Origin of the sequence: Rhizobium acaciae, from assembly GCF_025941625.1 — a bacterium.
Taxonomy (GTDB): Bacteria; Pseudomonadota; Alphaproteobacteria; order Rhizobiales; family Rhizobiaceae; genus Rhizobium; species Rhizobium acaciae.
In genome coordinates this window covers 1-111,674 of the sequence record NZ_JAPCZO010000025.1, presented here as the reverse complement: position 1 = coordinate 111,674, position 111,674 = coordinate 1, and the positions used below count along the sequence as shown (strand labels likewise).

General features: G+C 61.0%; 113 protein-coding genes, 1 tRNA gene and 1 pseudogene (1 of these 115 running past the window's edge). 47 read left to right on the top strand and 68 right to left on the bottom strand.

Features of this window, described 5'->3' with window-relative positions; all coding sequences use genetic code 11:
- Positions 1-792, bottom strand: the 5' portion of a protein-coding gene (gene mgtE, locus OLZ32_RS31365; RefSeq protein WP_221997414.1) for a magnesium transporter. It extends 582 nt beyond the left edge of the window; the window shows 792 of its 1,374 coding nt (coding positions 1-792); the start codon lies at positions 790-792; its stop codon lies off the left edge, out of view.
- A gap of 295 nt (positions 793-1,087) precedes the next feature.
- Positions 1,088-2,101, bottom strand: coding sequence for a zinc-binding alcohol dehydrogenase family protein (locus tag OLZ32_RS31360; protein ID WP_264399730.1), 1,014 nt, complete (start codon positions 2,099-2,101; stop codon positions 1,088-1,090).
- 103 nt (positions 2,102-2,204) lie between these two features.
- On the opposite strand from OLZ32_RS31360, the gene OLZ32_RS31355 reads away from it, so the two are divergent.
- On the top strand, positions 2,205-2,609 hold the full coding sequence (locus tag OLZ32_RS31355; protein WP_003546832.1) for a winged helix-turn-helix transcriptional regulator: 405 nt from the start codon (positions 2,205-2,207) through the stop codon (positions 2,607-2,609).
- Here OLZ32_RS31355 and OLZ32_RS31350 read toward each other — a convergent pair.
- Positions 2,568-3,794, bottom strand: a complete 1,227-nt coding sequence (locus OLZ32_RS31350; protein ID WP_003546836.1) for an MFS transporter — start codon at positions 3,792-3,794, stop codon at positions 2,568-2,570. The genes OLZ32_RS31355 and OLZ32_RS31350 overlap by 42 nt on opposite strands.
- Positions 3,795-4,095: 301 nt before the next feature.
- On the opposite strand from OLZ32_RS31350, the gene OLZ32_RS31345 reads away from it, so the two are divergent.
- Positions 4,096-5,040, top strand: coding sequence for a diacylglycerol/lipid kinase family protein (locus OLZ32_RS31345; protein WP_003546837.1), 945 nt, complete (start codon positions 4,096-4,098; stop codon positions 5,038-5,040).
- Between the two features lie 35 nt (positions 5,041-5,075).
- Here the strand turns inward: OLZ32_RS31345 and OLZ32_RS31340 are convergent, their stop codons facing one another.
- Positions 5,076-6,428 carry a glutamine synthetase family protein gene (locus tag OLZ32_RS31340; protein WP_264424325.1) on the bottom strand — a complete coding sequence of 451 codons (1,353 nt, stop codon included), beginning with the start codon at positions 6,426-6,428 and terminating at the stop codon, positions 5,076-5,078.
- An 82-nt stretch (positions 6,429-6,510) separates the two neighbouring features.
- Between OLZ32_RS31340 and OLZ32_RS31335 the strand changes: the two are divergent.
- Positions 6,511-7,875 (top strand): annotated as a pseudogene (locus OLZ32_RS31335) (aspartate aminotransferase family protein); the annotation flags it as partial.
- A 9-nt stretch (positions 7,876-7,884) separates the two neighbouring features.
- Here OLZ32_RS31335 and OLZ32_RS31330 read toward each other — a convergent pair.
- From OLZ32_RS31330 to OLZ32_RS31315, 4 genes are all read right to left on the bottom strand, one after another.
- Complete coding sequence (locus OLZ32_RS31330) at positions 7,885-9,372, bottom strand: ArnT family glycosyltransferase (RefSeq protein WP_264424316.1); 1,488 nt, start codon at positions 9,370-9,372, stop codon at positions 7,885-7,887.
- 1 nt (position 9,373) lies between these two features.
- Positions 9,374-10,873 (bottom strand): glycosyltransferase family 39 protein, encoded by a 1,500-nt coding sequence (locus OLZ32_RS31325; RefSeq protein WP_264424313.1) that lies wholly within the window; start codon positions 10,871-10,873, stop codon positions 9,374-9,376.
- Positions 10,874-10,885: 12 nt separating this feature from the next.
- Positions 10,886-11,902 carry a glycosyltransferase family 2 protein gene (locus tag OLZ32_RS31320; protein WP_003546851.1) on the bottom strand — a complete coding sequence of 339 codons (1,017 nt, stop codon included), beginning with the start codon at positions 11,900-11,902 and terminating at the stop codon, positions 10,886-10,888.
- A 137-nt stretch (positions 11,903-12,039) separates the two neighbouring features.
- Complete coding sequence (locus OLZ32_RS31315) at positions 12,040-13,533, bottom strand: ArnT family glycosyltransferase (RefSeq protein WP_264424311.1); 1,494 nt, start codon at positions 13,531-13,533, stop codon at positions 12,040-12,042.
- 173 nt (positions 13,534-13,706) lie between these two features.
- Between OLZ32_RS31315 and OLZ32_RS31310 the strand changes: the two genes are divergently transcribed.
- Positions 13,707-14,669: a lysylphosphatidylglycerol synthase domain-containing protein gene (locus tag OLZ32_RS31310; protein WP_003546855.1), complete on the top strand. Its 963-nt coding sequence runs from the start codon at positions 13,707-13,709 to the stop codon at positions 14,667-14,669.
- Here OLZ32_RS31310 and OLZ32_RS31305 read toward each other — a convergent pair.
- The 4 genes from OLZ32_RS31305 to OLZ32_RS31290 are packed head-to-tail and all read right to left on the bottom strand — an operon-like array spanning position 14,637 to position 16,976.
- Entirely contained in the window at positions 14,637-15,878 is a 1,242-nt protein-coding gene (locus OLZ32_RS31305; RefSeq protein ID WP_017990875.1) for an RNA polymerase sigma factor, read from the bottom strand. The two genes, OLZ32_RS31310 and OLZ32_RS31305, sit on opposite strands and share 33 nt — an antisense overlap.
- Before the next feature lie 9 nt (positions 15,879-15,887).
- On the bottom strand, positions 15,888-16,247 hold the full coding sequence (locus OLZ32_RS31300; RefSeq protein WP_003546865.1) for a YciI family protein: 360 nt from the start codon (positions 16,245-16,247) through the stop codon (positions 15,888-15,890).
- Positions 16,248-16,249: 2 nt separating this feature from the next.
- Complete coding sequence (locus OLZ32_RS31295) at positions 16,250-16,609, bottom strand: YciI family protein (protein ID WP_003546866.1); 360 nt, start codon at positions 16,607-16,609, stop codon at positions 16,250-16,252.
- A gap of 10 nt (positions 16,610-16,619) precedes the next feature.
- Positions 16,620-16,976 carry a YciI family protein gene (locus OLZ32_RS31290; protein ID WP_017990876.1) on the bottom strand — a complete coding sequence of 119 codons (357 nt, stop codon included), beginning with the start codon at positions 16,974-16,976 and terminating at the stop codon, positions 16,620-16,622.
- A 152-nt stretch (positions 16,977-17,128) separates the two neighbouring features.
- Between OLZ32_RS31290 and OLZ32_RS31285 the strand changes: the two genes are divergently transcribed.
- Complete coding sequence (locus OLZ32_RS31285) at positions 17,129-17,347, top strand: hypothetical protein (protein ID WP_264399737.1); 219 nt, start codon at positions 17,129-17,131, stop codon at positions 17,345-17,347.
- Between the two features lie 9 nt (positions 17,348-17,356).
- On the opposite strand, the gene OLZ32_RS31280 is transcribed toward OLZ32_RS31285, so the two are convergent.
- The 3 genes from OLZ32_RS31280 to OLZ32_RS31270 form a co-directional block, all read right to left on the bottom strand.
- The gene (locus tag OLZ32_RS31280) at positions 17,357-18,859 is read right to left on the bottom strand and encodes an AMP nucleosidase (RefSeq protein ID WP_264399738.1); all 1,503 of its coding nucleotides are present in this window, start codon (positions 18,857-18,859) and stop codon (positions 17,357-17,359) included.
- Positions 18,860-19,031: 172 nt separating this feature from the next.
- A complete protein-coding gene (locus OLZ32_RS31275) occupies positions 19,032-19,211 on the bottom strand; it encodes a hypothetical protein (protein ID WP_003546872.1) in 180 nt (59 codons plus the stop codon).
- Positions 19,212-19,483: 272 nt separating this feature from the next.
- Complete coding sequence (locus OLZ32_RS31270; protein WP_003546874.1) at positions 19,484-19,822, bottom strand: DUF2147 domain-containing protein; 339 nt, start codon at positions 19,820-19,822, stop codon at positions 19,484-19,486.
- 443 nt (positions 19,823-20,265) lie between these two features.
- Between OLZ32_RS31270 and OLZ32_RS31265 the strand changes: the two genes are divergently transcribed.
- Entirely contained in the window at positions 20,266-20,535 is a 270-nt protein-coding gene (locus tag OLZ32_RS31265) for a sel1 repeat family protein (RefSeq protein ID WP_003546876.1), read from the top strand.
- Between the two features lie 238 nt (positions 20,536-20,773).
- On the opposite strand, the gene OLZ32_RS31260 is transcribed toward OLZ32_RS31265, so the two are convergent.
- From OLZ32_RS31260 to OLZ32_RS31250, 3 genes are all read right to left on the bottom strand, one after another.
- On the bottom strand, positions 20,774-21,889 hold the full coding sequence (locus OLZ32_RS31260; protein WP_264399739.1) for a pyridoxal phosphate-dependent aminotransferase: 1,116 nt from the start codon (positions 21,887-21,889) through the stop codon (positions 20,774-20,776).
- A gap of 113 nt (positions 21,890-22,002) precedes the next feature.
- Positions 22,003-22,404, bottom strand: coding sequence for a hypothetical protein (locus tag OLZ32_RS31255; protein ID WP_003546879.1), 402 nt, complete (start codon positions 22,402-22,404; stop codon positions 22,003-22,005).
- Positions 22,405-22,647: 243 nt separating this feature from the next.
- Positions 22,648-23,049: a DUF2177 family protein gene (locus OLZ32_RS31250; protein WP_264399740.1), complete on the bottom strand. Its 402-nt coding sequence runs from the start codon at positions 23,047-23,049 to the stop codon at positions 22,648-22,650.
- A 161-nt stretch (positions 23,050-23,210) separates the two neighbouring features.
- Here OLZ32_RS31250 and OLZ32_RS31245 point away from each other — a divergent pair, with 161 nt between their 5' ends.
- Complete coding sequence (locus OLZ32_RS31245) at positions 23,211-23,657, top strand: baeRF12 domain-containing protein (protein ID WP_003546882.1); 447 nt, start codon at positions 23,211-23,213, stop codon at positions 23,655-23,657.
- 47 nt (positions 23,658-23,704) lie between these two features.
- Here the strand turns inward: OLZ32_RS31245 and OLZ32_RS31240 are convergent, their stop codons facing one another.
- On the bottom strand, positions 23,705-24,571 hold the full coding sequence (locus OLZ32_RS31240; protein WP_017990885.1) for a LysR family transcriptional regulator: 867 nt from the start codon (positions 24,569-24,571) through the stop codon (positions 23,705-23,707).
- 91 nt (positions 24,572-24,662) lie between these two features.
- On the opposite strand from OLZ32_RS31240, the gene OLZ32_RS31235 reads away from it, so the two are divergent.
- On the top strand, positions 24,663-24,926 hold the full coding sequence (locus OLZ32_RS31235) for a hypothetical protein (RefSeq protein ID WP_003546888.1): 264 nt from the start codon (positions 24,663-24,665) through the stop codon (positions 24,924-24,926).
- Here the strand turns inward: OLZ32_RS31235 and OLZ32_RS31230 are convergent.
- Positions 24,877-25,209, bottom strand: a complete 333-nt coding sequence (locus OLZ32_RS31230) for a hypothetical protein (protein ID WP_264424307.1) — start codon at positions 25,207-25,209, stop codon at positions 24,877-24,879. The genes OLZ32_RS31235 and OLZ32_RS31230 overlap by 50 nt on opposite strands.
- 354 nt (positions 25,210-25,563) lie before the next feature.
- Here OLZ32_RS31230 and OLZ32_RS31225 point away from each other — a divergent pair, with 354 nt between their 5' ends.
- Positions 25,564-26,004: a glyoxalase superfamily protein gene (locus OLZ32_RS31225; RefSeq protein WP_003546892.1), complete on the top strand. Its 441-nt coding sequence runs from the start codon at positions 25,564-25,566 to the stop codon at positions 26,002-26,004.
- 83 nt (positions 26,005-26,087) lie between these two features.
- A complete protein-coding gene (locus tag OLZ32_RS31220; protein ID WP_003546893.1) occupies positions 26,088-27,455 on the top strand; it encodes an MATE family efflux transporter in 1,368 nt (455 codons plus the stop codon).
- A 105-nt stretch (positions 27,456-27,560) separates the two neighbouring features.
- Here OLZ32_RS31220 and OLZ32_RS31215 read toward each other — a convergent pair whose 3' ends face one another.
- The 8 genes from OLZ32_RS31215 to OLZ32_RS31180 form a co-directional block, all read right to left on the bottom strand.
- On the bottom strand, positions 27,561-27,722 hold the full coding sequence (locus OLZ32_RS31215) for a hypothetical protein (RefSeq protein ID WP_017959744.1): 162 nt from the start codon (positions 27,720-27,722) through the stop codon (positions 27,561-27,563).
- Between the two features lie 102 nt (positions 27,723-27,824).
- A complete protein-coding gene (locus OLZ32_RS31210) occupies positions 27,825-28,655 on the bottom strand; it encodes a helix-turn-helix transcriptional regulator (protein ID WP_264424304.1) in 831 nt (276 codons plus the stop codon).
- Positions 28,656-28,706: 51 nt separating this feature from the next.
- Positions 28,707-28,934 (bottom strand): DUF1127 domain-containing protein, encoded by a 228-nt coding sequence (locus OLZ32_RS31205; protein WP_003546899.1) that lies wholly within the window; start codon positions 28,932-28,934, stop codon positions 28,707-28,709.
- A gap of 89 nt (positions 28,935-29,023) precedes the next feature.
- A complete protein-coding gene (iolB, locus tag OLZ32_RS31200; RefSeq protein WP_264424302.1) occupies positions 29,024-29,821 on the bottom strand; it encodes a 5-deoxy-glucuronate isomerase in 798 nt (265 codons plus the stop codon).
- 196 nt (positions 29,822-30,017) lie between these two features.
- Complete coding sequence (gene iolE, locus OLZ32_RS31195) at positions 30,018-30,935, bottom strand: myo-inosose-2 dehydratase (protein WP_264424301.1); 918 nt, start codon at positions 30,933-30,935, stop codon at positions 30,018-30,020.
- 66 nt (positions 30,936-31,001) lie between these two features.
- Positions 31,002-32,852, bottom strand: coding sequence for a 3D-(3,5/4)-trihydroxycyclohexane-1,2-dione acylhydrolase (decyclizing) (iolD, locus tag OLZ32_RS31190; RefSeq protein ID WP_264424299.1), 1,851 nt, complete (start codon positions 32,850-32,852; stop codon positions 31,002-31,004).
- A 202-nt stretch (positions 32,853-33,054) separates the two neighbouring features.
- Complete coding sequence (locus tag OLZ32_RS31185; RefSeq protein WP_264424297.1) at positions 33,055-34,989, bottom strand: bifunctional 5-dehydro-2-deoxygluconokinase/5-dehydro-2-deoxyphosphogluconate aldolase; 1,935 nt, start codon at positions 34,987-34,989, stop codon at positions 33,055-33,057.
- A 92-nt stretch (positions 34,990-35,081) separates the two neighbouring features.
- A complete protein-coding gene (locus tag OLZ32_RS31180) occupies positions 35,082-35,957 on the bottom strand; it encodes a MurR/RpiR family transcriptional regulator (protein ID WP_003546910.1) in 876 nt (291 codons plus the stop codon).
- Positions 35,958-36,164: 207 nt separating this feature from the next.
- On the opposite strand from OLZ32_RS31180, the gene OLZ32_RS31175 reads away from it, so the two are divergent.
- From OLZ32_RS31175 to OLZ32_RS31160, 4 genes are all read left to right on the top strand, one after another.
- Entirely contained in the window at positions 36,165-37,280 is a 1,116-nt protein-coding gene (locus OLZ32_RS31175) for a Gfo/Idh/MocA family protein (RefSeq protein WP_264424295.1), read from the top strand.
- Between the two features lie 87 nt (positions 37,281-37,367).
- Positions 37,368-38,585: an NAD(P)/FAD-dependent oxidoreductase gene (locus OLZ32_RS31170; protein ID WP_222393230.1), complete on the top strand. Its 1,218-nt coding sequence runs from the start codon at positions 37,368-37,370 to the stop codon at positions 38,583-38,585.
- Between the two features lie 169 nt (positions 38,586-38,754).
- Positions 38,755-38,845: transfer RNA gene (locus OLZ32_RS31165), tRNA-Ser, on the top strand.
- Between the two features lie 257 nt (positions 38,846-39,102).
- Positions 39,103-39,762: a hypothetical protein gene (locus OLZ32_RS31160; protein ID WP_264424291.1), complete on the top strand. Its 660-nt coding sequence runs from the start codon at positions 39,103-39,105 to the stop codon at positions 39,760-39,762.
- Positions 39,763-40,153: 391 nt separating this feature from the next.
- Here OLZ32_RS31160 and OLZ32_RS31155 read toward each other — a convergent pair whose 3' ends face one another.
- Complete coding sequence (locus OLZ32_RS31155; protein WP_264424289.1) at positions 40,154-40,897, bottom strand: ParB N-terminal domain-containing protein; 744 nt, start codon at positions 40,895-40,897, stop codon at positions 40,154-40,156.
- A 1,054-nt stretch (positions 40,898-41,951) separates the two neighbouring features.
- Here OLZ32_RS31155 and OLZ32_RS31150 point away from each other — a divergent pair.
- The 3 genes from OLZ32_RS31150 (at position 41,952) to OLZ32_RS31140 (ending at position 44,146) form a co-directional block, all read left to right on the top strand.
- Entirely contained in the window at positions 41,952-42,674 is a 723-nt protein-coding gene (locus OLZ32_RS31150) for a hypothetical protein (protein WP_264424327.1), read from the top strand.
- Positions 42,675-42,774: 100 nt separating this feature from the next.
- Complete coding sequence (locus OLZ32_RS31145; RefSeq protein WP_406649085.1) at positions 42,775-43,128, top strand: hypothetical protein; 354 nt, start codon at positions 42,775-42,777, stop codon at positions 43,126-43,128.
- Positions 43,129-43,306: 178 nt separating this feature from the next.
- Complete coding sequence (locus OLZ32_RS31140) at positions 43,307-44,146, top strand: AbiJ-NTD4 domain-containing protein (protein WP_406649086.1); 840 nt, start codon at positions 43,307-43,309, stop codon at positions 44,144-44,146.
- A gap of 54 nt (positions 44,147-44,200) precedes the next feature.
- On the opposite strand, the gene OLZ32_RS31135 is transcribed toward OLZ32_RS31140, so the two are convergent.
- Complete coding sequence (locus tag OLZ32_RS31135) at positions 44,201-44,833, bottom strand: recombinase family protein (protein WP_264424283.1); 633 nt, start codon at positions 44,831-44,833, stop codon at positions 44,201-44,203.
- 392 nt (positions 44,834-45,225) lie between these two features.
- Here OLZ32_RS31135 and OLZ32_RS31130 point away from each other — a divergent pair, with 392 nt between their 5' ends.
- A complete protein-coding gene (locus tag OLZ32_RS31130) occupies positions 45,226-45,768 on the top strand; it encodes a hypothetical protein (protein WP_168313621.1) in 543 nt (180 codons plus the stop codon).
- Between the two features lie 142 nt (positions 45,769-45,910).
- On the opposite strand, the gene OLZ32_RS31125 is transcribed toward OLZ32_RS31130, so the two are convergent.
- Positions 45,911-47,011, bottom strand: a complete 1,101-nt coding sequence (locus OLZ32_RS31125; RefSeq protein ID WP_264424278.1) for a DUF6538 domain-containing protein — start codon at positions 47,009-47,011, stop codon at positions 45,911-45,913.
- Positions 47,012-47,577: 566 nt separating this feature from the next.
- On the opposite strand from OLZ32_RS31125, the gene OLZ32_RS31120 reads away from it, so the two are divergent.
- The gene (locus OLZ32_RS31120) at positions 47,578-48,603 is read left to right on the top strand and encodes a porin (RefSeq protein ID WP_003546916.1); all 1,026 of its coding nucleotides are present in this window, start codon (positions 47,578-47,580) and stop codon (positions 48,601-48,603) included.
- A gap of 100 nt (positions 48,604-48,703) precedes the next feature.
- Here the strand turns inward: OLZ32_RS31120 and OLZ32_RS31115 are convergent, their stop codons facing one another.
- Positions 48,704-49,600, bottom strand: a complete 897-nt coding sequence (locus OLZ32_RS31115; protein WP_017990895.1) for an alpha/beta fold hydrolase — start codon at positions 49,598-49,600, stop codon at positions 48,704-48,706.
- 65 nt (positions 49,601-49,665) lie between these two features.
- Positions 49,666-51,741 carry a lytic transglycosylase domain-containing protein gene (locus tag OLZ32_RS31110; RefSeq protein WP_264424276.1) on the bottom strand — a complete coding sequence of 692 codons (2,076 nt, stop codon included), beginning with the start codon at positions 51,739-51,741 and terminating at the stop codon, positions 49,666-49,668.
- A 214-nt stretch (positions 51,742-51,955) separates the two neighbouring features.
- Between OLZ32_RS31110 and dapA the strand changes: the two genes are divergently transcribed.
- Positions 51,956-52,840, top strand: coding sequence for a 4-hydroxy-tetrahydrodipicolinate synthase (gene dapA, locus OLZ32_RS31105; RefSeq protein WP_138328408.1), 885 nt, complete (start codon positions 51,956-51,958; stop codon positions 52,838-52,840).
- 102 nt (positions 52,841-52,942) lie between these two features.
- The gene (gene smpB / locus OLZ32_RS31100; RefSeq protein WP_003546925.1) at positions 52,943-53,422 is read left to right on the top strand and encodes an SsrA-binding protein SmpB; all 480 of its coding nucleotides are present in this window, start codon (positions 52,943-52,945) and stop codon (positions 53,420-53,422) included.
- A gap of 224 nt (positions 53,423-53,646) precedes the next feature.
- Here smpB and OLZ32_RS31095 read toward each other — a convergent pair whose 3' ends face one another.
- Positions 53,647-54,228, bottom strand: coding sequence for a LabA-like NYN domain-containing protein (locus OLZ32_RS31095; RefSeq protein ID WP_003546927.1), 582 nt, complete (start codon positions 54,226-54,228; stop codon positions 53,647-53,649).
- A gap of 297 nt (positions 54,229-54,525) precedes the next feature.
- Here OLZ32_RS31095 and rpoZ point away from each other — a divergent pair, with 297 nt between their 5' ends.
- The 12 genes from rpoZ to OLZ32_RS31035 all read left to right on the top strand — a co-directional run bounded on the left by rpoZ (position 54,526) and on the right by OLZ32_RS31035 (position 65,117).
- Positions 54,526-54,930 carry a DNA-directed RNA polymerase subunit omega gene (rpoZ, locus tag OLZ32_RS31090; RefSeq protein ID WP_003546928.1) on the top strand — a complete coding sequence of 135 codons (405 nt, stop codon included), beginning with the start codon at positions 54,526-54,528 and terminating at the stop codon, positions 54,928-54,930.
- Positions 54,931-55,112: 182 nt separating this feature from the next.
- Positions 55,113-57,347 carry a RelA/SpoT family protein gene (locus tag OLZ32_RS31085; protein WP_003546931.1) on the top strand — a complete coding sequence of 745 codons (2,235 nt, stop codon included), beginning with the start codon at positions 55,113-55,115 and terminating at the stop codon, positions 57,345-57,347.
- Positions 57,348-57,530: 183 nt separating this feature from the next.
- Positions 57,531-57,680, top strand: coding sequence for a DUF3563 family protein (locus OLZ32_RS31080; RefSeq protein WP_003546934.1), 150 nt, complete (start codon positions 57,531-57,533; stop codon positions 57,678-57,680).
- A 161-nt stretch (positions 57,681-57,841) separates the two neighbouring features.
- Positions 57,842-58,432, top strand: a complete 591-nt coding sequence (locus OLZ32_RS31075) for a DUF2062 domain-containing protein (RefSeq protein ID WP_264424272.1) — start codon at positions 57,842-57,844, stop codon at positions 58,430-58,432.
- Positions 58,433-58,470: 38 nt separating this feature from the next.
- Positions 58,471-58,875 carry a holo-ACP synthase gene (acpS, locus tag OLZ32_RS31070; RefSeq protein ID WP_003546938.1) on the top strand — a complete coding sequence of 135 codons (405 nt, stop codon included), beginning with the start codon at positions 58,471-58,473 and terminating at the stop codon, positions 58,873-58,875.
- Between the two features lie 248 nt (positions 58,876-59,123).
- Positions 59,124-59,867, top strand: coding sequence for a signal peptidase I (gene lepB, locus OLZ32_RS31065; protein WP_003546939.1), 744 nt, complete (start codon positions 59,124-59,126; stop codon positions 59,865-59,867).
- Positions 59,864-60,583: a ribonuclease III gene (gene rnc / locus OLZ32_RS31060; protein ID WP_003546941.1), complete on the top strand. Its 720-nt coding sequence runs from the start codon at positions 59,864-59,866 to the stop codon at positions 60,581-60,583. Before lepB ends, rnc begins: the two co-directional genes overlap by 4 nt.
- Positions 60,584-60,590: 7 nt before the next feature.
- Positions 60,591-61,532: a GTPase Era gene (gene era / locus OLZ32_RS31055; RefSeq protein WP_003546943.1), complete on the top strand. Its 942-nt coding sequence runs from the start codon at positions 60,591-60,593 to the stop codon at positions 61,530-61,532.
- Positions 61,533-61,682: 150 nt separating this feature from the next.
- On the top strand, positions 61,683-62,435 hold the full coding sequence (locus tag OLZ32_RS31050) for a Crp/Fnr family transcriptional regulator (RefSeq protein WP_003546945.1): 753 nt from the start codon (positions 61,683-61,685) through the stop codon (positions 62,433-62,435).
- Between the two features lie 209 nt (positions 62,436-62,644).
- On the top strand, positions 62,645-63,130 hold the full coding sequence (locus OLZ32_RS31045) for a response regulator (protein ID WP_003546947.1): 486 nt from the start codon (positions 62,645-62,647) through the stop codon (positions 63,128-63,130).
- Between the two features lie 118 nt (positions 63,131-63,248).
- Complete coding sequence (recO, locus tag OLZ32_RS31040) at positions 63,249-64,019, top strand: DNA repair protein RecO (RefSeq protein WP_003546949.1); 771 nt, start codon at positions 63,249-63,251, stop codon at positions 64,017-64,019.
- 102 nt (positions 64,020-64,121) lie between these two features.
- Positions 64,122-65,117, top strand: a complete 996-nt coding sequence (locus OLZ32_RS31035; protein WP_003546952.1) for an aldo/keto reductase — start codon at positions 64,122-64,124, stop codon at positions 65,115-65,117.
- Between the two features lie 103 nt (positions 65,118-65,220).
- Here OLZ32_RS31035 and OLZ32_RS31030 read toward each other — a convergent pair whose 3' ends face one another.
- The 3 genes from OLZ32_RS31030 to OLZ32_RS31020 form a co-directional block, all read right to left on the bottom strand.
- Complete coding sequence (locus OLZ32_RS31030) at positions 65,221-66,078, bottom strand: MOSC domain-containing protein (RefSeq protein ID WP_003546953.1); 858 nt, start codon at positions 66,076-66,078, stop codon at positions 65,221-65,223.
- Between the two features lie 9 nt (positions 66,079-66,087).
- The gene (locus OLZ32_RS31025) at positions 66,088-66,747 is read right to left on the bottom strand and encodes an HD domain-containing protein (RefSeq protein ID WP_017990899.1); all 660 of its coding nucleotides are present in this window, start codon (positions 66,745-66,747) and stop codon (positions 66,088-66,090) included.
- Positions 66,748-66,932: 185 nt separating this feature from the next.
- Positions 66,933-68,837 (bottom strand): putative bifunctional diguanylate cyclase/phosphodiesterase, encoded by a 1,905-nt coding sequence (locus tag OLZ32_RS31020; RefSeq protein WP_264399693.1) that lies wholly within the window; start codon positions 68,835-68,837, stop codon positions 66,933-66,935.
- Between the two features lie 427 nt (positions 68,838-69,264).
- Here OLZ32_RS31020 and OLZ32_RS31015 point away from each other — a divergent pair, with 427 nt between their 5' ends.
- Together OLZ32_RS31015 and OLZ32_RS31010 are read left to right on the top strand one after the other, a co-directional pair.
- Entirely contained in the window at positions 69,265-69,618 is a 354-nt protein-coding gene (locus OLZ32_RS31015) for a hypothetical protein (protein ID WP_264399694.1), read from the top strand.
- A gap of 138 nt (positions 69,619-69,756) precedes the next feature.
- Positions 69,757-70,272, top strand: coding sequence for a superoxide dismutase family protein (locus OLZ32_RS31010; RefSeq protein WP_003546961.1), 516 nt, complete (start codon positions 69,757-69,759; stop codon positions 70,270-70,272).
- Positions 70,273-70,378: 106 nt separating this feature from the next.
- Here the strand turns inward: OLZ32_RS31010 and OLZ32_RS31005 are convergent, their stop codons facing one another.
- The 8 genes from OLZ32_RS31005 to OLZ32_RS30970 form a co-directional block, all read right to left on the bottom strand.
- Positions 70,379-71,263, bottom strand: a complete 885-nt coding sequence (locus OLZ32_RS31005; RefSeq protein ID WP_264424269.1) for a mechanosensitive ion channel family protein — start codon at positions 71,261-71,263, stop codon at positions 70,379-70,381.
- 58 nt (positions 71,264-71,321) lie between these two features.
- On the bottom strand, positions 71,322-71,852 hold the full coding sequence (locus OLZ32_RS31000) for a tyrosine phosphatase family protein (protein WP_017990904.1): 531 nt from the start codon (positions 71,850-71,852) through the stop codon (positions 71,322-71,324).
- Positions 71,849-72,457 (bottom strand): YfbR-like 5'-deoxynucleotidase, encoded by a 609-nt coding sequence (locus tag OLZ32_RS30995; RefSeq protein ID WP_003546966.1) that lies wholly within the window; start codon positions 72,455-72,457, stop codon positions 71,849-71,851. The genes OLZ32_RS31000 and OLZ32_RS30995 overlap by 4 nt, the downstream gene beginning before the upstream one ends.
- A complete protein-coding gene (ygfZ, locus tag OLZ32_RS30990) occupies positions 72,454-73,317 on the bottom strand; it encodes a CAF17-like 4Fe-4S cluster assembly/insertion protein YgfZ (protein WP_017990905.1) in 864 nt (287 codons plus the stop codon). Before ygfZ ends, OLZ32_RS30995 begins: the two co-directional genes overlap by 4 nt.
- Positions 73,318-73,415: 98 nt before the next feature.
- On the bottom strand, positions 73,416-74,168 hold the full coding sequence (locus tag OLZ32_RS30985; RefSeq protein WP_003546970.1) for a hypothetical protein: 753 nt from the start codon (positions 74,166-74,168) through the stop codon (positions 73,416-73,418).
- An 18-nt stretch (positions 74,169-74,186) separates the two neighbouring features.
- Entirely contained in the window at positions 74,187-74,444 is a 258-nt protein-coding gene (locus OLZ32_RS30980; RefSeq protein WP_003546972.1) for a hypothetical protein, read from the bottom strand.
- Between the two features lie 103 nt (positions 74,445-74,547).
- Entirely contained in the window at positions 74,548-74,991 is a 444-nt protein-coding gene (locus tag OLZ32_RS30975) for a TIGR02301 family protein (RefSeq protein WP_003546975.1), read from the bottom strand.
- Between the two features lie 34 nt (positions 74,992-75,025).
- Positions 75,026-75,442 (bottom strand): NUDIX hydrolase, encoded by a 417-nt coding sequence (locus OLZ32_RS30970; RefSeq protein WP_264424267.1) that lies wholly within the window; start codon positions 75,440-75,442, stop codon positions 75,026-75,028.
- Between the two features lie 72 nt (positions 75,443-75,514).
- On the opposite strand from OLZ32_RS30970, the gene OLZ32_RS30965 reads away from it, so the two are divergent.
- Complete coding sequence (locus OLZ32_RS30965; RefSeq protein ID WP_025393943.1) at positions 75,515-75,835, top strand: YnfA family protein; 321 nt, start codon at positions 75,515-75,517, stop codon at positions 75,833-75,835.
- 41 nt (positions 75,836-75,876) lie between these two features.
- Positions 75,877-76,641, top strand: coding sequence for an SOS response-associated peptidase (locus OLZ32_RS30960; RefSeq protein WP_264424264.1), 765 nt, complete (start codon positions 75,877-75,879; stop codon positions 76,639-76,641).
- Positions 76,642-76,928: 287 nt separating this feature from the next.
- Here OLZ32_RS30960 and OLZ32_RS30955 read toward each other — a convergent pair whose 3' ends face one another.
- The 5 genes from OLZ32_RS30955 to OLZ32_RS30935 all read right to left on the bottom strand — a co-directional run bounded on the left by OLZ32_RS30955 (position 76,929) and on the right by OLZ32_RS30935 (position 83,419).
- Positions 76,929-77,075: a hypothetical protein gene (locus OLZ32_RS30955; protein WP_003546983.1), complete on the bottom strand. Its 147-nt coding sequence runs from the start codon at positions 77,073-77,075 to the stop codon at positions 76,929-76,931.
- Positions 77,076-77,499: 424 nt separating this feature from the next.
- On the bottom strand, positions 77,500-78,345 hold the full coding sequence (gene pssA, locus OLZ32_RS30950) for a CDP-diacylglycerol--serine O-phosphatidyltransferase (protein WP_003546984.1): 846 nt from the start codon (positions 78,343-78,345) through the stop codon (positions 77,500-77,502).
- A 74-nt stretch (positions 78,346-78,419) separates the two neighbouring features.
- Positions 78,420-79,145, bottom strand: a complete 726-nt coding sequence (locus tag OLZ32_RS30945) for a phosphatidylserine decarboxylase (protein WP_264424323.1) — start codon at positions 79,143-79,145, stop codon at positions 78,420-78,422.
- Positions 79,146-79,253: 108 nt separating this feature from the next.
- The gene (locus OLZ32_RS30940) at positions 79,254-81,131 is read right to left on the bottom strand and encodes an ABCB family ABC transporter ATP-binding protein/permease (protein ID WP_264424262.1); all 1,878 of its coding nucleotides are present in this window, start codon (positions 81,129-81,131) and stop codon (positions 79,254-79,256) included.
- A 263-nt stretch (positions 81,132-81,394) separates the two neighbouring features.
- On the bottom strand, positions 81,395-83,419 hold the full coding sequence (locus tag OLZ32_RS30935; protein ID WP_264424260.1) for a LysM peptidoglycan-binding domain-containing protein: 2,025 nt from the start codon (positions 83,417-83,419) through the stop codon (positions 81,395-81,397).
- A gap of 155 nt (positions 83,420-83,574) precedes the next feature.
- On the opposite strand from OLZ32_RS30935, the gene OLZ32_RS30930 reads away from it, so the two are divergent.
- The gene (locus OLZ32_RS30930; RefSeq protein WP_003558142.1) at positions 83,575-84,198 is read left to right on the top strand and encodes an LOG family protein; all 624 of its coding nucleotides are present in this window, start codon (positions 83,575-83,577) and stop codon (positions 84,196-84,198) included.
- A 111-nt stretch (positions 84,199-84,309) separates the two neighbouring features.
- Here the strand turns inward: OLZ32_RS30930 and rarD are convergent, their stop codons facing one another.
- From rarD to cysS, 7 genes are all read right to left on the bottom strand, one after another.
- A complete protein-coding gene (gene rarD, locus OLZ32_RS30925; RefSeq protein ID WP_264399698.1) occupies positions 84,310-85,221 on the bottom strand; it encodes an EamA family transporter RarD in 912 nt (303 codons plus the stop codon).
- 207 nt (positions 85,222-85,428) lie between these two features.
- Positions 85,429-87,042, bottom strand: a complete 1,614-nt coding sequence (gene cimA / locus OLZ32_RS30920; protein ID WP_264399699.1) for a citramalate synthase — start codon at positions 87,040-87,042, stop codon at positions 85,429-85,431.
- A gap of 181 nt (positions 87,043-87,223) precedes the next feature.
- Positions 87,224-88,186, bottom strand: coding sequence for a prolyl aminopeptidase (pip, locus tag OLZ32_RS30915; protein ID WP_264424258.1), 963 nt, complete (start codon positions 88,184-88,186; stop codon positions 87,224-87,226).
- Positions 88,183-88,659, bottom strand: coding sequence for a GFA family protein (locus OLZ32_RS30910; RefSeq protein WP_264399701.1), 477 nt, complete (start codon positions 88,657-88,659; stop codon positions 88,183-88,185). The genes pip and OLZ32_RS30910 overlap by 4 nt, the downstream gene beginning before the upstream one ends.
- The gene (locus tag OLZ32_RS30905; RefSeq protein WP_264399702.1) at positions 88,656-89,144 is read right to left on the bottom strand and encodes a GFA family protein; all 489 of its coding nucleotides are present in this window, start codon (positions 89,142-89,144) and stop codon (positions 88,656-88,658) included. Before OLZ32_RS30905 ends, OLZ32_RS30910 begins: the two co-directional genes overlap by 4 nt.
- The gene (locus OLZ32_RS30900; protein WP_264399703.1) at positions 89,141-89,617 is read right to left on the bottom strand and encodes a GFA family protein; all 477 of its coding nucleotides are present in this window, start codon (positions 89,615-89,617) and stop codon (positions 89,141-89,143) included. Before OLZ32_RS30900 ends, OLZ32_RS30905 begins: the two co-directional genes overlap by 4 nt.
- 208 nt (positions 89,618-89,825) lie before the next feature.
- The gene (gene cysS / locus OLZ32_RS30895) at positions 89,826-91,217 is read right to left on the bottom strand and encodes a cysteine--tRNA ligase (RefSeq protein WP_264424256.1); all 1,392 of its coding nucleotides are present in this window, start codon (positions 91,215-91,217) and stop codon (positions 89,826-89,828) included.
- 354 nt (positions 91,218-91,571) lie between these two features.
- Between cysS and OLZ32_RS30890 the strand changes: the two genes are divergently transcribed.
- A complete protein-coding gene (locus tag OLZ32_RS30890) occupies positions 91,572-92,321 on the top strand; it encodes a glycoside hydrolase family 25 protein (protein WP_264399705.1) in 750 nt (249 codons plus the stop codon).
- A 10-nt stretch (positions 92,322-92,331) separates the two neighbouring features.
- Here OLZ32_RS30890 and OLZ32_RS30885 read toward each other — a convergent pair whose 3' ends face one another.
- The 4 genes from OLZ32_RS30885 to radA all read right to left on the bottom strand — a co-directional run bounded on the left by OLZ32_RS30885 (position 92,332) and on the right by radA (position 96,903).
- The gene (locus tag OLZ32_RS30885) at positions 92,332-93,072 is read right to left on the bottom strand and encodes an SDR family NAD(P)-dependent oxidoreductase (RefSeq protein ID WP_011651235.1); all 741 of its coding nucleotides are present in this window, start codon (positions 93,070-93,072) and stop codon (positions 92,332-92,334) included.
- 75 nt (positions 93,073-93,147) lie between these two features.
- Positions 93,148-94,638, bottom strand: a complete 1,491-nt coding sequence (gene purF / locus OLZ32_RS30880; protein WP_018070568.1) for an amidophosphoribosyltransferase — start codon at positions 94,636-94,638, stop codon at positions 93,148-93,150.
- A gap of 148 nt (positions 94,639-94,786) precedes the next feature.
- Entirely contained in the window at positions 94,787-95,413 is a 627-nt protein-coding gene (locus tag OLZ32_RS30875; protein ID WP_011651236.1) for a CvpA family protein, read from the bottom strand.
- An 89-nt stretch (positions 95,414-95,502) separates the two neighbouring features.
- A complete protein-coding gene (gene radA / locus OLZ32_RS30870; RefSeq protein ID WP_168303729.1) occupies positions 95,503-96,903 on the bottom strand; it encodes a DNA repair protein RadA in 1,401 nt (466 codons plus the stop codon).
- A 163-nt stretch (positions 96,904-97,066) separates the two neighbouring features.
- Here radA and OLZ32_RS30865 point away from each other — a divergent pair, with 163 nt between their 5' ends.
- Positions 97,067-97,702 carry a LysE family translocator gene (locus tag OLZ32_RS30865; RefSeq protein WP_264424253.1) on the top strand — a complete coding sequence of 212 codons (636 nt, stop codon included), beginning with the start codon at positions 97,067-97,069 and terminating at the stop codon, positions 97,700-97,702.
- Between the two features lie 12 nt (positions 97,703-97,714).
- Here the strand turns inward: OLZ32_RS30865 and alr are convergent, their stop codons facing one another.
- The 7 genes from alr to OLZ32_RS30830 form a co-directional block, all read right to left on the bottom strand.
- Positions 97,715-98,884 carry an alanine racemase gene (gene alr, locus OLZ32_RS30860; protein WP_264424322.1) on the bottom strand — a complete coding sequence of 390 codons (1,170 nt, stop codon included), beginning with the start codon at positions 98,882-98,884 and terminating at the stop codon, positions 97,715-97,717.
- Positions 98,885-98,973: 89 nt separating this feature from the next.
- On the bottom strand, positions 98,974-100,470 hold the full coding sequence (locus OLZ32_RS30855) for a replicative DNA helicase (RefSeq protein ID WP_025393962.1): 1,497 nt from the start codon (positions 100,468-100,470) through the stop codon (positions 98,974-98,976).
- A 375-nt stretch (positions 100,471-100,845) separates the two neighbouring features.
- The gene (gene rplI / locus OLZ32_RS30850) at positions 100,846-101,424 is read right to left on the bottom strand and encodes a 50S ribosomal protein L9 (protein ID WP_003547025.1); all 579 of its coding nucleotides are present in this window, start codon (positions 101,422-101,424) and stop codon (positions 100,846-100,848) included.
- A 22-nt stretch (positions 101,425-101,446) separates the two neighbouring features.
- A complete protein-coding gene (locus OLZ32_RS30845) occupies positions 101,447-102,433 on the bottom strand; it encodes a DUF2232 domain-containing protein (protein ID WP_264424251.1) in 987 nt (328 codons plus the stop codon).
- 159 nt (positions 102,434-102,592) lie between these two features.
- Positions 102,593-102,841 (bottom strand): 30S ribosomal protein S18, encoded by a 249-nt coding sequence (gene rpsR / locus OLZ32_RS30840; RefSeq protein ID WP_003547038.1) that lies wholly within the window; start codon positions 102,839-102,841, stop codon positions 102,593-102,595.
- A 14-nt stretch (positions 102,842-102,855) separates the two neighbouring features.
- Positions 102,856-103,323 carry a 30S ribosomal protein S6 gene (rpsF, locus tag OLZ32_RS30835; RefSeq protein ID WP_003547040.1) on the bottom strand — a complete coding sequence of 156 codons (468 nt, stop codon included), beginning with the start codon at positions 103,321-103,323 and terminating at the stop codon, positions 102,856-102,858.
- 315 nt (positions 103,324-103,638) lie between these two features.
- Positions 103,639-104,682, bottom strand: a complete 1,044-nt coding sequence (locus OLZ32_RS30830) for an aldo/keto reductase (protein WP_003547042.1) — start codon at positions 104,680-104,682, stop codon at positions 103,639-103,641.
- 201 nt (positions 104,683-104,883) lie between these two features.
- Between OLZ32_RS30830 and fabD the strand changes: the two genes are divergently transcribed.
- From fabD to gmk, 7 genes are all read left to right on the top strand, one after another.
- Positions 104,884-105,828, top strand: coding sequence for an ACP S-malonyltransferase (fabD, locus tag OLZ32_RS30825; protein WP_003547044.1), 945 nt, complete (start codon positions 104,884-104,886; stop codon positions 105,826-105,828).
- A gap of 73 nt (positions 105,829-105,901) precedes the next feature.
- Entirely contained in the window at positions 105,902-106,639 is a 738-nt protein-coding gene (gene fabG, locus OLZ32_RS30820) for a 3-oxoacyl-[acyl-carrier-protein] reductase (RefSeq protein ID WP_003547046.1), read from the top strand.
- 286 nt (positions 106,640-106,925) lie between these two features.
- Positions 106,926-107,162, top strand: a complete 237-nt coding sequence (locus OLZ32_RS30815; RefSeq protein ID WP_003547058.1) for an acyl carrier protein — start codon at positions 106,926-106,928, stop codon at positions 107,160-107,162.
- A gap of 93 nt (positions 107,163-107,255) precedes the next feature.
- Complete coding sequence (gene fabF, locus OLZ32_RS30810; protein ID WP_003547059.1) at positions 107,256-108,518, top strand: beta-ketoacyl-ACP synthase II; 1,263 nt, start codon at positions 107,256-107,258, stop codon at positions 108,516-108,518.
- Positions 108,519-108,701: 183 nt separating this feature from the next.
- The gene (gene mltG / locus OLZ32_RS30805) at positions 108,702-109,919 is read left to right on the top strand and encodes an endolytic transglycosylase MltG (RefSeq protein ID WP_264399708.1); all 1,218 of its coding nucleotides are present in this window, start codon (positions 108,702-108,704) and stop codon (positions 109,917-109,919) included.
- Between the two features lie 18 nt (positions 109,920-109,937).
- The gene (locus OLZ32_RS30800; RefSeq protein WP_264399709.1) at positions 109,938-110,825 is read left to right on the top strand and encodes a YicC/YloC family endoribonuclease; all 888 of its coding nucleotides are present in this window, start codon (positions 109,938-109,940) and stop codon (positions 110,823-110,825) included.
- Between the two features lie 3 nt (positions 110,826-110,828).
- Positions 110,829-111,491, top strand: a complete 663-nt coding sequence (gmk, locus tag OLZ32_RS30795; protein WP_003547062.1) for a guanylate kinase — start codon at positions 110,829-110,831, stop codon at positions 111,489-111,491.
- Positions 111,492-111,674: the final 183 nt, after the last annotated feature.

Sequence of the window (111,674 nt, the reverse complement as noted above, 5' to 3'; positions counted from 1 at the left end):
GAGTGCCTCCATGCCGCCGAACCTCTGGGCCGCTTCCGTCGTGTCTGAGATCATCGTGTCGATCACGTCGTCGACGGTGACGATGCCGAGCATCTGCCCCTGTTCGTCGGTGACGGGCAGGGCGAGCAGGTCGTGTTTGCGGATCAGCCGGGCGACATCCTCCTGCTTCATCAGCGGATCGGCCGAAACCGGTGCGCCCTTCTGTGCCACAGAGAGGATCGAAGCGTCCGGCTCGCCGGTGATGAGACGACGCAGCGTCACCACATGCAGCAGCGCATGGCTGACCTCGTCGAGCACATAGATGGCGTAGACGGTTTCGCGCGAGCGTTCGACCTGGCGCACATGGTCGAGTGTGCGGGCGACGGTCCAGCTGTCAGGCACGCTGACGAACTCCGTCGTCATGATGCCGCCGGCCGTGCGCGGCGGATAGCCCATCAGGTGCTGGATCGCGATGCGCACCGGTTCGTCGAGGCTGGAGAACAGCCGGGCGCGGGTCTCGCCGTCGAGTTCGAGCAGCACGTCGGCGACGCGGTCGTTCGACATGCCGTGCAGCAGCCGTGCGGCATCCTCGGCGCTGATCAGCGCAAGGATCTGTGCGGCGTTGCGAAGCTCCGGCCGGTCGAGAATGTTGACCGCATAGTCGAGCGGCATGCCGGTCAGCACCCGCCCGGCGTCCTGGATGCTCAGCGCGTTCAATGATTCGACGCGTTCGGCGATCGTTGCGCCGCGGCTGTTGTTGATGAAGGCACGGGCGGCATGGCCTGCCCGAAGAGGGAAGCGATTGATATTCATTTGAGGCTCGCCTTTCCGTCGATCCGCCGTAGCGTCCGATCGGGCGAGCCGACAGGAGTCGGTCAGCGCACGAGGGTCGCGTACGGCAAAGGCAATCGACTGCTACTGTCGCTTGGCATCGTTATGATGGCTCCGTTGAAATCCGCGGCTGACGAGTGTCATCCACGTGAATGCTAGGTGGTCCCGGACGCGGAAAAAGTCAAGCGGGATAAATGCTTAACGCCAGAATGCCGCACCCCTCGATGCGGCATTCCAGGCGGGTATGGTTTGTAGACCTTGCTGGCCCGAAGCGGTCTCAGAATCCTGCAAGCACCGCTTTGCCCCTCATCCTGCCGCTTTCGACCATGGCATGCGCCGTCTTGAGGTTTGACGCATTGATCGGCCCGACGATCTCTGAAAGCGTGGTGCGGATCGTTCCGGCGTCGACGAGCTCGGAAATCTTGTTCAGCAGTTTGTGCTGCTCGATCATGTCAGGCGTGCCGTAGAGCGGGCGGGTGAACATCAGCTCCCAATGAACAGAGACGGCCTTGCGCTTGAAGGGCACGATGTCGAGCGTCTTCGGATCGTCGATCAATGCGAAGCGGCCTTGCGGCGCAATCGCTTCGACGATGTCGCCGATATGGCTGTCGGTATTGGTGGTCGAGAATATGAATCCCGGCGCGCCGATGCCAAGCGCTGCCACCTGCGGCGCGATCGGCCTGGAATGGTCGACGACATGATGCGCGCCGAGTTCCTTCACCCAGTCCTGCGTTTCCGGCCGCGAGGCCGTGGCAATCACCGTCAGGTCGGTCAATACCCGGGCGATCTGAATGGCGATCGAGCCGACGCCGCCGGCTCCGCCGATGATCAGGATGGAGCGTCCCGCTCCCGAAACCGCGTCCTGCACCTTCAGCCGGTCGAACAGCGCTTCGTAGGCCGTAATCGAGGTCAGCGGCAGGGCGGCCGCGGCCGCGAAATCGAGGCTCTTCGGTTTGGCGCCGACGATGCGCTCGTCGACGAGATGGAATTCGGCATTGCTGCCCGGGCGGCTGATAACCCCGGAGTAGAACACCTCGTCGCCGGGCTTGAACAGCGTGACATCGGCGCCGACGGCTTTGACGATGCCGGCGGCATCCCAGCCGAGCACCTTGAGTTCGTCCGCGGGCGGTGCGGAATGGGCGCGCACCTTGACGTCGACGGGATTGACCGAAACGGCTTTGATCTCGATGAGCAGATCGTGGCCCCCAGCCTCCGGCATCGGCAGCTCGACATCGATAAGCGAGGTTTCGGCGGAGATCGGTTGGGGCGTTTTATAGGCGACGGCGCGCATGGGAAACTCCTGTGTTCGTTGCACGGAAGCTAGATGCGCACTATGATCTGACAACGCAAGAATGCACAAATTCTGTACGTAGTACCCAAAAGGATACTGTAAAATGTCATTGCCGCGCGCCAAGCTCGTCAAGAATTTCCCCGGCTGCCCGGTCGAAGCGACGCTGACTTACCTCGACGGGAAGTGGAAGGGCGTGATCCTGTTTCATCTGATGCAGGGAACCCTGCGCTTCAACGAATTGCGGCGTAAGCTGCCGGCCGTGACCCAGCGCATGCTGACCAAGCAGCTGCGTGAATTGGAAGAGTCCGGCCTGGTATCACGCACCGTCTATCCGGTCGTGCCGCCGAGGGTCGAATATGCAATGACGCCGCTCGGCATGACGCTGAAGCCCGTCATCCAGGCATTGGCCGCCTGGGGTGACGATTATGTCTTCTGCAGTCCGGAAGGCCGCGAACTGCGCTTGGCCTCAGACGGCCTGCGCGCTCCGGTCGCGGCGCTCGAGGCGTAGCGAGGCTGCAAAGACGAAGAGGCCGAGGAAGGACAGCGCCGCGCCGACATAACCGGTCGCCGCAAAACCGTAACCCCCGGCGATGACGAGGCCGCCGAGCCAGGCGCCGATCGCATTGGCGATGTTGAAGGCGGAATGGTTGGACGCGGCCGCAAGCGTCTGCGCGTCGGCGGCGACATCCATTAGCCGCGTCTGCAGCGCCGGGCCGGCGGCAAAACCGCAGCCGACGAGGAAGACGGAGAGACCGAGCAAATAAGGATTGGCGGCGGTCAGCGAGAAGGTGGTCAGCACGACGATATTATAGATCAGCGACCCGCCGATCGTGCCGAGCAGCGATTTGTCGGCGAGCCACGAGCCGATGAAATTGCCCGCATTCATGCCGACGCCGAAGAGGACCAGCATGATCGGAACGGCTGTCTCCGGCAGCAACGCCACCTCAGTCGTTGTCGAGGCGATATAGCTGAACATCGCGAACATGCCGCCGTAACCGACGGCGGCAATGCCAAGCGTCAGCCACACCTGCGGCCGGCGGAAGGCGCCGAGTTCGCGCAGGAAGCCCGCTTCCGCGGAAACCCTGTCCTTCGGAACGTAGAACCAGATCAGCGCCACCGTCAGCAGGCCGAGCACGCCGACCGAGAAAAACGCCACCTGCCAGTCGAGCGACTGGCCGAAGAAGGTCGTCAACGGCGTGCCGAGAAGTGTCGCAACGGTCAGGCCGAGCATGACGCGGCCAACGGCACGGGCGCGGCGATGCACCGGCACCATCGAGGCGGCGACAAGGGCCGCGACGCCGAAATAGGCGCCATGCGGCAGGCCGCTGACGAAGCGCAGCAGCGTGAAGCTTTCGAATGTCGGCGCCATGGCGCTCGATATATTGCCGGCGGCAAAGATCAGCATCAGGGTCAAAAGCAGCGTGCGGCGCGCCATCTTCGCGGCGAGCACAGCAATAACAGGTGCGCCGACGACGACGCCGAGCGCATAGGCGCTGATGACGTAACCGGCTTGCGGCGTCGTGACCGAGAAGGTTTCGGCAACATTGGGCAGCAATCCCATGATCGCGAATTCGCCGGTGCCGATGCCGAAGCCGCCGCAGGCGAGCGCCAGCTGGACCAACGCCACGGTCATTGCCGACGGCAGCTCTTCATCCCGGCTATCGACGGAAACATTGACGGCAATCTCACTCACGAGAGCTCCTCGATGCGGTTTTCTGCTTGGCAATGACCCCTGGCGCAAGTGCAGCCGCGAGCACATCGTAAAATGGCGGGAAGTGGGAGACCTGTGTCTCCGGTACTTCATCTATCCCTAGCGTTCAGGCTGCCGTCGAGTGCATTTTTTGCAGTGCAGCGTCCTGCTATGTGCATACGTATATTGCAATTTTTGCATTTCTGCCCTTCGTCAGGAAAGAAGGTTGCGCTTGAAATCGGCGATACCGCAACCATCTCAGGGGCAAGGCAGGAGCATTTCCGCGCCAGGGACGGGAGCTCTTATGAAGCTTGTAGGCTTTTTCAATCGCGACGGCGGGACCTTCAAGACCACCGACATGCTGGCCTATGAAAAAAGGGCGGAGGCGGCTTTCCGCGAAGCGGGGCACGATTTCGACGCCATCGTCTTCTCAGGAAAGGAAATCATTCCTGCCATGGAGCGGGCCGCCAAGCGCGACGATATCGACGGCATCGTCGCCGGCGGCGGCGACGGCACGATTTCGGCGGCGGCATCGATCGCCTGGAAGAACGGAATTGCGCTCGGCGTCGTGCCAGCCGGCACGATGAACCTCTTTGCTCGATCGCTGCGTGTGCCGCTCGATATCTGGCAGGCGCTCGATGTGCTTGCCTCCGGCGAGATCGACAACGTCGATATCGCCAGCGCCAACGGCCGGCCCTTCATCCACCAGTTTTCCGCCGGCCTGCATGCCCGCATGGTGCGCTACCGCAACGGCTACAGCTATCGTTCCCGGTTGGGCAAGATACGGGCGAGCACGAAGGCGGCTTTGGGCGTCATCTTCAATCCGCCGGAGTTCGAGGTCGAGTTCGAGGCTGCCGGCATGCGCGAGCGCCGCAGGGTGTCGGCGATCTCAGTCTCCAACAATCCCTTCGGCGAGAACGCGCTGCTTTACGCCGATAATTTGACAAGCGGCGAACTCGGCTTCTACACGGCAAATCCGCTGAAGCCTCTCGGGGTCGCCCGTCTCGCCATCGACATGCTGCGCGGCAAGGTCCGCGAGAATGCCGATGTTATGGTGATGCACCCGGCCGAAGTGCACCTGCATTTCCCCAAACTGCGCTCCAAGGCCAATTGCGTCATGGACGGCGAACTGCTGCCGCTCGAACGCGACGTCTCGATCCGGCTGCATCCGGGCGAATTGAAGGTTCTCGTCAAGCAGGGTCTCGCCGCTCAAGTGAATGCGGACGAACGCCGCGAGCCCGCTGCATAAGTCGGCCCGCTGCGTAAGTCGGCTGCCGCGTAATTTCAGAGCCGCGGCAGATAGGTGCGGTAGTCGAAATCCGAGACTGTGCGCAGATGCGCAAGCGCTTCCTTGCGCTTGGTATTGCCGTAGAGCGCCTGATAACGCGCGCCGAAGATATCGGAGATGAAGGGCGAGGTGCGGAAGGTGTCGACGGCGCTGAGGAAATCATGCGTCAGCCGCGCCGTATTCGCAGGTATGTGCGAGGGCGTCGTCTCCTCGCCGGGGTCGAGCTCGCCATCGAGACCGGCGAGCATGCCGCCGAGGATCGCTGCCAGCAGCAGATAGGGATTGGCGTCGGCGCCCGCGACGCGATGTTCGATGCGTGCGGCCGGGCCATCCTTGTCGGGAATGCGGATCGCCGTGCCGCGATGGCCGCTTCCCCAGGTCAGATCGACAGGCGCGAACGAGCCCGGCTGGAAGCGCCGGTAGGAATTGGCGAAGGGGGCGAAGATCAGCTGCGCCTCGCGCATGGAGTCGAGCAGGCCTGATATCACCGATTTGAGCAGCTTCGGTTCGCCGCCCTTGGCATCGAGGATGTTGCGGCCTTGCCCGTCGATGATGCTCGCATGCACATGCAGGCCGGAGCCGGCATGTTCGGAATAGGGCTTGGCCATGCAGGTCGATTTCAGCCCGTGCCGGCGCGCCGCCTGTTCGGCGATGCGCTTGAGATAGAGGCAATCGTCGGCGGCTGCCAGCGCATCCGCGCGGTGCAGCAGGTTGACCTCGAACTGGCCCGGACCGAATTCCGCCGTCGTCGCATCCGCCGGCAGGTCCTGCGCCTTCGCATAGGCCCTCAGGGTCTGCAAATAGCCATCGAGCGCGTCGACGGCGCTCATGTCGTAGAGCTGGAAACCGTTCGGTTCGCCGCGATAGGTCAGGCTTTCGGGCGGGCAGGGGCGTCCGGTCTCGCGCCAGTCTCCGGACATCACGTAAAATTCCAGCTCGGTGGCCACGACGGGCGTCAGCCCGCGCGCCGTATAGCGCTCGACCACCGAAGCGAGGATGGCACGCGGATCCATGAAACTCGGGCTGCCGTCGAATTCGTGCATGGTGGCGAGCACCTGCATCGAGCCCTCAGGCGCCCAGGGCATCGGTGCCAGGCTGCGCCGGTCGGGGATGACCTTGCCGTCGGGATCGCCGATCGTCAGCGACAGGGCGGTGATATCGTCATTATCGTCGCCCCAGATGTCGAGCGATTGCGTCGAGGTCGGCAGGCGGATGTCGCCGGCCCAGACCTTGTCTTCGATGCCAGGCGGAAGCTGCTTGCCACGCAGGTCGCCGTTCATGCCGACGATCAGGACCTCGAAACGCGGGTCACCGTTATCGGCCTTGCCGTCCATCCTGTCGCTTGCCATGACCTTGAAAATCCTCCGGGACAAGGCCAAGCTCCTATCTCATCGACATCAGCCTTTCAATCCGCGAGGGTCTTTACCAATCATGCCCGATACTTACCCACCCTCGAACCTTGCCGCGATCGACGCCGCGCACCATCTGCATCCCTTCGCCGACATGAAGAAGCTGAATGCCGAGGGCGCGCGTATCATCCAGCGCGGCGAGGGCGTCTACATCTTCGACAATCACGGCAGGAAATATCTCGATGGTTTCGCCGGCCTCTGGTGCGTCAATATTGGCTATGGTCGCCGCGAGATTGCCGATGCCGCCACCAGGCAGATGAATGAGCTGCCCTATTACAACACCTTCTTCGGCACGACCTCGACGCCGGCGACGCTGCTTGCGCAGAAGGTCACTTCCCATGCCGGCGAGCGGTTCAACCATATCTTCTTCACCGGCTCCGGCTCGGAGGCGAACGACACCTGGTTCCGCATGGCCCGGGTCTACTGGAGCGCCATCGGCAAGCCGTCGAAGAAGATCGTCATATCGAGGAAGAACGGCTATCACGGTTCGACGGTCGCCGGCGCCAGCCTCGGCGGCATGAAATACATGCATGAGCAGGGCGACCTGCCGATCCCGGGCATCGTCCATATCGGCCAGCCCTATTGGTACGGCGAGGGCGGCGATCTCGCGCCCGCCGAATTCGGTCTCAAGATTGCCCGCGAACTCGAAGCGAAGATCGACGAACTCGGCGAGGAGAATGTCGCCGCCTTCGTCGCCGAGCCGGTACAGGGGGCTGCCGGCGTCATCATCCCGCCCGAGACCTACTGGCCGGAGATCGACCGCATCTGCAAGGCGCGCAATATCCTGCTGGTGACCGACGAGGTGATCTGCGGTTTCGGCCGTCTGGGCGCCTGGTTCGGCCACCAGTATTTCGGCGTCGAACCCGATCTGGCGCCGATCGCCAAGGGGCTTTCCTCCGGCTATCTGCCGATCGGCGGCGTGCTCGTCAGCGACCGCATCGCCGATGTGCTGATCAACGAGGTCGGCGACTTCAACCACGGTTTCACCTATTCCGGCCACCCGGTCTGCGCTGCCGCAGCCCTCGAAAACCTGCGCATCATCGAAGAGGAAAGACTGGTCGAACGCGTGCGCGACGATATCGGCCCCCATTTCGGCAAGGCCTGGGCAGCGCTGGCAGACCATGATCTGGTCGGCGAAGCCGTCAGCATCGGCCTGATGGGCGGCCTGCAGCTTGCCGCCGAGAAGAGCACGCGTACCCGCTATGCCAAGCCCGATCAGGTCGGTGCGCTGGTGCGCAACCACGCGCTGGCGAACGGTCTGGTGCTGCGCGCCACCGGCGACCGCATGCTCGCCTCGCCGCCTCTCGTCATCAGCCACGCCGAGGTGGACGAGATGGCGAGGATTACCAGGCTGGCGCTGGATTTGGCCTGGAAGGAGCTGAAATCCTGTTGCCGCTCAGCCCGGCTGGTTGACCCAGGCATAGCCGAAACGGTAGCTGTCGTCACCGCGCCCATAGACATAGGGCACGTCGATCACTGACGCCTGCGGTGCGGACATGCCGAGATTGGTCTGCAGCCATTTCGCCATGGCCGGTGGAAGCGCTTCGCTTCCCCCCTTCTGCGGGAGTAGCCACACCAGGAGAAGCGGTCGCCGGCCGGTAAGATTGGGGTTGAAACCGGGATAATCTATGGAGAGGACCGGCACGCCGGGAATATCCTGCCTGAGGTTTCCGGCGAGCAGGCTGTCGTCGGCAAGGATCGCCGCCGGTTCGGCTTGTCTGCGCAGGATGTCCAGCATGCCGGTATAGGGCCTGTTCAGCCGCTCGTAATGACCGGTAAAGCGCGCAGTCGCAACGCTCCCGTAAAGGGCCGCCGGCACGCCGATCATGATGACGGCGAGGACGGGCATAAAACGCCGGAACGCTCTGTCTGTCGTGACGCCTGCTGCCTCGATCTTCAGGCAGAAATAGAGCGGCAGGATGAAGAGCATCGGCACCAGCCAGCGATCCTTGATGCCGGCCGCGCCGCCGAAGACGATCAGAAGCAGAATGCCGGCGAGGAAGACGAGCAGCATCCGCTCGAGAAGCCGCGTCCATTCCGAGCCGGAGCCGAGCGCCGGACGAAGGCTCTTGCCGAAGGCGATCGCGAACACCGCCACGGTCAATGCAGCAAAGCTGATGGTGGCGAGGGCCAGCGAACCGACACCCATGGCGACCTGCGTGAGATAGCTCGCATCGCCGCTCGCGGTCATCTTCTCCAGCGTGCGTGCGGTGGCGAAATCGAGATTATCCTTCAGCCAGAAGAGATGCGGCAGGGTGATGACGAGCGCCACCACCGCCGTCAGGACCAGCCGCCAGTCGAAGATCCGCGGCCGCAGGCGCGCATCCGAAAGGGCGGCAATTAGGGCTGCTGCCGGCAGGATCGCGAAATTATATTTGGCAAGCAGGCCGAAACCGATGCCGATGCCTGCGATCAGATAGGAGGCAAGGCTCGGCTGCTTCAGGCTGCGGATGAAGCCGTAGAAGAAGATGCTGGCCGAGAAGAACACCGCAACCGTGTGCGTCAGGTCGCGCTGCATTTCGAAAGCCATCTGCGGGATCGTCAGCAGCCCGAGCGTGGCGATCGCCACCCTTGCCTTGTCACGCAGCACGAGCCGCGCGGTCAGGCCGTAGAGCAGATAGGAAATAAAGAGCAGAAGGTTCTTCACGATGGAAAGGGCGGTCAGAGAGACGCCGGCAAACTGGAAGACGGTGTATTGCAGCCAGTTGTAGAAGGGCGGCTGCGGGCCGTAGCCGGCGGCAAGCCATTGCGAGCGGAAGGCCTGTTCGGCCTCGTCGAGATCGAGCGAATGCGAGGTTGCGAGCCGCACGCCGACCTGAAGCGCGAAATAGGCGGCCAGCAGGGCGAATATCCAACTGATGTCGCGACGGCTGCTCTCGGTCATCCTATCTGGTCTCCGGTCGAACCCAGGCGTAGCCGAGCGCGAAATTGTCGCCCTGGCGGCCGAAATAATAAGGAAGCGACAGCGAGCCGATCTCCTGCAGCGCGATATCAGCCGCCGTCAGCGCCGAAGAGAACCGCTCCGGCATGACCGCATCGGCAGCCGTCGCCGTCTTCTTGCCGCGCCAGACGATCAACACCGGCCCCTTGGCCTCGGCATAGGCCGGAATGCCCGGTGCCGGAAAATCCGGGATCACCACCGGCACACCGGGAAATTGCAGCCGCATGTTTCCGCCGATATAGGTGTCGGAAGCGATCACCAGCGCCGGCTCCGCCTGTCGCGTCATCTCGCGTGAAAAACCCGCCATCGGCACATTCGGCCGGCTGTAAGTGCCTATCAGCCCGGCACCGACGACGCGGAAGCCGAGTGCGATCAGCACGCAGGCCATCAGCACCGGCAGCACTGGCTGGAAGCGGCGCAGCCCGGCGGAAAGGTCGAGCCCGGCGGCCTGCATCTTCGCCAGGAAATAGATCGGCAGCACCAGCAGGAAGGGGTCGAGCCAGCGCTCGCGAACAGTCGTCGAGCCGGTGAGCAGCACGATCAGAACGATGCCGGCAAGACTTGCGAGCATCATCCGCTCCATCATCCCAGTCCAGCGGCTGCCGGCCGAAAGCGCCCGGACAAAATCCCGGCGGAAGGTGGCGGCAAAGATTACCACCGGCAGCGCCGCAAAGGCGATGATGGCGACGAGAAAGGCGAGAAAGCCTTTGCCGATCCGCACGGCGCCGGCGGGTTCGCTGCCGGCGGCCATCTTGACCAGAGTGTCGGAGGAGGCGAATGCGAGATTGCCCTGCAGCCAGATCGCGTGCGGCAGGACGATGACCAGCGCAACAGCGATCGCGGCCAGCATGCGCCAGTCGAGCGCCCGGCGCCGCCATTCGGCATCGGGCAGGATGGCGATCAAGGCGACGACAGGCATCAGCGCGAAATTATATTTCGAGATCAGCCCGATGCCGGTCGCAAGCCCGAGCAGCAGGTAGCTCGCCATATCGGGTCGGTCGAGCGTGCGGAAGAAGCCGTAGAGAAACAGCGAACTGGCAAAGAGCAGCGCCGTCGTGTGGGTCAGATCCTGCTGGGCCATGTAGGAGACCTGGGGCAGGGTGATCAGCGCCAGCATGCCGACGGCGGCAAGCGCCTCGTCCTTCAGCGCGCGCCGCCCGGCAAGGCCATAGAAGAGATAGGATAGGAAGAGCAGGATGTTTTTCGGAACGATCAGCGCGCCGATCGACATGCCCGTCACCGAAACGACGGCATACTGCATCCAGTTGTAGAAGGGCGGCTGCGGGCCGTAGCCGGCCAGCAGGTATTGCGAGAAGAAGGATTGCTCGGCCTCGTCGAGCTCCAGCGAATGCGGAAGCGCGATGCGCAGCGCGATGTTGAGCACGAAATAGGCTGCAAGCAGCAGGCCCGCGGTTCTGATAGTCCTCGTCGCGCGCTCCAGCATCGTGCTGCCGGCTTAGGCTTGGCTTTGATCGTCGAAGATCTGCCGCACGATATAATTCGGAGAGGCATCGTCGCGGTAATAGGTGCGCGCGATCATTTCCGCCAGGATGCCGGTGGTGATCATCTGTACCGACGACAGCAGCAGTACCACGCCGACCATCAGCATCGGTCGTGTGCCGATGTCGTTGCCCAGGATGAACTTGTCGAAGCCGAGATAGAGCAGGATCAGCATGGCGAGCGCGCCGAGGCCTAGGCCGAGCGAACCGAAGAAATGCCCCGGCCGCGCCTTGTATCGCATGAAGAACATCACCGACAGCAGATCGAGGATGACGCGGAAGGTGCGCGAAATGCCGTATTTCGAAACGCCGTGCTCGCGGGCATGGTGGGTGACGGCCATCTCGCCGATGCGCGAGCTCGGGACGACACCGGCGACCCAGGCGGGGATGAAGCGGTGCATCTCGCCCATCAGCTTCACCTGCTTGATGATCGAGGCACGGTAGATCTTCAGGCTGCAGCCGTAATCATGCAGCTTGACGCCGGTGATGCGGCCGATCAGGTAGTTGGCGCACCAGGAGGGGATCTTGCGCAGGAACAGGCCGTCCTTGCGGTTCTTGCGCCAGCCGACCAAGAGGTCGAGTTCACGCCGTTCCAGCTCGGAGACCATCGAAGGAATGTCCTTCGGGTCGTTCTGCAGGTCGCCGTCCATCGTCGCGATCAGACGGCCACGGGCGGTATCGATGCCGGCCTGCATGGCGGCAGTCTGGCCGAAGTTGCGCTGCAGCTCGACGATCCTGAGCGCTAGCCCCTCGCGTCCGACATACTTGCGGGCGTTGACCAGCGTCGCATCCGTGCTGCCGTCATCGACGAGGATCAGCTCCCAGCGATGGGGGTAGCTGACCATCGCAGCCGCGACACGCTCGACGAGCGGGCCGACGCTTTGCTCTTCGTTGAAAATGGGCACGACCAGCGACAGTTCGAGCGATTGTACCGGATCATTCGTACCGCGAATGGGCTCTACGGTTGTCTGCAACTTTCATCTCCAAAAGGCCGGACGGCCGAGCAATCTTTAATGCTGCCGCCGCACTTGCGGAAGGCTACTACATGAAGTGTCCGCCGGTTGCCAGCGGGCAATGCCGGTTTCCCGCTATCGGCCGAGCTGCGGGGGCGCTATTTCGCGCCGCCTTCCACCCAGGAGTAACCAATGGAGAAGCTGCGTTTGCCGTCACCGAAGAGATAGGGCAGCGTCAGCGTCTTCAACTCTTGCAGATGAATGCCCGATCTCACGAGGTCATTGGCGAAGCCGGGAGAGATTGTTGGATCATCTGCGGTCTCGCCGCGCCAGATAACCAGCACCGGTCCCTTCGCGTCAGCATATTCGGGAACTCCGGGTCCGGGGAAGAACGGGATCACGACGGGAACGTCGGGAAATCTCAGCCGCATGTTGCCGGCCACGAACTTGGTTCCCGCCACGATGAGAACCGGCTTGCGGGTCGCGGTCAATTCAGCCACGTAGCCGGAAAAGGGTACGTTCGTTCTCGTATAAGGGCCGATATATTGAATGCCGACGATCCGGAAAAGAAGGATCGACAGGATAACGACCATAAAGACCGGCACCACGGGCCGGAAGCGGGCAAGACCGGCGGAAAGATCGAGGTCTGCGGTTTCCAGTTTCAGGAACAGGTAGATCAGCAGGACGAGCAGGCATGGGTCGAGCCAGCGCTCGTGGATATCGCTCGCGCCGGCGAAGAGGACGACGCCGACGAAGGCGAGCAGGCTGATGACCATCATCCGCTCGATCACCCGGATCATCGGGCTGGAAGAGGAGAGCGCGCGAAAGAAGTCGCGCCGGAAGGCGGCAGCAATGAGAACGATCGGCAATGCGACGAAGCCGAGGACGGCGATGACGAGAGACAGCAGTCCTTGCCCGACGCGGGGGAGGCCGGCCGGCGCCAGGTGTTCGGCAGTCATCCGCTCCAGCGTCGGCGCAGAGGCGCTGACGAGATTGTCAGGCAGCCAGAGCGCATGCGGCAGCACGATCAAAATGGCAAGGACGGCGGCCGGCAGCAAACGCCAGTCGATGAGACGGCTGCGCCATTCCCGCTCCGGCAGCACGGCGACGAGGGCGGCAAATGGCAGGATGGCGAAATTATACTTCGAGATGAGCCCGATGCCGGTGGCGATGCCGATGAGGAGATAGCTCCCGATCGTCGGCTGGCGCAGCGTGCGGAAAAAACCGAAGAGGAAGAGCGAGGTCGCAAACAGCAGGGCAACCGTATGGGTCAATTCGCGCTGCGCCATCAGGCCGACCTGCGGCAGGGTAATCAGGCTCAGCATGGCGACCGCTGCGAGCGAACGGCTCTTCAGCACCTCGCGGGCAGCAAGCCCGTAGAAGAGATAGCAGCCGAAGAGAATGATGTTCTTCGGCACCGAGAGCACCCACATCGATATGCCGGTCACCGAAACGATGGCATATTGGATCCAGTTGTAGAAGGGCGGCTGCGGGCCGTAGCCGGCAAGCAGGTATTGCGAGTAGAAGGATTGCTCCGCCTCGTCGAGATCGAGCGTATGCGGCAAGGCGATGCGAAGCGCGATGTTCAGCAGGAAATAGCCTGCGAGAAAAATGCTTGCGCTCGTAATGCTTTTGGTAATCCGCTCCAACATCGTCTCCACGTCAAGCCGGCAAGGCGCCGTCACGGAACTCGGATCGTCGGCGTGGAAGCCTGTTCGCCGCCGCCGCCATCAACTCCGCCGTTGTGCGCAACCTTCATTTCTCCTAAAAGGCCTGGCGACGGAACCGCTGCCTATGGCGACGCCAAGCGAGGAATGCCTACTACATGAAGAGTTCGATCGTTGAAAGCCGGCAATCCTGGTTTATGCGCAATCGCATGACCGTTCTGACGGTCGTCATCGTCGCAGCCTATGGCCTCTTCATCCAATGGTTCTGGGGTTGGCCTGTCATCATCAGGCAATGGGCCGATGTCGGCGCGGGTCCGGTGATCGGTGCGCTTGTGCTGCTGACGAGCACCTATTTCCTGCGCACCTGGCGCATCTATGATTATTTCCCGAACGAGACAGCTGGCCGGTTCGCGGTCCTCTTCCGCGTCACGCAGATCCACAATCTGCTGAACATCATGCTGCCCTTCCGCGCCGGCGAGACCAGCTTTCCGCTGCTGATGCGCACCGAATTCGGCATTCCGCTGACGCGCGGAACCTCGGCGCTGTTCGTCATGCGGCTGCTCGACCTGCACGCGCTTCTGGCCGCCGCCGGCATCGGCTTTGCGATCGCTTCAGCCGATGCCGCTATTGCCTGGTCGCTCTGGACTGTCTTCCTGCTGCTGCCGGTCGCGGCCTTCGCCGCCCGCAAGCCGCTGCTGCGCCTGGCCGCCAGACTGCTGCCGAACAAGGCGCAGAAATTCGTCGCCGAGATCGAAAACGGCTTGCCGCTCGATGCCATCGCCTTTGCGCGTGCCTGGGCGATGACCATCGTCAACTGGCTGGTGAAGGTGATGGTGCTCGCATGGGCGCTCGGCCTGATGGGCGTGCTGCCGATGGCGGCAAGCTTCGGCGGCGCGCTCGGCGGCGAACTCTCCTCCGTGCTGCCGATGCATGCGCCAGGCGGCGTCGGCACTTATCCGGCCGGCATCACCGCCGGCGCCATCGCCTTGGGCGCCTCGAGCGAGCGGCTGGCCCTGGCCGCGCTGGCGCAGGCAAGCGTCAATGCCCACCTGCTGATCATCGTCTCGGCGCTGACGGGAACTGCGATCTCACTGCCGCTCGGACGCCGCGGCAAGCTCTGAAATCCGCTTTCGCAGAAACGCCTGCTCCGGCTCCTGGCGGCAGAGCGACAGCGCCGTTTGATAGGCGGCGATCGCCTCTTGCCTCCGACCGAGACGGCGCAGGAAATCGGCACGTGCCGAATGGGTAAGGTGATAGGCCTGCAGCTCCCGGCGTCCCAGAATGCTATCGACCAGTTCCAGCCCCTTTGCCGGCCCTTCCGCCATCGCAATCGCCACGGCGCGGTTGAGCTCGACGATCGGGGAGGGCTGTGCTGCCAGAAGCAGATCGTAATAAAAGGCGATCCGTCGCCAATCGGTCTCTTCGGCAGCCGGCGCCCGGGCATGTTCGGCGGCGATCGCCGCCTGCAGCGTATAGGTGCCGACCTCTCCCGCTTCCATCGCCGCGGCGAGCAGCGCCAGGCCTTCCGCAATCTTCGCATGATCCCAGAGCGAGCGGTCCTGATCGGCAAGCAGCACCAGTGATCCCTGCTCACCGCTGCGGGCGGTGCGGCGGGAATCCTGCAGCAGCATCAGCGCCAGCAGGCCGGAGACGTCGGGATGCGGCAGCAGCGCCAGAAGCAGTCGCGCCAGACGGATCGCCTCCGCGGTCAGGTCGGCGCGGACCACGTCCTCGCCCGAAGAGGCCGAATAGCCCTCGTTGAAGACGAGGTAGATGACGTGCAGCACCCGGTCGAGCCGCGGCGGCAGCGCCTCGCGGCCCGGCACCTCGTAGGGGATATTCGCCGCCCGGATCCTGCCTTTGGCGCGCACGATCCGCTGGGCCACCGTCGGCGCCGGAATGAGGAAGGCATGGGCGATCTCTTCGGTGGTCAGTCCGCAGATTTCCCTCAGCGCCATCGCCATCTGCGCATCGGCCGGGATGAGCGGATGGCAGCAGGTGAAGATCAGCCGAAGCATGTCGTCCTCGATCGGTTCCATGTCGCCGATCTCCGTTGCATCGGGCGTGTAGAGGCTGTCCTCGATATGATGCTGCGAAGCATCGAAACGTGCCCGCCGTCGCAGCGTATCGATCGCCTTGAAGCGCCCAGTGGAAACGAGCCAGGCGACTGGATTGCCAGGAATGCCGTCCGCCGGCCATGTTCGGGCGGCGGCTGCAAAGGCGTCGTGAAGCGCCTCCTCCGCCCGGTCGAAATCGCCGAGCAGACGGATCAGCGTCGCCAGCACCCGGCGCGACTGCGTTCGGTAGACTTCTTCGATGACGCTCTCCAATGAGGCACCTCAATCCGGCAGGGTCAGTATCCGCACGGGCCTCAGTTCGACCGCGCCGAAACGCGCCGACGGGATCCGCCCGGCAATCTCCCTGGCTTTCAACACATCCGGCGCCTCGATGACGTAGAAGCCGGCCAGATGCTCCTTCGTCTCGACATAGGGGCCGTCCGTGGCGGAGAGCGTGTTGTTGCGAACGCGCAGCACGGTCGCCTTGTCCGGCATCTCCAAGGCATCGGAGTGGATCATGATGCCTTCGCGGCACAGCTCCTCATCAAAAGCGAAATGCGCTTTGATAAGTTCGTCGGTTTCATCAGGCGTCAGCGTTCCGTCGGTGTCGGTGCTGTTATAAATCAGGCAAATGTAGCGCATGACTATTTCCCATCCTGGATAGCGTAAGTCGGGCGCACTTCGATCGAGCAATATTTGAGGATCGGAAAACTCGACACGATCGTCTTCGCCTCGTCGATATTCTCGGCTTCGATCAGCACAAAACCGCCGAGGTGCTCTTTGATTTCGGCAAATGGGCCATCGGTCGAAGAGACGTCGCCATTGCGCAGGCGGACCGTGATCGCTGTTGACGGGTCATGCAAAGCGAGCGCCACCAGCAGATGACCGCTCTCGCGCCAGCGATTGTCGCTGATGATGCACTCCTGGGTCAGCGCATCCCATTCGGTCTGAGGGACCAGCTTGCTTTTTTCCGTGTCGAACCAGATCTGGCATAGAAATTTCATTGGTCTCTCCTCACTTAGCTCCAAATTCGTGGATTGGCCGCACTTCGATAGCGCCGAGCTTGGCGAGCGGGATGCCCGCGGCAATGCGGATCGCTTCGTTGAGATCCTTGGCCTGGATCAGGATAAAGCCGCCGAGCGCCTCCTTCGTCTCGGCGAAGGGACCGTCCGTCACCGACGTCTCGCCATTGCGCACCCGTACGGTGACCGCCGATTTTGGTGGTTGCAACGCCTGGGCGACGATCATATGGCCGCTGTCGACGAGGTCCTTGTCATAGTTCAAGGAATTAGTATCGAGTTCGGTCTTCTCCTCTTGCGTCATGGCGTCGAGCACCCCGCCATCGAACCAGACCTGACAGAGATATTTCATCGCGGCAGCCTCCTTGCCCTGTTTCCATAAACATGGACGAACGACCTGCATGCATTTCGACAGCGCCGCGAAAAAAAATGTGCGGACGAGGTGTCGAAATCGCAAGGCAGCACTCGACAAGGCTTCATCGAAACCTGTCGAGGAGAATGGAAATGAGCATTCTTGAAATCGCTCTGGCAAGCCAGATCTGGGCACGCCGCCACGAGAAGCGTCAGTTGGTCGTACTCGACGATGCCGATGCGCTGAAGGCTCTTCTGCGCATCGCTTTCGTCGTGGTGGCCTTCACCCTGCTGATATCAGGGCTGAACCTTGCCGCCGGCAGGCCGCAGATGCTGGCCGAGGGGTCGGCGCCTATCGTGACGGGCAGATGAGGAACCGGCCTATTGGAAGGCCGTTTCGAAGAAGCTGCGCAGCTTGCGTGAATGCAGTGCCTCCTTCGGCATGGCGGCAAGCTTCTGGACGGCGCGGATGCCGATCTGCAGGTGTTGGTTGACCTGCGTGCGGTAGAAGGCCGTTGCCATGCCCGGCAGCTTCAATTCGCCGTGCAGCGGCTTGTCGGAGACGCAGAGCAGCGTGCCATAGGGCACTCGGAAGCGAAAACCGTTGGCGGCGATCGTTGCCGATTCCATGTCGAGCGCGATCGCGCGCGCCTGGGAGAGCCGCTTCACCGGCCCGCGCTGGTCGCGTAGTTCCCAGTTGCGGTTGTCGATCGTGCCGACGGTGCCGGTGCGCATGATGCGCTTCAGCTCGAAACCTTCATAGCCGGTGATTTCGGCGACGGCCGCTTCGAGCGCCACCTGCACTTCGGCCAGCGCTGGGATCGGCACCCAGACCGGCAGGTCGTCGTCGAGAACATGGTCCTCACGCATATAGGCGTGGGCGAGAACATAGTCGCCGAGCCGCTGGCTGTTGCGAAGACCGGCGCAGTGGCCGAGCATCAGCCAGGCATGCGGGCGCAGCACGGCGACATGGTCGGTGATCGTCTTGGCGTTGGAGGGGCCGACGCCGATATTGATCATGGTGATCCCGGCATGGCCCTTCTTCTTCAGATGGTAGGCCGGCATTTGCGGCAGGCGGGTGAGGGCGGAATCCGTTTCCGGCGCGTTCGAGCCGGGCAGGGTGACGACATTGCCGGGCTCGACGAAGGCGGTATAGCCGTCGCCGCCCTCCGCCATCAGCTTGCGCGCCCAGCCACAGAATTCGTCGATATAGAACTGGTAGTTGGTGAACAGCACGAAATTCTGGAAATGTTCGGCATGCGTCGCCGTATAATGCGACAGCCGGGCGAGCGAATAGTCGATGCGTTGCGCGGTAAACGGCGCAAGCGGCGAGGGCTCTCCCGGCGGCGGGATATATTCGCCGTTGGCGATCTCGTCGTCGGTGGTGTTGAGATCGGGCGTGTCGAAGATATCGCGCATCGGAACGTCGACGAAGGCGTTGGTCGATGCTTCCACATGTGCACCTTCGCCGAAGGCGAAGTGGAGCGGGATCGGCGTCGACGATTCTGAGACCACGATCGGAACATTATGGCTCTTCATCAGCAGCGCCAGCTGCTCCTTGAGGTAATGCTTGAAGAGCTTCGGCCGGGTGACGGTCGTCGTGTAGATGCCGGGTGCCGTGACATGACCGTAGGAAAGCCGCGAATCGACATGGCCGTAGCTTGTCGTCTCGATGCTGACCTGCGGATAAAATGCGCGGTAGCGCGAGGAGATCGGCGCGCCCTGCGCAAGTTCGCTGAAGCTCTCGATCAGGAACGCTGTGTTGCGCTCGTAAAGCGCTGTCAGCGTCTCGACAGCCTTGGCGGGATCATCGAAGCTCTGAGGCTGGAAAGGCGGTGGAGAGGATGTGTCGAGGGGCGACAAAAGGGAGATTCGTTTGTTCATGACGCATTATAGAGAGTTGTTCTTGACAAGCAAACGACGCGCGCCGGCGGATTCCGATTTTTTGTCCTCTTTCGCGCTTGGTGCGAATGGCTGTCGTCCAAAAGGGCGCAGCGATTTTGAGACAACGACATGCATAAATCAAAGACTTAAAGCGCATCGCGATGCGCTTTACTCACCGCACCGCAGGCGCGCAGAAGGTGCCGTTTCTCTCCAGGCAGGTATAGCTCGCCCCGAAATGCGACTGCGCGCCGCCGCCGCCATTATGCACCACGACTGCCGAAAACGTGACCGCGAAGATCGCCGCAAACAGTGTGATGATGCTAAGGCGTCTTGCCAGAATATAGTGGTTCATTGCCTTGCCCCCGATACGCAACTCTATCGTGACATGAGTTTTGCCATGCGGTGGCTGAATGAGTGCTGAGATGCCGGTTCATCCGCCGTTCAGCTTGCCGGGCCGGCTCGGCCAGGTTGCGGAGAGGATCAGGAAGGGTTCGCCGGCGGAGTTCGACGCATTCGACTTCGCCGGGTGGAGTAGCGGAGGAGGCCCCTAGGGGCTTCGAAGCATGCCGCCGCATCGTCGGCATGCTTCTGCATTTGGGACCGTTGCGCAGGTGCCCTATGGCCTCAGAGTCGCGTCCAGGTCTGCGACTTGCAGAGGATCTTCATGACGCAGCCCTGCATCCTCAGCGAGTTGCCGGAAACCTTGCCTGCGCCGCTATAGGTCTTCTCGGCGGCCGGGTCGGTGATCTCGCCGGCATAGCTGCCGCCGGTTCCCGCAAGCGTGCCGATCTTCCGGCCGGCATATTTACCGGTCTTCAGCGTCACGCAGTAACTGCCGCCGCAGGACGCGATCACCGCCGTATCACCGGCGGCAGTCTTCCAGTTGCCGACGATAGGCTCCTCGGCATGCGCGATACCCCCGATGACTGTTACGAAGCCGGCGAGAACGAAGCTGCGGATCATCTTTTCCTCCATGATGTCCTTGATCGCGGCGAAAATAACTGACGCGAACGTAAAGGTAAATAAGCCCGATTGCTATCTTGCAGATCGGATGAAAAACAGGAGAAAAAAGCCATGCGGCGAGCTTGTAAAGATATCGCCTGCTGATTTCATGATGAACGATCCCTTTATTTTCAAATCTGAATCTTTCGTAAAATTCGAGCGAAAATCCTTAATTCGCAGGGGATCTGATGTTTAACGAAAATCCAATTTTACCAAGCGTTTGCACTTTGTTTGTCTCAAATTAATCATGCATTTTAGGCGTTTTTTGAAAGCCGTTTGGCATAGTGAACCCATCAAACGAGCGGGGCAAACCCGCCGGACCGAAAGGGCCGCAAGCCGCGATAGACGGCAAGGCCTAGAGGTAAAACAGGGTCAGTCATAACAGGCTAACAGGGATAAAACCGATGGCACGCTTTGAAATGCACAATGCTGAAACGGCCACCATGGGTGGCGACAACAACAGCGCCGATGTCTTCTGCGAAATGGGTCTGATGTATGCGACCGGCCGCGGCTGCGAAGTCGATCTCGTCGCAGCCCACAAATGGCTGAACATCGCCGCAATCAAGGGCAACGACCGCGCCGCCGAGCTACGCGCCGACGTGGCCGCCGCCATGGACAAGATGCAGCTCGCAGCAGCGCTGCGCGCCGCCCGCGAGTGGATGACGGTTCACTAGAGCAATTCCAGGAAAAGTGCGAAGCGATTTTGCCGGGAATCGCGTAAAAACAAAAAGTTAGAGCGAATCTGCGTTTCCGTGAAAAGCTGAACCGCTCTAACACCGTCTCCGATCAGGTATTCGACAAGAGCAGCAATAACAACCTCAAAAAGAGGGGGCTGGCGGGGCGCTTTGGACGGGGCCGACGCCGGGAGAACGGAACCGCGACCGGATCCTCCACCGGCCGCGGTTCTTCGCTTTATCGGCTGATCTGTTTCAGGACCTGCGGCAGCGTCTCTTCGAGCAGCGCCATATCCGTCTCCGGCCCGACGCTGACACGAATGCAGCGATTGAGCGGCGCCACGCCAGGCATGCGGATGAAGACGCCGAGTTCCATCAGCCCGTCGACGATCGCCCGGGCATAAGCGCCGTCGCGGCCGGCGTCGATCGCAACGAAATTCGTCGCCGAGGGCAGCGGTTGAAGGCCGTTCGCCCGGGCGATACCGCCGATCCGCTCCCGGCCCGCATGGATTTTCCCGACCACCTCGACGAGATACGCCTGGTCCTTCAGCGCCGCGAGCGCCGCTGCCGTCGCCAGCCGGTTCATGCCGAAATGATTGCGGATCTTGTCGAAGGCCTGCGCCGTTCCTGCCGTCGAGATCGCGTAGCCGGTGCGTGAGCCGGCAAGTCCGTAAGCCTTGGAGAAGGTGCGGGTGCGGACGACGTTCGGCAGCTCGATGAGCGAGGAGATCGACGGCAGCGAACCTGCCGGCCCCGTCTCGCTATAGGCCTCGTCGAGCACCATCAGCGTCGTCTCGGGCAGCGCACGGGCGAAAGCGACAATGCTGTCGGCATCCCACCAGCTTCCCATCGGATTGTCGGGATTGGCGAAATAGACGAGCGGCGCATTCTCGCGTTTCACCGCATCGAGCAGCCCCTCGATATCCTCGCGGTCGTTTGCGTAGGGAACGGTCACCAGCCGGCCGCCGAAACCGGCGACATGGAAATTGAAGGTCGGATAGGCGCCGAGTGAGGTAACGACGGGCGCGCCCGCCTCGATCACCAGCCGGACGATCTGGCCGAGCAATTCGTCGATGCCGCTGCCGATGGCGATATTGGCAGCTGAGACGCCGAGATGGGCGGCAAGCGCTTCCCGGAGCGCGAAATTCTCCGGATCATTGTATTTCCAGATATTGCCGGCCTCCTCGCGCATCGCTGCAAACACGGAAGCGGCTGGGCCGAAGCCGTTCTCATTGGCGCCGACGCGCGCCGAAACGGTAAGTCCGCGCTGGCGCTCGATCGCCTCGGGGCCGACGAAGGGAACTGTGGAGGGCAGGGCGCTGGCAAGAGGTGTGAAGCGCGAAAAGGCGGACATGCGAAGGCAGTTTCCCGGACATATTGACAATCGGCGCAACAATAGGCCCGGGCACGGCCAACGCAAGCAAGATTATTTCCGCAACAGCAGCGCCGCGCGTGTCGTCGGCCTGTTCACGCGCGGAAGATCGGCGCGCGCCGGGCGTCGATTGCTTCCATGTTACCGATCATGAAATCGGTGCGGACGACTCGGCGCAGAACCTCGGGGTCCATGATGTTGATGAACCGCACGCCGATGCGTTCTTTATGGCGATAGACCTCGGCGCAGCCGATCCGGTAGGCGAGGCCGAGAATGTTGAGATAATAATGTTTCGGCAGACCGGCGGTGGTCGATACGATGAAGGTGGCGCCGCCTTGTGAGATATCGATGATCTCGGCGCTTCGCATCGATACGCCGGTCAGGCACGGGCGGACAGCGACGATGCGGGCGGGTCGCTTGACGTTGAACTCTTCCCAGCGCAGGTCGTAGACAGCGGATTTGACCGTGGCAAGGTGTGTAGCGCGGAGCATAGTCATTCACATTCTCCGTCAGACAGGGCACATTTGGGATCTTGATCACGAGCAAGCTGGTCTTGATCGCGAGCAAGCTGGTCTTGATCTCATTCAAGCTGGGGGTCTTGCTCCAACCAAGGTCACATGAATGTTTTGCACATTCGTCAAATATAAAATTACAATTTTAACGAGTTTAAACTTTGTTCCCAAGCGGGACGCCCTGATGTCCATTATCGGGACGCGGGCTTTCATCTCCAGGCTCGCGTTTCAGCCAAAAAATCTGACGGCCAAATATCCGCCGGCGGCAGTCAGCGCCGTCATAGCCGTGCCCCAGGCCATGTCGACCAGGCTCATGGCGAGCGGCCAGTTGCGAAGCGTGGCGAGATTGGTGATGTCATAAGTGCCATAGGCCGCCAGTCCCAGAATGGCACCGTAGAGAAACGCGGTGGCGATCGAGCCCGCCGACAGCGCCGGCAGAACGGCAAGCACAACCACCGCGGCGGCGAAGAACAGGTAGAACAGTGCGCCGACCGCCAGATTGGGCGAGGGCAGCATCAGTGCTCCCAGCTGGTCGCGATAGAAGTTGCGGGCGATGAGGCCGAGCCATATCCCGTCGCAGATGAGAAGAGTGAGAAAGGTGCCGGCATAGGCAAACAGCGCTGTCTTCATCGTCAATCTCCCGAGCTTGGCCTTTTTACGCAGCCAAGGCCGCCCGGATCGCTGCCCGTGCGATTTCGGTGCAATTTTCCCGAACTCTTTCAATGGCCGAGCGTTGTGCCTTGATCGATGAAGCACGGCGCGCTTCGAATAACGACAGCGAGGAGTTGAAGATGACCGACGTCAAAATCCCTTGGAAATCATGGGTCGTGGTCTGCAACGGAGCCAAGGCTCTGATCATGCAGAATGCCGGCGATGCCCAGCTGATGAACCTGAAGGTGCTGGAAACTCTAACGCAGCCGAATGAGCCAGACCGCGAGATCGGCGCCGACAAGCCCGGCCGCAGCCATGCCGCCGATGGCTTCAGCCGCAGTGCTGTCGAGGAGACCAACTGGCAGGATCAAGCCGAAGCCCAATTCCTGAAACAGGTCGCGGAGAGGCTGGATGAGCTGGCGCAGGAAAAGGATGTCCGCCGCATCGTCCTCGTGGCGCCGCCGAAAGCACTCGGCGCGCTCCGGCCCGCGCTCAGCGCCGATACGCAGGCAGCGATCTCCATGGAATTGGCGAAAGACTATACCAATATGCCTGTCGATGAGATCGAGCGGCATCTCGCCGCCTGAGCCGGTTAGCAACCTCGGTGTGCGCGGGTCGAACGGCCCGCGTTTTCTTATGTCGCTGCCTTATACCCGGCAAACAGGTCTTCATGATCGGCAAAGAGCGCCGCCAGGCGGTCGATGACGATCCTGACTTCCGGCCGTTGCCGCTCGTCGTCATGCGCAACGATCCACATGTCGTAGGTCAGTTCGTCGATGACAGGCCCGGCGCGGACCAGCCTGCGCTCCTGATCGCCGATGAAACAGGGGAGCACGCCGCGGCCGGCACCGCCGCGGATGAGGTAGAAGAGCATATGCGGCGTGTTCGTCCAGCTGGTGATCCAGGAGTTCGGCTGTTCGAACGTCCATTTGTCCGCCGGCGTGATGGCGGTATCTGTGCCGAGCGAGATCCAGTTGCAGTTTTTCTCGTCATAGCCGGACGCCTGATAAGCCGCATGCGCCACCTTGACCGAACGGCGGATCGCGACGTTGCCGCTCTCCGGCCGGCTGTGGCGAATGGCGATATGCGCCTCGCGATAGGTGAAATCGACGCTCGCATCGCAGGTCTTGTAGCACATGCGGAAGCTGTCCTTCGGCATCCAGACGCTGGCCAGATGGTCGGCGATGAAGCGCGAGGTCCAGCTGTCGGCGGCCGTCGAGACGATCGGCAGTGTCAGCACCTCGCCCCGCCAGTCGGAGATCGCACGCGCCGCATCCTGCATCAGCCGGACGCGATCGAGCAGCTCCTGCCCGTCCTTCGCGAGCAGATAACCGGTGGGGCCACGGCTGAACAGCGAGCGGCCGGTCACCCGTTCGAGCGCCAGCATGCGCCGGCCGATCGTCGGCGCGCTGAGCCCGGTGCGCGTCGCCGCCGCCGAAAGCCCGCCGCCGGTCGCGACATGGAAGAAAAGTTGCAGGTCGTCCCAGCTCGCATCTTTCATGGATGAAAACCCCCTTTCCCCAGCGCCTCTACATCGGAGGGGCGCGAAGGCTTAGCTCAAGTGCCTGAGCAAATAGATGGAGGATGCAGCAATGGATCTCAACTGGGTTGTTCTCTTTAGGGAAATCGAAATCGGTAATCGCCGGATCCGCCGAGGTCCCTTGGCCGATCCGCTCGCCGATCCTCTTGATCGTCCGGAATGGCGCGGATTTCTCTGGGCCGTTCCGATCATCGCGCGTCTCGCCGCAAGACGGAGCGGCGAAACAAAGGCGACGCGCCGCGATGATTTGCGGATCGGAAAAAGCCTCAGGTTTCGAAGTTCAATCGCAACACGTGGTGCAGGAATTCCGGATTGATCAGCATGTTGAAGCTGATCGTCACCAATTCGCCTTCGCGCTTCACCACGGTCGCACCGATCTCGTCATGGATGCCGAGGATTTCGAGAAAGAAATGGCTCGGCATTTCGAGGTTCGGGCTGACTTCGAGCAATGCGCCGGCAAGCGTGATCGTGCGGATCAGGCAGCGCACCTGCGTTCCGGTGCTGAGGTGATGGCCGACGAAGATGATGTTGCCGGGCCTGTCGAGAATGAATTCCCTGTAAGCACGTTCCGGCTTGGGGTGTTCTGAGTCGAGGTGCATCTGAAAGGCCCTTTTAGCCTCCGCTTGTAATACGACAGGACATTACTTGAAGAATGCTGACATTTGCTGAAGAACACCGTTAAGATTGAATGCTTATGTGAAAGCTGCGGGAAAATCGCACCGATTTCGTGCAGATTTGCCCCAAAGCTGCGCATTCCTGAGGCAGATGCGCCATTCTTGACATGTCGGCGGCGTTCGCGCATACAAAGGCCGGTTCGAGGCACCGGCCGCTCGCGGATGAAAATCCATGGTGAAGTCCTCGCGATCATGGTCACGGCCCTTTGTGCATGCTGACTGGCGGCAATGCGAGCTCCCATCCGCAGTCGAAGAGCATGCCTTGCGAAGGCTCACGCCATGACGACGACCTATCCTGCCATTGATGAATTGAAGGCCCAGGCCAAGCGCCTGCGCCAGGCAATGAACGATCGCGGCACCATGCTGACCCACAGTGCGGCCCTGGAAATGATTGCCCGCCAGCACGGCGCGCGCGATTGGAACACGCTTGCAGCCCTTGCGGCAAAGCCCAATGCTAGCCCGAAGACGCCGCTCTTCGTCGGCGCGCATATTCGCGGCCGTTATCTCAATCAGCCGTTCACCGGCGAAGTCCTGGCACTTTCGGCCCTGCCGGGCGGCGACCTCCACAGGATCACCATCCATTTCGACGAGCCGGTGGATGTCGTCACCTTCGAGAGCTTTTCCGCCTTTCGTCAGCGTGTGAACGCGCAGATCAATGCCGACGGCGTGTCCCCGAGAAAGACCTCGAACGGCGTGCCGCATCTGGTGCTCGATCTCTAGATTGTTTTTTGTCCTTTTGAGACCGTCCGGATCCGGATGATTTGGCCGGATCGGGCCCTGCCTCATATCGCACGGATTTCTCCATGACCGATCTTTCTGAAGACAATGCCTTTCTCACCGGCTGGCTACCGGCCGTCTTCATCAAAGCGGCGGCGCCGATCGTCGCGATCACCACCGTCAACGGCCTGTTCACCGTCGTCGACGCCTATTTCCTCGGCGCCTATGTCGGTCCGGACGCACTCTCTGCCGTCAGCCTGATTTTCCCCGGGCTGATGCTGCTGGTCGCCCTGCAATCGCTGGTCTCGAACGGAATGGCGAGTATTCTCGCCCGCCGGCTCGGCGCCGGCGATCGTCAAGGCGCGCGTCGGGTGTTTGCCGGCGCGCATGCGCTGGCGCTCGCCGTCACCCTCATCCTCAATCTGGTCTACTGGACCGTTGGCCGGCAGATCATCGATGCCGGTGCTGCCGGCAATGCTGCCGTGGCCGCTGGCGCCATGCTGTTCATGGGCGCGATGATCGCCTGTGCGCCGATCAGCTTCTTCCTGTCGCTGCATCTCGACGGGCTACGCTGCGAAGGCAAGATCGGTTTCATGACCTTGGTGACGCTGTCGGCCTCGCTGCTCAACATCCTCGCCAACTGGCTGTTCATGGCGGTGATGCATTGGGGCGTGCTCGGTTCGGCAGTCGGCTCCATCGCATCGCAATTCGTCTGTCTCTCAGCCGTGCTCGCCTATCGCTGGCGCCGGCCTGCGGCACTGAGTCCTTCCCGAGGGTTGGCTCTTGCCGAATGGCGCGGCATCATCGCCTTCGGCGCGCCGATGAGCCTCGGTTTCATCGGCATATCGCTGGCCTCGGCCGCCATTCTGCTCAATGTCTCGCTCTGGAGCACGCATGACTACGTCGCGACTGTTGCCGCCTACGGCATCATCACCCGGATCATGACTTTCACCTATCTGCCGCTGCTTGGCCTCAGCATCGCGCTGCAGACGATCGTCGGCAACAATCACGGTGCCGGCCTCGGGCTCCGCGTCGGCCGCAGCCTGCAGATCGCCATGCTCGCAGCACTCGTTTATTGCACCCTGGTGGAGATCACCGTCGAATTGCTGGCCGGCCGGATCGGCGCCGTCTTCGTCGCCGATCCGGCGATCATTGCCGAGGTCAGGCGAATTCTGCCCTGGACGATCGGCGCCTATTTTCTCTTCGGGCAGATGCTGATCCTGTCGTCCTATTTCCAGTCGATCGGCGATGCCTCGCGCGCAGCGATCTTCGGCCTGTCGCGGCCCTATCTGCTCACCTTGCCGCTCACCTTCCTGCTGCCCTTCGTCTTCGGCGAGCAGGGGATCTGGATGGTGCCGGTGTTTGCCGAGGCAGGCATGTTCATCCTTGCCTTCCTCGTGCTGTCGCAGAACGCCAAACGCCGCGGCTGGCGCTACGGGCTTCTGCCCGTCTAAAGCAATTCCAGCAAAAGTGCGCAGCGGTTTTGCGTCCGGAATTGCGCAAAACAAAAATATAGACGGAAGAGCCGCGCTAGGGAGCGCGGCTTTTGCCTGGAACCGTCATTCCTTGCCTGCCGAAGCGGCCGATGTTGCGGCTTCTGCCTCGTTCAAAGCCTCGGCGCATTCCTGGCAGCAGACCTCGACGGCCTTGCCGCCGAGCTTGACGGTGATGGTCTCCGCGCCGAGTTCGCAGTCGCAGGCAGCACATGTGGTCTTCTTCATCTGATGATCCTCCAGTTGATCGCCCCAGGATCGGGACAGGCTCATAAGATCATCGAAGAGGGCATCGGCGCTGTCGAAATCTTTAGCGATCGACCTGGGCTCTTACTTCCGCCGCAGCTGTGCCGAGCGCTGGAATTCGGCCGGAGTCTGGCCGAAGGACTGCTTGAAGGAAGCGCTGAAATGGCTGTGGCTGGAAAAGCCGAGATCGAGACCGAGCGCGGTCAGATCCTCATACTGGCCGAGCAGATCGAGCGCGCGGGCAAGCCGCAGCCGCAGCTGGTAGCGGTAAAGTGGCGTCGCCTCGACCTGCTGGAAGACCTGGGTGAGATAAACGGGCGAGACGCCCACTTCGGTGGCGATTTCCGAAAGTGTCCAGCGCCGCGCGAGATCGGAGGAAAGCACCAGCTTTGCCCGGTCGACGAGTTTCTGCCGGCCGGCGCTGGCGCCCGCCGCATGCGATGTGCGCTCGCCGAGTGAGCGGCGCACCAGAGTCAGCGCCAATATTTCCGCTTCCAGCGTTTCGGCGACGTTGCGGCTGAGACCATGACGCAGGAGCGCAACCAGCGCCTGTGCGCGCGGATCGATCCGCCGGCGCTGGCGGCGGAAGGAAAAGGGCGGGCCGGGCTGCGCCTGCTCCTTCGGTGTAAGCTCTTCAAGTATGGATTCGTCGATCGCCAAATCGATGCAGGCGTCGCCACCCTCGATAGGGTGGCTGATCCGATATCCCTGGCCGGCATTGAAGAACAAGACCTGATTGGCTTCGGCCACCGTATCATTGCGGCCGACATGCCGCATGAAGACGCCGCGATAGGGATAGACGAGGCTCGTCCTGTGGGCGCATTCCTCGTCGCTCTTATGACGGCACTCGCCATTGCAGACGATGTCACGAATAGTGACCATCTTCGTTTTCAGAAGCGGTGCCGTTGAGAACATTGCATATTCCGTATCAGACAGGCCAGAACCGACCGTACTTATAACAGCACTTTAGTAACGGCTGTAGACGTGAACATCGCTTTCCGTCTGCCCCCTGGAAAGGCCGACATCCTTCAGCTGTTCGTCGGAAAGCTCCATCAACGCATTCAGGTTGCGTCGTTCGTTTATTTTGCGCGCCAGCCAGCGCGCTGCCCTGATTGCGGCAAGGAACAGGTCGGGTCGCATAAGACGCGACGAGCGAATATTTCGCGCCGGTATCGTGAAATTCGGGCTCTGCATGGTGATCCTCCATCCGTGTTTGGATGGAGGCAGTGAACCATCAGCGGCAGTTTCGCGCTGTCAGATTATTTAGCGATCTGAGGAAGCCTTCAGGCCTTCATCAGCCACTCATGCTCGACGGCATTGTGGAATTTCCAGATCCGCTGCGGTCCGGCCATGACGTTGAGGTAATAGAGGTCGTAGCCATGGCAGGCGGCACAGGGGTGATAGCCCTTCGGCACCAGCGTCACATCGCCGTCCTCGAGCGCCATTGCCTCGTCAAGCGAGCGATCGTCGGTGTAGACGCGCTGAAAAGCGAAGCCCTGCGGCGGGTTGAGGCGATGGTAATAGGTCTCTTCCAGGAAGCTCTCGTTCGGCAGATCGTCCTGGTCGTGCTTGTGCGGCGGATAAGAGGAGGTGTGTCCACCAGGCGTGATCACCTCGACGACCAGCAGCGAATGCGCCGAGCTGTCATCTTCCGGCATGATATTGTTGACATAGCGCACATTCGTGCCCTTGCCGCGCGTTACCTGCGGGTGCGTGCCGGGCGGGATTTCCTTCGCCTGATAGGTGCCGCCGCCGGGTGCCGAGCAGACCGCGAGCTCCAGATCGGTCTCCGCCGTCACCGACCATGTCGATTCCATCGGGATGTAGAGCGCATGCGGGGCGCCTTCGAACGGGTTCATCCGGCCGCCGAGCGTGCCGAAATCCTTGGTGCCGGCAGACGCCTTGCCCTTGCCGGTCACCCAGACCAGGCAGACTTCGCGATCGCCCGTCTCTCCCGAGACGGTTTCGCCCGACTTCATCCGATGCAGATCGAAGCCGACATAGGTCCAGCCGGCGTTTTCCGGGGTGACATGGGTGACGCGGCCATGCGTGCCTGATGGTTTCACCTTGAGATTTGGCATTGGTGTTTTCCTCGTAAGTTGGAAAATTCCCCTCCCCAACCCCTCCCCACAAGGGGGAGGGGCTAACCTGCCGTGCTGTCTCGCCCATATTACGGCCTTCCTTTTCGCAAGGTGGCCGTTGTCTGGTGTGGGCGGTGCCTCAAGTTAAGTCTCTCCCCCTTGTGGGGAGGGGTTGGGGAGGGGTCTTTTGCTCCCGCTATCCCTTAGGAAAGCCTTCCGTTTCCACGGTATAGCCCGCAGCCGTCATGACGCGCATCAATTCGGCGTGGCCGATCGCGGCCATTTTCTGCGGCGGTGCTTTGCGAGGATCCTGTTCGGCCTCGACGACGAACCAGCCTTCATAGCCATGATCGGCCAGCCGCTGGACGATTGCGCCGAAATCGAGCGAGCCGTCGCCCGGTACCGTGAAGGCGCCAAGCGCCACCGCATCGAGGAAGGACTGACGGCTGCGGTCCAACCCATCCACCACAGGCTTGCGGATATCCTTGACGTGAACATGGTTGATACGGGCGTGGTGGTTCTCGATGGCGCGCAACACGTCGCCGCCGGCAAAGGCCAAATGCCCGGCATCGAGCAGCAGAGGGATGCCTTCGCCCGAATGGCGCATGAAGGCGTCGAGTTCCTGCTCGGTTTCGACGACGGCCGCCATGTGGTGATGATAGGAAAGCGGCATGCCCTGCTCGGCGCACCATTCCCCGAATTCCGTGACGCGACGCGCATAGGCCTTCATCTCGTCATCGGAGAGGCGCGGCTTGGTCGCGAGCGGCTTGGAGCGGTCGCCCTGGATGGAGCGACCGACTTCGCCATAAACGATGCAAGGTGCATTGACCGCCTTGAACAGCGCGATCATCGGCGCGATGCGGTCCTTGTTGGCGGCAAGCTCCTCATTGACCAGCGTGCCGGAGAACCAGCCACCGCACAGCGTCACGTCGGCGGCGCGCAGGATGGGCAGCATCTCCTCGGGATTGCTGGGGAAACGGCGGCCTTGCTCCATGCCGGTAAAGCCAGCACTTCGGGACTGCCGCAGGCATTCCTCGAGAGACACGTCGTCGCTGAGTTCAGGAAGGTCGTCGTTCCACCAAGCGATGGGCGACATGCCGAGTTTGGCCTTCATCAACATTCTCCTTAAAAGCATTGCGGAGGAGCGGTGCCGCTCCTCCAGAAAAATGACAGCAATCGATCAGCCGACGCGCTGGGCAGCACGTGCTTTGACATAGGCCTCACGCGCCCTGTTGACCTCCCTGCGCGAGCTGACCTCAGGCACCGCGACATCCCACCAGTGGCCGCCGGCTTCTGTGGTGATCAGCGGATCGGTGTCGATGACGAAGACCGACGTGCGGTCGTTCTTCCTGGAATCGGCGAGCGCCTGTTCCAGCTCGGCGATCGAGGCGACCTTGACGGCGATGGCGCCCATGCTTTCGGCATGCGCGCGGAAATCGATCTCCGGCATCACCTCGTGATAGGAGTCCTTCAGCAGATTGTTGAAGTTCGCGCCGCCGGTTCCCATCTGCAATCGGTTGATGCAGCCGTAACCGCGGTTGTCGAGCACGACGATATTGAGCTTGAGGCCGAGCATGACCGAGGTCGCAAGCTCGGAATTCATCATCATGTAGGAACCGTCGCCGACCATGACGACGACATCCCGTTCGGGACGCGCCATCTTGGCGCCGAGCCCGCCGGCGATCTCGTAGCCCATGCAGGAAAAACCGTATTCCATGTGATAGCTGCCCGGCGCCATCGCCGGCCAGAGCTTGTGCAATTCGCCGGGAAGGCCGCCCGCAGCGCAAAGCACCGTCGTATTCTCGCCGCCGATCGTGCGCGCCACCGCGCCGATCACCTGCGCATCGGAGGGCAGGGCGGCATTGGTCGTCGCCATCGCCCTGGCCGCAGCCTCCATCCAGATCTTTTTCTCTGCAGATGCCTTTTCGGCGAGTGCCGCCGGCGCCTTCCAGCCCGAAAGCCCTGCCGAAAGCGCCTTCAGCCCTTCGCGGGCGTCAGTCACCAGCGGATGGCTGTCGTGCTTCACCGCGTCATAGGCGGCGATATTGAGGCCGATCATCTTCAGGCTGTCGTTCTTGAACAGCGCCCAGGAGCCGGTGGTGAAATCCTGGCAGCGCGTGCCGACGGCGATGACGAGGTCCGTCTCTTCGGCGATCGCATTCGCGGCCGACGTGCCGGTGACGCCGACCGAACCAAGCGCCAGCGGATGGGTTTCGTTGATCGACGATTTGCCGGCCTGGCTGACGACGACGGGAATGCCGTGGGCCTCGGCAAAGGCGGCAAGTTCCTTCGTCGCCTGCGAATAAAGCACACCGCCGCCGGCAACGATCACCGGCTTCTGCGATGCCTTGATCAGCGCGATGGCATTGGCGAGCTCATCTGCATCCGGCTGCGGCCGGCGGGTCGTCCAGACTTTTTCCTCGAACAGGCTTTCCGGATAATCATAGGCTTCGGCCTGAACGTCCTGGCAGAGCGACAATGTCACCGGGCCGCAATCGAGCGGATCGGTCAGGACCTGCATGGCGCGCTTCAGCGCCGTGATGATCTGCTCGGGCCGGGTGATGCGGTCGAAATAGCGCGAAACCGAACGGAAGGCATCATTGGCGGAAACCGTGCCGTCGCCGAAATCCTCGATCTGCTGCAGCACCGGATCCGGCGCGCGGTTGGCGAAGACGTCGCCCGGCAGGAAGAGAACGGGGATACGATTGACATGTGCCACGCCGGCGGCCGTCACCATGTTCAGCGCGCCCGGACCGATCGAACTCGTGCAGGCCATGAAGCGCGTGCGGAAATTCGCCTTGGCATAGGCGATCGCGGCATGCGCCATGCCCTGTTCGTTGTGGGCGCGATAGGTCGTCAATTCCTCGCGCACCTGATAGAGCGCCTCGCCGATACCGGCGACGTTGCCGTGACCGAAGATCGCCCAGACGCCGCCGAAGATCGGCACTTTCTTGCCGTCGACGATCGTCATCTGTACTTTCAGGAAATGCGCGACGGCCTGCGCCATCGTCAACCGTATCGTCTTGCCCATCGGGTCCTCCCGCAATCTTTCTTTTCGCGTTTTCCCCTCCCCAACCCCTCCCCACAAGAGGGAGGGCTGACCTGCCGGGCTCTCTACATTCTCGCCGCAATGTCTCCTCCAAAGGGAAGCTTGCTGATGGCGTGAGGCGATGCTCCGGGTTAAGTCCCTCCCCCTTGTGGGGAGGGGTTGGGGAGGGGTCTTAATTATAAGTCTACTGATGCCCGCGCGTCTTCAGCCACGCCTCTGTCAGGTGCCGGAAGCGACCGGCCATATCGGCGATCGCTTCCTCATCATCCATTTCGCCTGAAAGCCAGGCGCGCGCCGGATCGGCAAAGATCGTCCGGCCGACGGCGAAACCCTTCACGGAGGGAGCCGCCAGCGTCGCCTCGAAGCAGGAGATCAGCTCGTCGGCAGGGGCCTCGAGCCCCAGGAGCACGATACCGCGGCACCATGGATCATTTTTGGCGATCACCGCATCGATCTTTTTCCAGGCTTCACGGGATGCCTGCGGCTCCAGCTTCCACCAGTCCGGCTTGATGCCGAGCGCATAGAGCTCCTCCAGCGCGGTCGCGATGGTATCGTCGGTCAGCCGCCCGTTCTTGCCGGCGATGATCTCCACCAGCAGCTCGCGGCCGACCTTGCGGGCGGCCTCGAACAGCGTCCGCAGCTTCTCCTGCTGCTCCGTCTTCAATTCAGCCGGATCATCAGGATGATAGAAGCACAGGCACTTGATGCAATGACCGAGCGGCCATTCGACGAGCTGCGAGCCGATATCCTGGCTGAATTCGAAGCGCAGCGGCTTTGAGCCCGGCAATTCCACCGGCCGCCCGATCCAGGAGAAATTCTTCGTCGCCGCATCGAAGAAGGCGTCGCGGCCGAAGCGTTCGTCGATCAGCATGCCGTAGCCGTCGCGGCCGTTCGAAACCCGCGCCGCTGCCGCCACTGCCAGCCGCTTGAAGGCGACGATCTTCTCATGGCCGACGCCGAGCTCATCGGCGACGCTGACGAGTTGCGAACGGTGGTCGATCGCCAGTGCCATCAAAAGCGGGATTTCGCCGCGTCGGGTCGATGCCCAGTGGATATGGTTGAGCGCCTCGTCCTTGCGCAGCGCCCGATGTTTGCTGCCGGTCGTCAGGAAGAAGTCGAGTTCCGCCCAGGTCGGATATTCCGGCGAGCAGAGCAGGCGGGAGACTGCGAAGGCGCCGCAGGCATTGGCCCAGGTGGCGCAGGTCTTCAGCGGCTCGTCGCGCAGGAATCCGCGCAGGAAGCCGGACATGAAGGCATCGCCGGCGCCGAGCACGTTGAAGACTTCGATCGGGAAACCCTGGCCGATGATGCCGGCTTCGAGATCGTCGGCGATCGGCCCGTCATAGACGATGCAGCCCATGGCGCCGCGCTTCAAGACGATCGTCGCCGGTGACAGGCGGCGGATCTCCTTCAGCGCGCCAAGCACATCGTCGGCGCCGGAAGCGATCAGGATTTCTTCTTCGGTGCCGACGATGAGATCGCAGTCGGGCAGCGTCTCCTTCATCTTCGAGGAGACCCGGTCGGATTTCACGTAGCGCTCGAAGCCTTCCGCATGGCCGGCAAGGCCCCAGAGGTTCGGCCGGTAATCAATGTCGAAGATCACCTTGCGGCCGTTCGCCTTGGCGATACGGATAGCCTTGCGTTGAGCGGCTTCGGTATTCGGCCGTGAGAAATGCGTGCCGGAAACGAGAACGGCGCGCGACGATCTGATGAAATCCTCGTCGATATCACCTTCATCGAGCGCCATGTCGGCGCAGTCCGAGCGATAGAAGATCATCGGCGACACGCCCTCGGCCTCGACCGCCAGCAGCACCAGCGCTGTCAGTCGCTCCTTGTCGGTGACGATGCCGTCGGTCGCGACACCTTCGCGCGCCGACTGCTCGCGGATGAAGCGTCCCATCTGCTCGTCGCCGACGCGGGTGATGAGGCCGGATTTGAGGCCGAGCCGCGCCGTGCCGATGGCGATATTGGCCGGGCAGCCACCGACGGACTTGGCGAAGGAGCCGATATCCTCCAGCCGCGAACCGATCTGCTGGCCGTAAAGATCGACCGAGGAACGGCCGATGGTGATCACATCAAGCGCCGGCTCCGGCTGTGAACCCGGATTCGATTGTACCATGATGTCCTCCCGCTAGATTTTGCGCGGCTTCCAGTGCCTGCGAATTTTCAATAATGAAACATCGGTTCCGACATTTTGTCAATTCGGAATGTTTATTCCATTTTGCCTTTTGCAGCTTTTGACTGCTGACCCTTGCGCCGTCGTTCAGCGATTGCAACCGGCAATGCCATAGTGAGCGCCATCGAGGCCGAAAGCGAGCGGAAGCCGGCGAAATCGGCCTCCGCCACCTCGAACCAGTGCGTGGCGCAGGCGGCAAGCGGCGAGAAGGCCGAATCGGTGATCGCAATGACGGGGACGCCGCGATCGGCAAGCTCCTGGCTCTGGCTGAGGCTGTCGGCTGCATAGGGCGAGAAGCTCGCCGCGATCGCTGCATCCTTCGGTGTTGCGAATTGCACCATTTCAGGGTCGACGCCGTTCGGCGAGGCGACGATCTGGTGGCGGATGTTGAGCTTGGAAAAAGCGTAGGTCATGTGCGCCGTCAGCGGGTAGGAGCGCCGTTTGGCGATCAGGTAGATCGTCTCGGCGTCGGCAAGGATATTCACCGCTTTGGTGAAGGTATCGCTCTGCACCGTCGCCGCCAGCCGGTTCACCGACTGGTTTGCTGCGGCAATGAAGCCGGAGAGCAGATTGGCGTCCTCATCGTCGCCGCTCGATTGTTCCAGCGTGACGAGGCGCTCTTCGTAGCTCAGCGTCCGGTCCCGCAATCTTTCGCGAAAGATGCTCTGCAGGTCGGAAAAGCCTCCGTAACCCAGATGATGCGCCAGGCGCACCAGCGTCGACGGCTGGACGTCGGAGGCGGCCGCGATGCTCGCGGTCGTGCCGAAGGCGATCTCGTCGGGATTGCCGAGCGCGAAGGCGGCGACCTGCGCCAGCCGCTTCGGCATGCTCGCCTTGCGCTCGATGATTGTGCTGCGCAGGCTTTCGAAATCGCGCGGCACACGCGCGTGCCTCTGGGGATCGTTATCCATGCTTGTGGCTCACGGGATGAAACAAATATTCCATATTATCGAACATAAACGATTTCAAACGACACCGCTAATTGTTTTTAATCCCCTGTAATTGAAGGGTTTTGGACAGTCTGTTCGGGAAATAGGCAGAAATGCCTGCGACCAGGTCCCTTGTCAAAATGATCCAAATATTCCAAAAATCCGCGCGCAGCTCTGGAGGAGACGGAAATGAGGCCACTTGGCATCGGTTTGATCGGTACCGGTTATATGGGCAAGTGCCATGCATTGGCGTGGAATGCGGTGAAGACGGTGTTCGGCGATGTCGAGCGTCCGCGTCTCGTGCATCTGGCCGAAGCCAATGCTGGGCTTGCTGATGCTCGTGCCGGTGAATTCGGTTTCGAGAAGGCAACGGCCGACTGGCGAGCGCTGATTGCCGACCCCGAGGTCGACGTCGTCTCCGTCACCACGCCCAATCAGTTCCACGCCGAGATGGCGATTGCAGCCCTTGCGGCTGGCAAGCATGTCTGGTGCGAAAAGCCGATGGCGCCGGCCTATGCCGATGCCGAGCGCATGCTGGAAACGGCGAAGAAATCAGGCAGGGTTGCCGCCCTTGGTTATAATTACATCCAGAATCCTGTGATGCGGCACATCAGGACGCTGATTGGCGAGGGCGCCATTGGCACAGTCAATCATATCCGCGTCGAGATGGACGAGGATTTCATGGCCGATCCCGATGTCTTCTTTTATTGGAAGAGCGAGCTTTCCGCCGGCTACGGCGCGCTCGACGATTTTGCCGTGCACCCGCTGTCGCTGCTCTGGTATCTTTTCGGTCACGTCGAGGCCGTCATAACGGATATGGTCAAACCCTATGCCGACCGCCCGCTGAGCGAGGGCGGTCGCCGTGCCGTCGAAAACCACGATGGCGCCAACGTGCTGATGCGGCTTGGCGGCGGCATCTCCGCCGTGTTGATGGCGAATCGCGCCGCCTGGGGTCGCAAGGGCCGCATCGCCCTGGAGATTTACGGCTCGAAAGGCTCGATCGTTTACGATCAGGAGCGCATGAACGAATTCGAACTCTATCAGGCCGACGGTCGTGGCTCCGAACAGGGTTTCCGCAAGATACTGGCGGCACCCGCTCATCAGCCTTATGATCGGTTTATCCCGGCACCAGGCCACGGCCTCGGCTTCAACGATCTGAAGATCATCGAATGCCGTGAACTGATCCGGGCAATATCAGGCGAACCGTCGTCGATCGTGACATTCGAAGACGGTCTCAGGATAGAAAAGTCGGTGCATGCCATGGCACAGTCCTTCCACGAGCGTCGCTGGATCGAGATCGGCTAAATGTAAGAGGCCGCTTTCCGTTGACGGGGCGTGGGGCAGGGAATAGGCCTTGGCGTGGTTGTCGGGCGCAGCTTCAGGAGTGAGATCGTGACGGATAGATTGGTGATCATCGGCGCGGGACAGGCCGGTTTCGCATTGGCAGCCAAGCTGCGTGCGTTGAAGGATACGCGCCCGATCACCCTCATCGGCGCAGAGGACGTCGCCCCCTATCAGCGCCCGCCGTTGTCGAAGAAATACCTGCTTGGCGAAATGGCCTTCGACCGCCTGCTATTCCGCGCCGAGCACTGGTATGCGGACAATGACGTCGACCTTCGCCTTTCGACCTGGGCCGAGCAGATCAAGCCGGACAGCAAGCAGGTTCTGCTGCAGGACGGCTCCGTTCTTGATTACGGCACGCTGGCGCTCGCCACCGGCTCGACGCCGCGCCGGCTGCCGGCCGCAATCGGCGGCGATCTGGAAGGCGTCTATGTCGCCCGCGACAAGCGCGATGCCGATCTGCTTGCTGACGAGATGCGCCCCGGTCGCCGCGTCCTCATTATCGGTGGCGGTTATATCGGTCTCGAGGCGGCGGCCGTTGCCCGCCATCGCGGGCTGGAAGTCACCGTCATTGAGATGGCCGACCGCATCCTGCAGCGCGTCGCGGCGAAGGAGACCGCCGACATCATGCGCGTGATCCACGAGGCCCATGACGTGGTGATCCGCGAGAAGACAGGGCTCAAGCACCTGATCGGCAAGGATGGCCGCGTCACCGGCGCCGCACTTTCCGACGGATCGGTCATCGACATCGATTTCGCCGTCGTCGGCATCGGCGTCGCCCCGAACGATCAGCTTGCCAAGGAAGCCGGCCTCGAAGTCGCCAACGGCATTGTCGTCGACGAATTCGCCCGCACCTCCGATCCGGCAATCTTTGCGGCTGGCGATTGCGCCGCACTTCCCTGGCAGGGTGGACGCATCAGGCTCGAATCGGTGCAGAACGCCGTCGACCAGGCCGAAGCGGCGGCAGCCGTCATCGCCGGCGGCAGCGAGCCCTATGATCCGAAGCCGTGGTTCTGGTCCGACCAGTATGACGTCAAGTTGCAGATCGCCGGCTTCAATCTTGGTTATGACGAGACGCTGCTGCGCGCCGGCGCCCGCGAAGGCGCCCATTCGGTTTGGTACTTCAGGGAAGGCCGGCTGATTGCCGTCGATGCGATCAACGACGCAAAGGCCTATGTGACCGGCAAAAAACTGCTGGAATCCGGGACCAATCCCGATAAATCGATTCTCGCCGACCCTTCTGCCGACCTCAAGAGCCTGCTCGGCTGAGCTCGGCTTCTTCATCGACGAGAACGAAGCGCGATCAAATTCCGCGGATTGCGGCAGGAAATGCTGTCGGTTTGCGTAACCAGCCGAATTGCAGCTCGCTGCATTTCTTCTGGTGAAAACTCAAAAAACCCTTGCATTCACAGACCGGTCGCCATAGTTAGGCCGCACCGGAGAGGTGGCCGAGTGGTCGAAGGCGCTCCCCTGCTAAGGGAGTATACGTCAAAAGCGTATCGTGGGTTCGAATCCCATCTTCTCCGCCATTCCTTCTTTTATTGCATTTGTACCAGTTATAACAAACACTTGGGTGGGGCGGTGGTAATTGTTTGTGCCAAGCATTTGTGCCAATTTCCCTGTGCCATTTCATTGGCGCTGGCAGGCATCGATTCCGTCTCATCCTGGGCTTCTTGAGCCAATCCGTCGTCCACAGACAGCTGTGGTTGGGCATTCAGATGATTCCAGTTGATCATCAGAATCATTAAGGAAAAGATCAAGCAACTGTCTGGCGCAAGAAGTGATTATGAAAGCAGATCCCGCCAATGACTCGGTCGATGGAGATCTTACGATGCGCGAGCTGGATAAGATTTTTACTCAACATGATCGCTATAATATGTTTTACCTCCCATATCCTCACCCGCTTATGAACGACTTGTATCTTTCGCACAGCGGGGACAATGAGCGAGGCTACACGAAGACCAAACAGCTCCTGCGACGTCGGTCGGGCACACAAGGTTGGAATCAAGTTCTTTGGAGTGTCGGTCTCAGTTGGGAAAATACTCAAGATGAAGATTATGACTTCGTCTCAATGGAAGTGCCCGACACGTCGACGGCTTACAAGAGGGGAAGACGATTCCCCGCCAAAGAAATTAGGTTCAAGCTTGTCGGATCCTGGGCCTCGGACGGACAGGAACCAGAGCGGGCGGCCGGCGAACTGGCCGTGTTGAGAGCGCTCTATCGTGTGCTTGATGAGTCGTCCGCCTCTCTCGAAAGTTGGTCAAGTTCACCCTATGATATGCTCGTACACTGCTTTCGTTGTCGTCATGAAAATGTCATCGAGCGGTCTATGCTGCGACGCTTCATGCAGCAAGGGCTGCTACTAGATGCGGTGATGAATCGCTTAACCTGTCAGAAATGTGGTCAACGAAAAACAAGGTCCATTCCAGTTCCCACAAGGGCATAGCGCAAGTCATGCGATCAATCGCCAACGATCTTCGCTTCCGGGCCGTGGTCTTATAGGCCGTCGTAGGCTGCAAAGTGACGCCAACGATCCATCACCACAGGGTCAGCGAAACACGCGTTCATGATGGCTTGACCCCTCGCACAGTTGTTGTCGTGGGCTGCGGGCTGCACCCTACGATCTCTGGTCTGCTCTTTGTGGTGGTGGTCCTTCTACAAAGAAAGAAGGCCCGGATTGCTCCGCGCCCTGTTTAGATTGCTGGTGGTGGTCGGGAATAAATTGAGGCGAAAGCCTGGTATGCGCTGCTCAGCAGGGGATTGAGGGTGCCCGTGTCGTCCCCGAGCGGCTAATTAGCCACTTTCAGTATAAGTCTTTGAAATACAACGAAGTGGCTTCAGAAATCAGAGCATACCTCGGGCCAGTCCCGTTTTCCAGTGACAAGCTCGGACACCTCGGTAACGACTGCGGCTGCATCGGTCAGGACGGTCAGGGCCTTCTGGTTGTCTTTCATCGCCCGCATGCAGGCCATGTAGGCGCTCATCGCAGCACGTGCACCATTAGCGTATTCCTCGTCCATGTCGGGCAGCCCCACGCCCTCTGCATCGGCATTGCCGTGTTCGAGGCCGCTACCGTTCATCGCCCGATAGATTGCTGGAAAGTCCGACAGCATCCATTTCGGAAGTTGGTGTCTGGACACAATACCGTTCAGGTCCTTCTCCATTTCCCGGGCAGACTTCACCGCGTTGCCTCTCCCTGTGCGGTGCTTGCCTGCCCTGATGTAGGCTCTAAAGACGTTACGTTTATCAACACGCGATAACGGCAGGCCGTGTCGCCTATTCGCCTCTGCGGACAACCATGGTATTTCCTCAGGCCCCGCTGGTGCGACGATAACCGCTTGGATTTCACGAAGGCTATTGCGTTGGGCGGCATGGACACGGTGCCAACCATCCACCAGTATGAAGCCCTTGGCCTTGTCGGCGGCATCAACACTCGCGACTTTGATCGGGACAAACTTCTCCCCGCCACGCATCAGTTCGGCATAGTGCCGGACGGTCTTGAAGCACATCTGCTCCCGAATTTGGTTGTCTGGTAGTAGCACCAACGCATCCAGAGAGACCGTGATCACCTCCTCGGTCACTGAGGGATTCTCGCTTCATCAACCGTCGGCATCGCGTCCGGTCCGTCTCTGCGGTCATCTTTGTGGGCTGCGGCACGTGCGGATGCCATGATATCACGCTGAAGCTTCCGCCGTTTCTTTAGCGCCTTGGTGGTGTTTCGTGGTCTGTAAGTGTTCATATGTCCTCATTGGTTGTCGATGGTTTCGGAGGTGGTCAGTGATCTATGCTCAAGGTGGGCGGATACCGATTCCGAGACACACGGTTCGGAATACTTGAGCGCAGCGGCCTCTGATGCTCGCTGATTCAGTGCATGGAACTGCACAAGGTGCACCTCCAGCCGGTCCAATCCGTGAGGATCAGATCAGACCAGCGAGATGCTGCTTCTACAGTTCTTAGTGCGGTGCATGCCAGGGGGTGGGCTATTCGACCATGGGCATGCCAGGGGAAGGGGTATTCGGCTGTTGCCTACTAGACGACAGGTTATTCGACTTCATCGCGCCGGAGGGCCTGAATCGCCTTCACCATGCTAGGGGACCACTCATTCATCCGTGGACGTGCCAGTGGAAGGGGTATTCGGCTTGCCTACTAGTCGGCAACCTATTCGACCGCGATGTGCCAGGGGAGGCCCTATTCATCCGTGGACGTGCCAGGGGTCACCATATTCCGGCGAGACGCCATTCACCCATTGATCCGCAGGAAAGTTTGCTCAATATGCTCGGTTGATGGCATGACAAATGCGCAACCAAAAGGGGCAGGGGATGGATGAGAATCGGTTCGCGAAGCTAGAAGCAGGGATGCGCCGCGCAGAGAGGAAGGCCCGACCAATGAGTGAGAAGGTAGATGAAGTGAAGGGGTGGCTCGGGGCCGCGTTTATCGCGTTCGTCACGTTCTGTTTCATCTTCGGGCCACTCGTGGGGCCCCGGGCTCCGTAAGGCTGCTTGGCGATACCGTCGTGGGGCAACGGTCGCGGTGGTAAATGCTAGGGGGCACCTATCGTGCTAGTGGACCACCTAACCGACCTCATGGTGCTGGTGCGTCGGTTGGGTGTCGGGTTGATTGATTGGGAGTGTGGCAATGAGGGGTGCAGACGACCAAGTTGTTTTTGACGCGTTGGTTGCCGCGTATCCCGAAGCTAGGGACGACGGCAATTTGTTCTCCAGAGTGGCGGCCGATGATGAGAGCACTGTTTGGGGAAAACTTCGAATGTCTCTGCAGGCACACAAGGTGTTTGGTAAGGGACGACACGTGTTCGCAGGAGCGCATCAGCTTCAGCTGCATCCAGTGTTGGTCTCGGAACACTTAGGCCGTCCGCTTAAGCGACGCGGACCAGAGGACACACTGAGATGGCTTCACGAAATCTATTCAGTAGAAGAGATTGTGTCGCGCCGATGTGCGGAATTGCTGGGTGTCAAACTCGACCATGAGATGAAGTTTTCGAATGGAGTTCGGATTGTTCCGTTCGAGGACATGCGGGCGTCTTACCATGCCGATCAGCTCAAGTATCTCTATGCCGCCCCGCAGCCACTGATCAGGTACGAACCGCAAGACATTGTCGGGATGTTCGAAACGGTGCCTCTGAGGTTTTCGACAGACCACAAGGCCCACAAGATCGACTACTCGGCATTTGCAGAAGTAGCACTCGGGATTACCGTTGCTGCGGATGCTGCTCCGGTAGTGGGGGTTGGCGTGGAGCGAGTACGAGAACACAGACTATGCGGATGCCGAGTACGGATGGTCGCAGATGCCGCCACGTTACGAAGGTCGACCTCCACGATACCAAACCGTAACATTACATGACGGACATGCCGGCCTGATCAATCGCTTTTTGTCGCTCGATGGCGACGCAAAGACGGCCTGTAGCATCGCAGCTAGTAGGCTGAACTCGGCCCGAAGACGCATGGAGCCAGCGGACAGTGCGATCGATCTAGCGACAGCCTTTGAAGCACTCTTGGCATCTAGCGATGAGAAAACAGAGATCAACTACCGCCTCAAACTTCGCGCTTCGCTGCTACTCGGAAGCGAATTTGAAGACCGCTCGCTAATATCGAAACACATGGGACAGCTGTACACGCTGCGCAGCAAAGGTGTCCACGGTGGTAGCTTGGCCGGTAACAGTTCCACAACACGAACCACTGTGGACTGGGCTGAGAAGGCTTGCCAGCAGCTACTGCGAATGGTTGTAGAGGCCGGTCAACTTCCGAACTTGAAGAAACTAGAACTCACTGGAAACACCCTGATGGCATTTGGCTGATGCGGTCGTCGGTCACCGTAGTCGCGTTAAAAGCAACCTATTCCAACTGAGGTTCGCGGGAGAGTGACATGCGTAATCTGTGGGCAATACGGTTAGCAAGGCTGACGTTCGGTCACCCAGAGTTGCGCGAATCGGCGGCGTCTTTCATCATCGCCGATGCTTATCTGTATGGTGCGCCATGACTCCCTTTGACAGGTCTCAGATATCTTTCGAACAGGCGGAAGGTTTTCAGCCACTGCCGGCGCAAATGGCGCTGAAGACGGTGTCCGCTGTCTTGCGGGCGCGATTCTGGGACGAAGTTTACAGTCGAGTAGAGCAAGAGCAAAGCAAGCAACTACTACGCAACAACCTCGGGACGATTTGGGGGCAGCTCTATCGCGACTTTGTGGTGAAGCGGCTCGGGCGTTTCGTCGATGATGTTGGTAGAGACCGGGACTCCCTTGTTAAAGCCATGAGGCCCGTGTTCGAGCGCGGACGCTACCATGAGGTACTGGGCCTCGTGGAGTGGCTTGCGCGGCATTGCGAGGACCCGACGCTAGCCACGTCCTTTGCACGTCTCATGGAGCAAGAGCGCTGCGCTTATCGACTGTTGGAGGGGTCGGTGGTCCCAATATCCTCGGAGGAGGAGGGGCAGGCAGTTTATGCTGCATTGGATGCAATGAGCCGTCCTGGGCTGGGTGGCGCACGGGCGCATCTACTAAAGGCAGGTTCGTCGCTGACAGCGGGTGGATATGCTGACAGTGTCAGGGAAAGCATTCATGCTGTTGAATCCGTTGCGCGGTCGCTTACAGGAGAGGCTAGCCTTCAGAAAGCACTGACAGAGATAAGCAAGAACCACCCGATGCATCCTGCCCTGCGGAGCGGGTTCAACAACATCTATGGCTATACCAATGACGCAAACGGCATCCGTCACCCAATGGTTGGCGACGAGGCAGCGATGGTCGGTGAAGCAGAGGCTATCTTTATGTTTAGCTCCTGCGCCGCATTCGTGACCTACCTCGTCAACGTAGCCAATTAGCTGGTGATCCGAGCGGCTCGAATGCCGTCGTTCAGCCACCTTGTCATGCTTACCTCAGATTGCTTCACGCAGCCGATTGGCCACCTTCGCCACGGTCATCCGACTGACGCCTGTCGCCTGCTGAACATCGGTCCAGCTCTTGCCGGCCTTGAGCAGCTCAGCGACAAGCTCGTTGCGTTTGGTGTTCTCCGGTTTGCCACGGTATTTCGCGGCCTTCTCGGTGGGATTGGCCATGATCTTAGCAACACCCTCCGCAGCGCGGCGTCGTCTGTCCTCGTAGTCCTTACGGCTGATGGCTGCGAGCATATCGAGCATCATAGAGTTGAGGGCATCGAACATGCGACCGGTGAAATCATCGGCCTTCACCATGATGTACGATGTCGGTAGGTCCAACGCCACGACCCGGATACGCTTTGCCGTCAGCAGGGCTTTGAGTTTATCCCAGTCTGCCGCCGTCAATCGGCTCAGTCGGTCAACCTGCTCGGTCAGCAGAATGTCACCTTCGTGGGCCTGATCAATAAGCTCGAACAGTTTCGGTCGCTCAAGCGAAGCACCACTGGCATTCTCAACGTACTCCGCAGCGATCTTAAGTCCGTGCTGGTCGGCAAAGTCTTTGAGGGGCTGTCGGGCTCGTGATGCATCCTGCTCGTTGGTGGAAGCGCGAAGGTAGGCTCGAACGAAGGTCATGGCGATCTCTGGTAAGGTTGAACTGGTAAACCCCTACATGGTAAGTTTAGACTAGTCAACTTATTTGTTGCGCCTTACCGAAAGACCGGTCTGTTAGGGTAAACCCAAAACGTACCAGCAGTTACGCCTCCTTTGGGGATTGCCTACTCCGACAGGCAGACTCGCCCTCAGCACATTTGCCTAAGCCACTTCTTTCTGCGTATTCGAGATTTTGAAGGGCGACGGACAGCGATTCCAGCTTTTTCCGACCCCATAAGATTCTCTCAATGCGGGCGCGAAGATTATAAATATCTCACTGAGCGGTTGTCGTCATGGCAGCGCTGGGCATAAAAAGGCTATAAGAGGAAATTTCTACGCTCCCCCAAAAAAGAAGACTATTTCAAGAGGCATTCATGAAAGGTTCGACTAAGCCGAAGAAATTGCGGGTGTCCTTCGCGATTTTTATTTGCTCCTGGTTTTTGCTTGGCTATGTTTCGTCGGCTGTGGTGATCGGTTCCAATTTCATTCCATCTGCCGAGTGGTTGGCATGGACCAATCCTCTACGTGTCATTGTGGGCTCCCTATCCGCCGCGCTTTTTGTCTGGATTATTTGGAAAGGCGCTGGAATGAGCAAACTGAAGCGCGTCCTCGGTGTCATAGTCGGCCCGTTTTTGGGTTATTTTATGGGAGGCAGTATCCTGTTCATTTGGCCGTTGCTGCTCCCAGTGATCGCAGGCGATGAAGTTGCGCTTCCGTTCACGGTACATGGACTAGCCGATCGCTTGGGAAAGAACTGCTACTCTGCGGTGATGTTGGAGGACACGCCTTTTCTTGTCGGCCGAGTGTGCAACGTCCCTGATGACATCAGATCACGCCTGTCACCGGGCATCGGCGTCTTCGTACGCGGCTGGGGAACGCGTCTCGGGGTGTACGCGCATGACTTGAGCCTGAACTGAACGCACCTCGCTTCGCGAAGTTGGCCGCAGCTCGTCGGCCCCCGGCCACCCTAGTGGAGAAGGAGGGGTACCCCGGGGGAGCGGCGCGTTTGCCTATCTAATCATGCCCTGGAAAAGATTTTTGCCGAAAACATAGCGGCGTCTAATCTCCGTATCCGTACCGTGTCATAAGGTTGGAAACCTCGTAGTACCAGAGCGCCTTGGCTGTGAGCCAACAACTCAAACCGGTGTCCGCCCACTCGTCCGCGACATCCTGCCGAGCCGTCTCCGATGTGGCCTTAGCGAAATCGTATTTAATGTGCTCGACGATCTCTCTGACCTTAGGCTGCACCTCGGTTTCCCTATAGAACGCCTTGGCAGCCAGACGGGCCTCTCGTTGCTCTGGGGTCTCGTTGGCGTAGTACGCCGCCCATCGCTCCTGGGCTCGCTCCGACCACTTGGCCTTCTGGGCCGCTGTCGGCTCGGGTCGGACGTAGCTCTCCCTGTACGCCTTCTGACGGGCTCTGCGCTCTTCCTCGGTCACCCGTGTCATCTTCTCAGGATCGAGAAGTTGGGCTGCTACGTACTTCCCCGCCGTCTTACGGTTGATGTCCTTGATCGTGTGGCCGGCCGCCTTGCACCAGGCCGTAAACCTGCCGAGGATGCCCCGATAGTCCAGCGTCGACTTGGGTGCCAAGTTGATTTCCTTCAGCCAGACCTCGACATAGGCGTCCACTTCCTCCTCGCCGGACCACGCCTTATCGAAAGCACCTTGCAGGCTTGGCTTGCGCTCTAACGCTTCGCTACGCTCCAGGGCGATGTTGGCTATCAGCCACCGTTGATCTTGATCCTCTTCCGCGCGGAGGGCCTCCCGCAGTTGCTCGGCCTCTAGTACTACCGACGCCTGCTCATCAGAGACTTTGCGGCCACTTCGGATATCTGCAAAGAGGTCCTGTAGCTCCCTCTCACGCCTGTCGCGCCACTTACGAGCCGTCACGAGGTCACCGGTCTCTGTGGCTTCCACGTAGTTCTTCCGGCCTTTGAAGTAGGCGCGACACTCTGCAGGGATGCCAATCTTGAACTGGTACGTCTTGCCTTTCAGACGGATATGCCTGTTCGGCTTGCCCCTGAATCCCGCCATGAAACACCCGCTTTGCCTGTTTGTGCCAACTGTTTGTGCCACGTTTACAGGAGATTGATGAGTAAAATCAATAGGCTCAACGGGTTGGGTTAGGTTGGCGGAGCTTCCCATCTTCTCCGCCATTCCGATTTCCTGAGCATGTGTCGATCTTTAGTTTCCGGCAGGGAATCATGTTCGCTTGGTCGGCTATGCCTTTGGCCGGATGAGCGAGAAAAATCTCTCTGCCTCGAGTGAGAGAATCGTCTGCGGGAATCACCTCCCGCGCTCACGCCCAGCAAGTGGCGAAAGCTGGATTGGTGCACGTTCGGTTACGCTTCCTGTAATCATGAATCCCCCGCAAGAGCCGCATTTTGTCAAAAAAGTGTCACGAATGTGTCGCAACGCGCATGTCCAATTCTTTGTTGACCGGACCTAAGCCTCCGCAAAATCAGGCTTTTCTTAACAAAGCATAAAGGAAATCGAGGCCGGTTGCCCGACTTGTGTCCTTTCAGCAACAGAATGTCGGGAAGGCTCCCCTAAATCCCTCATCTACACAAGTTGGTGATTGCGTGACGGCTTCCGTCTTGTATTTTCAGCGTCGGAAGCAAGGGCGACTGATCGTCCACTTCTTGAAACACGGGGATGGGGCAGGGAACGCTGATCAGCGAAAGATCCCAAACCCGATCGAAACTTTGAATTGGAGGTCATTTATGAACATCAAGAGCCTTCTTCTCGGCTCCGCTGCTGCTCTCGCAGTAGTTTCCGGTGCTCAGGCTGCTGACGCTATTGTTGCTGCCGAGCCGGAACCGGTTGAATATGTTCGCGTCTGCGACGCTTACGGCACCGGCTACTTCTACATCCCGGGCACCGAAACCTGCCTCAAGATCAACGGTTACATCCGTTTCCAGGTCAACGTTGGCGACCAGGTCGGCGCTACGGATGATCGTGGTAACGACTCCGATTGGGATGCCGTTACTCGCGGTCAGGTTCAGTTCACGGCCAAGAGCGACACCGAGTATGGTCCGCTGACTGGCGTCATCGTCATGCAGTTCAATGCTGACAATGCCACCGATCAGTCTGCCAAGCTCGACTCCGCTTACCTCGACATCGCCGGCTTCCGCGCTGGTCTGTTCTACAGCTGGTGGGACGATGGCCTCTCCGGCGAAACCGACGATATCGGTTCTCCGGTAACGCTGCATAACTCCATCCGTTATCAGTACGAAACCGACGCCTTCTACGCTGGCATCAGCGTCGATGAACTCGAGGACGGCTACTACAAGGCGGACGAAGAACCCAACAACGTTGGCGTTGCAGTCGGTCTCGGCGGCAAGGCTGGTGCATTCAGCTACCAGATCACTGCCGGCTACGACGTCGACAACGAAGACGGCGCTGTCCGTGCAATGGGTACGGTTGACATCGGTCCCGGTACGCTCGGCCTCGCTGCCGTATACGCTACCGGCCCGAGCTCTTACTACACCAAGGCCGAATGGGCTATTGCTGCCGAATACGCCATCAAAGCGACCGACAAGCTGAAGATCACCCCCGGTGTCCAGTACTACAGCAACTACGGCATCACTGATGACGACTTCGATAACGGCGATGCCTGGAAGGTCGGTCTGACGGTTGATTACCAGATCGTCGACAACTTCTACGCCAAGGCTTCGGTTCAGTACCTCGATCCGGAAGATGCTGACGACTCCACGACGGGCTACTTCCGCCTGCAGCGTTCGTTCTAATCTGATCTGACTTCGGTCAATCAGGAAAGCCCGGCTCTCGAGCCGGGCTTTTTGTATTTGAAGGAAAGGCCCATCGTGCTTGCTGACCAATTTCGTGAGGTTATCGGCAGGTGACGAGAAAAGCTCGAATTGTCGTGGGGATATTCCCGAGATGCAGGAGCGGGGCATGTCCTTGTCCTTCGGCAGCATGAAGGATTAGCCGCGAATGCCGCCGTGCCATTTCGCCGGCGGTTTCCTGTGAAAGCAGCGACGTATTTTCACCGCGGATCAGCATGAGCGGCAACCGGCTCAGGCTTTCGAATTGCTCCCAGAGATCAGGCAACGGCTGGCTGAAATCGATCGATTTCAGTGCCTCTGCGATCGCCGGGTCGAAGTCGGCGACCGGCCGTCCACCGATATCGCGATAAAGGGCAAGCGCCATCTCGCGCCAATCTTCCTCTGCAAGCGCGGCAAACGACGCGCCATGATTTTCCTTCAATATATCGGCCGCCTCGTTCCAGTCCGCCGGCTTCCTGCCGCTGTTGAGGTAATCGCGGATCCGCGCCAGACCCTCAGCCCCGAGCACTGGCCCGATATCGTTGAGGATGACGGCTTCGAGAAGGTCCGGCCGCATCACCGCGATCAGATGCAGGATCAGCCCGCCGCGCGACGTGCCGATGAAGATCGCCCGCTCGATGCCGAGCGCCGCGCAGGCGGCAATGACGTCGCCTGCCTCGATGGCGAGATTGTAATTCGCCTTGTTGTCATCCCAAGCCGAGTTTCCCCGTCCGCGCGAATCGAGCGCAATCACCCTGCGAGGCATTGTTGTGTCCCGGGAGAGAAGCAGAGCAAGCGGATGAAAATCCCGCGTATTGCGGGTCAGGCCGGGCAGGCAGATCACCGGCAGCCGTCCGGCAGTTGCCGCCTGGTCTGGCTGGTAGTCGCGGGCATAAAGCCTCAACCCATCAGAAGACGTACAAAATCGTTCCTGGAAACCGCCTGCATCCATATCCGGCATCGCATCCCTCAAGACCTGTTTGATCCCGAAGATGTAGCTTGCTTTTCAAGCCGCGCCAAACGGCTTCAGGAGGCGCTGCGTCCGCCGATCAGGTCGCGCTCGATATCGGTGGGTTGGCCGAGACGGGCTTTATAAACTTCGTAATTCTCCATCACCCGCTGCACATAGTTGCGCGTTTCGGGGAAGGGGATGCGCTCGATCCAGTCGACGATCTCGTCGATCGGCCTGCCGCGCGGATCGCCGTATCGGCCGATCCATTCCGGCACCCGCTTCGGCCCGGCATTATAGGCAATGAAGGTGAGGATATAGGAGCCGCCGAAGGCGTTGATCTGCTCGCCGAGATAATGAGCACCGAGTGTCGCGTTATAGCCGGCATCGGCCGTCAGCTTGTCCTTGGAAAAGGCGATGTTGTGGCGCTTTGCCACCGCCTGGGCCGTTCCCGGCAGGAGTTGCAGCAGGCCGCGCGCGTTCGCCGCCGATATGGCGGCCGGGTTGAAGGCGCTTTCCTGCCGCGCGATGGCATAGGCAAGCGCCTTGCCGGAGCCCGTTATATTGGCGTTCGCCGGGATCACGCCGACCGGAAAGGCAAGCGCTGCGACATCGATGCCGCGTCCATAGGCGATCTTGCCGATCTGCAGCGAGAGATGATGATCGCCGGATTGCTCGGCCCGTGCCGCAAGGACAGCCAATTCACCGGGGCTTTGCAGTTGATCGGCGAGCGCGAGATAGAGAATGGCGGCCCGCCGTCCATGGCCGGTGGCCTCCAGCCGGGCGATCGCCTGCACGGCTTCGCGTGCCTGGAAGCGCTGCCGGTCGGCCGTGCTCGGTGCGGGATAGGTGACATTAAGCGTCTTTCGCCCCAGCCTTTCGGCCGCCAGTTGTCCATAGAAGGTGCCGGGAAAATTCGCGGCCTTCGCATAGAATTCGCTGGATTTGCCGGGGCCTCCGGCCTCCGCTGCTCGTCCCAGCCAATACCAGGCGCGTGAAACCGAGATCGGTCCGTTTGATGTCTGGAGGATCTTGCGGAAATGTTTTTCCGCCGTTGCCGGGTCCCGCAGGCCGCGAAGCGCGTACCATCCGGCATGGAATTCAGCCTCGACGATATCCGTCGGGCTCGTTGCGGCGTAGTTTGCGACGATGCGATAGGCAGGCTTGAACTGTCCCTGGTCGACGAGACCACGGCTGATGATGCGCTGCTCGTTCCACCATTCGCCGGAATTGACGAGTTCGCTACGCTCGGGCGGCATCTGCTCCAGAAGCACGGCGGCTTCGGCATACTTGTCTTGCTTGCGCAGATATTCGATCCGCGCAAACAGGAGGCCGGCATCGCCACGCCATTTCGCATCGACGGCGTTGAGCAGCGCGCCGGCATTGCCGGCTTTGGCGTCGACGGCAGCCCAGGCCATGTAAAGCGACTGCGCCTGGCCCATGTCTCCGAAGCGCTTGGCCTGCGCCACCCGGCCGCGATACATCAGATAGTCCATCCGAGCCTTATGGTCGGCAGGCGTCAGCAGCGCGGAAAATTCGATGAGGATCTTGTCCTCGGTCGCCTTGTCGAGAGCCTCTCCGCGCCAGACCTTGCGGATATATTTTGCCGCCTGCGCCTGCTTGCCTGACGCAACCAGCGCCCGGCCGAGAATGACGGCGCCCTGCATCGTCTCGGGCGCGGTATCGCCGAAGGCGGCGAGCACGGCGGAAGGGGCAGGATTTTCGTCATAGATCGCCCGTTCGGAATAGGCGCGCAGCCGCGAAAGACCCGGCCAGCTCTTGAGCTCTTGCGCGGCGCTGGCGATTTCATAAGAAGGAACACCCTTCAATCCCGAAACGGCGATCGCCCAGGTGAGGATATGGCGGTCGAGCGTCCCGTCGCGCATGCCGTTGCGGATCGAAAGTGCCAGCTGCGGGTCCTTGTCGGAAAGCGCGTCGAGGCCGGCTTTCAGGTCGCCGTTGACGGGCGCGATGGCCGGATTGGGCGGAATGGCGCCTGTCGTGATCGATTCCGGTATGGCTGTTTCGGGAATGAAGCCGAGCGGCTTGACGGCAGGCATGGGAGTGCTCTCGCCGGGAAGCGGCGACGCAACACTGCTCCACGCGGCGGCAATCAAGCCGAAGGCGGACAGAATCAGGACAGCTTTCTTCATCCGGGATCTCGCAACGAAAACACGCCCTGCCATTTGGCTAGAGGCATCTTAACGAAACCTTACCGTACCAGGTAAAATTCGTTCACATCTGCTATCGGAATTTGCCCTAAACCGAACTCTGCGCGCTTGTCGCGATGATATCGGCGCTCTATGGTGCGCAACTCATATTCATGGAATGCGGCCGAAGCAAGGATTTGGTCGTGAGGAGCTTTGCATGTTCAATGGGTCCATTCCCGCCCTCGTCACCCCCTTCACGGATGCCGGACTGATCGACGAAGACAGCTTCGCCGCTCATGTCGACTGGCAGATCAAGGAAGGCAGCGGCGGTCTCGTTCCTGTCGGCACGACAGGCGAATCCCCGACGCTGTCGCATGCCGAGCACAAACGGGTGGTGGAACTCTGCATCGAAGTTGCCGCAAAACGCGTTCCCGTCATGGCCGGCGCCGGCTCGAACAATACGCGTGAAGCGATCGAGCTTGCCCAGCATGCCGAAAAGGTCGGTGCGAACGCCGTTCTGGTTGTCACGCCCTATTACAACAAGCCGACGCAGAAGGGTTTGATCGCGCATTTTTCGGCGATCGCCGAGGCCGTCGATCTGCCGATTTATATCTATAACATCCCCGGCCGCTCGGTGGTCGACATGACGCCGGAAACGATGGGTGCGCTCGCCAAGGCGCATCGGAATATCGTCGGCGTCAAGGATGCGACGGGCAAGATCGAGCGCGTTTCCGAACAGCGCATCACCTGCGGCGCAGATTTCAGGCAGCTGTCCGGCGAGGATGCAACGGCGCTCGGCTTCAACGCCCATGGCGGCGTCGGCTGTATTTCGGTAACGGCCAATGTCGCCCCGCGCCTTTGCGCCGACTTCCAGGCGGCAACGCTGGCAGGCGATTATGCCCGCGCCCTGGAATATCAGGATCGGCTGATGCCGCTGCACAAGGCTATCTTCCTTGAGCCGGGCCTTTGCGGCGCCAAATACGGGCTCTCCAAGCTTGGCCGGATGAGCCGCAATGTTCGTTCGCCGCTGCTTTCGACGCTGGAGCCGGCAACGGAATCGGCAATCGACGCCGCGATGCGCCATGCAGGCCTGCTGAACTGACGAGACCCGCCGTCTTCACAAGACGGGGTCTCTCCCTTACATAAAGGGCAAGGAATGAGGGCGCGGCTTTTCGCGCCCTAAAAAAGCAATTGGAATATCGTCATGGCCCCCAAAGGCAGCCAGCGCGTGGTGAATAAGGTCGTGGCCGAAAACCGCAAGGCCCGCTTCAACTACGAGATCATCGATACTTACGAGGCCGGCATCGTGCTGATGGGCACGGAGGTCAAGTCGCTGCGCGAAGGCAAGGCCAATATCGCCGAATCCTACGCCTCGGATGAGGGCGGCGAGATCTGGCTGATCAATTCCTACCTGCCGGAATATCTGCAGGCCAACCGCTTCAATCACGAGCCGCGCCGGCGCCGCAAACTGCTGCTGTCGGGCCGTGAAATCCATCGCCTGCGCTCTGCCATCAACCGAGAAGGCATGACGCTGATCCCGCTGAAGATCTATTTCAACGATCGCGGTCGGGCGAAGATGGAACTGGCGCTCGCCAAGGGCAAGAAATTGCACGACAAGCGCGAATCCGAGAAGGAGCGCGATTGGAACCGGCAGAAGAGTCGCCTGCTGAAGGCTCATGGTTGACAGCGCTAAAGCATGTCGCGCAAAAGTGTGCAGCGGTTTTGCGACAACGGCATGCGTAAAAACAAAAACTTAAAGCGCAAGGAGCGAATCTGGAAGATCGCGACGCGCTTTAGGGCTGATCACACTGCAATCGGCCGCTGTCGCCTATCGTCCATGTAATGGCGTGGCGACGCGAGGAGCTGGCCGCCGCGCCCCGGCATAATTCAAACTGTTACAGCGAAAGATCAGTCCTCGAAATCGCTGGCCGGGGCGACTTCGGCCGGGCGTGGCGCCCGCTCGGAGGGATCGCGACCGATTTCAGCCTTCAGAGACAAGAGATCGATGAAATGATCGGCCTGCCGGCGCAGGTCGTCGGCGATCATCGGCGGCTGGGTCGCCATGGTCGAGATCACCGAGACCTTGCGGCCTCTGCGCTGCAATGCCTCGACCAAGTTCGTGAAATCGCCGTCGCCCGAGAAGATGACGAGATGATCGACCGTTTCGGACTGTTCCATGGCGTCGATGGCAAGCTCGATGTCCATGTTGCCCTTGATCTTTCGGCGGCCCATTGAATCTGTGAATTCCTTGGCGGGCTTGGTGACGACCTTGTAGCCGTTGTAGTCGAGCCAGTCGATCAGCGGCCGGATTGACGAATATTCCTGATCTTCGATCAGAGCGGTATAATAATACGCGCGCAGCAGATATCCGCGTTTTTGGAACGCTTTCAAGAGCTTGCGGTAATCAATGTCAAAGCCGAGGCTCTTGGATGCAGCGTAGAGATTGGCGCCGTCAATGAAGAGTGCAATTTTTTCGCGTGGGTCAAACATCGCTTACCAATCCAATGAGAGCAATCGAAATCCGTATGGGCCAAACTTCAATAAAAACAATAGCTTGTGTTTCGATTTCGATCTGATCCTTACTTTATGAATTATTCATATATGAAAGATTTAGGGCACGATTCGACATATTCCAAGCAACCTTCGGTGGAATTATGACATTCTCCATGGAAATCTAGCTCAGCCGCGGATAAAGACGAGGGGAGCCGGAATGAAAAACTTGTATTTGCCCGGTTTTAATTGTATCGGGCGTGTTAATCCCGAAATGACGACCGTAAAGGACAGGCAATGGCCCGTGTCACAGTTGAAGATTGCATCGACAAGGTGGAGAACCGCTTCGAGCTGGTTCTGCTCGCCAGCCACCGCGCCCGGCTGATTTCCCAGGGCGCCTCGATCACCATCGATCGCGACAACGACAAAAATCCTGTGGTGGCCCTGCGCGAAATCGCCGACGAGACGCTTTCGCCCGATGACCTCAAGGAAGATCTGATCCATTCGCTGCAGAAGCATGTCGAAGTCGACGAGCCCGAGCCCGATCCGGCGAGCATGATCGCTGCCGGCGGTGTCGCCGCAGCCGACGGCGAAGAGCAGGACGACGTGCCGGAGACGATCACTTTCGACCAGATGTCGGAAGAAGAGCTGCTTGCCGGCATCGAAGGCCTCGTGCCGCCGGAAAAGAGCGACGACTACTAAGCGCGCAGGCGGGATCTCCGGTCGCATCGGTTAGATGCAGCCCGGAAAAAGCTGCATGCGACGCAAAAGAGCGACGATTACCAATCGTCAATCTTGCACCTTTATTGCTTAGGCATATTATTGCCCATGTGTGCGCCAATCGTTGATTGGCGCGCTTTTATTTTTATCGGAGTGGCTTTGGAATGATGCGGCAGTACGAGCTCGTGGAGCGGGTTCAGCAATACAAGCCCGATGCCAATGAAGCACTGCTGAACAAAGCCTATGTTTACGCCATGCAGAAGCATGGCCAGCAAAAGCGCGCCAGCGGCGATCCCTATATTTCCCATCCGCTCGAGGTTGCCGCCATCCTCACCGACATGCACCTCGATGAATCGACGATCGCGGTCGCCCTTCTGCACGATACGATCGAGGATACGACGGCGACACGCGCCGAGATTGACGAACTCTTCGGCGAGGATATCGGCCGCCTGGTCGAGGGTCTGACCAAGATCAAGAAGCTCGATCTCGTCACCAAGAAGGCCAAGCAGGCGGAAAACCTGCGCAAGCTGCTGCTCGCCATTTCCGACGATGTGCGCGTGCTGCTCGTCAAGCTTGCCGATCGCCTGCACAATATGCGCACCCTCGATCACATGTCGGCCGACAAGCGTGCCCGCATTTCCGAGGAGACGATGGAAATCTATGCGCCGCTCGCCGGCCGCATGGGCATGCAGGACATGCGCGAGGAACTCGAGGAACTTTCCTTCCGCCATATGAACCCGGAAGCCTACGAGACCGTCACCAAAAGGCTGGAAGAGCTTTCGAAGCGCAACGAAGGCATCGTCAAGAAGATCGAGGCCGAACTGCGCGACCTTCTGGTCGCAAGCGGCCTGACCAGCGCTTATGTCAAGGGCCGACAGAAGAAGCCCTATTCGGTCTTCCGCAAGATGCAGTCCAAGTCGCTTTCCTTCGAACAGCTTTCCGATGTCTACGGCTTCCGCCTGATCGTCGAGGACATCCCGTCCTGTTACCGGGCGCTCGGCATCGTCCACACGCGCTGGCGCGTCGTGCCCGGCCGCTTCAAAGACTATATCTCGACGCCGAAGCAGAACGACTACCGTTCGCTGCACACCACCATTGTCGGCCCCTCCAGCCAGCGCATCGAACTGCAGATCCGCACCAAGCGCATGCACGAAATCGCCGAATTCGGCATCGCCGCCCACACGCTCTATAAGGACGGCGCCACCAATGCCGATGGCGACATCCTTTCTCGCGAATCCAATGCCTACTCCTGGCTGCGTCATACGATCGAGGCCCTGGCCGAGGGCGACAGCCCGGAAGAATTCCTCGAACACACTAAGCTCGAACTCTTCCAGGACCAGGTCTTCTGCTTTACGCCGAAGGGCAAGCTGATCGCCCTGCCGCGCGGCGCCACCCCTATCGATTTCGCCTATGCGGTGCACACCAATATCGGCGATACCACGGTGGGCGCCAAGATCAATGGCCGCATCATGCCGCTGGTGACGCGGCTTGCAAATGGCGACGAGGTCGAGATCATCCGCTCCGGCGTGCAGGTTCCGCCCGCGGCCTGGGAGGAGATCGTCGTGACCGGCAAGGCGCGCGCCGCCATCCGCCGCGCCACCCGCATGGCGATCCGCAAGCAATATGCCGGCCTCGGCCACCGCATTCTCGAGCGCACCTTCAACAGGGCCGGCAAGATCTTCTCGCGCGAGGCGATGAAGCCGGCGCTGCACCGTCTCGGCCAGAAGGATGTCGAGGATGCGATCGCCGCCGTCGGCCGCGGCGAGATGTCTTCGCTCGACGTGCTGCGCGCCGTCTATCCCGATCATCAGGACGAGCGCGTCACCGTGAAGCCCTCCGGCGATGACGGCTGGTTCAACGTCCGCAGCGCCGCCGGCATGATCTTCAAGATCCCCGGCAAGACCAAGACAGGGCACGATGGCGGCCATTCGGAAATCGACGCCGATGCCGATATTGGGCCGATCCGCGGCTTGTCCGGCAATGTCGACGTCAAGTTCGCGCCGACCGGCGCCGTGCCTGGCGATCGTATCGTCGGCATCATGGACCAGGGCAACGGCATCACCATCTATCCGATCCAGTCGCCGAGCCTGCAGCGTTTCGACGATCAGCCCGACCGTTGGATCGACGTGCGCTGGGACCTCGACGAAGCTAACAAGTCGCGTTTCATGGCGCGCATCATGGTGAATGGGTTGAATGAACCCGGCACGCTTGCCAAGGTCGCCCAGACGGTCGCAGGCCTCGACGTCAATATCCGCTTGTTGAACACGGTGCGGGTGGCGGCCGACTTCACCGAAATGATGCTCGAGGTCGAGGTCTGGGACCTGCGTCAGCTCAACCAGTTGCTCGCCCAGATGAAGGAACTGGATTGCATCGCCACGGTCCGGCGCCTCTACGAGTAAGCTTTTGTTAAGCCGCCCCAGAGGGTTGGTCGAAAATTGCACATTTTATAATCGGGGCGGCGCATCAAAAGGGCAAGCGATGCGCTAAGCGCATGGCTGCGTCCATGTTGCGGCGGTGGTAATTAACCTTTGTCGGGCCTATCTTCTGGTCATCGAAACGTAAACAGAAGATGAGACAAGATAATGTTTGACCCTATCAAGAAATTCGCTCGCGCCTTTCGCGCTCCGACTACGCAGGAACGTGAAATGGCATATTTGAATGGCTCGTTCGATCGTATCGATCTCGAGTTTCGTCAGCGCCAGGTCGATCGCGGTCTGTTCCGCAGTCGCTGATACTGGACTTTATACTTGAGGTAAGTGAGGGACGTTATGCATAACGGACGCCCCTCGGCATGAAGACGCTCCTCTTCGCAGCGAGAACTAAGGGGCGGTTTTTCGATCGGTATCATTTGCCGCTCTTGTCATGGTGGTGTGCGCTGCACTAAATACCGGCCATGTTGTTTCGCCGTCGCAAGCCTGCGGGATTCAAGGAAAAGATGCGGGAGCTTTTATGGCCCCGTAAAGGCTTCCTTCGCCCGATCCGTTACCTGACAATGCGCGTCCTGCGCCTGAGCGCTTCGCCGCATGCGGTTGCCGCCGGCGTCGCTGCGGGTGTCTTCGTCTCGTGGACGCCGTTCATCGGCGTGCATTTCGTCATGGCTTTCGTCATCACCTATTTCCTCTCCGGCAGTATGGTGGCCGCCGCCCTCGGCTGCGCCGCCTTCGGCAATCCGCTGACCTATCCCTTCATCTGGGGCATCACCTGGGAGATCGGGCATCTGCTGTTGAGCCGCGAGGATCAGTTGGTAGGTCAGACGGTGGATCTCGCTGCCCTTTTTCACAAGCTGAACTTTAGCGAATTATGGAAGCCGGTGCTGGAGCCGATGCTGGTCGGTGCTATCCCGCCGGCGCTTGTCACCTCCGTTGCGCTCTATGCGCTGACGTTCTACACCGTCAGGGGTTTTCAGACGCGCCGCCATATACGGCTGATGGAGCGGGCGCGCCTGCGTCTTGCCGTTCCAGCCGGCGACATGCCGAGCATATGAACCCGATCAAGAATTCTTAAGCGACGGAAGGGTCCGGCATGATCATCGGCATTGGCAGCGATCTGATCGACATTCGCCGTGTCGAGAAATCTATTGAGCGCTTCGGCGAGCGCTTTACCCATCGCTGCTTCACCGAGATCGAGCGGGCGCGTTCCGATAAGCGAGCAAACCGTGCCGCATCCTATGCCAAGCGTTTTGCCGCCAAGGAGGCCTGTTCCAAGGCGCTCGGTACCGGCATAGCGCAGGGCGTCTTCTGGAAGGACATGGGCGTCGTCAACCTGCCGAGCGGCAAGCCGACCATGCTTTTATCGGGTGGCGCCGCCCTGATCCTCGAATCGATGCTGCCCGCGGGCCACAGGCCCGCCATTCATTTGACAATAACGGATGATTATCCCTTGGCGCAGGCCTTCGTCATTATCGAGGCGTTGCCCGAGAGCCTCTGATCGCGACCTCGGGCGCTGTTGATCGCGACCTCTCGTCGCTTTTGGTGTTGTCGCCATTGCCGCAACCGGCCGAAGCCGCTAGAACAGGATGATTTTAGGCCAGCCGGCCTAAAATCTGAATCCTGTTCTAGATTAAAGAATTAGAGCATGATGTCGTCCGAAAACCGCTCACACTTTTCGGCACCATGCTCTAGAGAGAACGACAGAAAGAACTGCGCCGTCGCGGCGTCTTGAAGGAATAAGACTGCGTGTCCGAAAAAGTCGAAGCCAAGCCAAACGCCCTCTGGGAAAATATCAAAGTTATCATCCAGGCGCTGATTTTGGCGATGGTGATCCGAACGGTGCTGTTCCAGCCCTTTACCATTCCGTCCGGTTCGATGATGCCGACGCTGCTTGTCGGCGACTACATCTTCGTCAACAAGTTCGCTTACGGCTATTCGAAATATTCGCTGCCCTTCTCGCCAGATATCTTCAGCGGCCGCCTGTTCGGCGCCGATCCGAAGCGTGGCGACATCGTCGTCTTCCGTTTCCCACCGAACCCCGACATCGATTACATCAAGCGCTGCATCGGCCTGCCGGGCGACCGTATCCAGGTTACCGACGGCGTGCTCTACGTCAACGGCAAGCCGGTTCCGAAGGTGGCGGACGGTGCGTTCACTTCGGATTACAAGCTCGACCCGGGCGAGGACGTGCCGGTGTTCCGAGAAACGCTCGACGACGGCAAGTCCTACGACACGCTCGATCAGTCTCCGGTGTCGCGTGGTGATAACACCCGCGAATTCATCGTGCCGGAAGGCCATTATTTCATGATGGGCGACAACCGCGACAACTCGCTCGACAGCCGCTTCGACGTCGGCTTCGTGCCTGCCGAAAATCTTGTCGGCCGTGCCAGCGTCATCTTCTTCTCGCTCGGCAACGACACCTCCTTCCGCGAAATCTGGAAGTGGCCGACGAACATGCGTTGGGACCGCCTCTTCAAGGTTGTTGAATGAGTAAGGCGCAGACGCTTTCTGCGGCGGACCGCGCAAAGCTTGAAGCCCTGATCGGTCATGACTTCGCTGAAAAGGAACGCCTGGATCGCGCGCTGACCCATGCCAGCGCCCGCACCGAAAAGGGCGGCAATTACGAACGGCTGGAATTCCTCGGCGACAGGGTCCTCGGGCTCTGCATCGCCGAGCTTCTGTTCCGCACCTTCGGCACGGCGGGAGAAGGCGAGCTCTCGGTTCGCCTCAACCAGCTCGTCAGCGCCGAAACCTGTGCTGCGGTCGCCGACGAACTCAATCTTCACCTCTATATCCGCACCGGCGCCGATGTGAAGAAACTGACCGGCAAGCGGATGATGAATGTGCGCGCTGATGTCGTCGAAAGCCTGATCGCCGCGATCTATCTCGACGGCGGCCTCGAAGTCGCCCGCCGGTTCATTCTGCGTTACTGGCAGGGCAGGGCGGTGCGGGCCGATGGCGCCAAGCGCGACGCCAAGACCGAGCTGCAGGAATGGTCGCACGCGAAATTCGGCGTCACACCGATCTACCGGGTTGATGAACGCAGCGGACCGGATCATGATCCGCGTTTCAAGGTGACGGTGGAAGTTGCTGGCATTAAGCCCGAAACCGGCGTAGAGCGGTCGAAGCGTGCCGCCGAACAGGTGGCGGCAACGAAGATGCTTGAGCGCGAAGGCATTTGGCAGCAATCGCCTGCCGGAAACTGACGGGACAATGACACAAGAAGAAGAGATCGCGGCCGAAGCTGCCGCAGAAACCAATGGTCCGACGCATTCGGGCTTTGTCGCGCTGATCGGGCCGACCAATGCCGGCAAGTCGACGCTGGTGAACCGCCTCGTCGGCGCCAAGGTCTCGATCGTCAGCCATAAGGTGCAGACGACGCGGGCCATCGTCCGCGGCATCGCGATCCACGACAATGCCCAGATCGTCTTCATGGATACGCCTGGTATCTTCAAGCCGCGCCGCCGACTTGACCGCGCCATGGTGACCTCGGCCTGGGGCGGTGCGAGGGATGCCGATCTGATCGTGCTGCTGATCGACAGCGAGCGCGGCCTGCGTGGCGATGCCGAAGCCATCCTCGAAGGCCTCAAGGAAGTTCGGCAGCCGAAGATCCTGCTGCTCAACAAGATCGACCGCGTCAACCGCGAGGATCTGCTGGCGCTGGCTGCTGCCGCCAACGAGAAGATCGCTTTCGATCGCACCTTCATGATCTCCGCCGAAAACGGCTCCGGCTGCGACGACCTCATGGACTACCTGGCGAAAACGCTCCCGGAGGGGCCGTGGTACTATCCGGAAGACCAGATCTCCGATCTGCCGATGCGTCAGCTCGCCGCCGAGATCACCCGCGAGAAGCTGTTTCTGCGCTTGCACCAGGAGCTTCCCTACGCCTCGCATGTCGAAACGGAGACGTGGGAAGAGCGCAAGGACGGCTCGGTGCGGATCGAGCAGGTGATCTATCTCGAGCGCGACAGCCAGAAGAAGATCGCGCTCGGCAAGGGTGGTGAAACCATCAAGGCGATCTCGACTGCGTCGCGCAAGGAATTGTCGCAGATCCTCGAACAGCCGGTCCATCTCTTCCTGTTCGTCAAGGTTCGCGAGAATTGGGGTGATGATCCCGAGCGGTTCCGCGAAATGGGTCTCGATTTCCCGAAATAAGCATGGCAAGGATTTCGTCGGGTTGGCGCCAGCCCTTTGTTTCCGCATAAAAAATTTGCCTCGCTCATGGAACAAATCCACGCCTTGCGCATTCCTTCGTGAACGGCGCGCCACTGTTGGCGCGCCGATTTTGCGACGGCAAGGGCAAGTATGGCGACGTCGAGACCCATCAATTCTTTCAAGACCCCTTGCGAGCAATGTCCCTTGCGGCCTCTGCCGCATTTCAGGGAGTTCAGCCGTGACGAGCTGGAATTCGTCTCGAGCTTCAAGAGGGGTGAGCTTGCCGTCGATGCCGGCTCCACCATCCTCGTCGAGGGCGCACATAGCGCTCATCTCTTCACGGTGCTCGCCGGCTGGGGCTTCCGCTACAAGATGCTCGAGGACGGACGCCGCCAGATTCTGAATTATATCATGCCGGGCGACCTGGTCGGCCTTCAGGGGACGATCGCCGGTGAGATGCAGCATTCCGTCGAAGCGCTTTCGCCCGTGTCCCTTTGTGTCTTCGAGCGTGACAAGCTGATGACGCTCTACAACAAGCACGCCTCGCTCGCCTTCGACATCACCTGGATCGCCGCGCGGGAGGAGCGCATCCTGGATGAGCATCTCTTGAGCGTCGGCCGCCGCACGGCGCTGGAACGAGCAGCCTATCTGATCGCTTTCCTGTTTGAGCGCGGTCGGAAGCTCAATATCTTCAACGGCCGCAAATTCATCCCCATTACCCAGCAGCACATTGCCGACACGCTCGGACTTTCCATCGTTCATACCAACAAGACCTTGAAAAAGCTCAGCGAGCGTGGGTTGATCCGCTGGCAGGAGCGCGGCTGCGAGGTGCTGAACGGCGAGGAATTGATGGCGATCGCCGGTTGGGAGGGGCTTGGAGAGGGCAAACGCCCGTTCATCTAAAGCGCGTCGCGATCTTTCAGATTCGCTCCTCGCGCTTTTGGTCTTTGTTTTGCGCATATCGTTGTCGCAAAACCGCCGCACAGTTTTGCGCGACATGCTTCAGCCAAGCAGCCTGGTTATGTCTTTTTTAAATGCAGATTAGCAGCAGGGAAAATAAACTCGGCCGTCGTCTTTGCTGCGATTTTGATTCTTATCGACCGGGCAATAAAATGGTTTATTCAGAAAAGATGGCGGAATTCACCGATAGCGTGCCATGCGGGGCACCGGAGGGCAATGATGTTGGCGAAACGGCCGGGGCGCTGCGACAGGCGCCCGACGAGGGGCATCGAATCATGAGCGCAATCCGTGTTCTGGTTCTTGAAGACAGTCTGATCATCGCGATGGAGGCGGAGGATATTCTGCGCCTGGCCGGCGTCGAGAGCATCGATATCGTCGGCAGCGTCGAACAGGCAAGGGCTGCCATTGCTGCGGAGACATATGATTTCGCCCTTCTCGACGTCAATCTCGGCGAGGGCATGAGCTTCGGATTTGCCCGCCATCTTCTCGATATCGGCATCCCCTTCGGCTTCGTCAGCGGCTATTCCGATACCGGCGATTTCCCGCCCGACCTGCAGCACATACCGCTTCTGGTGAAGCCTTTCGACGAAATGGCGATGCGGGAATTCCTGCAGAGGCTTTTCCCGGCTGTCGCCTGACGCGGTCCATGACGGAAGCCAGCCTTGCACTGCAGCGCGTCTTTCAGACGTGCAAAGGACGCTGTAACGCGTTGAATTATGCAGTAGGATGATTCGTCAGCCGTAAGGACTTCTTTCGATGCAGTGGCAGGACCATGCGATCATCCTGGGCGTCAAGCGCCACGGCGAGACGAGCGTCATCGCCGAGGTAATGACGCGTGATCGCGGCCGCCATCTCGGCCTGGTGCGCTCCGGCCGCTCGCGCGCCATGCAGCCGGTGCTGCAGGCGGGCAATGCAGTGGAGGTCGTCTGGCGGGCCCGACTTGACGAGCATCTGGGCGAATTCCGCGTCGAACCGGTGACGCTGCGCGCTGCCCGGCTGATGGAAACGGCGACCGCCGTCTACGGTGTCCAGGCGATGGGCGCGCTGCTGCGGCTGCTGCCGGAGCGTGACCCGCATCCACACCTCTTCGATGCGCTGGAGGTCATCCTCGATCACCTGCACAACCCGGCCGATGCCGGCGAACTCTTTGTGCGTTTCGAGCTTGCGGTGCTGAATGACCTCGGCTTCGGCCTCGATCTTGCCGAATGCGCCGCGACCGGCGCCCGTTCCGATCTCGCCTATGTCTCGCCGAAATCCGGCCGCGCCGTCAGCCGCGCCGCTGGTGCCCCCTGGGCGGACAAGATGCTGCTCCTGCCGCCGTTCCTTAGCATCGAGGGCAATCATGCGGCCGACTTCGGTAGTCTTTCAGCCGCATTCCGTCTGACAGGGTTCTTTCTGCATCGCCATGTCTACGAACCGCGCGGCATCGAAGCCACAGCGGCCCGCGACGGCTTCGTTCAGGCGGCACTCAAGGCGCTTAATCCAGCCTTGCGGACGCTTTCGGATCCGAATGGTGTTTCCGCCTGACCTCCGTTTTTTACGGGTGCAAAACATCCTCCGGATTTGGCGGTTTACCCACTCGTGAGCGCCTCCTATGTCTTCACAGGACTGCCAATCAAGGAGGATCTCATGCTGACCAAGCCCGCATCATCGACAACGATCACGCTCTGGAACGGTCGCGAAATTCCGCGCCTCGGCATGGGATGCTGGGCGATCGGCGGTCCCTTCTTTGCCGGCGACACGCCGCTCGGCTGGGGTGATGTCGACGACGATGAATCCGTGCAGGCGATCAACCGCGCCATCGAACTCGGCATCCGCTTCTTCGACACGGCCTCGAACTACGGCGCCGGCCACTCGGAAGAAGTGCTCGGCCGGGCGATCGGCAATCGCGACGATATTGTCATCGCCACCAAGTTCGGCTTCGCCACCGATCCGGAAACCAAGCAGGCAACCGGCGCCTTCGCCGATGAGGCCTTCATCCGCCGTTCGGTCGAGATCTCGCTGCGTCGCCTCAAGCGTGATCGCCTCGATCTCCTGCAGTTCCACCTCAATGATTTTCCGCTTGAACAGTCGGATGCCGTCTTCGATACGCTGGAGGCGCTGCGCGCCGAAGGCAAGATCGATGCGTTCGGCTGGAGCACCGATTTTCCCGATCGTGCCGCCCGTCATACCGGCCGCCAGGGCTACGTCTCGATCCAGCATACGATGAATGTTTTCGAACCGGTTCCCGAGATGATCTCGGTGATTGAGGGGAAGGGGCTGATGTCAATCAATCGCGGTCCGCTGGCGATGGGGCTGCTGACCGGCAAGTTCACCGCCGACAAGGCGGTAGGCGCCAAGGATGTCCGTGGGGCGGCCCTTGACTGGATGGTCTACTTCAAGGACGGGCGCATGGCGCCGGAATTCGCCGCAAGGCTCGATGCGGTCCGCGACCTCCTGGCATCGGGCGGCCGCACGCTGACGCAGGGCGCGCTTGCGTGGCTCTGGGCACGCTCGCCGCGCACTCTTCCCATTCCGGGCTTCCGCACCGTTGCCCAGGTGGAGGAAAATGCCGGCGCGCTGGAGAAGGGACCACTGCCCGCCGATGTCATGGCAGGCATCGATGCCGCGCTCGATCGCTTCTGAGGGTTTTAATACATGTCGCCCAAAGGCATGCATCGGTTTTGGGCGACATGCATAAATCAAAGACTCAAAGCGCATCGCATGAATCCGGTTGACGCGATGCGCTTCAGGCCGCGGCGCGACGCTTGAGCGCCCAGCCTTCCGGCCTCTCTTCAATGATGTTGACGGTGTCACCGATCGTGACCTTGCCGCTGCCGCGCGGCGTGACGTTCCAGCCGAAAAGCGGGCCGGGCACGCGCCGGTCGGCCGACATGCGGATGCGGCCCATGGCTGGCATCGGGTTTGGTCCCTCGCGGGACCCGGTCAGCTGGTCCTGAGTCGTCATGATGCAGCGGGAGCAGGGTTTGACGAGATCGAAGCGGATGCCGGCGATCTCGATCGCCGCCCAGCGGTCCTCCGCCCAGGCCTCGTCGGTATCGATGACGATGTTCGGACGGAAGCGTTCCATGCCGACACTGCCTTCGCCATGGGCGGCGAGATCGGCATTCAATGCCTTCAGCGAGCCCGTCGTCGTCACCAGGATCTGATAGCCGTCGGTAAAGGTGACGGGCGTGGCTTCGCCGGCCCATTCGGCATTTGCCGTCCGCCGGGCCTGCCCGTCGAAGAAGACCAGGCGCACCTCGCGGCCAAGCCATTCGGAAAGCTGCCGGTTGCTCTCCGGATCGGCGACGGAGGCGCTGACGGCAGATTTCCACACGGTCACGTCCATGCGGTTTTCAGGCGGAGGCGGCGCTACCGATATGTCCGTTTTCCCCTGCATCAGCAGCCGAAAGGCGCTCGCCTCCGGTCGTACCTCGATGCGTGCGAGGTCGGGCAACTCGCGCTGGGTGATGAAGTGGCCATGCGCATCGGTGATCATCGCCCGCCGATCGCCGGGAAGCCCATAGGCGTCGATGTCGGCGGCGGGCAGCGCAATGCCGCGGGCGCTCTTGAGCGGATAGATGAAGAGGTCGCTGACAAGCATGCCGTTCTCCTAGATTTCGTCCATGAATTCCGAGAGAAAATCGCGCAGGCTCTTGTCACGCGCGGCCGCCAGCCGGCGACCGGTCTCGGTTTGGAATCCTTCCGCCAGTTTGAACAGCTTCGTCTGGAAATGGTCAATGGCATAACGCTTGTCATCGAGCGGGCGGTCCGCCGCCGCCGGGTCGAACGGATCGTAGAGCCCGGATCCCAGCCGCCCGGCGATATAGAAGCAGCGGGCGACGCCGATCATACCGATCGCGTCCAGCCGGTCGGCGTCCTGCAGGATCTTAGCCTCCAGCGTCTGCGGCGCCACTCCGGCCGAGAAACTATGCGCGGTGATTGCGTGGGCTGCGGCTTCGATATCCAAGCCGCTCCAGCCGAGTTCCGCCAGGATCGCCGATGCCTTCTCGGCCGCCAAAGCCGATGCTTTTGCTCGCAGCGGCGAATTCTTCTCGACGGCGACGCAATCGTGCAGCAACACGGAAGCGGCAAGAACCCGCCCGTCGCCGCCTTCTCCCGCATGGATGCGCATGGCATTCCTGAAAACGCGCAGGATATGGGCAAGGTCGTGTGAGCCGTCGTCGCCGTCGGCCGCATGCGCAATCAGCATCTCGGCAAGCGTTTCGTGTGGGGAGAAGGCTTCAGCCGCGAACATAGCGCCACCTGTCATGAGGAAGATCGTTTTCCGCCGATAGGGCATCGGCGCGGAAGTGGATGCGGATGGGTAAGAGAATGCGACAGCCAGATCTCGGAATCGCAGCCGATTTCAAGAGCATGATGCCGAAAAGTGTGAGCGGTTTTCGGGCGACATCCTGTTCTAACGGTTTGCCGTGCGAGTCGCAATCAAGGGTGATCTCAGCGCTTGGCTTTGGGAAGACGCGTCACGCCACCGTTCTTCGGCGGCAGGGAGAGAAGATGCGGCACGTCACGCGCCGGTTTGGGCGGGCTTATGTGATAACCTTGGATCTCGTCGCATTCCTCGCATTCGAGCAGCGCCAGTTGCTCGGCGGTCTCGACACCCTCGACGGTGACGCGCATGCCGAGCGCATCGCCGAGCAGGATGATCGCGTGCATGATCGCATGCGCTTCCTTGTTGTCGACGATGTCGTTGACGAAGGATTTGTCGATCTTGATCTTGTCGAAGGGGAAGCTCGAGAGGTAGCTCAGTGAGGAATAGCCGGTTCCGAAATCGTCCATCGAGATGCGGATGCCGCGCTCCTTCAGCGCATGCAAGATCGGCAGAACTTCGCTCAGATTTTCCATCAGCACGCTCTCGGTGATTTCGAGTTCGAGCCGCGACGGCGACAGCGCGGCGGCGGCAAGCGCCTCGCTGACATCGCGCGTCAGGTCGCTGCTGCTGAACTGGATCGCCGAAACGTTGACGGCGATCTTGATGCCCTCAGGCCATTGCGCTGCATCGTTGCAGGCCCGGCGCAAAACCCAACGGCCGATATCGACGACGAGGCCGACCTCTTCGGCAAGCGGAATGAAATCCATCGGTGGAACGCGGCCTCGAACCGGGTGGTTCCAGCGGATCAGAGCTTCGAAACCGCAGATGCGCTGCTGCGAGAGGTCATAAAGCGGCTGGTAATGCAGCTCGAATTCCTCGTTCTCAACGGCTGCTTTTAGGTCCGCCTCCAGCGCGTGGCGCAGCTGCATCTGCGCTTCCATCTCACTGGCGAAGAAGCGCTCGCGTTTGCGGCCGTCCGCCTTGGCATGCGACAGCGCCACGCCGGCATTTTTAAGCAGTATATCGGTTTCCTCGCCATCCTCAGGGGCGATTGCGATGCCCATGGAGACGCTGAGCTCCACCTGTTTCTCGCCGTGGAAGAATGGCTCGGAAAGCTCCCGGCGGATCTGCTCGGCAAGCGCCGTCACGTTCCACGGCTGCTGCTTGCCCGTCTGCAGGATGGCGAATTCGTCCGAGCCCAGGCGCGCCAGGGTGTTTTCCGAACCGGCCGACGCTCGGACGCGCTCCGCGACCAGCTGCAGGATCTTGTCGCCGGCCGAAACGCCCATCGTGTTGTTGATCGATTTGAACCGGTCGAGATTGAGGTGAACGAGGGCGATCTGCTCATCCGGCTTGCGTTCCGTAAGCGTCGCATCGACCTGCTCGCGAAAATGGATGCGGTTCGGAAGGCCGGTCAGCGGGTCGTGGTGGGCGAGATAGGTGATGCGCTCGGCCGCCCTTCGATCCTCGGTGATATCGGCATGAATGGAAATATTGCTGCCGTCGGAAAGGATAGTCACCATGCTCTGGATGATGCGGCCATCATCCATCAACCATTCGCGCCGACGGAGACTACTGCTCCTTGCGGTTGCGGAGGAATGTCGCCCGGTCCGCCGGCCAGGCTTGGCGCTGGCGCTCTCCGTACCGCGCATTTTGGCCGTGAGATCGGCGATTGTCGCGCCGGCAATGACATCTTCTGCCGTGAGGTCGAAGAGCTGACGGAAGCGGATGTTGGAAATCGTCAGCCGCTGGTCGGAGTCGAAGACGCTGAGACCGAGCGGCAGGTTGTTGAGGATGATTTCGAAGAGTTTTTTCTGTCCGTCGAATGCTTGGCTGAGGGCTGACATATTGCCTCTCAGCGCATGGTTTTCCCTCAGCAGCGTTTCCGCGCTTCTCTCGATTTCGTCATAGTCGCTTTCATGGACGCGATAGGTCGCGATCACAAGATCCATCAGGCGCTGCGCATCGATCGATCCATCGGCGGCGACGGCCTCGGTGCATTGCCGCCAGAAGAGCGCTTCAGCTTTCATGTGCATGCGTCTCGCGGGACGACAGCGGAGGGAAGCGTCCCCGTTTGATGAACGTGCCTCATTTCGCCGGACATGAAAGACCTTTCTAAAGTGAATACAGAGATTGATTTTGATAAGCTGGACGCCTGCTGGTGATGCGTGAATGCCCATTTTGTATGGGCTGGATTAATATTCGGTTGCAGTGCAGCAGAGACCTCGTTGCGTTAGACGTTTGTTTTATATGTGAAAAATACCTGAAATACGGAGAAAAGCGGCCCCCTGATGCTGGCAGAAGCCTGCGCTCAAGCGTTCCGTTAACTTTTGTCAATCATCGTTAATGAGAAGTTAACAACTTATTGACGCACTGCGCAAATCAGTTTAACCACCGAGTCAGCACTGATTTTCCACGTTCGTATTGCGTACAAACACCACCGGCAAAAGGCGGTGAATGGAGGTTTGTATGACCAGCACCACATCCGTTTCAGGCACCTCATATGCATATCTGGCGACGCTTTCGCGTCTCGATGCCAATGGCGATGGCGTCCTCAGCCGCGGCGAACGTGCCGCCGAGGAGAAGCCCGGCATCATCAAGGAACTCCTGGAAGACGACACGAACGGCGACACGCAGCCGAAATTTTCCGGCAGCCTGATCGCGTTGATGATGGACACGCGCAACAGTGGCACGGCAAGCAGCATCGCCGTTTCCTATCCGTTGCAGCAGACCGCGCCGGCGACCGGCGATCAGTCCGACGATCTCTACCGTAACACCTACGGGCAGTTCGACTTCAACGCCGTCGCCTGAACGGCGTGCGATTCGGGTGATCAAGCCGGCCGTTTGGCCGGCTTTTCTCGTTCCGTCTTCTTCCTTCGATCTTCCTCGGTCAGGAACACCTTCCGGGCTGACACGTTCAGAAGGACAACCGGACGGAAGGAGATCTCCATGAAAGCCATGTGCATTATCGCCGCCCTGAGCCTGCTTGCGGTTGCATTGCCGGCGGGCGCTCAGGACAAGCAGACGGCGGTCGCCAATTTCGTCGGCAAGGACGGCAAGGAAGACGGTCGCGCGCAGCTGACGGCCGCCGCCAATGGTGGCGTCCTGATCGAAGTCGAGATATCGGGACTGCCTGTGAATAAATGGGTGGCCTTCCATGTGCATGAGACCGGCCGCTGCGACGCCGCGACCCATCACGAATCGGCGGGCGGTCATTTCAATCCTGAGAAGGCGGAGCATGGCATTCTTGCCGCCAAGGGTCCGCACGCCGGTGACATGCCCAATCAATATGTCGGGCAGGACGGCGTGTTGCGGGCGCAAATCTTCGACAGCATGGTCACGCTCGACGGCAAAACCGACGGCATTCGTGGCCGCGCATTGATGGTCCACGCAAATTCGGATGATTATCGCAGCCAGCCTTCGGGTGATGCCGGGGAAAGACTTTCCTGCGGCGTCATCCAATAGCTACGGCACAATTCCTTAATTCGGATCGGTTGAGGACAAGGCCATGCAGCAATTCTACGTGCGCACAGCGCCGCTGGTCTTAAAAGATCCGCGGCGCTGCAATGTCTTACTGCCGCGTCTGCGTCGGCTTTTCGGCGGTTGCCTCGCCGTTGGACTTTTTTGGCGGCGCGGCATCTGAAGCATCCGCCTCAGCGGCAGGATTCTTGTCGAAGGCGAGTTTCACGCGCTTCACCATGTCACGGCTGACCAGCCACCAATCGCCGGTCTTTGCCCAATAACGAAGCGTTACGGAGACCGCACCGTCACCGAGGCTGTCGATGAAGACACTGGGTGCCGGTGACGTCAGCACTCTGGAATCGGCTTTGGCAAGGCCCATCAGCCTCTCCATCGCCAGATCGATGTCATCCTCATGGGGGACGCTGATTTTCAGCTCTTCCCGGCGCGTGGGCTCGCGGCTGAAATTGGTAATCGGCGTGTTCCAAAGCGTTGAGTTCGGCGCCAACCGGTAGAGCCCGTCGCCGGTTTTGAGCTCGGTTGCAAACAATCCGATTTCGCGCACTGTGCCGGCCACGCTGCTGGTCTCGATATATTCCCCGACGCGGAAAGGCCTGAGGATCAGCAGCATGATGCCGGCGGCGATATTCTGCAGCGTCCCTTGCAGCGCCAGTCCGATCGCCAAGCCGGCCGCGCCGAGGGTTGCGATGATCGAGGCGGTCTGGACGCCGAATTGACCGAGCACGGTGATGAACACCAGGATGAGCAGCGCATAGCGCAGCACATTGGTGAAGAATCGCGCCAGTGTCTCGTCGATACCATGAACGCGCGACAGGCCCTCATAGGCCCAGCGGCTGGTAAAACCGGCGAGCGTCCAGCCAAGAACGAGCAGGATCACCGCTCCGAGGACGGAGAAGGAATACTGCACGGCAAGTGCGCTTGCCTGGCTGAGTGCCGTTCGCGTGGCGAGGAGGACATCGGCTGCCTGTTGTTCCATGATCTGGCCCTGTCGGTTGTTCGTGGTCGGGGGCTAGATGGAGCGGCTGGCGACAGCGTCAACCGCAGGCGCCGTCTCGGATCGCAAGCACGAAGGGCGCATTGCCGTCGGCATCGGCACCTCGTCCGATTGCCCGCACCGCCGCGACAAGCCGGCCGCTGCGGCCGAGCAGCGCGTCACCGATCTCGATAAGCCGGGCATTCGGCGTCGCGAAAGGCGAGGCGGCCCGCAGCCGGCGGGCAAGCGTTTCCTCGCTCTGATCGGGTGCCAGTGACAGCGCGGCAATGAGCGCTGCTGCCGGCGATCGCGACACGCCCATCCAGCAATGGATGAGCAGCGGCGTCTCCTGCCGCCAAGATGCGGCAAAGTCGATAATTCCGCGCACATGCGTCTCGTCAGGCGCCACGAGATCGCCGGTGCCCTTGAAGACGATATCGTTCATAGCAAGTGTCAGATGGCGCTCGGCGGCGATCACGCCCGGCCGGTGAAAGGCCTGCTCCTTGGCGATGAGGCTGATCATGTCGCGCGCCTTGTGGCGCACCGCCATTTCCGCGATGCGCGACAGCGGCGAGACGACGATGAAGGTCACGACACCATCTCCCGCTCGACCTCGATCGCTGCGAAGCGCTCGCAGAACAACCGCTGCGCTTCGATCGCCGGCAAGGGCTCGATCATCAGCATGTCCTTGCTGATGCCGCGCGGCTGGCCGAAGAACTTCTGTGCCTCGGCGGGTGTGAAACCGGCAAGCACGGTCGCTTCGAAATAGGCGGCGATCGTGTCGGCCTTCTTGATCCGGTCCTTGAGATCGCGCGAGGGATGCGGCGGCAGGCCGAAGCGCAGGTGCACTGCGGCCTCCAGTCGCTTTTCCACGGTCTTGTAGCCGCCGCCGACCACAGATTTGAACGGCGAGATCATGTCGCCGATCACATATTCGGGTGCATCGTGCAGCAGCGCCATCAGGCACTCCTGCGGCCGCGCGTCGTTGAAGCGGCGGAAGATATCCTCGACGACCAGACTGTGCTGGGCCACCGAAAAAGCATGATCGCCGGAGGTCTGGCCGTTCCAGCGGGCCACGCGCGCAAGCCCGTGAGCGATGTCGATGAGTTCGACGTCGAGCGGCGAGGGGTCGAGCAGGTCGAGCCTGCGCCCGGACAGCATGCGCTGCCAGGCACGCGGAGCTTTCGTCGGTGTCACGCGCTGGCCTCGTCGGCGCTGGCAGGAAAGACGAGACCGGACCATGCCGGCAGGACGAGGTAAACAGGCGTGTTGCCGGCCAGCAGCGGCGTGCCTGCCGCCATCGCGGCGCCGGCGCGGTCGACGCGCACGATCGCAAGTCCATTGCCGCCATCGACCGAACCGAGCGTTCCCACAGGCTTGCCGGCAGCGGTAATCTCCGTCCCGGTCCCCGGCAGATCCGTCGCGGCGGACACCGTCACGACGCGCCGGCGCGCGGTGCCGCGATGTTGCATGCGTGAAACGACCTCCTGGCCGACATAGCAGCCTTTCCTGAAGGAGAGGCCACCGTTGAAATCCATCAGCACGTCATGCGGGAAGGCGTCCTGCAGGGCGAAGTCAGATCCTGATGTGACGATGCCGTGGCGGATGCGCAGCGCGTCGTAGAGCGCTTCTTTGCCATCACCATGTTTGCCGGACCGGCGGATCAGCGTGATGCCCGCCTTGGCGAAGCGGCTGTCTCGGGCGCCTTGGCTGTCCCGGGCGCCCTGGCTGCCGTCGGCGTCCTCACTCCAGGAAACGGTGACGCCCTCTTCCGTGCTTGGCGCAAGTGTGACGGCGGCGCGCAGCTTGTACATCGTCAGTCGCTTCAGCAGGCCGTCGCGCTGGCCGGCATCGGTCTCGATCATGTAACCTTCGCCGTCCCGCCAGATCACGAAGTCGAACAGGATCTTGCCCTGCGGCGTCAGCAATGCCCCGGGCCGCGCCTCGTCGGCCCCGAGCGCGGCGATATCGGTGGTGATCAGGTTCTGCAGGAAGGATTGGGCTTCCGCGCCGCTGACGAAGAGCAAGGAACGGTCTTTCAGGAATACGGCTGGCATGGCGGAACCTGTCGCGTTGGTTATCGCTCAGAGGTATGTCTTCATGAGGTGGATCGCAAGCGTCATGCGAAACGTGAAAAGCGCAGGCGAGACGGGCATCAATCGCCCGCTGTGAAGAATTTCCATTTACCCTCAGGCGTGATGCCGAGGCGATAGAAATTATATCCGCCGAATTCCTGCATGTCGGAGAGATCGCCGGCCGTGACGATGCGCAGCAGCTCGACGCGCTCCGGCGGTGTCAGCGACTTCAGGTCCTTCTCGGCAAAATAGGGCCAGACATACATGTCGTCGGGCGTGCCCTGGCCGACATGCACGAAGCCGGTCGAGATGATGTCGAGCATGATGGCAAGAATCTCGTCGCCGTCAGGATCGCCCGACAGATCCTTCAGCGTGCCGATCGGATCGTCGGTCGGTTCGCCGACAGTCACCTGCGTCTGGTCGGCGCCGGCGCCCATCAGCGGCCGCAGCCGCTCGAGATCGCCGGATGCGGCCGCCTCGACGATCTGCTCGCGCATCTTGCGAACCGGCTCCGGCACCTTGCTGATATCGTAGATCACTTCTGTGGGCTTGGAATTGTCCTGAGCCCCCGGCGTCTTGTCGACACCCTGATTGTTCTGGCTGTTGACCAGCGGCTCGGCCATGGGAACACCGGGAGTGGCCCCCTGCGGCTGGCTCTGTCCCTGAGCGCTTCCCTGTGCGGGCGTCTCGTTGGCCGCCTGGCCGGGGATCTTGTGCAGTTCGGAAAGCGCGTAGGCTGCCGGCGCAAGGAAAACATTGCCGGCGGCGAGGCTGAACGCAAGCAGCACCGGCGCGAGCGAAATTCGCGAATCTTTCTCTTTACCGGCGTGCATCAAACTCTCTGATAACAATTATTGCAGGGTGCGGTTCGCGGAGAATTCGCCGGCAAGCATGCGCTCACGCAGCGAGTCCAGCAGGGCTTCGGCGCTCTTTTCCCCATGCAATCTGATCGTCTCGCGCAGCGCATGTGCAATGGCAGCATCAGCGATGATTTCAGGCTCGATCCCGTCGGCCATGCCATCGGCCCAAGCCTCGTTCTGGTACTCCAGAGCTGCCTGCATCTTTTCGTGGACGATCATGTCGTCGATGTCGTTGAGGCTTGCTTCCATTGTTTTTTCCTCAGAACTTCTCATGTCTTACTGCACCGTTAACAACACTAACAGCCTTTTCCCAAAACGACACGTCCGCTTGCGAAAACAGGTTAATTAAACGTCAATTTCCAAAGCGCGAGGTAATTTCTGTGGCAAGTGTTGCACCTTCGTTACGGTAGCGCTCTTCTGCCACGATGGCCGCCGGGGTGCAATCCGTATAGACCGAGGCGAAGGCGCGATAGCCGCGATTGAAGGCCGCTGTCAGCTTTTCCTTGCGCTGCGGCTCGTTGCCGGTCTCCGAATCGAGCAGCTGCTGCATGCCGTTTCGCCACTCGTCGCCACCCGCCGCCTTGCACAGCGTTCTCAGATAATGCACAGAACCCAGCACCTCGGCGAACCGCGCCAGCTTGTCGTCATAGGGCACGTTCACGATCGGCGGTGCAATCTCCTCCTCCTGTGGAGGCGGCGTATTCTTGCCCTGCGCCATCGTGGGGCCGGCGAGCACGAGCAGGGACAGAAAAACGCGTCGAACCGGAATCATGCTCACAGTTGATACGCTCAGCATGACGGCAACAAGGCGTGCTTCAAAGTTTCCACGTCTATTCGCCGCCCGCCAGCCGCTCCGCGCATTCGAGCACGCTCTGCGGTACGGGCAATTGCCGGATTTCCTCCACCGTGTACCAGCCGAGGGCTGCCGCATCGTCGGCGGCTTCCGCCACGGCATCCCGATCCGCATCGACGCGAAAGACCGACAGCAGAAAATGGCTCTTGACGCTGCCGTCGGCCGCATGCGTCTTCAGGTCGTAGGCCGAAAACAGCCGCGGATTACGTGCCGAAATGCCGGTCTCTTCGTGGAGTTCGCGCAAAGCCGTTTGCTCCGGCGTTTCGCCGGGCTCGGCCCGCCCGCCGGGAAAGGCGTACATGTCGGCGGAGGGCGGATTGCGCCGCAACACGAGGAGGAATCGTCCGTCGCGTTCGAGAATGGCGGAGGAGGCGGCTTTGGCGGTGGAGATCATCGGAGACTGCTCTTGCTGTGATGGCCCATCTTATCGGAGGAATAGTGCGACGGAGATTCGAAAGGTGCTTCCATGACCTACATCATTTTTGCGTTTGCTGCCCTCTTCGAGATCGCCGGCTGCTTTGCCTTCTGGGCATGGCTGAAGCTCGAAAAACCCATCTGGTGGCTGGCGCCGGGCATGGTCTCTCTGGCACTTTTCGCCTGGCTTCTGACGCTGGTGCCGAGCGAGGCCGCCGGCCGCACCTTCGCAGCCTATGGCGGCATCTACATCCTCGCTTCGCTGCTCTGGCTGTGGTTGGTCGAGAGCCGCGTGCCGGATCGTTACGATATCGGCGGCGCGCTGATCTGCCTTGCCGGCGCCAGCCTCATCCTCTTCGCACCGAGAGGCTGAGGCGCCTTGACCTGATACAAGCGGGGTGCAAAGACAGGCCGATGTGTGGACGTTTCGCCCTGACAGTCTCCAGCGCCGACCTGCGCGAATTCTTCTCCGGTCTCGATCTCGACGATTTTCCGGCGCGCTACAACATCGCGCCTACGCAGCCGATCCTCGTCGTCATATCAGGCGAGGGCAGGGAGCAGGGCAGCAACTTGGCCGACCGACGCGCCGTGCTCGTGCGCTGGGGCCTCACGCCGGGCTGGGTCAAGGATCCGAGAGATTTCCCGCTGCTGATCAACGCGCGCTCCGAAACCGCGATTGGCAAGGCCTCTTTCCGCGCCGCCATGCGTCATCGCCGCGTGCTTATTCCGGCCTCCGGTTTCTATGAATGGCATCGCCCGCCGAAGGAAAGCGGCGAGCGGCCGCAGGCCTACTGGATCAGTCCGCGCCAGGGTGGGGTCATCGCCTTTGCCGGGCTGATGGAGACATGGTCCTCGGCCGACGGCTCCGAGGTCGATACCGGCGCGATCCTGACGACATCGGCCAATTCAGCCATCTCGGCGATCCACGATCGCATGCCCATCGTCATCAGACCTGAGGATTTCACGCGCTGGCTCGATTGCAAGACGCAGGAACCGCGCGAGGTGGTCGACCTGATGCAGCCGGTTCAGGATGATTTCTTCGAGGCCATACCGGTCTCCGACAAGGTCAACAAGGTTGCCAACATGGGTCCCGACCTGCAGGAGCCCGTCGTGAACGAAAAGCCGTTGAAGGCGCCCGATAAGCAAAAGCCTGACGACGGCCAGCTCAGCTTCTTCTGAAACGGGAACCGCTGGCTTTTGCTTGGTGCTGCGTCCGCTTCGTTCGTCTGGTTCTTCGGGTGGGTTATGGCACGGGGTTGCTGTAGCCGATCTTCCCCAGACCCGCCGCATAGCGGGTTTGGGACCGCATAATCCGCATCGTCATGGGCTTTGACGATAAGCCTCGTCATTGTCTTCGTCAGCGATGCCTAACGCATGTCACTCGAGCACGCCGCAGTTTCGGGATGGCGACATGCAGGGGGCAGACTTGAAGCGCCGATGATTCCGGATTGAAGCACCGGGGCGCTTCAAGCGGATTTCTTGACGCTGCCCGGCTTGTGCTTCGCCATCAGTGATGCAGCCGCAACAGCCTTCAGGCCGACGGGGCGATAGTTGGCGGCGAGGTCTGGCTTGGCCGCCTGCTGTTCGCCGGTACTGCTCTTCTTCGAAGTCACGATACTCTCCTTGCGTGGTTCTTCCCTGGGTATTGATGTTTCATCACGAATAGCGACAAAACGGGGGCGTCGCTTATCAGGATTTGTAACCGCGCACCATAATTCGCGAGGCTTAACTGAAGCCTGCGTCGGTTAATACTTACTGAAGAGAGCAGTTCCGATAAAAGTGCGAAAGCGGTTTTCTGGGGAAAGGCGCGGAACGGTTTTCACCCGGATAAGCGCACGGTTTGTCCGGGGAAAACGCATGCTTTTCCCGGGGATCCGTCAGACGAAGGGAGAGAAACACTTCCGTCATTAAAGCAGGTCGCGCAAAAGTGTGCAGTGGTTTTGCGACAACGACATGCGTAAAAACAAAGAGCTAAAGCGCGAGGGCGAATCTGAAAGATCGCGACGCGCTTTAGAGAAATCCGGAAATGCTCGGCGATCAGATGTGCCGGCCGATATCGTCGTCGCCGATGCCCGGCTCCTCGATCGTCAGCGTCCCGTATTTCCGCCGCCATTTCCGCGCACCGAAGGGAAGCGATAGGAGGTAGGCGGCAACGGTGAAGACCATCACCTCCCAGGTGTAGCTCATCAGCAGAGCCACATACAGCACGACGCCGAGCATCATCGGCAGCACGAGATCGCGCCGCAAGCGATTGCCTTCCGATTTGCCCGACCAGACCGGCAGCCGGCTGATCAGCAGGAAGGCAATAAGCACGGTATAGATCGACGAGAGATAGGCGAAGGTGCGGTCCGTCGCCAGCCCGAGGAAGCCGAGATAGACCGGCAGCAGCACCAGCATGGCGCCGGCCGGCGCCGGCACGCCGACGAAATATTCCGATTGCCAGCTCGCCTTGTTTTCGCGTTCGGCCATGACGTTGAAACGGGCAAGGCGAAGCCCGGCGGCGATCGCATAGATCAGGGCAGCGATCCAGCCGAGCGAGCGCGCCTGGTCGAGCGCGAAGACATAAACGACGAGGGCGGGCGCGACGCCGAAATTGACGATGTCGGCAAGCGAATCCATCTGCGCGCCGAATTTGGAAGTCGCCTTCATCAGCCGCGCCACGCGCCCGTCGATGCCGTCGAGGAAGGCGGCGAGCAGTACCATGGAGACGGCGAGCTCATAACGATTCTCGAAAGCCAGCCGGATGCCGGTCAGCCCGGCGCAGATCGCCAGAATGGTGATGAGGTTCGGAAAGACGAGCCGGAGCGGGATTTCGCGCAGACGCGGGCCGCGGGCGGAATCATCCGGCCCATTGGGCTCGAAAGGCGGAAAAGGCGTTTCCATATCGCGTTCCAATCGTTCCTAAAGCAATTCCAGCAAAACTGCTCAGCGGTCACTTCCGTGAAAGCTGAACCGCTCTAGCTGCGGCGGCTGATGACGGGACCCCTGGCGGAGGCGAATTCGGCGATGACGGTTTCTCCCGCAACCGCCGTCTGGCCGAGCGAGACGCGTGGCGCAGCACCGGCGGGCAGGAATACGTCGAGCCGCGAGCCGAAACGGATCAGCCCGAAGCGCTCGCCGGCATCCACCGGCTCGTTGGGGTTTGCCCAGCAGAGGATACGCCGCGCCACGAGGCCGGCGATCTGCACGACGCCGATCTGGCCGTGCTGGGTTTCGATCACCAGCCCGTTACGCTCATTGTCTTCGCTCGCCTTGTCGAGCTCGGCATTGACGAAGCTGCCGGAGCGGTAGTTGATGCTGACGATGCGCCCTCGCATCGGCGCCCGGTTCACATGGCAATTGAAGACGTTCATGAAGACCGAGATGCGCAGCATCGGCTCGGAGCCGAGGTTGAGCTCGGCCGGCGGGGTCACCATCTGGATCGCCGAGACCTTGCCGTCGGCGGGAGAGATCACCAGGTCGTCGTCCTGCGGGGTCACGCGCTCCGGATCACGGAAGAAATAGGCGCACCAGAGTGTGAAGATCATGCCGATCCAGAAGAGCGGCTTGAAGATCCAGCCCAGGACCAGCGACGCGACGAAGAAGGCGGCAACGAAGGGATAACCCTCCTTGTGCACGGGGACGATCGTGTTGCGAACCGTGTTGAACAGGCTCATGGCTGCCGGTCTCCTTGCGTTTTCGATTTTGCTGGTTAGCGAAAAACCGTCCCCGGGGCAATGCTGTGGCCTCGGCCCTGGTTCCCACGCCGAGGTTCTAAACAACAAAAGGCGGCCGGCGTCGGTTTCCCCTTGTCAGCTTGCCGGAGCAAGCCGCGTTATCACGCCGAGGTCGTCGCTTTCGCGCACCTGCTTCAGATGTTCCTCCGCCTGTGTCGCCTCGCGCTGGCGGTTCCACATCGAGGCATAAAGGCCGTTCCTTTCGAGGAGGGCGGCATGTGTTCCGCGCTCGGCGATCTCGCCGCTTTTGAGCACGATGATTTCATCGGCGCTGATGACAGTCGAAAGCCGGTGGGCGATAACAAGCGTCGTGCGGTTCTTCGAAACCAGGTCGAGTGCCTCCTGGATCTCCCGTTCCGTGGTCGTGTCGAGCGCCGACGTGGCCTCGTCGAGGATCAGGATCGGTGGCGCCTTGAGGATGGTGCGGGCAATCGCCACCCGCTGCTTCTCTCCGCCCGAAAGCTTCAGCCCGCGCTCGCCGACCTTGGTTTCGAAACCCTCGGGCAGCGTTTCGATGAAATGCGCGATCTGCGCCACCTCGGCGGCGGCAAAGACTTCGCCGTCGCTGGCCGATGTGCGCCCATAGCGGATGTTGTAGGCGACCGTGTCGTTGAAGAGCACGGTATCCTGCGGCACCATGCCGATCACCGAGCGCAGACTCTTCTGCGTCACCGTGCGGATATCCTGACCGTCGACGGTGATTGCGCCGCTCTGAATATCGTAGAAACGATAGAGCAGGCGCGACAGCGTCGATTTGCCCGCACCCGATGGGCCGACGACGGCGACCGTCTTGCCGGCCGGCACCTCGAAGGAAATGCCCTTCAAGATCGGACGCGCCGCATCATAGGCGAAGTGCACGTCCTTGAAGGAGATCGCGCCCTGGCCGATCCGAAGTTCGGTCGCATCGGGCGCGTCTTTGACTTCGGTCTGCACCTCAAGCAAATCGAACATCTGCTCGATATCGGTCAGCCCCTGGCGGATTTCGCGGTAGACGAAGCCGATGAAGTTGAGCGGTACGGAAAGCTGCAACAGCATCGAATTGACGAAGACGAAATCGCCGACCGTCTGTTCGCCGCGCTGCACGGCCAACGCCGACAGCACCAGCATGATGGTCGTGCCGATGCCGAAGATGACGCCCTGGCCGAAGTTCAGCCAGCCGAGCGAGGTCCAGACATCGGTCGCCGCCTTTTCGTAGCGTTCCATCGATTTGTCGAAACGCTTTGCCTCCATCTCCTCATTGCCGAAATATTTGACCGTCTCGAAATTGAGGAGAGAGTCGATCGCCTTGGTGTTGGCGTCGGTATCGCTGTCGTTCATCGACCGGCGGATGGCGATGCGCCAGTCGGATGCGCGGATCGTGAACCAGATATAGGCCCAGACGGTAAAAGCGGTAACGGCGAGATAGGAGAAGCCGTAGCCCCACCAGAAGATCACCGCCGTCAGCAGGAATTCGATGACGGTCGGGACGGAGTTGAGGATCGTGAAGCGCACGATCGTCTCGATACCCTTGGTGCCGCGCTCGATGATGCGCGATAGCCCGCCGGTCTTGCGCTCGAGATGGAAGCGTAGCGACAGCTCGTGCATGTGCACGAAGGTCCTGTAGGCGAGCTGGCGCACCGCATGTTGTCCGACACTGGCAAAGAGCGCGTCGCGCAGCTGGTTGAGGCCGAGCTGGATCAGCCGGGTGATGTTATAGGCAATCACCAGTGCGATGGCGCCGGCCAGCAGCGGCGGCACCGAGCCGGCAAGATCCATCCTGCCGTTCAGCGCATCGGTCGACCACTTGAAGAAATAGGGGACGAGCAGCAGTACGAATTTGGAGATCAGCAGAAAGACCGAGGCCCAGACGACGCGCATCTTCAGGTCGGGCCGGCCGGCCGGCCACATATAGGGCCAGAGGTTGAGAAGCGTCTGCGGCAGGTTGGATTCCGAGACTGTTTTGCCGTTTACCATGCTTGTCTCCAGCCCGGATGGGCTTGCCGCGATTGCGGCGATTCGATGCCGGCAGGAGTGCGGAACCGGGACGTGCCTGAAAGCGCTTCCCACAACCCGCAGCCGCCACCGCCAGATAGGGCGCAGGGCGGACGAATACAACAATTGCTGGGGTAAGGAAACGACGAGGCCGGGCGACTACAGCGCCGCGCGTCTTTTCAGACGCGCAAAGGACGCTGTAGCACTTTGAACTCCCGCCCGGCCTCGTCGTGTTGTTTTGCGGCTTAGAGATGCTGGCCGGACATGCGCTTGCGGTGCAGCTCTTCGGCATTCGGCAACACATCCTTCGGCAGGCCGAAGATCTGACCGGGGCGGATGCGATCGGGATTGATGATCTTGTCCTCGTTGGCGATGTAGATCGTCGTGTAACGAACGCCGAGGCCATAGGTGCGGCGCGAGATCTGCCACAGCGTATCGCCGCGGCGAATGATGACTGCCGCATTGTTTGCCGTCAGCGGCGCCTGTTCGATCGTCTTCGGCTGGTTGCTTCCGACATCGTCTGCAGATGGCGTTGCCGGCGCGGGTGCGGCGGTGAGTTCGGCGATGATCCCGCCCAGCTTGTCGAGTGCGGCGCCGACGGACTTCGCATCCCCAGGCAGGCCCTGCAGCAGCTTCAGCGCATTGCCGGCGATCTGCGAGGAGGAACCGGACGCTTGCTTGAAGACATCTGGCGCATCGGCGGCCGGGCGGAACTCGGCGACGGAGCGCAGCGCGAATTCCGTTGCCGAGCGCGCCGCCGCAAGCTGTTCGGCCCCGGGCAGCTTGCCATCGGCAAACAGGCCCTTCAGCAGGCCGAAGGCTTTGCCGACTTCGACTTTGAGTTTGTCGAGCTCGCCTTCGTCGAGCGGCACCATCGAGGAAGCGCCGTTGGCGTCGGCGGGTGCCGATTGCGCGGCGACCCTCACCTGATCGCCGGCCGGGCGATTGAAATTCACCGCCGCACGCACGATCACCTTGCCTGCGGGATCGACGACATCGACGCGGATCTTGTGGTCGCCGACTGAAAGCGCCACCACACCGTCGATGACGAAATGTCCGTCGGAGCCGGCCGTGTCCTGGCCGACGAGGCTGTCGTCGGCATAACCGATGACCTTGGCATTGGAGCGCGTCGTGCCGGCAATGAAGATCTTGTTGCCCTCGATTTCGACGGCATTGACCATCACATCGGGCACATTCGTTTTATCCGGTGCCGTAGCTGCGCCATCCGAGGAGGTGTCGGTGAGGTTCGGCGTCTGCAGCGCCAGCTCGCCGGTCGGTGCAGCTGTTGCGGCAGGCGCAGCCGAGCTTTCGCCGGTTGCCGGCTTGTCCGCAGGCGGCGCCATCGGGTTGGAGGCATCGGCAACTTCGGTTCCGGCCTTCGGCGCGGTAATGATGCGGCTCGCCGCGCCGGGTTTGGAGACCATGGCGAGCAGATTGGCGCCATTGCCATCCTTCGGCACGGAAATGGTCGCGACTTCTTCGGAAAGCGTGCTCTTGCCGTCCTTGCCCGTGAACTTGAGCACGAGCTGGTGGTCGCCAGCCGGAAGCGGATCGTCGAGAACGGCAGCAAAATCGCCGCTCGCATCGACATTGGCCGTCGTCACCACCTTCTCGCCGTCGAGCACCTCGAGCTTGCCGTTCGGCTCGGCGGAACCGGCGATCACCGTCGATCCGTCGGGCTCGACGCGCAATACGTCGAAGGCAGGAATCTTCGGGCCGGTATTTTCCGCTGCCGTATTCGCCCCAGGGGCGGTCTCCGGCGCACCGGTCAGCGCAACCTCGGCCTTGGCGATCGCGGCAAGCGCACCGGCGATGTTCTCGGGCAGCGACCGGACGATGGCGAGCGCCTTCGCGCCGCCGTCCTTGGCCTTGGCGGCAAGGGTCTGGGTCGCGGGATCGAGGCCCTCGGGAATGGTGAAATCGGCAAGCGCGGTCAGCGCGTTGACGGCTTTAGTCTTGGCGGCAGTGAAGACATCGATGGCCGGGCCTTTGCCGTCGGCAAACAGCGCCTTGAGCTCGCTGAGCGATACGCCGGCATCGGCCGAAAGGCGACCCACTTTGTCGGCGACCGCAGCCGCGTCGCCCACGGCGGAGCGCGATGTCTTTGCCGCCTCGTTAACCGTGTTCTTGACCTCCGTGCTCGCCTGGTTGATGGCGTCGCCGACCTTGGTTGCATCGCCGCCGATGCGCGGCATGACGACAAACACCATCAGTAGGATTGCGATTGCGAGGACTGCAAGAGCCAGCAAGCCGGCACGGTTCTTCATCATTATGTCTCCCAAGGCGGCAATTTGCCGTAATACCCAAAATTGCTAGCGATTCCCGTTGCTTTCCACAAGCATTCAAAGCAATTAGGCAAGCTAGGCACGCTGCTTTTCAGTCAATTTTCTTGACTGCATTGAAATGGAATAGTTGTTTTGCCCTCATGACCGAACAATCTGTATCGATTCGATCCATCTGCGTTTACTGCGGCTCCAGGCCGGGACGCGATCCTTCCCACATGGCGGCCGGGCGTGCTCTCGGAAGAGAGATCGCCGAATACGGCCTGCGCCTGGTCTATGGCGGGGGTACCAAAGGCATCATGGGCGCGGTTGCCAGCGGCGTGCTTTCAGGCGGCGGTCAGGTCACGGGCATCATTCCCGAATTCCTGATCGATATGGAAGCGACTCGCCACTCGCTCGGTCAGCTCAACGAACTCATTGTAACCCCTGACATGCATGCGCGCAAACACACCATGTTCGAGCGCTCCGATGCCTTCGTCGCGCTGCCCGGCGGCATCGGTACGCTGGAGGAGATCGTCGAGATCATGACCTGGGCGCAGCTCGGCCGCCATGAGAAGCCGATGGTCTTTGCCAACGTCAACGGGTTCTGGGATCCGATGATGGAACTGATGCGCCATATGACCGAAGAAGGCTTCCTGCACACCGCCCACCGGGTGCAGCCGCTGGTCGTCGACGAGATCTCCGGCATCATTCCGGCGATCATGGCCCAGGCAGCCCAGCTCGCGGCCGATCGTGACGGCGAGGACGAGGTGATTTCGAAGATGTAGGCGGGCGCGCCTGTGGAGCGGCCCGGCTTTCACGGAAGCGCCGAACCGCTCCAAGCTTTTGTTTTACGCAATCCCGGACGCAAAACCGCTGCGCACTTTGCTGGAATTGCTCTAGCGCCCCCGGCTTCCCTTCAGCATCGACCAGCTATAGAGGAACAGCCCCGCCCAGATCAGCGGGAAGGCGATCATGCGCGCCGTGCCGAATGGCTCGTGGAAGACGAAGACCGCGATCAGGAAGATCATCGTCGGCGCGATATATTGCATGATGCCGATCGTCGAGAGTTTCAAGAGCTTGGCGCCGTTCGCATAGATCATCAGCGGCACGGCGGTGATGACGCCGCAGCCGAGCAGCAGGGTCGTGTCGGCAAGACCGGTGCGGTAGAGGTGGCCCTGGCCGCCGAATTCGAGATAGAGGATGTAGAGGAGGGCCGGCCCGCTGAGGATCAGCACTTCGAGGAAGAAGCCCTGGTTCGGCCCGAGCGGCAGCGTCTTGCGCAACAGGGCGTAGAACCCCCAGCTGATCGCCAGCGTCAGCGCCACCCACGGGATGCCGCCGCTGTCCAGTGCGAGAATGGCGACGGCAAGCGCCGCAAGCGCGATCGCGGCGATCTGCAGCGGTTGCAGCTTTTCCTTGAGGAACACAGCGCCGAGGAAGATGCTGAACAGCGGATTGATGAAATAACCGAGTGCTGCATCGAGCGAATGGCCGGCGCCGATCGCCCAGACATAGGTACCCCAGTTGACGGTGATCAGCGACGCCGTCAGCGCCGCCATCGCCAGCATGCGCGGCGAGCTCAGTGCTGCGCGGATATCCTGCGTGCGCCCGAGCACGAACAGCACGATGCCCGCCAGCGGCAGCGACCAGACGATGCGATGGGCGATCACCTCGGCCGGCGAGATATGCGCCACCGCCTTCATGTAGATCGGCAGGAAGCCCCAGAGCAGATAGGCCGTCAGCGCGAAGGCGAACCCGCGCGGACTGTCTTCGTTCTTGGCCAACGGAACGGATGCATCGGTCGACATCGGTGTTTCCATCTTTGTTCTTCTTCTGATCCGGCCTAGCTTAAGCGCCGTGAATAGGCCAATTCATTTCGTTGAATGAAGGGTGAGAGGATTTGAAGCGGGAGACGACGCGATGATCCGGCTCCCTGCGCTGGAAGCCGGCGTCCGAAGGAAGCGAATGGTATTCGGGCGAGGGGTGGGACCCCGTCGCCGAGCCGCGGAATGGGTTTATTCCGCCGCGATCTTGCCCGCCAGCTGCCGGTTCTTCATCAGCTTGTAGATGACCGAATCCATCAAAGCCTGGAACGAAGCGTCGATGATGTTCTCGGAGACGCCGACCGTCCACCAGCGTACACCGTCGCTGTCGGTGGATTCGATCAGCACGCGGGTGATCGCCTCCGTGCCGCCATTGAGGATACGCACCTTGAAGTCGGCGAGCACCAGATCGTCGATCTCGTGCTGGTATTTGCCGAAATCCTTGCGCAGCGCGAGGTCGAGTGCGTTGACCGGGCCTTCGGCATCGGCAACCGACATCAGCGTCTGGCCGTCGATGGTGATCTTGACCACCGCCTCCGAGACGATCTTCACGCGGCCGAGACTGTCGAAGCGGCGCTCGATCATCACGCGGAAGCCTTCGATGGTGAAGAATTCCGGGATCGTGCCGAGCGTGCGGCGCGCCAGCAGCTCGAAGCTCGCATCCGCGCCCTCATAGGCATAGCCGATCGATTCACGTTCCTTGACGATCGAGATCAGCATGTCGAGCTTCGGATCGTCCTTGGCGACCTCGATGCCGCGCCGCTTCAGCGCATTGATGAAGTTCGCCTTGCCACCCTGGTCGGAGACCATGACCTTGCGGAAGTTGCCGACGGTTTCCGGCGGCACGTGTTCATAGGTCCGCGGATCCTTGAGCAGGGCCGATGCATGAATGCCGGCCTTGGTGGCGAAGGCGGAGGCGCCGACATAGGGCATCTGGTGGTCGGGCGAGCGGTTGAGCAGCTCGTCGAAGGCATGCGAGAGCCGGGTGAGGTTGAGCAGCCGCTCCTCGTCGATCGTCGTTTCGAAACGTGTGTTGTAGGCGCTCTTCAGCGCCAGCGTCGGGATTAGCGTCACCAGATTGGCATTGCCGCAGCGCTCGCCGATACCGTTGAGTGTGCCCTGGATCTGCCGGACACCGGCTTCGACGGCGGCAAGCGAATTGGCAACCGCCTGGCCGGTGTCGTTATGCGCATGGATGCCAAGACAGTGGCCGGGAACGTCTGAGGCAATCACCGCCTCGACGATGGCGCGCACCTCGGGCGGCTGCGTGCCGCCATTGGTGTCGCAGAGCACGACCCAGCGGGCGCCGCTCTCATAGGCTGTCTTGGCGCAGGCGAGCGCATAGGCCGGATTGGCCTTGAAGCCGTCGAAGAAATGCTCGCAATCGACGATCGCCTCCTTGCCCGCGCCAACCGCCGCCTTGACGCTTTGGGCGATGCTTTCGAGGTTTTCCTCGTTGGTGCAGCCGAGCGCCACCGCGACATGATAATCCCAGCTTTTGGCGACGAAACAGATGGCGTCGGATTTCGCCTGCAACAGCCCGGCAATGCCGGGATCGTTGGAGACCGAAACGCCCGCCCGCTTCGTCATGCCAAAGGCGACGAAGCTGGCCTGGCTGGTGCGCTTCTCGCTGAAGAAGGCCGTATCCGTCGGATTGGCGCCGGGATATCCGCCCTCGACGTAATCGATGCCGAATTCGTCCAGCATGGCGGCGATCGCAATCTTGTCCTCGACGGAAAAATCGATGCCGGGCGTCTGCTGCCCGTCCCGGAGCGTCGTGTCGAAGAGGTAGATGCGTTCTTTCATGTCGGTTCCTCCCGCCAGGCGGGTTGCTATGGAGTGCGGATGCTGCCCCTCATCCGGCTGCCGCCACCTTCTCCCCGTTCTGACGGGGAGAAGGGATATGCCGCACCGTATCGCGGGGCACGTCCCCTCTCCCCGCAGGCGGGGAGAGGGTTAGGGTGAGGGGCTGCCCCAATGCTAACGATCAGTCTTGCTTCCCGGCAAACTTATCCGTCGCCCGGATCAGCTGGTCGAGAATCCCGGGCTCCGAATAGGCATGGCCCGCGCCCTCGATCAGGTGGAACTCCGCCTTCGGCCAGGCCTTGTGCAGCAGCCAGGCATATTTGGCCGGGCAGGGCATGTCGTAGCGTCCATGTACGATGACGCCCGGAATATCGCTGAGCCTGCCGGCATCGCGGATCAACTGTCCCTCGTCCATCCAGCCGGCATTGACGAAGAAATGGTTTTCGATGCGCGCAAATGCATAAGCGAATTCCGGCTCCTCGAACTTGAAGCTCGTCGAAGGTTCCGGCAGCAGCGTGATCGTTTCGCCTTCCCAGATGCTCCAGGCCTGTGCGGCCGCGAGGCGCACGTTCTTGTCCTCATGCGTCAGGCGACGATGATAGGCGTGCATCATCTCATGCCGCTCGTCCGGCGGAATGGGCGCGATGAACCGCTCCCACTTGTCCGGGAACATTTCCGAGACGCCGAATTGGTAGTACCAGTCGAGCTCGGCCTTGGTCAGCGTATAGATGCCGCGCAGGATGAGCTCGGAGACATGCTCTAGATGTGTCTCGGCATAGGCGAGGGCCAGCGTCGAGCCCCAGGAGCCGCCGAACACCTGCCAGCTGTCGACGCCTATCATCTCGCGCAGCCGCTCGATATCGGCGACGAGGTGCCAGGTGGTGTTGGCAACGAGTTCCGCATGCGGCGTCGACCTGCCGCAACCGCGCTGGTCGAACAGCATGACGTCGTAGAGAGTGGGATCGAAAAGCCGGCGATGGGCGGGCGAAATGCCGCCGCCTGGGCCGCCATGCAGGAAGACGGCGGGCTTGGCGCCGGGCGTTCCCGAGCGCTCCCAATAGATCACATGGCCGTCGCCGACATCGAGATGGCCGGAGGCATAGGGTTCGATTTCGGGATAGAGCGTGCGCAGTATCTCGGTCATATCTTCACGCCTTTCGCGGGCCAGACTTCTGTGTCGTGATCGGGATGCTGGAAGGAGATGATCGCCTCCTGCCGTGCGTAGAAATCCTGATCCTTCAGCACCGGCGCCTCGAAGATTTCCTCGACCCAGGGCAGGCGGGCCTCGTAATTGACCTGGATCAGCGGAGCGAGGTCGCTGCGGTCGTCGAAGGTGCCGATTGCAAGCTCGAGCCCACCCGGATGACGATAGGTCATCGGCGTGCCGCAATTGCTGCAGAAGCCGCGCTCGATATTGACCGAGGACTGAAAGTAGCTCGGCTCGCCGCGCGTCCACTCGATCCCTTCCTCAGGCGCGGTGACGAGCGCCGAGAAGAAGCCGCCGAACTGCTTCTGGCACATACGGCAATGGCAGATCGAGGGTCGCCCCAGTTTACCTGAGATGCGGAAGCGCACGGCACCGCACTGGCATCCGCCTGTCTTTATCGTGTCCTTCATGAGCTTTCTCCGAGGGGCCAGTTTTGCGTGTCGTGGTCGGGGTGCTGATGGTTGCTTGCCGCGATCGCGTCCTCGCGGTCGGGCGTTTCAGGCTGTGGTTCCCGCGGCAGGCCGTCGAGCGTGTGAAACCAGGACATCTTGCGGCCGGTGTTCGATTGCATTACCGGTTTGACCGCATCGGGATCATCAAGCGAGCCGAGCGTGATGTTGATGAAGTCCGCTTCGGGAATATCGTAGAACAGCGGCGTGCCGCAATCGCCGCAGAAACCGCGCCGCACCAGATCCGAGGACTGAAACCATTTCGGTGCGCCGCGCGTGAAGGCAAAATCGCTGCGCATCACGCCGGCAAGCGGCATGAAGTAATTGCCGGCCGCCTTCTGGCACATGCGGCAATGGCAAAGATGGGGATAGCCGAGTTCGCCTTTGGCGCGGTAACGCACCGCCCCGCACTGGCACCCGCCGCTTCTGTCTGATTCCGCCGTCATCCGAGCTCCTTCGGTGGCCATGCCTGAGTCTCATGATCGGGATGCTGGTGGGAGACGAGCTCGAGCAGGAAGGGGGCGGCCTGCGCATCCTCCTCCGTCCGGTGCCCCGGCAATTCGTGCAGATGATCGACGAAACCGATCTTGCCTTCGATGCCGAATTGGACCACCGGCGGAAATGCCGAAGGATCGTCGAAGGCGCCGGCGGCAATCGCCATTCCATCCGGCGCTTCATAGGTGAGCGGCGTGCCGCAGTCGCCGCAAAAGCCGCGCTCGACAAAGTTGGAAGAGCGGAATTTTTTCCGCTCTCCACGTGTCCATTCGAAATCGGCGCCGCGCACCGAGACCAGCGGCGCATAATAAGCACCGAACGCCTTCTGGCACATACGGCAATGACAGATCGACGAATCCTTGATGTCGCCGCTGACGCGGAAACGGATCGCTCCGCATTGGCAACCGCCGGTATAGGTGGTCATCGACTATTCCTCCCTCGGGATTCCAGCCTAGGCGCCAAGACCCCTCCCAACCCTCCCCACAAGGGGGAGGGCTCTCTTGTGGCACCGCCTTCGCTTCCGCCTCGAATATTTGCGGTTGTGGTGATGTCGCATCGGAGCAGCGCGGCACTATAGCCCCTCCCCCTTGTGGGGAGGGGTTGGGGAGGGGTCTTATCCCAACACGCCACTCTCACCGCTTGACCTCCCACGTCGTCACGCGCTCGCCGGTCACCGGATCCTTGCCGTCCTTCAACTGGATGCCCTTGGCCGTCAGCTCGTCACGGACCTTGTCAGCCTCGGTGAAGTTCTTCGCCTTCAGCATTTCGAGACGCATCGCGACCAGCGCATCGACCGCCGATGCGACGGCTTCGTCGATTTCCATCTTTTTCGGCAACAGGCCCAGAAGGTCGGCCGTTGCGGCAAAAGTGGCGCCCACGGCGGGATCCGTGTGGGCAGCTTGCGCCAACGCATGCAATGCCTGCACCGCCGCCACCGTATTGAGGTCGTCCGAAAGCGCGTTCAGCACGCTTTCATCGGGCGCCGCATCGCCTGCATCTGTTGCCGGCCATTTGGCGAGCAGACGTTCGGCCTCTTCCAGTCGCTTGATCGAGAAATCGATCGGCTCGCGGTAATGCGTCATCAGCATGGCAAGGCGCAGCACCTGGCCCGGCCATTTGCGGCCGCCGAAGATCTCCGTGTGCAGCAGCTCGTGGATAGTGACGAAATTGCCTTCGGATTTCGACATCTTGCGGCCTTCGACCTGCAGGAAGCCGTTATGCATCCAGACATTCGCCATCACCTCGGTACCGTGGGCGCAGCGCGACTGGGCGATTTCGTTTTCATGATGCGGAAAGATCAGGTCCAGCCCGCCGCCGTGAATGTCGAAGACATCGCCGAGATAACGCTTGCTCATCGCGGAGCATTCGATGTGCCAACCGGGCCGGCCGCGGCCCCATGGGCTCTCCCAGCCGGGCTCGTTATGGCTCGATAGCTTCCAGAGCACGAAATCGCTCGGGTTCTTCTTGTGCGCGTCAACAGCGATGCGGGCACCCGCTTGCTGCTCGTCGAGCGGACGCTTCGAAAGCTGACCGTAATCCGCCATGGATTTGGTGTCGAACAGCACTTCGCCCGATGCAACATAGGCATGGCCATTTCCGATCAGCTTCTCGATGATCTCGGTCATCTCGACGATATTGTCGGTGGCGCGCGGCTCGAAGTCCGGCTCCAGGCAGCCGAGTTCGGCGACATCGGCGTGAAATTGCGTCTCGGTCTTTTCGGTGACCGCGCGGATCGCGTCATTGAGCGGCAGGCCCGGATGGTCCCGAAGTGCGCGCGCATTGATCTTGTCGTCGACGTCGGTGATGTTGCGGGCATAGGTGACGTGGTCTTCGCCATAGACATGGCGCAGCAGCCGGAACAGCACGTCGAAGACGATGACCGGCCGGGCATTGCCGATATGAGCGAAGTCATAGACGGTCGGGCCGCAGACATACATGCGGACATTGTTGGGATCGATCGGCGAAAACACCGATTTTTCCCGTGTCAGCGTGTTGTACAGCTTCAGTTCCGGCGTCGCGTCCATTTCACTCTCCCAGATGCACGATCAGAAAAATATCGCGACCGGCGGACCGGGGCGTTTCGCATCTTGACTATTTGGGAGACGAAAACGGCCGGGCCAGCGCTCGCGCTAGCGAATAATCTTCCGGCAGATAATGCAGATAACCGTTTTCATGGCGGGTTTTATGGCCCGGTTCGCGCTTCCGGTCAAGGGGGCGAAGAGCGATCCAGCCGCATCAGGATCCATCCATCCGATGAATCGATTGCAGCAACCAACGTCTTTGAAACCAGTTGGCACGCCCTTGAAATTCGTCCGCCATTTTCGCGGCGCAAATCTCGCATAGCCGGTTGAGAAGTTGTGGCAAATAGGGAGGAAGGGATGCGGAAACTGACACGATCGACGATCGGAGCGACTGCAGTTCTGGTGGTCGCATTCGCGGCATATCTAGCATACGATTTCGGGATGCTCCGCTTCAACAATCCCTCTCTCAGCAACTATCCGATCCAAGGCATCGATGTCAGCCATCACCAGGGCGATATCGATTGGAAGGTTGTTGCCGCGCAGCCGAATGTCCGTTTCGCCTTCATGAAGGCGACCGAAGGCGGAGATCATCGGGATTCCAAGTTCGCCGACAACTGGCAGCGCGCTGGAGATGCGGGAGTGGTCAGGGGCGCTTATCATTTCTTCACCTTCTGCCGCCCGGGCAAGGATCAGGCGCAGAATGTCCTCGCGACCGTGCCGAAGGAGCAGGGAACTCTGCCGATCGCCGTCGATCTGGAGTTTGTCGGCAATTGCAACAAAATCCCGACGCTCGAGGAAATGGCTGCCGAGGTGAACGCCTTCTTCACCGAGCTGAAAGGCACCTTTCCGGAGAAGCCTATTTTCTACGTCACCCAGGAGTTCTTCGATCAATATCTGAAAGGCAATGAATCACGCTTCCCCGACCACTATCTGTGGCTGCGAAGCGTGTTCAGGGAGCCGAGGCAGGAAGAATGCAGCCGTTGGTCAATCTGGCAGTTTGCCGATAACGGCACCTTGGACGGCATCCAGGGACCGGTTGACCTCAATGCTCTATGCCCGTCGGAAGCGGGCCTGGCGCATCTGTTCCCAGCCGTTGCAACGAACTGAAAGGTCCGGCCTATTCCGGCAGGCGGTAATCGACGAGCTTGTTCTCCCGGACGATGAACAGCTTGCCTGTCTCCGTCACACCAGGCCCAAGCAACGGCAGGATCGCCTTTGCGACCTCGGAGGGATGCGGCAGCGTCTGCGGATCTTCGCCCGGCACCGCCTGCGCCCGCATCGCCGTGCGTGTCGCCCCCGGATCGACGCTGGTGACCCGCAGCGGTGTGCTTTGACTTTCGCCGGCCCATGTGCGTGCCAGCGCCTCGACCGCAGCCTTGGAAGCGGAATAGGCGCCCCAGAAGGGGCGGCACTTGTGGGCAGCACCCGAAGAGATGATCACCGCGCGGCCGGCATCCGAGCGGGCCAACAACGGGTCGACCGAGCGGATCAGTCGCCATGTCGCGGTGACGTTGATGGTCATCACCTTCTCGAACACTTTCGCTTCGATATGGCCGATCGGCGAAATGACGCCGAGCACGCCGGCATTGGCGACGAGGATGTCGAGCTTGCCCCAGCGCTCGAAGATCGAGCCGCCGAGCGCGTCGATCGCATTCATGTCGGCAAGGTCGAAGGGCACGAGCGTCGCCGTGCCGCCGATGGCCTTGATCGCATCGTCGAGGTCCTCGAGTCCGCCGACTGTGCGTGCGCAGGCAATCACATGGGCGCCGGCTTTGGCAAGTTCCAGCGCCGTGAAATAGCCGATACCGCGCGACGCACCGGTGACGAGTGCGATCTTGCCCTCAAGATTGATATTCATGATGTCGTGTTCCCTCACGAAGGGAGAGGGGTGCGATGCACCCCTCGGGATGGATAATGGGAAAGCCGAGCCGTGTCAGCCGTTGCTGGCAAGCATCGAAATCTTGTTGCCCATGGACTCGCCGTTCTTGTCGAGCAGGCGGGTCGGATAGTCGCCGGTAAAATAGTGGTCGGTGAACTGCGGCCGGGCCGGGTTGCGGTCTTCACCGCCAACAGCGCGATAGAGGCCGTCGATCGACAGGAAGGCGAGTGAATCCGCGCCGATATATTTGGCCATGGCTTTGACATCGGCATATTGGTTTGCCAGCAGCTTGTCTGCGTCAGGCGTGTCGATGCCGTAGAAATCCGGGAAGAAGATCATCGGGCTTGCCACGCGGACATGGACTTCGCGCGCGCCGGCTTCACGGATCATCTGGACGATCTTGAGAGAAGTCGTGCCGCGCACGATCGAATCGTCAACCAGCACCACGCGCTTGCCTTCGATCATTGCCCGGTTGGCCGAATGCTTCAGCTTTACGCCGAAGGCGCGGATCTGCTGCGTCGGCTCGATGAAGGTGCGCCCGACATAATGGTTGCGGATGATGCCGTATTCGAAGGGAATGCCGCTCTGCTGAGCATAGCCGAGCGCCGCAGGTGTGCCGCCATCCGGCACCGGCACGATCACGTCGGCATCGACGGGCGATTCCTTGGCGAGGTTCATGCCCATGCTCTTGCGTGTCGTATAGACGTTGCGGCCGCCGACAACCGAGTCCGGGCGGGCGAAATAGACATATTCGAACAGGCAGAGGCGCTCCGGCTGTGGCTTGCTGGGCTTGCGCGCATCGATGCTGATCGAGCCGTCAGGCTGGATTTCGCAGATGACGACTTCGCCGTTCTCAACGTCGCGGATGAACTTGGCGCCGATAATGTCGAGCGCACAGGTCTCCGAGCAGAAGATCGGCTTGCCGTCGAGTTCGCCCATCACCAACGGGCGGATGCCGGTCGGGTCGCGCGCGGCAATCAGCTTGGTGCGCGTCATGGCGAGCATCGAATAGCCGCCTTCCATCTGACGAATGGCGTCGATGAAGCGGTCGGATGTCGAAGCGTGGCGGGAACGGGCGATAAGGTGAAGGACGACTTCGGTATCGGAGGTCGACTGACAGATGGCGCCGGTCGCGATGATCTGGCGGCGCAGCGTCAGGCCGTTGGTGAAATTGCCGTTATGGGCAATGGCGATGCCGCCTTCTTCCAGTTCGGCAAAGAGCGGCTGCACGTTGCGCATGGCCACTTCGCCGGTTGTCGAGTAGCGGGTATGACCGATCGTAATGCTGCCGGGCAGGCGGGCAAGCGTCATCGGATTGGTATAGTGGTCACCGACGAGGCCCATGTGGCGCTCTTGATAAAAGCGCTTGCCGTCGAAGGAGACGATGCCGGCCGCTTCCTGTCCGCGGTGCTGCAAGGCATGCAGGCCGAGAGCCGTGAGCGCGGCGGCATCGGGATGTCCCAAAATTCCGAAAACCCCGCATTCTTCATGCAGCGTATCTCCGTCGAGCGGATCGTCGGTCGGGAAGGAATGGGACTGGTTCATTTCTGCGGGCCTCTGCTCTCACAAGAATGGATCGGCATTTCCAGAAATAGCTGAGCCCGGCGGAGCTGGAATGCTCGGCCGGACCCTCATTTCATCTCCCGCTCAAATGGCAATTGCCGGAAGGCGGGTCAAGCTCTTGAACACTGTGTCAATTCGCCGGCTGCTGTGCGCCGTCTGCTGGCGCGGTCGGTGCGTCTTCCGCCGGAGCCTGGTCGCCCGTCGGCGGAGTGGTACCTCCAGCGCCCTGTGCCGGCGGCTGCAGCTTATCACGGATGCTTTCCGGTATCATCTGGGCAAATTGCTCCGGCAGAACCGATTTCAGCTTCACGACCATCGAATCCAGGAAGGGTTTCGACTTCGCTTCGTTGACCCAGGCCGGACGGTGGTCGACATCGACGAGCCAATTCCAGAAGGCGACCGCGACGACGAGGAGCAGCACACCGCGCGCCGCCCCGAACAGGAAGCCGAGCGTGCGGTCGAGCGCGCCGACACGGCTGTCGATGATGAAATCGGCGATCTTCATCGTGATGAAGGAGATGACGATGAGCGCGATCAGGAAGACGACCGCTGCCGAACCGACAATCGCGATACGGTCGTCATCGGTATATTTTTTCGCATAGGGCAGCAGGTACGGATAGAGGTAATAGGCAGCGGCGGCCGAACCACCCCAGCTCGCGATCGAAAGGATCTCGCGCGAAAACCCGCGGACCATCGCCAGCACGGCGGAGAAGAGCACGACGCCGATGACAATACCGTCGAAAATCGTAATGGGCATGTAAATTCAACTCCAGGACTGCCGCTTGGCGGCCGTGTCGTGCCTTATCGTGTGCTCCTATATCATCACCATTCCTGGCAATGAAAGGATCAAACGTCGTCTTCCACACGCAGCGCCCCCTTCGATCCGGCGATGCGCGCGACCAGATCCGGCAGACTTCCGACTTCGCTCCAGCGCCCGCCGGAGCCCTTCGGCAGTTCGGCGGAGGCGGATGGAAGCAGTGCTGCAGAAAAACCCAGCTTCTCGGCTTCCTTGAGGCGCTGGGCGGTGTGCGCAACCGGCCGGATGGCGCCCGACAGGCTGACTTCGCCGAAATAGACGCAATCGGCGGGAAGGGCAATACCGGCAAGCGAGGAAACGAGTGCCGAGGCGACGGCAAGATCGGCCGCCGGTTCGGAGATGCGGTAACCGCCGGCGACGTTGAGGTAGACATCGTGCTGGCCGAGCCGGACGCCGCAATGGGCTTCCAGCACCGCAAGGATCATCGACAGCCTGGCCGAATCCCAGCCGACCACGGCGCGCCTCGGCGTGCCGAGTGAGGTTGGGGCCACCAGCGCCTGCACCTCTACGAGAATGGGGCGGGTGCCTTCCATGCCGGCAAAGACGGCAGCACCCGGCGATTTTTCGTTGCGCTCACCAAGGAACAGCTCGGAAGGATTGGCGACTTCGCGCAAGCCTCTGTCGGACATTTCGAAGACGCCGATCTCGTCGGTCGGGCCGAAGCGGTTCTTGACCGTGCGCAGGATGCGGTAGTGATGGCCGCGGTCGCCTTCGAAATAGAGCACGGCGTCGACCATGTGCTCGACGACGCGTGGCCCGGCAATCTGCCCGTCCTTGGTCACGTGGCCGACGAGCACCATGGCGGCCCCCGTCTGCTTGGCGAAACGGATCATTGCCTGGACGCCGGTGCGCACCTGCGTCACCGTTCCCGGCGCGGATTCGGCAAGTTCGCTCCATAGCGTCTGGATGGAATCGATGATGACGAGGTCCGGCCGCTTGCCCTCGGCGAGCGTCGCCAGAATATCCTCGACATTGGTTTCGGCCGCCAGCATCACATCGGTATCGGCAGCTGCAAGGCGTTGCGCCCGCAGCCGGACCTGTGCCACGGCTTCTTCGCCGGAGACGTAGATGATCTTGTGGCCACGCCGCGCAAGGGCGGCGGCTGCCTGCATCAGCAGCGTCGATTTGCCGATGCCGGGATCGCCGCCGATCAGCACCGCCGAACCGCGCACGAAACCGCCGCCGAGCGCCCTGTCGAGCTCCGACATGGCGGTATGGATGCGTGGGGCCTCCTCGATCTCGCCGGAGAGCGCCGTCAGCGCCACCGGTCGGCCCTTCTTCGGCGTTTTGCCGGGACCGGAGCCGATCCCGCCCATCGGGTCTTCCTCGACGATGGTGTTCCACTCGCCGCAGTTCTCGCATTTGCCGGCCCAGCGGTTATGAACCGTGCCGCAACTCTGGCAGATGAATTGTGTCCTGGCCTTGGCCATCAATTACTCTTTCAGTCCGGGTTCCCGAGCGAAGCGATGCGCCGCTTCACCGAATCATTGTCGTGCTTGAGATAATGGCTATCGCGACGGATCAAAACTAATGATTTCCCCATCAGCGCACCCATGCCTATCCTTTGCTTCTGCTTATCTGGAATGATGGAAGATGTTCGATTATTCGTTTGCGCACTGGCTTGCATTTCTGTCGGCGGCGGTTCTGCTCAATCTCTCGCCCGGTCCCGACATCGCCTTCATCCTCGGTCACACGATGAGAAGCGGAAAACGTGCCGGTTTTTCGGCGCTGTTCGGCGTCTGGTCCGGCGCCTGTCTGCACGTGCTGATGGCTGCACTCGGCCTCTCCGCCATACTTGCCGCTTCCGCCGTCGCCTTCTCCACGGTCAAATGGATCGGCGCCGCCTATCTCGTCTGGCTGGGCATTCAGGCTTTGCGCTCCGGTGGTGGCAATGGCCTGATAAAGGCTGCCGGTGAAAGTTTGTCGGTGGCAAGGATCTACCGGCAGGGAATTTTGGTGTCGCTGCTCAATCCGAAAGTGGCGATATTCTTCCTGGCCTTCCTGCCGCAATTCGTCGTCGAAGGGGCAGGGCCGGCATGGGCACAGCTCATGCTGCATGGCGGGCTCATCATCGTCGTTGCCGCCTTCATCGAACCGCCGCTCGTCCTTCTCGGCGGGCGCCTTGCCGATGCGCTCAGGCACAATCAAAAAGTCGGACTCTGGCTCGATCGCGGCCTCGGTGCGCTTTTCGTGGCGCTCGGTGTCCGTCTCGCCCTCAGCAGCCGTTGAACAGGAAGGTCGTTATTCCTCGGCGACGTAGCGCCGCTCGTGGCGGAGCCCCATGCTGGTCAGGATCTCGTATCCGATCGTGCCGGATGTCCGCGCCACGTCGTCCACCGGCATGTTCTTTCCGAACAGTTCGACATAGTCCCCGGCGCGCACGGCGTTGTCAGGCAGGTCGGTGATATCGAAGATCGTCAGGTCCATGGTGATCCGGCCGGCAACCGGAACCCTGTGTCCGGCGATGAAGCCTTGCCCGCCTTGCGGCACCACCTGGCGCAGCGGCACACCGCCGCTCGACTGGCTGCGCATGTAGCCGTCGGCATAACCGGCCGAGGCGATCGCCAGCCGGCTTTCGCGGCGAAGCTGCAGCGCCCGCCCATAGCTGACGGTCTCGCCGGCCTCGACGCTGCGCACCTGGATGATGCGCGCTTCTGCCGTGGCCACCGGCCGCATCGGGTTCGCCAGGCCGCTGACCGCTTCGCCGCCATAGAGCGCGATGCCGGGGCGGGTCAGGTCGAAGTGATAATCCTCACCGAGAAAGATGCCGGCCGAGGCGGCAAGACTTGAATCGATGCCTTCATAAGCGGCGCTAACCCTTCGGAATGATTCGAGCTGCTGCCGGTTCATCGCATGGGCGGGATCGTCGGCGCAGGCGAGGTGGCTCATGACAAGCACGGGCGCGAAGCTCGCCGGCCGTGAGACGTCGTCGGCGAGCGCGATCGCATCGTCGATATGCAGTCCGAGCCGATTGAAGCCGGTATCGACATGCAGCGCGCAGGGGTAGTCGCCGTAATCGGCAAGCACCGCCATCCAGAAGGCGAGCTGTTCGTCGGAGGAAATCACCGGCACCAGATCGTTTTCGAAGAAGCGCCGCTCGGTGCCCGGCCAGATGCCTGAGAGCACGAAGATGCGCGCCTCGGGCGCATAGAGGCGAAGTGTTGCGCCCTCGTCGACGGTCGCGACAAAGAAGTCGCGCGCGCCGGCCATATAGAGCGCTTCGCCGGCATCCTCGATGCCCATGCCATAGGCATCCGCCTTGACGACCGCCGAGGCGCGCGCCGCACCGGAGCGTCGCGCCATATCACGCCAGTTCTCCGTCAGAGCGGTCAGATCGACGGTCAGCCGCAGGCCGGCCGAGGCAAAATTATCGTCTTCGGGGGCGTCGAAATTTTCGCTCATGATCCGCATCGAAAAGAGGCCGGAGAAGGATTCTCCGGCCAGTTTAAAGGTCAACTATGTCAAGGGAAAGCCCGGCGCTGCACGCAGCATCCGCGCGATCAGTGCTCTTCATATTGGGTGAAGGAGGGATCGGCGAGATCGGCAAAGCGCGTGAATTCCGACTGGAAGGCCAGCTTCACCGTGCCGGTCGGCCCGTGGCGCTGCTTGGCGATGATGACGTCGGCCGTGCCCTTCACCTTGTCGAACAGCGCTTCCCATTCAGGATATTTGGGATCGTGGATATCGCGCGGCTCCGAATTCTTGACGTAATATTCCTCGCGGAACACGAAGAGCACGACGTCGGCGTCCTGCTCGATCGAGCCGGATTCGCGAAGGTCGGACAGCTGCGGCCGCTTGTCGTCGCGGCTTTCGACCTGACGCGAGAGCTGCGACAGCGCGATAATCGGAACGTTGAGCTCCTTGCCGAGCGCCTTGAGGCCGGTGGTGATCTGGGTGATTTCCTGCACGCGGTTGTCGCTGGATTTGCCCGAGCCGGTCATCAGCTGAATGTAGTCGACCACAAGCACGTCGAGGCCGCGCTGGCGCTTCAGGCGGCGCGCGCGTGCCGAAAGCTGGGCGATCGAAATGCCGCCGGTCTGGTCGATGTAGAGCGGCACCTTCTGCATCATCATCGAGCAGGCGACGAGCTTTTCGAAATCGGCATCGTTGATGTCGCCGCGGCGGATCTTCGAGGAGGAAACTTCGGTCTGCTCGGAGATGATACGGGTGGCAAGCTGTTCCGACGACATTTCGAGCGAATAGAAGCCGACGACGCCGCCGTTCTTTGCCTTCATGCTACCGTCCGACTGGACTTCGCCTTCGTAGGCGGCGGCGATATTGTAGGCGATGTTTGTAGCAAGCGAGGTCTTGCCCATGCCGGGGCGTCCGGCAAGCACGATCAAGTCCGAGCGCTGCAGGCCACCCATCTTGGAATCCAGCGAATGGATGCCGGTGGAAATGCCGGAAAGTCCGCCGTCGCGTTCCTTGGCGACAGCCGCCATGTCGATCGCCAGCGCAACCGCATCATTGAAAGCCTGGAAGCCGCCGTCGTAGCGGCCGTTTTCCGCCAATTCGAAGAGGCGGCGTTCGGTATCCTCGATCTGCGACTGCGGCGGCATGTCGAGCGGCGCGTCATAGGCGATGTTGACAACGTCCTCGCCGATGGTGATCAGCGCCCGGCGCAGCGCCAGGTCGTAGATCGCCCGGCCGTAATCCTCGGCATTGATGACGGTGACGGCATTGCTGACCAGGCTCGCCAGATATTGCGAAACCGTCATGTCGCCGACCTTCTCGTCGGCCTTCAGGAAGGTCTTGATCGTCACCGGGTTGGCGATCTTGCCCATGCGGATGATATCGCCGGCGACCTCGAAGATCTTCCGATGCAGCGGCTCATAGAGATGGATCGGCTTCAGGAAGTCCGACACCCGGTAATAGGCGTCGTTGTTCATCAGGATCGCACCCAGAAGCGCCTGCTCGGCTTCGATGTTGTTGGGTGCTTCGCGATAATGCTGCTCCGACGGGGCAACAGCTGCAATCTTTCGAGCGGCGTCGTTCATCATCATCCGTTCTGTCTTTTTCCAACTCCGGATTTGCAATTCCGGACGCGAAAATCAAGAGGCTACGAAAGGAGCGGGGGCTCGCTTCGCCTAAATCCTGAATGCTGTGCACGTTGTTCGACTTCTCCACAGTCTTGGGCGACACAAAGGAGAAATACTGGCAGTGTCACCCGCACGACACGGTATGGCGCCGACTCAGCCCATCCGTTTCGGAGAATGTCATTTTAGCGCGATGCGATAAGGCACGCAGCAAAAACATCCGGAAGATCCCCTTAAAAAAAGCGAGCCGATCAGCGGCTCATATCGAAGGGATGGAAACGAAAAAGCCCGGCGCGGTGGCCGGGCTTTCGTTCACGCGGATCGCTCCGACGAGAATTATGCTTCGTCTTCGTCGACGCCGTCGGCTTCCGGATCGAAGAAGTCTTCCGGACGCAGCGCATCTTCGTCGACGCCGTAGATCGCGTCGACCGAGGTGAGTTCTTCGCCCTTGGACTGGCGCTCTGCCTCTTCGGCAGAACGGGCAACGTTCAGCTCGACGTGGATTTCGACTTCGGCATGCAGCTGCAGCTCGACCTTGTGCAGGCCGATCGACTTGATCGGCGTGTTGAGGTGAACCTGGTTGCGGCCGATGTTGAAGCCTTCGGCGCCGAGAATCTCGACGACGTCACGGGCAGCAACCGAACCGTAGAGCTGGCCGGTTTCGCCGGCGGAGCGCACGACGATGAAGGACTTGCCGTCGAGAACGTCGGCGACCGTCTGGGCTTCCGACTTGCGCTCGAGGTTGCGGGCTTCGAGCGTCGCGCGCTCGGCTTCGAAGCGGGTCTTGTTGGCGGCGTTGGCGCGCAGCGCCTTGCCGAGCGGCAGCAGGTAGTTGCGGGCAAAGCCGTCGCGAACCTTTACGGTTTCGCCCATCTGGCCGAGCTTGGAGATGCGTTCGAGAAGGATGACTTCCATTTTCTTTTTCCTTTCTTGTGTCTCAGATTTTCGTATCGGATTGTTTGGGGGCATCAGCATCTTTCGTCGGGGTCAGTGCGATCGCCTTGCGCGTATCGCTGAGACCGAGGACGAGGATGAGGAGAGCTGGCAGCAGCATGAGCATCGAGGCCAGATAGCAGAGGATGAGGGCCGGTATACGCCAGTCCTTGCCGCGCGTGCGGAAATGCAGCGAGGCGAAACCGGAAAGCAGGAAGCCGGCGCCGAAGCTGCCGATAACGGTCGCACCGACCAGTGCCGGAACGCCGCCGAAAAAGCAGGCGGCAAGCCCGGCCAGAAAGGTGAAGATCGAGTTGCGGTTCATCCGCAGCGACGAGGGAATATCTTCGCGCGGACGAAGGCCGCGGCCGGAGGCTGCAACGATGCGCACGGCGAAATAATAGGCGGCAAACAGCATGCTGACCCACATGCCGCCCTGCAACGCCGGCAGCATCAGCAGGATCAGCGACTTGGTCTGCGCTGTGGCTGCCGGATCGGGCATGAATTCCGGCTGCTGCTGCTTGAGCGAGGTGATCAGCAGATCGACGATTGGATCGGTGATCTCAGGCCCGTAGCCGATGATCACGCCGATGACGATGACGGCGAGCGTCACCAGACCGCAGAGATGCAGCAGGATATCGGAGAGCGGATACCAGGCAAGCAGATGGTCGGGTCCGCCGAGTTCGGCGGCCGGACGCGCCAAATTGGCGAGATGGCTGAGCCAACCGGCCGGCAGCAGCGTCACCATCGTCATGATCAGCGCGAAGGAAGGCGAGATCAAGATCGCGCCGAGTGCCGCGGCGCTGACGACGGCCGAGACCGCGGCGGTATTGCCCCAGCCGAGCCCGACGATCAGGATCGGCAGAGCCGAGGCCGTGTAGAGAAGCGCGCTGAAAAACGACGGCTGCATGCTCGCGCCCAGCACCAGCAGGGCGGCGGTCAATCCGGCGAGTGCGCCGATCAGCAGCGTTTTAATGTTCGGTCGTTTCAAGGTCGCTGTCCTGCTTCATCAAGCAGTTAGAGGATGTTGCTGAATCAAATTCAGAAACGTCTCAACATGGGTTTTAAGAGTTCCGATCCGCGCCCATCGCGGAAGGGAGAAGGGAAGGCACGAATGCCTTCCCTCAAAGCTGTTGGCGTCGACGGATGATCAGGCGACGACGTAGGGCAGCAGGCCGAGGAAACGGGCGCGCTTGATCGCCTGGGCGAGTTCGCGCTGCTTCTTCTGGGAAACGGCCGTGATGCGGGACGGAACGATCTTGCCGCGCTCGGAAATGTAGCGCTGCAGCAGGCGTACGTCCTTGTAATCGATCCGCGGCGCGTTGGCGCCGGAGAACGGGCAGGTCTTGCGGCGGCGATGGAACGGGCGGCGGACCGGAGCGGAGGAAGTTTCAGACATATCTCAGATCTCCCTTATACACGGTCTTCGCGCGGACGGCGCGGACGGTCGTCGCGGTCGCCGAAGCCACCTTCACGCGGCGGACGCGGGCCACGGTCACGATCGCCGAAGCCGCCTTCACGCGGGCCACGGCCGCCTTCGCGCGGACGGTCGTCACGGTCGCGCTTCTGCATCATGGCAGACGGACCTTCTTCATGCTTCTCGACGGCGATCGTCATGTAGCGAAGAACGTCTTCGCTGATGCGCATCTGACGTTCCATTTCCTGAACGGCAGCAGCCGGTGCATCGATATCCATCAGGGCGTAGTGCGCCTTGCGGTTCTTCTTGATGCGGTAGGTGAGGGACTTGAGGCCCCAGTTCTCGATACGCCCGACCTTACCGCCATTCGCTTCGATCACACCCTTGTACTGTTCTACGAGGGCGTCGACCTGCTGAGCGGAAATATCCTGCCGGGCAAGGAATACATGTTCATAAAGAGCCATGACAGCTTTGCCTTTCTTGCGTTTGGTTCAACCCGATATTCGGCGGCTAAGCCTCAACGACTGCTCCTGATTGGGCGGACCCAGGCAAGAAAGCGTTTCCGAGACGGTCGAGAGCGGAGACACGGGAGGCTGGAACGCTTCCGTTCCGAACGATTTCCATGAGGAAACCGGCCCTCCGTTCAGCCACCAGCCAGAAGACCGGGTTAACGAACAGGGCGGCTTATACGGATTTTTTGGGCAAAGGCAAGCGCAATCGGACACCCGAACCCGATGCTGGCCAATGGTCGGCATCGGGCTGGCGCCAAACAAATATGATCAAAGCGTCAGCGGATACTGCCGGTGCACCTTGGCGATTTCCGCCAGGACCTCTTTCGAAAGCGTAATGTCTGCTGCGCCGATATCGATTTTCAACTGCTCCATCGAGGTCGCGCCGATGATGGCCGAGGCCATGAATGGACGCGACAGGCAGAAGGCGAGCGCCATTGCTGCCGGGTCGAGGCCATATGTGGCGGCAATCTCCAGATAGGCTTTGGTCGCCGGCTCCTGCAGCGGCTGCAGACGGCCGCCGATATCGTGGTTGATCGAACCGCGCGAACCTTTCGGCCTGCCGCCGTCGATATATTTGCCGGACAGGATGCCGCCGGCGAGCGGCGAATAGGCGAGCAGCCCGACATCCTCATGATGCGAGAGTTCGGCGAGATCGAGATCGAAATGGCGGTAGAGCAGGTTGTATTCGTTCTGGACGCTGGCGACCCGCGGCAGGCTCTTCTGTTCGGAGAGCGTCAGGTATTTCTGTATGCCCCAGGTGGTTTCGTTGGAAAGGCCGATCGCGCGAATCTTGCCTTCCGTCACCAGCGCGCCGAGCGTTTCCAGGATGTCGAGCATATTGGCGACGGTCTCGTTGCGGTCCTGATTGAACGGATTGTAGCTCCAGTTCTGGCGGAAATGGAAATGGCCGCGGTTCGGCCAGTGGATCTGGTAGAGGTCGACATAGTCCGTCTTCAGCCGCGTCAGGCTGGCCTCGAGCGCCAGGCGGATATTCTTCGCATCGGCACCTTCGCCGCCGCGTATATAGTCGCGGCCGCGGCCGGCGACCTTGGTGGCGAGCACGATATCTCCGCGCTTGCCGGTCTTCTCGAACCAACTGCCGATATAGTCTTCGGTCCAGCCCTGTGTCGCGGCCGAAACCGGGGTGGTCGGATAAAGTTCGGCCGTATCGAAGAAATTGACGCCCTTCTCGACGGCGTAATCCATCTGCGCGTGCGCATCGGCTTCGCTGTTCTGCGAGCCCCAGGTCATCGTGCCAAGGCAAATCTCTGAAACGGAAATCTCGCTACGGCCTAGTGAATTGTACTTCATGGAAAAACCTTGGGAGAGAGGTGAAAGCCTTGGAAAGGTCCGCGCAAATCTAGGCCGGATTTGGCGGAGCGCAAGAGCAAAAACCGGGCTTTTGCGCGCGCGCGAAAGGCTTTGCGCAGAATGAGCCACCACTTGACTCTGCCGGAAAGAATGTCAATTGGAGGCAAAACAGCCTTAAGGGGCGCAATTAGGGACATGAAAATGACCATTGCTTTCACTTTTCCAGGCCAGGGCAGTCAGGCCGTCGGCATGGGCAAGGATCTCGCCGAGAATTTCGCCGAAGCCCGTGCCGTTTTCGAAGAGGTCGATGAGGCGCTCGGTGAAAAGCTTTCGGGCGTCATGTTCGACGGTCCCGAGGATACTTTGACCTTGACGGCGAACGCTCAGCCGGCGCTGATGGCCGTCTCCATCGCCGTTGTCCGCGTTCTCGAAGCCAAAGGGCTGGATCTGAAGTCCAAGGTTGCCTACGTCGCCGGCCACTCGCTCGGCGAATATTCGGCACTTTGCGCCGCCGGCACCTTTTCGCTCGCCGATACCGCGCGGCTGCTGCGCATCCGCGGCAATGCCATGCAGGCCGCCGTCCCCGTCGGCCTCGGTGCCATGGCCGCAATCATCGGCCTCGAACATGCCGACGTCGTTACCGTCTGCCATGAAGCCGCCGCCGTCGGCGCCTGCCAGATCGCCAACGACAATGGCGGCGGCCAGATCGTCATCTCGGGCGAGAAGGCAGCCGTTGAAAAGGCGGCGGCCCTTGCGACCGACAAGGGCGCCAAGCGCGCCATCCTGCTGCCGGTCTCCGCTCCCTTCCATTCCACACTGATGGCGCCTGCCGCCGACGCCATGCGCGAAGCGCTGGCAAAAGTCGCCAAGTCCGACCCCGTCGTGCCCGTCATCGCAAATGTCCGTGCCGCCCCGGTGACAGGCGCCGATGAAATCGCCAGCCTGCTGGTCGAGCAGGTGACCGGTCAGGTCCGCTGGCGCGAGACGGTGGAATGGTTCGCCGGAAATGGCGTGACGACGCTTTATGAACTCGGTTCCGGCAAGGTGCTGACCGGCCTTGCCCGCCGCATCGACAAGACGATCAACGGCATCTCCGTCAACGGTCCGGCGGATATCGACGCGGCTGTCGCCGCCCTCATGGCCTGATTGGTATCTCCGGACACCGGATTTGGTATCCCCGGACACCGGATTTGGTGTCCCTTATATAAGGAACGTTTCCATGCTCGATCTCTCCGGCCGCAAGGCTCTCGTCACTGGCGCATCGGGCGGTATCGGCGAGGAAATCGCCCGCCTTCTTCATAAGCAGGGCGCCGTCGTCGGCCTGCACGGCACCCGCGTCGAGAAGCTGGAAGCGCTGGCCGCCGATCTCGGCGAGCGCGTCAAGATCTTCCCGGCGAACCTCTCCGACCGCGACGAGGTCAAGGCGCTCGGCCAGAAAGCCGAGGCCGACCTCGAAGGCGTCGACATCCTCGTCAACAATGCCGGCATCACCCGCGACGGCCTGTTCGTGCGCATGAGCGACGAGGACTGGGACAGCGTCATCGAAGTGAACCTGACGGCGACCTTCCGCCTGACGCGCGAATTGACGCACCCGATGATGCGCCGCCGCTATGGCCGCATCATCAACATCACTTCCGTAGTCGGCGTCACGGGCAATCCGGGCCAAGCCAATTACTGCGCCTCCAAGGCCGGCATGATCGGTTTCACCAAGTCTCTGGCGCAGGAAATTGCCACCCGTAACGTGACGGTCAATTGCGTGGCGCCTGGTTTCATCGAAAGCGCCATGACCGGCAAGCTGAACGACAAGCAGAAGGAAGCGATCATGGGGGCGATCCCGATGAAGCGCATGGGTACGGGCGGCGAGGTGGCTTCGGCGGTCGCTTACCTTGCATCCTCCGAGGCTGCCTATATGACCGGCCAGACGCTGCACGTAAACGGCGGCATGGCGATGATCTGAAACGACAAACTGTTGGCATGGGAATAATTCCGCCAATAGCATGTTGAGCAATCACGAACCGTTGATTTTCTGGCTTTGCGGCAGACATAAAGCATGTTAAGCGGGCCATGACTGTGAACAGTCGTCCCGAGAAAGCAGACGGACCGGTGGGCTTTTTGCAAGCCTGGGACCTCTCTGAAGCCGGGTAAACGAGTTTGCCGAGGATGTCTGAAAGCATCGCAGGCTGAAACAGGGTAGGGATGCCGCGATGGCATTCCGATCAGGACATAAGGTCGAGGAAACCGACATGAGCGATATCGCAGAACGCGTAAAGAAAATTGTTATTGATCATCTTGGCGTTGATGCCGACAAGGTCGTCGAGAGCGCCAGCTTTATCGACGATCTGGGCGCTGACTCGCTCGACACGGTCGAACTTGTCATGGCTTTCGAAGAAGAATTCGGCGTTGAAATTCCTGACGACGCTGCCGACTCGATCCTGACGGTCGGCGATGCAGTGAAGTTTATTGAGAAGGCCCAGGCCTGATCCTGTGAATTTGAGAAAGGGCGGGCCTGGAGTCCGCCCTTTTCTTTTCGGCATACTTCTCCATAGAACATATGAGGCGGGGGAAAGCACGCGATGAGACGTGTCGTCATCACCGGTACCGGCATGGTATCACCCTTGGGATGCGGAACCGAGGTGACGTGGTCGCGGCTGCTTGCCGGCCAGAACGGCGCCCGCCTCGTCACCGAATTCGAGGTCGACGACCTTCCCGCCAAGATCGCCTGCCGTATTCCTATCGGTGACGGCACCGACGGCACCTTCAATGTCGATCAGTGGATGGAGCCGAAGGAGCAGCGCAAGGTCGATCCCTTCATCATCTACGGCATGGCCGCCGCCGACATGGCGCTTGCCGATGCCGGCTGGCATCCTGAAACCGATGAGGACCAGGTCGCCACCGGCGTGCTGATCGGCTCCGGCATCGGCGGCATCGAAGGCATTGTCGAGGCGGGTTACACCCTGCGCGACAAAGGCCCGCGCCGCATCTCCCCCTTCTTCATTCCCGGCCGCCTGATCAACCTCGTCTCCGGCCAGGTCTCGATCCGCCACAAGCTGCGCGGGCCTAATCATTCGGTCGTTACCGCCTGCTCGACGGGTGCGCATGCGATCGGCGATGCTGCGCGGCTGATCGCGCTGGGTGATGCCGACGTCATGGTCGCCGGCGGCACGGAATCGCCCGTCAGCCGCATTTCGCTTGCCGGATTTGCCGCCTGCAAGGCGCTGTCGACCCAGCACAACGACGATCCGCAGAAGGCGTCACGTCCCTATGACCGCGACCGCGACGGCTTCGTCATGGGCGAAGGCGCCGGCATCGTCGTGCTCGAGGAACTGGAACACGCCAAGGCGCGGGGCGCCAGCATCTACGCCGAAATCGTCGGCTACGGCCTGTCGGGCGACGCCTATCACATCACCGCGCCCTCCGAAGACGGCGAGGGCGCCGGACGCTGCATGGCGATGGCGCTGAAGCGCGCCGGGCTGACGCCGGCCGATATCGACTACATCAATGCCCACGGTACCTCGACCATGGCCGACACGATCGAACTCGGCGCCGTCGAGCGGCTGGTCGGCAATGCGGCGTCGAAGATCTCCATGTCCTCGACCAAGTCGGCGACAGGACACCTTCTGGGTGCTGCAGGCGCCATCGAGGCGATCTTCGCCACGCTCGCCATTCGCGACAATATCGCGCCGCCGACGCTCAATCTCGACAATCCCGAACGGGAGACGGCGATCGATCTTGTTCCGCACAAGGCGCGTGAGCGAGACATCAATGTGGCGTTGTCCAACTCGTTCGGGTTCGGCGGCACGAACGCGTCGCTCGTACTGCGCCGTTACGCGCAATAAGGGTCCTGCAAGCGGTGTGACGGGTCTCCATTGCACCGCAAACCGGCCGTCCTCTACGTTGCGTAAGGGGGCGTGCGAAAGCATAACGACCGTCAGCGGCGTCGTTGAACGGCGGCAGAACCTGCTTTTGCCGCATTGCTTCGCGAAATAGCGAAGTGAGGGTCAAGTTTTAGAGGATTGCCGGTGAGCGATACGACGAACCAGAGCAACGATACCCAGGCGCAGAAGGGACCGATTATCCCGAAGTCGCCGAGCGAAGCCCTGCGTCCGGAGCGCGTTCCGGAGCCGCCGAAGCGGTCCAAGAAAGCCCGCGGCCAGGTCGTTCTTTTCCTGAACTTCATCATGACGATGGCGGTTCTGGTCTGCGTCGTCGCCGTCATCGGCTTCTACTATGCCACATCGACCTATCGGAACCCGGGTCCGCTGCAGACCAACACCAACTTCATCGTCCGCAACGGCGCTGGTCTGACCGAAATTGCCTCGAACCTCGAGCGCAACGCGATCATCAGCGATGCCCGCATCTTCCGCTATCTCACGGCAACGCATCTTTCTGGCGGTGAGAGCCTGAAGGCGGGTGAATACGAGATCAAGGCGAGGGCCTCCATGAGGGATATCATGGAGCTGCTCAAATCGGGCAAGTCCATTCTCTATTCCGTTTCCTTCCCCGAGGGCCTGACGGTCCGCCAGATGTTCGACCGCATGCTGCAGGATACCGTGCTGGAAGGCGACTTGCCGGCGGCACTGCCGACCGAGGGCAGCCTGCGTCCGGATACCTACAAATTCTCGCGCGGCACCAAGCGCTCGGAAATCATCGAACAGATGGCCGCTGCGCAGCAGAAGCTCGTCGATCAGATCTGGGACAAGCGCGACCAGTCGCTGCCGCTGCGATCCAAGGAGGAGTTCGTGACACTCGCCTCGATCGTCGAAAAGGAAACCGGCGTTCCCGACGAGCGAGCCCATGTCGCCTCCGTTTTCCTGAACCGGCTCGGCAAGGGCATGCGCCTGCAGTCCGACCCGACGATCATCTACGGCCTCTTCGGCGGCGAGGGTAAACCGGCCGACCGGCCGATCTACCAGTCGGACCTGAAGCGGGACACACCTTACAACACCTATGTCATCAAGGGTCTGCCGCCGACGCCGATCGCCAATCCCGGCAAGGATGCGCTGGAAGCCGTCGCCAATCCCTGGAAGACGCAGGATCTCTATTTCGTCGCCGACGGCACCGGTGGCCATGTTTTCTCTGCGACGCTCGAGGAGCACAATGCCAACGTCAAGCGCTGGCGCAAGCTCGAAGCCGACAAGGGTTCGGACCCGAACATCGCAGTCGACGGTCAGCCGGAAGAGCAGCCGGCGGATAATGGCGCGACCGTCGCGCCGCCGAAGAAAAAGAAGATCAACTGAGACTTTCGGGAGGCTCGCATGGCTTTGCAGTCCATGACCGGTTTTGCGCGGCGCGAGGGAACGAGCGGCCGCTGGCGCTGGGCATGGGAACTACGCTCGGTCAACGGCAAGGGCCTCGACCTGCGCCTGCGCCTGCCGCCCGGTCTCGAACGCATGGAGGCAGAGTTCCGCCGCCTCGCCGGCGAAAGCTTCAGCCGCGGCAACCTGCAGGCATCGCTATCCGTCACCGCCGACGAGAACCGTTTCGAGGCGGTGCTGAACAGGCAAGCGCTTGCCGCCGTGCTGGCCATGCGCGAGCAGCTGGATGGTGTCATCGATCCGGCGCCGCTGAAGCTCGATACGCTGCTTCTGGTGCGCGGCATCGTCGAATTCCGCGAAAGCGAGGATGGCGAGGAGGCTCTTGCCGCCCGTGACGCCGATATCGCTGCCGGCCTGCTGGCCGCGCTTGCCGATCTGAGAGGGATGCGCGAACAGGAAGGGGCGGCGCTGGCCCGCATTCTTCACCACCACGTCACGACGATCGAAGGCCTGACGCGGATGATCGAGGTCGATCCGTCGCGCTCGTCGCAGGAGATCGCCGCGCGGCTTGCCGCGCAGGTCGCCTCGTTGATGGACGGCATGGCCGCGCTCGACCGCGACAGGCTGCATGCCGAAGCCGCGCTACTGGCGACCAAGGCGGATCTGCGCGAGGAAATCGATCGTCTGAAGGCTCATATCGCCGCAGCGCGCGATCTCCTGGTGAAAGGTGGCCCCGCCGGGCGCCGGCTGGACTTCCTTGCACAGGAATTTAACCGCGAATCGAATACCATCTGCTCGAAGTCGAATGCCTCGGCGGTCACCGCTGCCGGCATCGAGCTGAAAGTCGTGATCGACCAGTTCCGCGAGCAGGTCCAGAATTTGGAGTAAGACATGAAACCGGCGAAATCCTCGCCCGTGCAGATCGCCCGCCGCGGTCTAATGCTTGTCATCTCGTCGCCATCAGGCGCCGGCAAGTCCACCATCGCGCGAACGCTGCTGGAGACCGACAGGCAAATCGGCCTTTCCGTCAGCGTCACCACGCGCCAGCGCCGCCCGAGCGAAGTCGAGGATGTGCATTACCACTTCAAGAGTGTGCGCGAGTTCGAGCGGCTGCGCGATAGCGACGCGCTGCTCGAATGGGCCGAGGTGCATGGCAATTTCTACGGCACGCCGCGTGAGCCGGTCGAGCAGGCCATGGGCGAAGGCCGCGACATGCTCTTCGACATCGATTGGCAGGGCGCCCAGCAATTGCAGGAGAAGATGTCCGCCGACGTCGTCTCCATCTTCGTGCTGCCGCCGACCATGACCGAGCTCCAGTCGCGGCTGCATCGCCGTGCGGAGGATTCCGAGGAGGTCATCCAGACGCGCCTCGCCAATAGCCGCGCCGAGATCGCTCACTGGCGCGAATACGACTATGTCATCGTCAATGACGATCTCAACGCCGCCCTCGACGCCGTCCAGTCGATCGTCAAGGCCGAACGCCTGCGCCGCGACCGCCGCCATGGCATGTTCGACTTCGTCCGCGAGTTGCTGGAAGAGACGCCGTCGCTTTAGAGCCTTTCCGGGTTAGATTGCAGCATTCTGTTGGCTCAAACGGAGTCGGATGGTCGACCGGCCGGCGCGTGTCGTAGCCCAGTTCTACGGCCAAGCCGGCCGGTCGATCAGCCGGCCCGTTTCAGCCAACCCGAAGGGCCGGGCATCTTTCCGCCAGGACAAAGGCGATCGGCTCGGATGTAG

Bases quoted from the DNA above. Each gene is read 5' to 3' on its own strand.
- OLZ32_RS31360 (WP_264399730.1), bottom strand. From the start codon at position 2,101: ATGCGCGCCGTCGCCTATAAAACGCCCCAACCGATCTCCGCCGAAACC.
- OLZ32_RS31355 (WP_003546832.1), top strand. From the start codon at position 2,205: ATGTCATTGCCGCGCGCCAAGCTCGTCAAGAATTTCCCCGGCTGCCCG.
- OLZ32_RS31345 (WP_003546837.1), top strand. From the start codon at position 4,096: ATGAAGCTTGTAGGCTTTTTCAATCGCGACGGCGGGACCTTCAAGACC.
- OLZ32_RS31340 (WP_264424325.1), bottom strand. From the start codon at position 6,428: ATGGCAAGCGACAGGATGGACGGCAAGGCCGATAACGGTGACCCGCGT.
- OLZ32_RS31330 (WP_264424316.1), bottom strand. From the start codon at position 9,372: ATGACCGAGAGCAGCCGTCGCGACATCAGTTGGATATTCGCCCTGCTG.
- OLZ32_RS31325 (WP_264424313.1), bottom strand. From the start codon at position 10,873: ATGCTGGAGCGCGCGACGAGGACTATCAGAACCGCGGGCCTGCTGCTT.
- OLZ32_RS31315 (WP_264424311.1), bottom strand. From the start codon at position 13,533: ATGTTGGAGCGGATTACCAAAAGCATTACGAGCGCAAGCATTTTTCTC.
- OLZ32_RS31310 (WP_003546855.1), top strand. From the start codon at position 13,707: ATGAAGAGTTCGATCGTTGAAAGCCGGCAATCCTGGTTTATGCGCAAT.
- OLZ32_RS31300 (WP_003546865.1), bottom strand. From the start codon at position 16,247: ATGCGCTACATTTGCCTGATTTATAACAGCACCGACACCGACGGAACG.
- OLZ32_RS31295 (WP_003546866.1), bottom strand. From the start codon at position 16,609: ATGAAATTTCTATGCCAGATCTGGTTCGACACGGAAAAAAGCAAGCTG.
- OLZ32_RS31290 (WP_017990876.1), bottom strand. From the start codon at position 16,976: ATGAAATATCTCTGTCAGGTCTGGTTCGATGGCGGGGTGCTCGACGCC.
- OLZ32_RS31285 (WP_264399737.1), top strand. From the start codon at position 17,129: ATGAGCATTCTTGAAATCGCTCTGGCAAGCCAGATCTGGGCACGCCGC.
- OLZ32_RS31280 (WP_264399738.1), bottom strand. From the start codon at position 18,859: ATGAACAAACGAATCTCCCTTTTGTCGCCCCTCGACACATCCTCTCCA.
- OLZ32_RS31275 (WP_003546872.1), bottom strand. From the start codon at position 19,211: ATGAACCACTATATTCTGGCAAGACGCCTTAGCATCATCACACTGTTT.
- OLZ32_RS31270 (WP_003546874.1), bottom strand. From the start codon at position 19,822: ATGATCCGCAGCTTCGTTCTCGCCGGCTTCGTAACAGTCATCGGGGGT.
- OLZ32_RS31265 (WP_003546876.1), top strand. From the start codon at position 20,266: ATGGCACGCTTTGAAATGCACAATGCTGAAACGGCCACCATGGGTGGC.
- OLZ32_RS31260 (WP_264399739.1), bottom strand. From the start codon at position 21,889: ATGTCCGCCTTTTCGCGCTTCACACCTCTTGCCAGCGCCCTGCCCTCC.
- OLZ32_RS31255 (WP_003546879.1), bottom strand. From the start codon at position 22,404: ATGACTATGCTCCGCGCTACACACCTTGCCACGGTCAAATCCGCTGTC.
- OLZ32_RS31250 (WP_264399740.1), bottom strand. From the start codon at position 23,049: ATGAAGACAGCGCTGTTTGCCTATGCCGGCACCTTTCTCACTCTTCTC.
- OLZ32_RS31245 (WP_003546882.1), top strand. From the start codon at position 23,211: ATGACCGACGTCAAAATCCCTTGGAAATCATGGGTCGTGGTCTGCAAC.
- OLZ32_RS31240 (WP_017990885.1), bottom strand. From the start codon at position 24,571: ATGAAAGATGCGAGCTGGGACGACCTGCAACTTTTCTTCCATGTCGCG.
- OLZ32_RS31235 (WP_003546888.1), top strand. From the start codon at position 24,663: ATGGATCTCAACTGGGTTGTTCTCTTTAGGGAAATCGAAATCGGTAAT.
- OLZ32_RS31230 (WP_264424307.1), bottom strand. From the start codon at position 25,209: ATGCACCTCGACTCAGAACACCCCAAGCCGGAACGTGCTTACAGGGAA.
- OLZ32_RS31225 (WP_003546892.1), top strand. From the start codon at position 25,564: ATGACGACGACCTATCCTGCCATTGATGAATTGAAGGCCCAGGCCAAG.
- OLZ32_RS31220 (WP_003546893.1), top strand. From the start codon at position 26,088: ATGACCGATCTTTCTGAAGACAATGCCTTTCTCACCGGCTGGCTACCG.
- OLZ32_RS31215 (WP_017959744.1), bottom strand. From the start codon at position 27,722: ATGAAGAAGACCACATGTGCTGCCTGCGACTGCGAACTCGGCGCGGAG.
- OLZ32_RS31210 (WP_264424304.1), bottom strand. From the start codon at position 28,655: ATGTTCTCAACGGCACCGCTTCTGAAAACGAAGATGGTCACTATTCGT.
- OLZ32_RS31205 (WP_003546899.1), bottom strand. From the start codon at position 28,934: ATGCAGAGCCCGAATTTCACGATACCGGCGCGAAATATTCGCTCGTCG.
- iolB (WP_264424302.1), bottom strand. From the start codon at position 29,821: ATGCCAAATCTCAAGGTGAAACCATCAGGCACGCATGGCCGCGTCACC.
- iolE (WP_264424301.1), bottom strand. From the start codon at position 30,935: ATGAAGGCCAAACTCGGCATGTCGCCCATCGCTTGGTGGAACGACGAC.
- iolD (WP_264424299.1), bottom strand. From the start codon at position 32,852: ATGGGCAAGACGATACGGTTGACGATGGCGCAGGCCGTCGCGCATTTC.
- OLZ32_RS31185 (WP_264424297.1), bottom strand. From the start codon at position 34,989: ATGGTACAATCGAATCCGGGTTCACAGCCGGAGCCGGCGCTTGATGTG.
- OLZ32_RS31180 (WP_003546910.1), bottom strand. From the start codon at position 35,957: ATGGATAACGATCCCCAGAGGCACGCGCGTGTGCCGCGCGATTTCGAA.
- OLZ32_RS31175 (WP_264424295.1), top strand. From the start codon at position 36,165: ATGAGGCCACTTGGCATCGGTTTGATCGGTACCGGTTATATGGGCAAG.
- OLZ32_RS31160 (WP_264424291.1), top strand. From the start codon at position 39,103: ATGAAAGCAGATCCCGCCAATGACTCGGTCGATGGAGATCTTACGATG.
- OLZ32_RS31150 (WP_264424327.1), top strand. From the start codon at position 41,952: ATGAGGGGTGCAGACGACCAAGTTGTTTTTGACGCGTTGGTTGCCGCG.
- OLZ32_RS31145 (WP_406649085.1), top strand. From the start codon at position 42,775: ATGGAGCCAGCGGACAGTGCGATCGATCTAGCGACAGCCTTTGAAGCA.
- OLZ32_RS31140 (WP_406649086.1), top strand. From the start codon at position 43,307: ATGACTCCCTTTGACAGGTCTCAGATATCTTTCGAACAGGCGGAAGGT.
- OLZ32_RS31135 (WP_264424283.1), bottom strand. From the start codon at position 44,833: ATGACCTTCGTTCGAGCCTACCTTCGCGCTTCCACCAACGAGCAGGAT.
- OLZ32_RS31130 (WP_168313621.1), top strand. From the start codon at position 45,226: ATGAAAGGTTCGACTAAGCCGAAGAAATTGCGGGTGTCCTTCGCGATT.
- OLZ32_RS31125 (WP_264424278.1), bottom strand. From the start codon at position 47,011: ATGGCGGAGAAGATGGGAAGCTCCGCCAACCTAACCCAACCCGTTGAG.
- OLZ32_RS31120 (WP_003546916.1), top strand. From the start codon at position 47,578: ATGAACATCAAGAGCCTTCTTCTCGGCTCCGCTGCTGCTCTCGCAGTA.
- OLZ32_RS31115 (WP_017990895.1), bottom strand. From the start codon at position 49,600: ATGCCGGATATGGATGCAGGCGGTTTCCAGGAACGATTTTGTACGTCT.
- OLZ32_RS31110 (WP_264424276.1), bottom strand. From the start codon at position 51,741: ATGAAGAAAGCTGTCCTGATTCTGTCCGCCTTCGGCTTGATTGCCGCC.
- dapA (WP_138328408.1), top strand. From the start codon at position 51,956: ATGTTCAATGGGTCCATTCCCGCCCTCGTCACCCCCTTCACGGATGCC.
- smpB (WP_003546925.1), top strand. From the start codon at position 52,943: ATGGCCCCCAAAGGCAGCCAGCGCGTGGTGAATAAGGTCGTGGCCGAA.
- OLZ32_RS31095 (WP_003546927.1), bottom strand. From the start codon at position 54,228: ATGTTTGACCCACGCGAAAAAATTGCACTCTTCATTGACGGCGCCAAT.
- rpoZ (WP_003546928.1), top strand. From the start codon at position 54,526: ATGGCCCGTGTCACAGTTGAAGATTGCATCGACAAGGTGGAGAACCGC.
- OLZ32_RS31085 (WP_003546931.1), top strand. From the start codon at position 55,113: ATGATGCGGCAGTACGAGCTCGTGGAGCGGGTTCAGCAATACAAGCCC.
- OLZ32_RS31080 (WP_003546934.1), top strand. From the start codon at position 57,531: ATGTTTGACCCTATCAAGAAATTCGCTCGCGCCTTTCGCGCTCCGACT.
- OLZ32_RS31075 (WP_264424272.1), top strand. From the start codon at position 57,842: ATGTTGTTTCGCCGTCGCAAGCCTGCGGGATTCAAGGAAAAGATGCGG.
- acpS (WP_003546938.1), top strand. From the start codon at position 58,471: ATGATCATCGGCATTGGCAGCGATCTGATCGACATTCGCCGTGTCGAG.
- rnc (WP_003546941.1), top strand. From the start codon at position 59,864: ATGAGTAAGGCGCAGACGCTTTCTGCGGCGGACCGCGCAAAGCTTGAA.
- era (WP_003546943.1), top strand. From the start codon at position 60,591: ATGACACAAGAAGAAGAGATCGCGGCCGAAGCTGCCGCAGAAACCAAT.
- OLZ32_RS31050 (WP_003546945.1), top strand. From the start codon at position 61,683: ATGGCGACGTCGAGACCCATCAATTCTTTCAAGACCCCTTGCGAGCAA.
- OLZ32_RS31045 (WP_003546947.1), top strand. From the start codon at position 62,645: ATGGTTTATTCAGAAAAGATGGCGGAATTCACCGATAGCGTGCCATGC.
- recO (WP_003546949.1), top strand. From the start codon at position 63,249: ATGCAGTGGCAGGACCATGCGATCATCCTGGGCGTCAAGCGCCACGGC.
- OLZ32_RS31035 (WP_003546952.1), top strand. From the start codon at position 64,122: ATGCTGACCAAGCCCGCATCATCGACAACGATCACGCTCTGGAACGGT.
- OLZ32_RS31030 (WP_003546953.1), bottom strand. From the start codon at position 66,078: ATGCTTGTCAGCGACCTCTTCATCTATCCGCTCAAGAGCGCCCGCGGC.
- OLZ32_RS31025 (WP_017990899.1), bottom strand. From the start codon at position 66,747: ATGACAGGTGGCGCTATGTTCGCGGCTGAAGCCTTCTCCCCACACGAA.
- OLZ32_RS31020 (WP_264399693.1), bottom strand. From the start codon at position 68,837: ATGAAAGCTGAAGCGCTCTTCTGGCGGCAATGCACCGAGGCCGTCGCC.
- OLZ32_RS31015 (WP_264399694.1), top strand. From the start codon at position 69,265: ATGGAGGTTTGTATGACCAGCACCACATCCGTTTCAGGCACCTCATAT.
- OLZ32_RS31010 (WP_003546961.1), top strand. From the start codon at position 69,757: ATGAAAGCCATGTGCATTATCGCCGCCCTGAGCCTGCTTGCGGTTGCA.
- OLZ32_RS31005 (WP_264424269.1), bottom strand. From the start codon at position 71,263: ATGGAACAACAGGCAGCCGATGTCCTCCTCGCCACGCGAACGGCACTC.
- ygfZ (WP_017990905.1), bottom strand. From the start codon at position 73,317: ATGCCAGCCGTATTCCTGAAAGACCGTTCCTTGCTCTTCGTCAGCGGC.
- OLZ32_RS30985 (WP_003546970.1), bottom strand. From the start codon at position 74,168: ATGCACGCCGGTAAAGAGAAAGATTCGCGAATTTCGCTCGCGCCGGTG.
- OLZ32_RS30980 (WP_003546972.1), bottom strand. From the start codon at position 74,444: ATGGAAGCAAGCCTCAACGACATCGACGACATGATCGTCCACGAAAAG.
- OLZ32_RS30975 (WP_003546975.1), bottom strand. From the start codon at position 74,991: ATGCTGAGCGTATCAACTGTGAGCATGATTCCGGTTCGACGCGTTTTT.
- OLZ32_RS30970 (WP_264424267.1), bottom strand. From the start codon at position 75,442: ATGATCTCCACCGCCAAAGCCGCCTCCTCCGCCATTCTCGAACGCGAC.
- OLZ32_RS30965 (WP_025393943.1), top strand. From the start codon at position 75,515: ATGACCTACATCATTTTTGCGTTTGCTGCCCTCTTCGAGATCGCCGGC.
- OLZ32_RS30960 (WP_264424264.1), top strand. From the start codon at position 75,877: ATGTGTGGACGTTTCGCCCTGACAGTCTCCAGCGCCGACCTGCGCGAA.
- pssA (WP_003546984.1), bottom strand. From the start codon at position 78,345: ATGGAAACGCCTTTTCCGCCTTTCGAGCCCAATGGGCCGGATGATTCC.
- OLZ32_RS30940 (WP_264424262.1), bottom strand. From the start codon at position 81,131: ATGGTAAACGGCAAAACAGTCTCGGAATCCAACCTGCCGCAGACGCTT.
- OLZ32_RS30935 (WP_264424260.1), bottom strand. From the start codon at position 83,419: ATGATGAAGAACCGTGCCGGCTTGCTGGCTCTTGCAGTCCTCGCAATC.
- OLZ32_RS30930 (WP_003558142.1), top strand. From the start codon at position 83,575: ATGACCGAACAATCTGTATCGATTCGATCCATCTGCGTTTACTGCGGC.
- rarD (WP_264399698.1), bottom strand. From the start codon at position 85,221: ATGTCGACCGATGCATCCGTTCCGTTGGCCAAGAACGAAGACAGTCCG.
- cimA (WP_264399699.1), bottom strand. From the start codon at position 87,042: ATGAAAGAACGCATCTACCTCTTCGACACGACGCTCCGGGACGGGCAG.
- pip (WP_264424258.1), bottom strand. From the start codon at position 88,186: ATGACCGAGATACTGCGCACGCTCTATCCCGAAATCGAACCCTATGCC.
- OLZ32_RS30910 (WP_264399701.1), bottom strand. From the start codon at position 88,659: ATGAAGGACACGATAAAGACAGGCGGATGCCAGTGCGGTGCCGTGCGC.
- OLZ32_RS30905 (WP_264399702.1), bottom strand. From the start codon at position 89,144: ATGACGGCGGAATCAGACAGAAGCGGCGGGTGCCAGTGCGGGGCGGTG.
- OLZ32_RS30900 (WP_264399703.1), bottom strand. From the start codon at position 89,617: ATGACCACCTATACCGGCGGTTGCCAATGCGGAGCGATCCGTTTCCGC.
- cysS (WP_264424256.1), bottom strand. From the start codon at position 91,217: ATGGACGCGACGCCGGAACTGAAGCTGTACAACACGCTGACACGGGAA.
- OLZ32_RS30890 (WP_264399705.1), top strand. From the start codon at position 91,572: ATGCGGAAACTGACACGATCGACGATCGGAGCGACTGCAGTTCTGGTG.
- OLZ32_RS30885 (WP_011651235.1), bottom strand. From the start codon at position 93,072: ATGAATATCAATCTTGAGGGCAAGATCGCACTCGTCACCGGTGCGTCG.
- purF (WP_018070568.1), bottom strand. From the start codon at position 94,638: ATGAACCAGTCCCATTCCTTCCCGACCGACGATCCGCTCGACGGAGAT.
- OLZ32_RS30875 (WP_011651236.1), bottom strand. From the start codon at position 95,413: ATGCCCATTACGATTTTCGACGGTATTGTCATCGGCGTCGTGCTCTTC.
- radA (WP_168303729.1), bottom strand. From the start codon at position 96,903: ATGGCCAAGGCCAGGACACAATTCATCTGCCAGAGTTGCGGCACGGTT.
- OLZ32_RS30865 (WP_264424253.1), top strand. From the start codon at position 97,067: ATGTTCGATTATTCGTTTGCGCACTGGCTTGCATTTCTGTCGGCGGCG.
- alr (WP_264424322.1), bottom strand. From the start codon at position 98,884: ATGCGGATCATGAGCGAAAATTTCGACGCCCCCGAAGACGATAATTTT.
- OLZ32_RS30855 (WP_025393962.1), bottom strand. From the start codon at position 100,470: ATGAACGACGCCGCTCGAAAGATTGCAGCTGTTGCCCCGTCGGAGCAG.
- rplI (WP_003547025.1), bottom strand. From the start codon at position 101,424: ATGGAAGTCATCCTTCTCGAACGCATCTCCAAGCTCGGCCAGATGGGC.
- rpsR (WP_003547038.1), bottom strand. From the start codon at position 102,841: ATGTCTGAAACTTCCTCCGCTCCGGTCCGCCGCCCGTTCCATCGCCGC.
- rpsF (WP_003547040.1), bottom strand. From the start codon at position 103,323: ATGGCTCTTTATGAACATGTATTCCTTGCCCGGCAGGATATTTCCGCT.
- OLZ32_RS30830 (WP_003547042.1), bottom strand. From the start codon at position 104,682: ATGAAGTACAATTCACTAGGCCGTAGCGAGATTTCCGTTTCAGAGATT.
- fabD (WP_003547044.1), top strand. From the start codon at position 104,884: ATGACCATTGCTTTCACTTTTCCAGGCCAGGGCAGTCAGGCCGTCGGC.
- fabG (WP_003547046.1), top strand. From the start codon at position 105,902: ATGCTCGATCTCTCCGGCCGCAAGGCTCTCGTCACTGGCGCATCGGGC.
- OLZ32_RS30815 (WP_003547058.1), top strand. From the start codon at position 106,926: ATGAGCGATATCGCAGAACGCGTAAAGAAAATTGTTATTGATCATCTT.
- fabF (WP_003547059.1), top strand. From the start codon at position 107,256: ATGAGACGTGTCGTCATCACCGGTACCGGCATGGTATCACCCTTGGGA.
- OLZ32_RS30800 (WP_264399709.1), top strand. From the start codon at position 109,938: ATGGCTTTGCAGTCCATGACCGGTTTTGCGCGGCGCGAGGGAACGAGC.
- gmk (WP_003547062.1), top strand. From the start codon at position 110,829: ATGAAACCGGCGAAATCCTCGCCCGTGCAGATCGCCCGCCGCGGTCTA.